Annotated in this window: 94 protein-coding genes (1 of these 94 only partly in view); 47 read left to right on the top strand and 47 right to left on the bottom strand. The window is 73.2% G+C overall.

Annotation, left to right across the window (positions count from 1 at the left end):
• A protein-coding gene (locus ACGFRB_RS26210; RefSeq protein WP_393246571.1) for an extracellular solute-binding protein crosses the window boundary here: on the bottom strand, positions 1-917 show its 5' portion. It extends 331 nt beyond the left edge of the window; 917 of the gene's 1,248 nt are visible here — the first part of the coding sequence; its start codon is at positions 915-917; the stop codon falls past the left edge of the window.
• 326 nt (positions 918-1,243) lie between these two features.
• On the opposite strand from ACGFRB_RS26210, the gene ACGFRB_RS26205 reads away from it, so the two are divergent.
• Positions 1,244-1,459, top strand: a complete 216-nt coding sequence (locus ACGFRB_RS26205) for a dodecin (RefSeq protein WP_363010273.1) — start codon at positions 1,244-1,246, stop codon at positions 1,457-1,459.
• A gap of 252 nt (positions 1,460-1,711) precedes the next feature.
• Here ACGFRB_RS26205 and ACGFRB_RS26200 read toward each other — a convergent pair whose 3' ends face one another.
• Positions 1,712-2,200 (bottom strand): hypothetical protein, encoded by a 489-nt coding sequence (locus ACGFRB_RS26200; RefSeq protein WP_363010271.1) that lies wholly within the window; start codon positions 2,198-2,200, stop codon positions 1,712-1,714.
• 94 nt (positions 2,201-2,294) lie between these two features.
• Between ACGFRB_RS26200 and ACGFRB_RS26195 the strand changes: the two genes are divergently transcribed.
• Together ACGFRB_RS26195 and ACGFRB_RS26190 are read left to right on the top strand one after the other, a co-directional pair.
• A complete protein-coding gene (locus ACGFRB_RS26195) occupies positions 2,295-3,320 on the top strand; it encodes an LLM class flavin-dependent oxidoreductase (protein ID WP_393246483.1) in 1,026 nt (341 codons plus the stop codon).
• Between the two features lie 9 nt (positions 3,321-3,329).
• The gene (locus ACGFRB_RS26190; protein ID WP_393246481.1) at positions 3,330-5,765 is read left to right on the top strand and encodes an ATP-binding cassette domain-containing protein; all 2,436 of its coding nucleotides are present in this window, start codon (positions 3,330-3,332) and stop codon (positions 5,763-5,765) included.
• A gap of 29 nt (positions 5,766-5,794) precedes the next feature.
• Here ACGFRB_RS26190 and ACGFRB_RS26185 read toward each other — a convergent pair whose 3' ends face one another.
• Entirely contained in the window at positions 5,795-6,373 is a 579-nt protein-coding gene (locus tag ACGFRB_RS26185; RefSeq protein ID WP_393246479.1) for a YceI family protein, read from the bottom strand.
• Between the two features lie 116 nt (positions 6,374-6,489).
• Here ACGFRB_RS26185 and ACGFRB_RS26180 point away from each other — a divergent pair, with 116 nt between their 5' ends.
• The 5 genes from ACGFRB_RS26180 to ACGFRB_RS26160 all read left to right on the top strand — a co-directional run bounded on the left by ACGFRB_RS26180 (position 6,490) and on the right by ACGFRB_RS26160 (position 10,745).
• Positions 6,490-7,347 (top strand): helix-turn-helix domain-containing protein, encoded by an 858-nt coding sequence (locus tag ACGFRB_RS26180; protein ID WP_393246477.1) that lies wholly within the window; start codon positions 6,490-6,492, stop codon positions 7,345-7,347.
• Positions 7,348-7,467: 120 nt separating this feature from the next.
• Positions 7,468-7,935, top strand: a complete 468-nt coding sequence (locus ACGFRB_RS26175) for a hypothetical protein (RefSeq protein ID WP_393246475.1) — start codon at positions 7,468-7,470, stop codon at positions 7,933-7,935.
• A gap of 149 nt (positions 7,936-8,084) precedes the next feature.
• Positions 8,085-8,891 (top strand): CPBP family intramembrane glutamic endopeptidase, encoded by an 807-nt coding sequence (locus ACGFRB_RS26170; protein ID WP_393246473.1) that lies wholly within the window; start codon positions 8,085-8,087, stop codon positions 8,889-8,891.
• 25 nt (positions 8,892-8,916) lie between these two features.
• Positions 8,917-10,149: a histidine kinase gene (locus tag ACGFRB_RS26165; RefSeq protein ID WP_393246471.1), complete on the top strand. Its 1,233-nt coding sequence runs from the start codon at positions 8,917-8,919 to the stop codon at positions 10,147-10,149.
• Entirely contained in the window at positions 10,101-10,745 is a 645-nt protein-coding gene (locus ACGFRB_RS26160) for a response regulator (RefSeq protein ID WP_393246470.1), read from the top strand. Before ACGFRB_RS26165 ends, ACGFRB_RS26160 begins: the two co-directional genes overlap by 49 nt.
• 80 nt (positions 10,746-10,825) lie before the next feature.
• On the opposite strand, the gene ACGFRB_RS26155 is transcribed toward ACGFRB_RS26160, so the two are convergent.
• Genes ACGFRB_RS26155 through ACGFRB_RS26145 form a run of 3 tightly spaced genes read right to left on the bottom strand, consistent with a single transcriptional unit; the run spans position 10,826 to position 14,264 of the window.
• Positions 10,826-11,572: a succinate dehydrogenase/fumarate reductase iron-sulfur subunit gene (locus ACGFRB_RS26155; protein WP_363010255.1), complete on the bottom strand. Its 747-nt coding sequence runs from the start codon at positions 11,570-11,572 to the stop codon at positions 10,826-10,828.
• Positions 11,569-13,530 carry a fumarate reductase/succinate dehydrogenase flavoprotein subunit gene (locus ACGFRB_RS26150; RefSeq protein ID WP_393246468.1) on the bottom strand — a complete coding sequence of 654 codons (1,962 nt, stop codon included), beginning with the start codon at positions 13,528-13,530 and terminating at the stop codon, positions 11,569-11,571. The genes ACGFRB_RS26155 and ACGFRB_RS26150 overlap by 4 nt, the downstream gene beginning before the upstream one ends.
• Positions 13,531-13,532: 2 nt before the next feature.
• On the bottom strand, positions 13,533-14,264 hold the full coding sequence (locus ACGFRB_RS26145) for a succinate dehydrogenase (protein WP_393246466.1): 732 nt from the start codon (positions 14,262-14,264) through the stop codon (positions 13,533-13,535).
• A gap of 95 nt (positions 14,265-14,359) precedes the next feature.
• Here ACGFRB_RS26145 and ACGFRB_RS26140 point away from each other — a divergent pair, with 95 nt between their 5' ends.
• Positions 14,360-15,256, top strand: a complete 897-nt coding sequence (locus ACGFRB_RS26140; RefSeq protein WP_393246464.1) for a LysR family transcriptional regulator — start codon at positions 14,360-14,362, stop codon at positions 15,254-15,256.
• Between the two features lie 535 nt (positions 15,257-15,791).
• Here the strand turns inward: ACGFRB_RS26140 and ACGFRB_RS26135 are convergent.
• Together ACGFRB_RS26135 and ACGFRB_RS26130 are read right to left on the bottom strand one after the other, a co-directional pair.
• On the bottom strand, positions 15,792-17,993 hold the full coding sequence (locus tag ACGFRB_RS26135) for a putative bifunctional diguanylate cyclase/phosphodiesterase (protein WP_393246463.1): 2,202 nt from the start codon (positions 17,991-17,993) through the stop codon (positions 15,792-15,794).
• A complete protein-coding gene (locus ACGFRB_RS26130; protein WP_393246461.1) occupies positions 17,990-18,802 on the bottom strand; it encodes an SAM-dependent methyltransferase in 813 nt (270 codons plus the stop codon). The genes ACGFRB_RS26135 and ACGFRB_RS26130 overlap by 4 nt, the downstream gene beginning before the upstream one ends.
• 1,076 nt (positions 18,803-19,878) lie before the next feature.
• Here ACGFRB_RS26130 and ACGFRB_RS26125 point away from each other — a divergent pair.
• Both ACGFRB_RS26125 and ACGFRB_RS26120 read left to right on the top strand, forming a co-directional pair.
• Positions 19,879-20,643 carry a hypothetical protein gene (locus ACGFRB_RS26125; RefSeq protein ID WP_393246459.1) on the top strand — a complete coding sequence of 255 codons (765 nt, stop codon included), beginning with the start codon at positions 19,879-19,881 and terminating at the stop codon, positions 20,641-20,643.
• A 298-nt stretch (positions 20,644-20,941) separates the two neighbouring features.
• The gene (locus ACGFRB_RS26120; RefSeq protein ID WP_363010239.1) at positions 20,942-21,496 is read left to right on the top strand and encodes a hypothetical protein; all 555 of its coding nucleotides are present in this window, start codon (positions 20,942-20,944) and stop codon (positions 21,494-21,496) included.
• 220 nt (positions 21,497-21,716) lie between these two features.
• Here ACGFRB_RS26120 and ACGFRB_RS26115 read toward each other — a convergent pair whose 3' ends face one another.
• Positions 21,717-22,202: a hypothetical protein gene (locus ACGFRB_RS26115; RefSeq protein WP_393246457.1), complete on the bottom strand. Its 486-nt coding sequence runs from the start codon at positions 22,200-22,202 to the stop codon at positions 21,717-21,719.
• A gap of 413 nt (positions 22,203-22,615) precedes the next feature.
• Between ACGFRB_RS26115 and ACGFRB_RS26110 the strand changes: the two genes are divergently transcribed.
• The gene (locus ACGFRB_RS26110; protein WP_363010235.1) at positions 22,616-23,275 is read left to right on the top strand and encodes a class F sortase; all 660 of its coding nucleotides are present in this window, start codon (positions 22,616-22,618) and stop codon (positions 23,273-23,275) included.
• A gap of 211 nt (positions 23,276-23,486) precedes the next feature.
• Here ACGFRB_RS26110 and ACGFRB_RS26105 read toward each other — a convergent pair whose 3' ends face one another.
• The gene (locus ACGFRB_RS26105; RefSeq protein WP_361222940.1) at positions 23,487-24,389 is read right to left on the bottom strand and encodes a polysaccharide deacetylase family protein; all 903 of its coding nucleotides are present in this window, start codon (positions 24,387-24,389) and stop codon (positions 23,487-23,489) included.
• 91 nt (positions 24,390-24,480) lie between these two features.
• Between ACGFRB_RS26105 and ACGFRB_RS26100 the strand changes: the two genes are divergently transcribed.
• Positions 24,481-24,927 carry a universal stress protein gene (locus ACGFRB_RS26100; protein WP_363010231.1) on the top strand — a complete coding sequence of 149 codons (447 nt, stop codon included), beginning with the start codon at positions 24,481-24,483 and terminating at the stop codon, positions 24,925-24,927.
• A gap of 126 nt (positions 24,928-25,053) precedes the next feature.
• On the opposite strand, the gene ACGFRB_RS26095 is transcribed toward ACGFRB_RS26100, so the two are convergent.
• The gene (locus ACGFRB_RS26095) at positions 25,054-26,253 is read right to left on the bottom strand and encodes a CapA family protein (protein WP_393246455.1); all 1,200 of its coding nucleotides are present in this window, start codon (positions 26,251-26,253) and stop codon (positions 25,054-25,056) included.
• A 231-nt stretch (positions 26,254-26,484) separates the two neighbouring features.
• Here ACGFRB_RS26095 and ACGFRB_RS26090 point away from each other — a divergent pair, with 231 nt between their 5' ends.
• The 3 genes from ACGFRB_RS26090 (at position 26,485) to ACGFRB_RS26080 (ending at position 29,135) form a co-directional block, all read left to right on the top strand.
• Positions 26,485-27,105, top strand: coding sequence for a sigma-70 family RNA polymerase sigma factor (locus ACGFRB_RS26090; RefSeq protein ID WP_393246453.1), 621 nt, complete (start codon positions 26,485-26,487; stop codon positions 27,103-27,105).
• A 5-nt stretch (positions 27,106-27,110) separates the two neighbouring features.
• The gene (locus ACGFRB_RS26085; protein WP_361222930.1) at positions 27,111-27,530 is read left to right on the top strand and encodes a PaaI family thioesterase; all 420 of its coding nucleotides are present in this window, start codon (positions 27,111-27,113) and stop codon (positions 27,528-27,530) included.
• Between the two features lie 387 nt (positions 27,531-27,917).
• Complete coding sequence (locus ACGFRB_RS26080) at positions 27,918-29,135, top strand: IS110 family transposase (protein ID WP_393246451.1); 1,218 nt, start codon at positions 27,918-27,920, stop codon at positions 29,133-29,135.
• A gap of 73 nt (positions 29,136-29,208) precedes the next feature.
• Here the strand turns inward: ACGFRB_RS26080 and ACGFRB_RS26075 are convergent, their stop codons facing one another.
• From ACGFRB_RS26075 to ACGFRB_RS26045, 7 genes are all read right to left on the bottom strand, one after another.
• Positions 29,209-30,417: a histidine kinase gene (locus tag ACGFRB_RS26075; RefSeq protein ID WP_393246449.1), complete on the bottom strand. Its 1,209-nt coding sequence runs from the start codon at positions 30,415-30,417 to the stop codon at positions 29,209-29,211.
• Positions 30,414-32,420 carry a cation acetate symporter gene (locus ACGFRB_RS26070; protein WP_393246447.1) on the bottom strand — a complete coding sequence of 669 codons (2,007 nt, stop codon included), beginning with the start codon at positions 32,418-32,420 and terminating at the stop codon, positions 30,414-30,416. The genes ACGFRB_RS26075 and ACGFRB_RS26070 overlap by 4 nt, the downstream gene beginning before the upstream one ends.
• 10 nt (positions 32,421-32,430) lie before the next feature.
• On the bottom strand, positions 32,431-32,823 hold the full coding sequence (locus ACGFRB_RS26065; RefSeq protein ID WP_363010220.1) for a hypothetical protein: 393 nt from the start codon (positions 32,821-32,823) through the stop codon (positions 32,431-32,433).
• Between the two features lie 149 nt (positions 32,824-32,972).
• Positions 32,973-33,818 carry a LytR/AlgR family response regulator transcription factor gene (locus ACGFRB_RS26060; RefSeq protein ID WP_393246445.1) on the bottom strand — a complete coding sequence of 282 codons (846 nt, stop codon included), beginning with the start codon at positions 33,816-33,818 and terminating at the stop codon, positions 32,973-32,975.
• A gap of 92 nt (positions 33,819-33,910) precedes the next feature.
• The gene (locus ACGFRB_RS26055; RefSeq protein WP_393246444.1) at positions 33,911-34,783 is read right to left on the bottom strand and encodes an Fpg/Nei family DNA glycosylase; all 873 of its coding nucleotides are present in this window, start codon (positions 34,781-34,783) and stop codon (positions 33,911-33,913) included.
• Positions 34,784-34,837: 54 nt separating this feature from the next.
• Entirely contained in the window at positions 34,838-37,045 is a 2,208-nt protein-coding gene (locus ACGFRB_RS26050) for a SpoIIE family protein phosphatase (protein WP_393246569.1), read from the bottom strand.
• A gap of 259 nt (positions 37,046-37,304) precedes the next feature.
• Positions 37,305-38,729, bottom strand: a complete 1,425-nt coding sequence (locus tag ACGFRB_RS26045; RefSeq protein WP_393246442.1) for a DUF6777 domain-containing protein — start codon at positions 38,727-38,729, stop codon at positions 37,305-37,307.
• 433 nt (positions 38,730-39,162) lie between these two features.
• On the opposite strand from ACGFRB_RS26045, the gene ACGFRB_RS26040 reads away from it, so the two are divergent.
• Positions 39,163-39,372, top strand: coding sequence for a hypothetical protein (locus ACGFRB_RS26040; RefSeq protein ID WP_393246440.1), 210 nt, complete (start codon positions 39,163-39,165; stop codon positions 39,370-39,372).
• A gap of 84 nt (positions 39,373-39,456) precedes the next feature.
• Positions 39,457-40,890 (top strand): lipase maturation factor family protein, encoded by a 1,434-nt coding sequence (locus ACGFRB_RS26035; protein WP_393246438.1) that lies wholly within the window; start codon positions 39,457-39,459, stop codon positions 40,888-40,890.
• 218 nt (positions 40,891-41,108) lie between these two features.
• Here the strand turns inward: ACGFRB_RS26035 and ACGFRB_RS26030 are convergent, their stop codons facing one another.
• The 3 genes from ACGFRB_RS26030 to ACGFRB_RS26020 form a co-directional block, all read right to left on the bottom strand.
• Positions 41,109-41,294 (bottom strand): hypothetical protein, encoded by a 186-nt coding sequence (locus ACGFRB_RS26030; RefSeq protein ID WP_393246436.1) that lies wholly within the window; start codon positions 41,292-41,294, stop codon positions 41,109-41,111.
• A 255-nt stretch (positions 41,295-41,549) separates the two neighbouring features.
• On the bottom strand, positions 41,550-43,025 hold the full coding sequence (locus ACGFRB_RS26025) for an SDR family NAD(P)-dependent oxidoreductase (RefSeq protein ID WP_393246434.1): 1,476 nt from the start codon (positions 43,023-43,025) through the stop codon (positions 41,550-41,552).
• A 126-nt stretch (positions 43,026-43,151) separates the two neighbouring features.
• Positions 43,152-43,910, bottom strand: coding sequence for a (2Fe-2S)-binding protein (locus ACGFRB_RS26020; RefSeq protein ID WP_393246567.1), 759 nt, complete (start codon positions 43,908-43,910; stop codon positions 43,152-43,154).
• A 360-nt stretch (positions 43,911-44,270) separates the two neighbouring features.
• Here ACGFRB_RS26020 and ACGFRB_RS26015 point away from each other — a divergent pair, with 360 nt between their 5' ends.
• Entirely contained in the window at positions 44,271-45,431 is a 1,161-nt protein-coding gene (locus tag ACGFRB_RS26015; protein ID WP_393246432.1) for a DMT family transporter, read from the top strand.
• Here the strand turns inward: ACGFRB_RS26015 and ACGFRB_RS26010 are convergent.
• Positions 45,312-46,667, bottom strand: coding sequence for a transglycosylase family protein (locus ACGFRB_RS26010; RefSeq protein ID WP_393246430.1), 1,356 nt, complete (start codon positions 46,665-46,667; stop codon positions 45,312-45,314). The two genes, ACGFRB_RS26015 and ACGFRB_RS26010, sit on opposite strands and share 120 nt — an antisense overlap.
• 718 nt (positions 46,668-47,385) lie before the next feature.
• Between ACGFRB_RS26010 and ACGFRB_RS26005 the strand changes: the two genes are divergently transcribed.
• Together ACGFRB_RS26005 and ACGFRB_RS26000 are read left to right on the top strand one after the other, a co-directional pair.
• Complete coding sequence (locus ACGFRB_RS26005; RefSeq protein ID WP_363010203.1) at positions 47,386-47,649, top strand: GlsB/YeaQ/YmgE family stress response membrane protein; 264 nt, start codon at positions 47,386-47,388, stop codon at positions 47,647-47,649.
• A gap of 126 nt (positions 47,650-47,775) precedes the next feature.
• The gene (locus ACGFRB_RS26000; protein ID WP_393246428.1) at positions 47,776-49,650 is read left to right on the top strand and encodes a potassium transporter TrkA; all 1,875 of its coding nucleotides are present in this window, start codon (positions 47,776-47,778) and stop codon (positions 49,648-49,650) included.
• A 178-nt stretch (positions 49,651-49,828) separates the two neighbouring features.
• On the opposite strand, the gene ACGFRB_RS25995 is transcribed toward ACGFRB_RS26000, so the two are convergent.
• Entirely contained in the window at positions 49,829-50,587 is a 759-nt protein-coding gene (locus ACGFRB_RS25995; RefSeq protein ID WP_393246426.1) for a MerR family transcriptional regulator, read from the bottom strand.
• A gap of 221 nt (positions 50,588-50,808) precedes the next feature.
• Here ACGFRB_RS25995 and ACGFRB_RS25990 point away from each other — a divergent pair, with 221 nt between their 5' ends.
• Complete coding sequence (locus tag ACGFRB_RS25990) at positions 50,809-51,282, top strand: hypothetical protein (protein ID WP_393246424.1); 474 nt, start codon at positions 50,809-50,811, stop codon at positions 51,280-51,282.
• Positions 51,283-51,351: 69 nt separating this feature from the next.
• A complete protein-coding gene (locus tag ACGFRB_RS25985; protein WP_393246422.1) occupies positions 51,352-52,467 on the top strand; it encodes a methyltransferase domain-containing protein in 1,116 nt (371 codons plus the stop codon).
• A 78-nt stretch (positions 52,468-52,545) separates the two neighbouring features.
• Here the strand turns inward: ACGFRB_RS25985 and ACGFRB_RS25980 are convergent, their stop codons facing one another.
• The 3 genes from ACGFRB_RS25980 to ACGFRB_RS25970 form a co-directional block, all read right to left on the bottom strand.
• A complete protein-coding gene (locus tag ACGFRB_RS25980) occupies positions 52,546-53,358 on the bottom strand; it encodes an FAD:protein FMN transferase (RefSeq protein ID WP_393246420.1) in 813 nt (270 codons plus the stop codon).
• Positions 53,351-53,770, bottom strand: a complete 420-nt coding sequence (locus ACGFRB_RS25975) for an FMN-binding protein (RefSeq protein ID WP_363010191.1) — start codon at positions 53,768-53,770, stop codon at positions 53,351-53,353. The genes ACGFRB_RS25980 and ACGFRB_RS25975 overlap by 8 nt, the downstream gene beginning before the upstream one ends.
• Before the next feature lie 171 nt (positions 53,771-53,941).
• Positions 53,942-55,309 carry a ferric reductase-like transmembrane domain-containing protein gene (locus ACGFRB_RS25970; RefSeq protein WP_393246418.1) on the bottom strand — a complete coding sequence of 456 codons (1,368 nt, stop codon included), beginning with the start codon at positions 55,307-55,309 and terminating at the stop codon, positions 53,942-53,944.
• A 328-nt stretch (positions 55,310-55,637) separates the two neighbouring features.
• Between ACGFRB_RS25970 and ACGFRB_RS25965 the strand changes: the two genes are divergently transcribed.
• The 3 genes from ACGFRB_RS25965 to ACGFRB_RS25955 all read left to right on the top strand — a co-directional run bounded on the left by ACGFRB_RS25965 (position 55,638) and on the right by ACGFRB_RS25955 (position 58,550).
• Positions 55,638-56,411: a response regulator transcription factor gene (locus ACGFRB_RS25965; RefSeq protein WP_393246416.1), complete on the top strand. Its 774-nt coding sequence runs from the start codon at positions 55,638-55,640 to the stop codon at positions 56,409-56,411.
• The gene (locus tag ACGFRB_RS25960) at positions 56,408-58,012 is read left to right on the top strand and encodes a sensor histidine kinase (RefSeq protein ID WP_393246414.1); all 1,605 of its coding nucleotides are present in this window, start codon (positions 56,408-56,410) and stop codon (positions 58,010-58,012) included. Before ACGFRB_RS25965 ends, ACGFRB_RS25960 begins: the two co-directional genes overlap by 4 nt.
• Positions 58,013-58,175: 163 nt before the next feature.
• Positions 58,176-58,550 (top strand): hypothetical protein, encoded by a 375-nt coding sequence (locus ACGFRB_RS25955; protein ID WP_393246412.1) that lies wholly within the window; start codon positions 58,176-58,178, stop codon positions 58,548-58,550.
• A 101-nt stretch (positions 58,551-58,651) separates the two neighbouring features.
• On the opposite strand, the gene ACGFRB_RS25950 is transcribed toward ACGFRB_RS25955, so the two are convergent.
• Positions 58,652-59,281 carry a TetR/AcrR family transcriptional regulator gene (locus ACGFRB_RS25950; RefSeq protein ID WP_393246410.1) on the bottom strand — a complete coding sequence of 210 codons (630 nt, stop codon included), beginning with the start codon at positions 59,279-59,281 and terminating at the stop codon, positions 58,652-58,654.
• Positions 59,282-59,483: 202 nt separating this feature from the next.
• The gene (locus ACGFRB_RS25945) at positions 59,484-60,446 is read right to left on the bottom strand and encodes a quinone oxidoreductase family protein (protein WP_393246408.1); all 963 of its coding nucleotides are present in this window, start codon (positions 60,444-60,446) and stop codon (positions 59,484-59,486) included.
• A gap of 275 nt (positions 60,447-60,721) precedes the next feature.
• On the opposite strand from ACGFRB_RS25945, the gene ACGFRB_RS25940 reads away from it, so the two are divergent.
• Genes ACGFRB_RS25940 through ACGFRB_RS25930 form a run of 3 tightly spaced genes read left to right on the top strand, consistent with a single transcriptional unit; the run spans position 60,722 to position 64,261 of the window.
• Positions 60,722-61,066: a metalloregulator ArsR/SmtB family transcription factor gene (locus tag ACGFRB_RS25940; protein WP_361222860.1), complete on the top strand. Its 345-nt coding sequence runs from the start codon at positions 60,722-60,724 to the stop codon at positions 61,064-61,066.
• Entirely contained in the window at positions 61,050-63,770 is a 2,721-nt protein-coding gene (gene mgtA, locus ACGFRB_RS25935) for a magnesium-translocating P-type ATPase (RefSeq protein ID WP_393246406.1), read from the top strand. Before ACGFRB_RS25940 ends, mgtA begins: the two co-directional genes overlap by 17 nt.
• Positions 63,771-63,826: 56 nt before the next feature.
• Positions 63,827-64,261 carry a hypothetical protein gene (locus ACGFRB_RS25930; RefSeq protein WP_393246404.1) on the top strand — a complete coding sequence of 145 codons (435 nt, stop codon included), beginning with the start codon at positions 63,827-63,829 and terminating at the stop codon, positions 64,259-64,261.
• Positions 64,262-64,410: 149 nt separating this feature from the next.
• Here ACGFRB_RS25930 and ACGFRB_RS25925 read toward each other — a convergent pair whose 3' ends face one another.
• From ACGFRB_RS25925 to ACGFRB_RS25905, 5 genes are all read right to left on the bottom strand, one after another.
• Complete coding sequence (locus ACGFRB_RS25925; RefSeq protein ID WP_393246402.1) at positions 64,411-65,016, bottom strand: hypothetical protein; 606 nt, start codon at positions 65,014-65,016, stop codon at positions 64,411-64,413.
• A 43-nt stretch (positions 65,017-65,059) separates the two neighbouring features.
• Positions 65,060-68,017, bottom strand: coding sequence for a BTAD domain-containing putative transcriptional regulator (locus tag ACGFRB_RS25920; RefSeq protein WP_393246400.1), 2,958 nt, complete (start codon positions 68,015-68,017; stop codon positions 65,060-65,062).
• Complete coding sequence (locus ACGFRB_RS25915; protein ID WP_393246398.1) at positions 68,014-68,538, bottom strand: hypothetical protein; 525 nt, start codon at positions 68,536-68,538, stop codon at positions 68,014-68,016. Before ACGFRB_RS25915 ends, ACGFRB_RS25920 begins: the two co-directional genes overlap by 4 nt.
• A 330-nt stretch (positions 68,539-68,868) precedes the next feature.
• Positions 68,869-70,440: an LCP family protein gene (locus ACGFRB_RS25910; protein WP_393246396.1), complete on the bottom strand. Its 1,572-nt coding sequence runs from the start codon at positions 70,438-70,440 to the stop codon at positions 68,869-68,871.
• Positions 70,441-70,553: 113 nt separating this feature from the next.
• Entirely contained in the window at positions 70,554-70,784 is a 231-nt protein-coding gene (locus tag ACGFRB_RS25905; protein ID WP_393246394.1) for a hypothetical protein, read from the bottom strand.
• Positions 70,785-71,048: 264 nt separating this feature from the next.
• Between ACGFRB_RS25905 and ACGFRB_RS25900 the strand changes: the two genes are divergently transcribed.
• From ACGFRB_RS25900 to ACGFRB_RS25880, 5 genes are all read left to right on the top strand, one after another.
• Positions 71,049-71,624 (top strand): TerD family protein, encoded by a 576-nt coding sequence (locus ACGFRB_RS25900; protein WP_363010166.1) that lies wholly within the window; start codon positions 71,049-71,051, stop codon positions 71,622-71,624.
• A 152-nt stretch (positions 71,625-71,776) separates the two neighbouring features.
• A complete protein-coding gene (locus ACGFRB_RS25895; RefSeq protein WP_363010164.1) occupies positions 71,777-71,980 on the top strand; it encodes an antitoxin in 204 nt (67 codons plus the stop codon).
• A gap of 128 nt (positions 71,981-72,108) precedes the next feature.
• Positions 72,109-73,548, top strand: coding sequence for an FAD-dependent oxidoreductase (locus ACGFRB_RS25890; protein WP_393246392.1), 1,440 nt, complete (start codon positions 72,109-72,111; stop codon positions 73,546-73,548).
• A gap of 124 nt (positions 73,549-73,672) precedes the next feature.
• The gene (locus ACGFRB_RS25885) at positions 73,673-74,026 is read left to right on the top strand and encodes a hypothetical protein (RefSeq protein ID WP_393246390.1); all 354 of its coding nucleotides are present in this window, start codon (positions 73,673-73,675) and stop codon (positions 74,024-74,026) included.
• Positions 74,027-74,268: 242 nt separating this feature from the next.
• Positions 74,269-75,975 (top strand): cytochrome bc complex cytochrome b subunit, encoded by a 1,707-nt coding sequence (locus ACGFRB_RS25880; RefSeq protein ID WP_393246388.1) that lies wholly within the window; start codon positions 74,269-74,271, stop codon positions 75,973-75,975.
• 54 nt (positions 75,976-76,029) lie between these two features.
• Here the strand turns inward: ACGFRB_RS25880 and ACGFRB_RS25875 are convergent, their stop codons facing one another.
• The 11 genes from ACGFRB_RS25875 to ACGFRB_RS25825 form a co-directional block, all read right to left on the bottom strand.
• Complete coding sequence (locus ACGFRB_RS25875) at positions 76,030-76,425, bottom strand: cytochrome c oxidase subunit 4 (protein ID WP_393246386.1); 396 nt, start codon at positions 76,423-76,425, stop codon at positions 76,030-76,032.
• Between the two features lie 2 nt (positions 76,426-76,427).
• Positions 76,428-78,056 carry a cbb3-type cytochrome c oxidase subunit I gene (locus ACGFRB_RS25870; protein WP_393246565.1) on the bottom strand — a complete coding sequence of 543 codons (1,629 nt, stop codon included), beginning with the start codon at positions 78,054-78,056 and terminating at the stop codon, positions 76,428-76,430.
• 558 nt (positions 78,057-78,614) lie between these two features.
• Positions 78,615-79,496 carry a glycosyltransferase family 2 protein gene (locus ACGFRB_RS25865; RefSeq protein WP_393246384.1) on the bottom strand — a complete coding sequence of 294 codons (882 nt, stop codon included), beginning with the start codon at positions 79,494-79,496 and terminating at the stop codon, positions 78,615-78,617.
• Between the two features lie 98 nt (positions 79,497-79,594).
• Positions 79,595-84,325 (bottom strand): NaeI family type II restriction endonuclease, encoded by a 4,731-nt coding sequence (locus tag ACGFRB_RS25860; protein ID WP_393246382.1) that lies wholly within the window; start codon positions 84,323-84,325, stop codon positions 79,595-79,597.
• Positions 84,318-85,274 (bottom strand): MoxR family ATPase, encoded by a 957-nt coding sequence (locus ACGFRB_RS25855; protein ID WP_361222819.1) that lies wholly within the window; start codon positions 85,272-85,274, stop codon positions 84,318-84,320. The genes ACGFRB_RS25860 and ACGFRB_RS25855 overlap by 8 nt, the downstream gene beginning before the upstream one ends.
• The gene (locus ACGFRB_RS25850) at positions 85,271-87,514 is read right to left on the bottom strand and encodes a hypothetical protein (RefSeq protein ID WP_393246380.1); all 2,244 of its coding nucleotides are present in this window, start codon (positions 87,512-87,514) and stop codon (positions 85,271-85,273) included. Before ACGFRB_RS25850 ends, ACGFRB_RS25855 begins: the two co-directional genes overlap by 4 nt.
• The gene (locus ACGFRB_RS25845; protein WP_393246378.1) at positions 87,511-88,491 is read right to left on the bottom strand and encodes an alpha/beta hydrolase; all 981 of its coding nucleotides are present in this window, start codon (positions 88,489-88,491) and stop codon (positions 87,511-87,513) included. Before ACGFRB_RS25845 ends, ACGFRB_RS25850 begins: the two co-directional genes overlap by 4 nt.
• A gap of 226 nt (positions 88,492-88,717) precedes the next feature.
• A complete protein-coding gene (locus ACGFRB_RS25840; protein ID WP_393246376.1) occupies positions 88,718-90,046 on the bottom strand; it encodes a glycosyltransferase in 1,329 nt (442 codons plus the stop codon).
• A gap of 291 nt (positions 90,047-90,337) precedes the next feature.
• A complete protein-coding gene (gene opcA / locus ACGFRB_RS25835) occupies positions 90,338-91,249 on the bottom strand; it encodes a glucose-6-phosphate dehydrogenase assembly protein OpcA (protein ID WP_393246374.1) in 912 nt (303 codons plus the stop codon).
• 145 nt (positions 91,250-91,394) lie between these two features.
• Positions 91,395-92,345, bottom strand: a complete 951-nt coding sequence (locus ACGFRB_RS25830) for an NADP-dependent oxidoreductase (RefSeq protein ID WP_393246372.1) — start codon at positions 92,343-92,345, stop codon at positions 91,395-91,397.
• Between the two features lie 4 nt (positions 92,346-92,349).
• Positions 92,350-92,913 (bottom strand): DoxX family membrane protein, encoded by a 564-nt coding sequence (locus ACGFRB_RS25825; protein ID WP_363010140.1) that lies wholly within the window; start codon positions 92,911-92,913, stop codon positions 92,350-92,352.
• Positions 92,914-93,234: 321 nt separating this feature from the next.
• On the opposite strand from ACGFRB_RS25825, the gene ACGFRB_RS25820 reads away from it, so the two are divergent.
• Positions 93,235-93,861: an HdeD family acid-resistance protein gene (locus tag ACGFRB_RS25820; RefSeq protein ID WP_393246370.1), complete on the top strand. Its 627-nt coding sequence runs from the start codon at positions 93,235-93,237 to the stop codon at positions 93,859-93,861.
• 389 nt (positions 93,862-94,250) lie between these two features.
• A complete protein-coding gene (locus ACGFRB_RS25815) occupies positions 94,251-94,673 on the top strand; it encodes a DUF350 domain-containing protein (protein WP_393246368.1) in 423 nt (140 codons plus the stop codon).
• Positions 94,674-94,782: 109 nt separating this feature from the next.
• Here the strand turns inward: ACGFRB_RS25815 and ACGFRB_RS25810 are convergent, their stop codons facing one another.
• Both ACGFRB_RS25810 and ACGFRB_RS25805 read right to left on the bottom strand, forming a co-directional pair.
• Positions 94,783-95,196, bottom strand: a complete 414-nt coding sequence (locus ACGFRB_RS25810) for a hypothetical protein (protein WP_393246563.1) — start codon at positions 95,194-95,196, stop codon at positions 94,783-94,785.
• 53 nt (positions 95,197-95,249) lie between these two features.
• On the bottom strand, positions 95,250-96,686 hold the full coding sequence (locus tag ACGFRB_RS25805; RefSeq protein ID WP_393246366.1) for a WGR domain-containing protein: 1,437 nt from the start codon (positions 96,684-96,686) through the stop codon (positions 95,250-95,252).
• Positions 96,687-97,270: 584 nt separating this feature from the next.
• Between ACGFRB_RS25805 and ACGFRB_RS25800 the strand changes: the two genes are divergently transcribed.
• Positions 97,271-98,281 (top strand): SPFH domain-containing protein, encoded by a 1,011-nt coding sequence (locus tag ACGFRB_RS25800; protein ID WP_393246364.1) that lies wholly within the window; start codon positions 97,271-97,273, stop codon positions 98,279-98,281.
• Positions 98,282-98,378: 97 nt separating this feature from the next.
• Entirely contained in the window at positions 98,379-99,473 is a 1,095-nt protein-coding gene (locus ACGFRB_RS25795; protein WP_393246362.1) for a M23 family metallopeptidase, read from the top strand.
• Between the two features lie 151 nt (positions 99,474-99,624).
• Here ACGFRB_RS25795 and ACGFRB_RS25790 read toward each other — a convergent pair whose 3' ends face one another.
• Complete coding sequence (locus tag ACGFRB_RS25790) at positions 99,625-100,839, bottom strand: ROK family protein (RefSeq protein ID WP_393246360.1); 1,215 nt, start codon at positions 100,837-100,839, stop codon at positions 99,625-99,627.
• A gap of 386 nt (positions 100,840-101,225) precedes the next feature.
• Here ACGFRB_RS25790 and ACGFRB_RS25785 point away from each other — a divergent pair, with 386 nt between their 5' ends.
• The 9 genes from ACGFRB_RS25785 (at position 101,226) to ACGFRB_RS25745 (ending at position 114,706) form a co-directional block, all read left to right on the top strand.
• A complete protein-coding gene (locus tag ACGFRB_RS25785; protein ID WP_363010124.1) occupies positions 101,226-101,588 on the top strand; it encodes a hypothetical protein in 363 nt (120 codons plus the stop codon).
• 439 nt (positions 101,589-102,027) lie between these two features.
• Positions 102,028-102,528 (top strand): hypothetical protein, encoded by a 501-nt coding sequence (locus ACGFRB_RS25780; protein WP_393246358.1) that lies wholly within the window; start codon positions 102,028-102,030, stop codon positions 102,526-102,528.
• Positions 102,529-103,077: 549 nt separating this feature from the next.
• Complete coding sequence (locus ACGFRB_RS25775; protein WP_393246356.1) at positions 103,078-104,130, top strand: pyridoxal-phosphate dependent enzyme; 1,053 nt, start codon at positions 103,078-103,080, stop codon at positions 104,128-104,130.
• The gene (locus tag ACGFRB_RS25770; RefSeq protein ID WP_393246354.1) at positions 104,127-105,398 is read left to right on the top strand and encodes an MFS transporter; all 1,272 of its coding nucleotides are present in this window, start codon (positions 104,127-104,129) and stop codon (positions 105,396-105,398) included. Before ACGFRB_RS25775 ends, ACGFRB_RS25770 begins: the two co-directional genes overlap by 4 nt.
• A 65-nt stretch (positions 105,399-105,463) precedes the next feature.
• On the top strand, positions 105,464-106,537 hold the full coding sequence (locus tag ACGFRB_RS25765; RefSeq protein WP_393246352.1) for an ornithine cyclodeaminase family protein: 1,074 nt from the start codon (positions 105,464-105,466) through the stop codon (positions 106,535-106,537).
• A gap of 12 nt (positions 106,538-106,549) precedes the next feature.
• A complete protein-coding gene (locus tag ACGFRB_RS25760) occupies positions 106,550-107,356 on the top strand; it encodes a class I SAM-dependent methyltransferase (protein WP_363010114.1) in 807 nt (268 codons plus the stop codon).
• A gap of 5 nt (positions 107,357-107,361) precedes the next feature.
• Positions 107,362-110,658 (top strand): amino acid adenylation domain-containing protein, encoded by a 3,297-nt coding sequence (locus ACGFRB_RS25755; protein ID WP_393246350.1) that lies wholly within the window; start codon positions 107,362-107,364, stop codon positions 110,656-110,658.
• Complete coding sequence (locus ACGFRB_RS25750; RefSeq protein ID WP_393246348.1) at positions 110,655-112,409, top strand: amino acid adenylation domain-containing protein; 1,755 nt, start codon at positions 110,655-110,657, stop codon at positions 112,407-112,409. The genes ACGFRB_RS25755 and ACGFRB_RS25750 overlap by 4 nt, the downstream gene beginning before the upstream one ends.
• Complete coding sequence (locus tag ACGFRB_RS25745; RefSeq protein ID WP_393246346.1) at positions 112,406-114,706, top strand: M20/M25/M40 family metallo-hydrolase; 2,301 nt, start codon at positions 112,406-112,408, stop codon at positions 114,704-114,706. Before ACGFRB_RS25750 ends, ACGFRB_RS25745 begins: the two co-directional genes overlap by 4 nt.
• The last annotated feature ends 258 nt before the right edge of the window (positions 114,707-114,964 follow it).

Raw genomic sequence — 114,964 nt, 5'->3', positions numbered from 1 at the left:
AGGTCGGAACCGCCGGTGAAGACGGCACAGGGGGTGCCCGCCTTCTCGCCGGGGATGGGGAAGAAGCCCAGCTTGTCCTTGAGGTCGGGGTTGGCCTTGACGATGGCGGGGATGGCACTCGGGGGCGCGATGATCTGGCCCACGCCGCCCTTGGCGAAGACCTCGGCCTGGGGCGGGTTCTGCTCGTCGGCGTTCTTCGGCCCGTCGCCGAGGGACTGGAGTTCCTTGTAGAAGGCCATGCCGCGCTGCGCGGCGGGGCTGTCGAGGGCGCCGGTCCACGCCCCGCCCTTCTCCACGGCGAGGTCGCCGCCCTCGTCCCAGATGAAGCCGGAGAGCGTGTACCAGTCCTGGCCGGCGAGGTAGATGCCCTGGCTGCCGGCGGCTTCGAGCCGCTCGGTGCCGGCCAGCCATTCGTCGCGGGTCTTCGGCGGCTTGACGCCGGCTTCGGCGAACACGTCCTTGTTGTAGATGACGATGCGGTTGGCCGCGTACCAGGGGATGCCGTACTGGGCGCCGTTGATGCTGCCGGGCTCGGCGAGACCGGGCAGCCAGTCCTGGCCGCCGAGGTCGCGGACGGACTCCAGGGTGAGGTTGTACAGCTTGTCCGTGTCGGCGTACTGGGCGACCTGGGTGTTGCCGACCTCGATGACGTCGGGTCCGCCGGGTCCCTGGATGGCCTCGGTGACCTTCTTCCCGATCCCGGTCCACTCCTGGATCGTCACCTTGAGCTCGACACCCTTGTGTTCGGCTTCGAAGGCCTCCGTGAAGCGCTGGACGAAGTCGTCGCTGGCACTGTCGCGCATCAGCCAGACGTTGACCGTGCGGTGCGCGGTCTCGCCACCCGGCAGGGCTCCGCATCCGGCGAGGGCGAGCGCGGAGACGACGGCCAGCGAACAGACGAGGGGGCGGTTCATCACGTGGGTCACCTTCTGCGTTCCAGCCATGGGGTCCGGCGTGGACTCGGCACGGCGTACTGACCCGACGTGTGGGGGACCTGACGGGAGGTTCGCTCGGGTATGTGCCCTGAATTCTGGTCTGGACCAATGCGGATGGTCAAGTCCTTGACCACGTACTCGTCACGCTTGTCGCACTCGTCACGTGCGCGGCCGGGGCCGCCCCCAGGCGCCCGCCCACCCGCGGACCCGTACGCCCCTTACACGGACGTGTCGCGGAGCCCGGCCCGGTGGGGCACCGTAGAGGGAACGCGCCCGGCCTCCAGGGCGCCGAGAGGAGTCCGGCTCCCATGACGAACCACACCTATCGCGTCACCGAGATCGTCGGAACGTCCACCGAGGGTCTGGACCAGGCCATCCGCAACGGCATCGAGCGGGCCTCGCAGACCCTCAGGGGCCTCGACTGGTTCGAGGTCACGCAGATGCGGGGGCATCTGGAGGAGGGGGCGATCAAGCACTACCAGGTCGGCCTGAAGGTGGGCTTCCGCCTGGAGGAGGGCGACTGAGCGGGCGGGCCGTACGGAGGGCCGGAGCGGGCAGGAACGGCGGGAGCACGGGCGCGCGGAAGGAAGGCCCTGGCTGCCGTACGCGCGCCGGGCCGCGAGCGCGGGTGCGCGGTCACGCGGACGCCCGGCGGCTCGGGCGCCCGGACGTCCGGGTGTGGCGCGCGGAGCGGCCCGGGACGTACGGAAGACCCCGGCCCCGGGCGTACGGAAGGGCGACCGCCGGCGGGGCCTCCCGCCCCGCCCCGCGCACCCTCAGGTACGCCCCTCGCCCTCCTGAGCCTCCCGCAGCGCCTCCGACGGCTTGGCCCACCGCGCGCGTACGACCGTGAAGCCCGCCGCCTCCGCGTCGTCGCACACCAGCTCGTCGTCGTCGACGAGCATCCGGATGCCGTGGTCCCGGCCGAGCCGGCGCAGGATGTCCAGCTTGGTCTGCCGGGCCGGGCGGTAGTCGCCGTGGCGGCGCATGTGCACCGGGCCGTCGGGGAGTCCGTGCGCGGCGAGCCAGTCCAGGGTGTCGCGGCGGCAGCGCTCGGGCCGCCCGGTCAGGTAGACGATGTCGCACTCCTCCGCCGTCTCCCGGCACAGCGCGACACCCTCCGCCAGCGGCGGGTCGGCGGGCGCGGCGGCGAAGAAGGAGTCCCAGTCGCGCGGCTTGCCCTCCAGGAAGTGCTGGCGGTGGGCGGTCGAGGCGAGGGTGTTGTCGAGGTCGAAGACGGCCACGGGCCGGTCGGTTCGGGTCACTCCCCCAGCCTAGGGATCCCGCGTCGCCCCGTCCCCTGCATATCTCCGCACGGCAGTTCGGGAATCCCCCGCGCCCACGGGTGTTGAACTCCGTGTGAGCCCTATACATATTCCCCTCTCGATCCTCGACCGCTCCCGCACCAGAGAAGGCGAGGACCACGGACAGGCGCTGCGTGACACCGTCCGGCTCGCCCAGGAAGCGGAGACACTGGGTTACCACCGGTTATGGGTGGCCGAACACCATGGTGTGCCGGGGGTCGCGGGCTCCGCGCCGACCGTGCTGGCCTCGGCCATCGCCGCGGTGACCAGTCGCATCAGGGTCGGCACGGGCGGGGTGATGCTGCCCAACCACCAGCCGCTGGTGGTGGCCGAGCAGTTCGGCGTCCTGGAGTCGCTGTTCCCGGGCCGGATCGACATGGGCCTCGGCCGTTCGGTCGGCTTCACCGGCGGCGTACGGCGCGCGCTCGGCCGGGACCAGGCGGACGCGGACCGCTTCGCGGAGCAACTGGACGAGCTGCTCGGCTGGTTCACCGGCCTGCAGACCGCCCACCCCGGGGTGCGCGCCCACCCGGCCGAGGGGCTGCGGGTGCCGCCGTTCGTGCTGGCCACCGGTGACGGTACGCGGATCGCGGCGGCGGCCGGCCTTCCCCTGGTGGTCGGCGATCTGCGCCGCCGGACCCGGCTGCGGGAGTCGGTGGAGGAGTACCGGGAGACGTTCAAGCCGTCGACGTGGGCCGCGGAGCCCTATGTGATGGTCGCGGGCACGATCGTGGTGGCCGACACCGACGAGGAGGCGCGCCGGCTGCTCGCGCCGGAGGCGTGGGCCATGGCGAACGCCCGCACCCAGGGCCATTTCGATCCGCTGCTGCCGCCGGAGCGGATCGAGTCGCTGGAGATGACGGAGAAGCAGCGGGGTCTGTACGAGGCGGGGATGCTGGGCCATATCCACGGCACCGAGGCGCGGGTCGCCGAGGCGCTGGAGCGGGTCGTGGCGGAGACCGGCGCCCAGGAGATCATGGTGACGACGAGCACGCACGATCGCGGGGCGCTGCTCGACTCGTACCGCAGGCTCGCCCGCCTGGCCGGGCTGACCAGGGCGAATGCGGCAAGCCGGGCATAGAATCGGCGAATGCGCGACCTCCCTCCGACCGATGCCCCCGCTTCCCTCGACCCGTCCGGCACGTCGTCCGACACACCGTCCGGCACGTCCGGCGCGACGGGCGCCCACGACCCCTTCGTCCGGGTCCGCGGCGCCCGTGAGCACAATCTGCGCGCGGTCGACGTGGACGTCCCGCGCGACGCGCTGACCGTGTTCACCGGGGTCTCGGGGTCCGGCAAGTCGTCGCTCGCGTTCGGCACGATCTACGCGGAGGCGCAGCGGCGCTACTTCGAGTCGGTGGCGCCGTACGCGCGGCGACTGATCCACCAGGTGGGTGCGCCGAGGGTCGGGGAGATCACGGGGCTGCCGCCCGCGGTCTCCCTGGAGCAGCGCCGCTCGGTGCCGAACGCACGCTCGTCCGTGGGGACGGTCACGACCCTGTCGAACTCGCTGCGGATGCTGTTCTCCCGGGCGGGCGACTACCCGTCCGGGGCCGAGCGGCTGGATTCCGACGCGTTCTCGCCCAACACCGCCGCCGGTGCGTGCCCTTCGTGTCACGGATTGGGCCGGGTGCACGAGACGAGCGAGGAACTCCTCGTCCCGGACCCGGGGTTGTCGATCCGGGATGGCGCCATCGCCGCCTGGCCGGGCGCCTGGCAAGGAAAGAACCTGCGGGACGTCCTGGACACCCTCGGCTACGACGTGGACCGGCCGTGGCGCGAGCTGGCCGCCGAGGACCGGACGTGGATCCTGTTCACGGACGAGCAGCCGGTGGTGACGGTGCATCCGGTCCGGGACGCCGATCGCATTCAACGCCCTTACCAGGGCACGTACATGAGCGCCCGGCGCTATGTGATGCACACCTTCTCCGACTCCAAGAGCGCCACCCTGCGGGCGAAGGCGGAGCGCTTCCTGGCCAGTGCGCCGTGCCCGGTGTGCGAGGGCAGCCGGCTGCGGCCGGAGGCGATGGCGGTGACCTTCGCGGGCCGTACGATCGCCTCGCTCGCCTCGCTGCCGCTCGGCGAACTGGCGCGGGTGCTTGAAACCTCGGCCGGTGCGACGGAGACCGCGCGGGTGCTCACCGAGGACCTGGTGGCGCGGATCGGCACCATCACGGAGCTGGGGCTCGGCTATCTGAGCCTGGACCGGGCGACACCGACGCTGTCCAACGGCGAGTTGCAGCGGCTGCGGCTGGCCACCCAGCTGCGTTCGGGGCTGTTCGGTGTCGTGTACGTACTGGACGAGCCGTCCGCGGGGCTGCATCCGGCCGACACGGAGGCACTGCTGGTGGTCCTGGAGCGGCTGCGGGCGGCGGGCAACACGGTGTTCGTGGTGGAGCACCATCTGGACGTGGTGCGGCGTGCCGACTGGCTGGTGGACGTGGGTCCGGGGGCCGGGGAGCACGGCGGCCGGGTGCTGCACAGCGGCCCTCCGGAGCGACTGGCGGACGTCGCCGAGTCGGCCACCCGCCGCTATCTCTTCGACCGGGCACCGCTGCCGGAGCGGCCGGTCCGCGAACCGGCCGGCGAGCTGCGGCTCGGCCCGGTGACCCGGCACAATCTGCGCGGTCTGCGGGCGGTGTTCCCACTGGGCGTGCTCACCGCCGTCACCGGAGTGTCGGGGTCGGGCAAGTCGACGCTGGTCGGCGCGCTGACCGAGGCGGCGGAGCAACAGGACGGCGTCGACCGGGTGGTGACGGTCGACCAGAAGCCGATCGGCCGGACTCCGCGCTCCAACCTGGCGACGTACACGGGGCTGTTCGACGTGGTGCGGAAGCTGTTCACGGAGACGGATGAGGCCCGGGCCCGCGGCTACAAGGCGGGCCGGTTCTCCTTCAATGTGCCGGGCGGGCGCTGCGAGACCTGCCAGGGCGAGGGTTTCGTCTCCGTCGAGCTGCTGTTCCTGCCCAGTACGTACGCGCCGTGCCCCGACTGTCATGGCGCCCGCTACAACCCCGAGACTCTTCAGGTACGGCTGCGCGGGCTGACGATCGCGGAGGTGCTGGACCTCAGTGTGGAGGCGGCGGCCGCGTTCTTCGCGGACACCCCGGCGGCGGCGCGCAGTCTGCGTACCCTCCTCGATGTGGGCCTCGGGCATCTGCGGCTCGGCCAGCCGGCCACGGAGCTGTCCGGCGGCGAGGCCCAGCGCATCAAGCTCGCCTCCGAGCTCCAGCGCCCGCGCCGCGCGCACACCCTGTACGTCCTGGACGAGCCGACGACGGGGCTGCACCCGGCCGATGTGGAGGTGCTGATGCGCCAGTTGCACGGTCTGGTCGACGCGGGCCACACCGTCGTGGTGGTCGAACACGACATGGACGTGGTCGCGACGGCCGACCGGGTGGTGGACATGGGCCCGGGCGGTGGCGACGAGGGCGGCCGGATCGTGGCCGAGGGTACGCCCGGGGAGGTCGCGCGGGCGGCCGGGAGCCGGACCGCGCGCTTCCTCGCAGCCCGGCTCGACGGCTGATCCGCCGCCCCCGGTGTCGGGTCGCGGCCCTATCGCGGCTCGACGAACTGCATCTCCAGGCCGACCTTGACCACGTCGCCCAGGATGCCGGGGGCGAAGCCGAGGCCGAAGTCGCCCCGGCGGAACTCGCCGGTGGCGTCGAAGCCGGCGTGACGGCTGCCGTCCATCGCCTCGACGACGCCGCCGAACTCCACGGCGAAGTCGATCGGCCGGGTCACGTCACCGATGGTGAGCTCGCCCGACAGGGTCCAGTCCTCGCCCTCCCCCGTGATCCGCGTCGAGCGGAAGCCCATCGTGGGGCGCTTCTCGACATCGAGCAGATCGGCGGCGCGGACGTGCGCGTCGCGGTCGGCGTTCCCGGTGTCGACGGAGGCGAGCGCGACGGTCGCGGTGACCGAGGAGGTCTCCAGGCTGTCGCCGACGACCAGTTCGGCCCGGAAGTCGTTGAAGCGCCCGCGCACCTTGGAGATACCGAGGTGACGGATGGTGAAGCCGACGGCGGAGTGCATCGGGTCGAAGGCCCAGCGGCCCGCGGTCAGCGGCAGGGCGGGGGCGGCGAGCGGGGAAGCGGTCGTGGGGGGCGTGGTGCGGTGCGAGGCGTTCGTCATGGGCACCACGCTGCCGCCCCGCCGCGCGGCCAGGAAGACCGTATCGATACGGGTAGCGGCGATCCTGGTAGTGACAGAGCCACCCTCGGCGCGGCCCCCGCCCGTACGATCGACGGATGAGCGACAACGAACTCGGGGCGTTCCTTCGGGCCCGTCGTGAGGCGCTGACTCCCGCGGAGGCCGGGCTTTTGGCGGGGCCGCGGCGAAGGACTCCGGGCCTGCGCCGAACAGAACTGGCCCTGCTGGCCGGGATCAGTGTCGAGTATCTCGCCCGGCTGGAGCAGGGCCGGGACCGCAACCCCTCGCCGCAGGTCCTCGGCGCGCTGAGCGAGGCCCTGCGACTGCCGCTCGACGCCCGGCTGCATCTGCGCAACCTGTCGAAGGCGGGGCCCCAGCACCGGCACATCTGCGCCATGGCCCCGGGCCCGGTGCGGGAGGTGCGCGCCCCGGTGCGGGCTCTGCTCGACCGGCTCGGCCCGACCCCGGCCGCCGTGGTGAACCAGCCGGGCGACATCGTGGCCCACACGGACGGCTTCGCCCGGCTCGCGGGACCGGTGGGGCTCCTCGACGGCGATCCGCCGAATCTCCCGCGTTTCGTCTTCACCGACCCCCGGGCCCGCACGGTCTTCCCGGACTGGGACCGGGTGGCCGACCAGCAGGTGGCGGCGCTCTTCCTCTCGGTCACCGGCTCCGATCCGCACATGGCTGAGCTGGTGCGGGAGTTGACGGTGACCGCGGGTCCGGCGTTCTCCTCCCGCGTCGGCGCGCCCACGCCCCTGCGCGCCCGCTCGGGCGTCGACCGCTTCGCGCATCCCGAGGCGGGTGAACTGCGCCTCGCGTACGAGGTGCTAGAACCGGCGGAGACCGACGGTCAGCACCTCGTGGTGTATCTGCCGGCGGACGAGGCGACCGAGGTGGCGTTGGACGCGTTGATGGGCCGTCGCCCGGGGACGCTGCGCGCGGTCCGCGCGTAGTCCGCTTCCTCGGACTGCCGCCTGCCGCCCGCCGTCGATCCGCCGGCTCCCTTCTCGTGAGCCTCCGCCGGGAGGCGGGTGGCGGGAGGCGGGAGGCGGCACGCGTGGGATTCTGGCGGGATGGACACGTTCGCGGACTTGCTGGACAGCGCTGAGGACTGGTGCGCCGCCGCCGTCGAGGACGCGCAGGAGGGGCGCTGGATCCGTGATCCCGTGGAGCGGCAGGTGATGGCGGACATCACGGCCGCGACGAACGCCCTGCACGGGGGACGGCAGGCGCCGTTCACCGGGGACGCGTGGCAGGTGCGCATGGGACGGATCGCGAACTGGGCCGGGGTACTCCGGCTCGCCGCCCGGGCGGGGCGGTGGGAGCTCCATCCGGTCGTCGGGCACCGTCCCCCGCGTCCGGCCGGGATGGCCGAGCTGCTGTCCGGGATCTACGCGATCGGCGAGCAGGGCGAGAGGTGGATGGCGCGGTTTCTTCGCGAGCGCCGGACGCCGGCGGAGAAGGAGATCGCCCGGGCCGAAGGGTTTCTGACCGGGCCGGGGTCCATGGAGGATCTCCACCTGTTCTTCTACGACGGCTGATCACCGCTCCAGCCGGGCCTGTGAACTCATCACGGTGGGGGTGTACCTGGGTACACCCCCACCCGGCATCTGGGCGCAGTGTCCCGGCCCGCGCCGAGCGGCAGAGTCGGCGGTGACGGAACGGAACCGAGCGACCGGGAGGCCGGGGCATGCGACAGCGGGGGCGGGTACGGGTGGGGTGGAAGGCGGAGACGGGGGTGTTCCTCGGCGTCGCGTTCGTGGCGGCGGGGCTGCTGGGGGTGGTGCAGCCGGCGACCGGGGTGCCGCCCGTGGTGGTGCGGTTGAATCAGTTCGGGCCGGCCGTCGGGGTGCTGGTGGTGGCGCTGCTGTGGCGGTCGCGGATCCGGGGGCGGCTCGCCGGGGCTCTGCCCGCCCGGGGCTTGGACGCGCCTCGACGAGCTTGGCCCGCCTGGCTGTTGGTGGCAGCGGTGGTGCCGGTCGCGCTCGCCGCGGTGGGGTACGCGGCGCTGCGCGGCGGCCCGGTGGTGACGGATCCCGGCGCGTTCGGCCATCCCTTCGCTCTGATCGTCGTGGCGCAGGTGGTCGGAGCGTGCGGAGAGGAGATCGGTTGGCGGTGCTTCCTCCAGCCGCTGCTGGGTGCCCGGTTCGGGACGCTCGTCTCGTCGGTCCTGGTGGGCGCGGTGTGGGGGGTGTGGCATGTGGGGGTGTTCACCGAAGACCCGGCGTACGCGGCCGGTTTCCTGCTGGCGGCGGTGGCCATGTCCGTGGTGCTCGGGACGGCGCTGGACCGGATCCGGAGCAACCGGCTGCTGCTCGCGGGCGGTTATCACGCCCTGGTGAATCTGGGCATGCTGCTGCTCATGGACGAGGAGTCCGGGGCCGTGGTGCCGATGGTGCTGTTCGGTGTGGCGAACGCGCTGGTGGCGGTGGTGTGGACGCGGGCGGCGATGTCGCGGCGCCGGGCGGATACGATCACGGAGCGCGGTGCGCGCTGACACGGGGACACAGGGGGAACGGCGGGTGGGGAAGGCTCTTGCGCGCTGCCAGGTGCTCTCGCTGGCGGCCCTGGTGCTGCCGCTGACAGGCGCCTTGGTGGTGGGCGCGCTGTTGCTCCTGCCCGTGGGGCTCGGGTTCCCGCTGCTGAGGCCCGCCGCCGCGCTCCTGCGCCGGCGTGCCGACGGGCGGCGGGCCCGGATCGCGGCCTGGACCGGCGCCGCCGTCACCCGGCCCGCCCCGCTGCCCGCCACGGCGCGCGGCGTCCTCGGCGACGCGGGATTCTGGCGGGAGCTGCGCTGGGCGTGGCTGGAGCCGTCGGCCGGCGGGCTGCTGGTGACGGTGGCTCCGGCGTTGTTCTGGTTCGGAGTGTTCGGCGCGTTCGTCCAGCCTTTCGTATGGCGGTGGCTGGGCGACGGCAACTGGTACGCCTTCGTGCCGGTCGTCTCCCCCGCCACCGTCCTGTGCGCCGCGCTCCTCGGTCTTGCGTTCGTCGTGGGCGCGGCGCTTCTGGCGCCGGTGACGCTCGCGGGCCACGCGCGCTGGTCCCGGTGGGCGCTCGGCGCCCCGGCCCGAGCGGAACTCGTCCGCCGCATCGAGCACCTGACCGGCTCCCGGACCGACGCGCTGGACGCCCAGGCCGTCGAACTGAGGCGTATCGAACGGGACTTGCACGACGGCGCGCAGGCCAGGCTGGTGGCGCTCGGGATGAACCTGGACGAGGCGACCCGGCTTTTGGACACCGACCCTGCGGCTGCCCGCGACCTGCTCGCCGAGGTGCGCGCGGCGTCCGATCGGGCCCTTCGCGACCTGCGGGAGCTGGTGCACGGGATCCTGCCGCCGGTCCTCGCCGACCGGGGGCTCGGCGACGCGGTGCGGTCGCTGGCCCTGGACAGTTTCCTCGACGTCGAGGTGGACGTCGCGCTGCCGCCCGGCCGGCTGCCGGCGCCCGTGGAGTCCGCCGCGTACTTCGCGATCGCCGAACTCCTCGCCAACGCGGCCAAACACGCCGGCGCCCGCGAGGTGCGCATCGCCCTCGGTCACGCGGACGGGATCCTCCGGGTGACCGTCGCCGACGACGGCCGGGGCGGCGCGGATCCCGCGCGCGGGGCCGGTCTGCTCGGGGTCGGGCGGCGGCTCGGCGCCTTCGACGGAACCCTCGCCCTGGACAGCCCGCCGGGCGGCCCCACCCTCGCGACCCTGGAGATACCGTGCGTGTCGTCCTCGCCGAAGACCTCTTCCTGCTCCGGGACGGGCTGAGCCGTACGCTCACGGAGCACGGTTTCGAGGTCGTCGCGGCCGTGGACAACGGGCCGTCGCTGCGGCGCGCGCTGCGCGAGGAGCGGCCGGACGTGGCCGTCGTCGACATCCGGCTGCCGCCGGACTTCACGGACGAGGGCCTGCGGGCCGCGCTGGAGGCCCGGCGCGAGCGGCCGGGGCTGCCGGTGCTGATCCTGTCGCAGTACGTGGACCAGTTGTACGCCCAGGAGTTGCTGGCCGGAGGGGAGGGCGCCGTCGGCTATCTGCTGAAGGACCGGGTCACGCGTACCGACCAGTTCGTGGACGCCGTACGGACGGTCGCCGCGGGCGGCACGGTGCTCGACCCGCAGGTGGTGGCCCGCCTCCTGGCCCGGGGCGAGGCGCGCGGGACCACCGCGGCGCTCACCCCGCGCGAGCACGAGGTGCTGCGGCTGATGGCCGAGGGCCGCTCGAACGCGGCGATCGGCCAGCATCTGCACATCAGCGAGAGCGCCATCGCCAAGCACACGTCGGGCATCTTCGCGAAACTGCGGATCGAGCCGTCCGCCGACGACAACCGGCGGGTGCTCGCGGTGCTGGCCTATCTGCGCCGCTGACTCGGGCCAAAACCCCAAGGCGCCTGCGACGGCGGGCCCGGAAGCCACCCGGGGCCCGTCCGGGGCCCGCCGTGCGCCTCTCAGCGGCCGGCCTTGCGCCGCGCCCGCAGCCACTCCTTGTTCATCGCGGCGATCGACGGCAGCGGGATGCCCTTCGGGCAGGCGGTGGCACATTCCCCGGTGAGGGTGCAGCCGCCGAAGCCCTCGGCGTCCATCTGCGCGACCATGTCGAGGACACGGGTCTCGCGCTCCGGTGCGCCCTGCGGGAGGACGCCCAGGTGGTTGACCTTGGCGGAGGTGAAGAGCATCGCCGAGCCGTTGGGGCAGGCGGCGACACAGGCGCCGCAGCCGATGCACTCGGCGTGCTCGAAGGCGTAGTCGGCGTCGGCCTTGGGGACGGGCGTGGCGTGTGCCTCGGGCGCGGAGCCGGTGGGGACGCTCACGTATCCGCCGGCCTGGATGATCCGGTCGAAGGCGGAGCGGTCGACGACCAGGTCCTTGACGACGGGGAAGGCGGCGGCCCGCCACGGTTCGACGTCGATGGTGTCGCCGTCCCGGAAGGACCGCATGTGCAGCTGGCAGCTGGTGGTGCGTTCGGGGCCGTGGGCGTCGCCGTTGATGACGAGGCTGCACGCGCCGCAGATGCCCTCGCGGCAGTCGTGGTCGAAGGCCACGGGGTCCTCGCCCCGCAGGATGAGGTCCTCGTTGAGGGTGTCCAGCATCTCCAGGAAGGACATGTCGGGCGAGACGTCGTCCACTTGGTAGGTGGCCATGGCGCCGTCGCTGTCGCCGTTCTTCTGGCGCCAGACGCGCAGGTTGAGCCTCATGCGTAGCTCCGCTGGGTGGGGTGGACGTACTCGAAGGACAGGGCTTCCTTGTGCAGGACCGGGACGCCGCTCTCGCAAAACTCCCAGGCGGCCGCGTACGCGAACTCCTCGTCGCGGCGGGCCGCTTCGCCGTCGGCGGTCTGGGACTCCTCGCGGAAGTGGCCGCCGCAGGACTCCGCGCGGTGCAGTGCGTCGAGGCACATCAGCTCGGCGAGTTCGAGGTAGTCGACGATCCGGTTGGCCTTCTCCAGGGACTGGTTGAACTCCTCGCCGGTGCCGGGCACGGTGATACGGCGCCAGAACTCGTCGCGGATCTCCGGGATCCGGCGCAGGGCGGTGCGCAGCCCTTCCTCCGTACGGGCCATTCCGCACAACTCCCACATCAGCTCGCCGAGTTCGCGGTGGAAGGAGTCGGGGGTGCGGTCGCCCTGGACGGCGAGGAGCAGATTCAGCCGGTCCTCGGTCTCGGCGAGGATCTCCCGGACCGCCGGGTGGTCGTCGTCGACGGGCTCGGTGCGCGGATGGCGGGCCAGGTAGTCGTTGATGGTGGCGGGCAGGACGAAGTAGCCGTCGGCGAGGCCCTGCATGAGGGCGGAGGCGCCGAGCCGGTTGGCCCCGTGGTCGGAGAAGTTGGCCTCGCCGATGGCGAACAGGCCGGGGACGGTGGTCTGGAGGTCGTAGTCGACCCAGAGTCCGCCCATCGTGTAGTGCACGGCGGGGTAGATCCGCATCGGCACCTCGTACGGGTTCTCGGCGGTGATCCGCTCGTACATGTCGAAGAGGTTGCCGTATTTCTCGGCGACCTTGTCGCGGCCCATGCGCGCGATGGCGTCGGCGAAGTCGAGGTAGACGCCCTGGCCGCCGGGCCCGACGCCGCGGCCCTCGTCGCAGACGTTCTTGGCCGCGCGGGAGGCGATGTCGCGCGGGACGAGGTTGCCGAAGGAGGGGTAGAGGCGTTCCAGGTAGTAGTCGCGCTCGTCCTCGGGGATGGCGTGCGCGGGGCGGGTGTCGCCTTGTGCCTTGGGCACCCAGATGCGGCCGTCGTTGCGCAACGACTCGCTCATCAGGGTGAGTTTGGACTGGTGGTCGCCGGTGCGCGGGATGCAGGTGGGGTGGATCTGGGTGAAGCAGGGGTTGGCGAAGTACGCGCCGCGCCGATGGGCCCGCCACACGGCGGTGGCGTTGGAGTTCATCGCGTTGGTGGACAGGTAGAAGACGTTGCCGTAACCGCCGGTGGCGAGGACGACGGCGTCCGCGTAGTGGGTGGAGATACGTCCGGTGATCAGGTCGCGGGCGACGATCCCGCGGGCCCGTCCGTCGACCACGACGAGGTCGAGCATCTCGGTGCGCGGGTGCATCTCGACGTTGCCCGCGGCGATCTGCCGGGACAGCGCCTGGTAGGCGCCGAGCAGGAGTTGCTGGCCGGTCTGGCCGCGGGCGTAGAAGGTGCGGGAGACCTGGACGCCGCCGAAGGAGCGGGTGTCGAGGAGGCCGCCGTACTCGCGGGCGAAGGGGACGCCCTGGGCGACGCACTGGTCGATGATCTCGACGGAGATCTCGGCGAGCCGGTGCACATTGGACTCGCGGGCGCGAAAGTCGCCGCCCTTGACGGTGTCGTAGAAGAGCCGGTGCACCGAGTCGCCGTCGTTGCGGTAGTTCTTGGCGGCGTTGATGCCGCCCTGGGCGGCGATGGAGTGGGCGCGGCGCGGGGAGTCCTGGTAGCAGAACTGGACGACCTGGTAGCCCTGTTCGGCGAGGGTGGCGCCGGCGGAGCCGCCGGCGAGGCCGGTGCCGACGACGATGATCCGGTGGCCGCGCCGGTTGGCCGGGTTGACCAGTTTCGCCTCGAAGCGGCGGGTGTTCCAGCGTTCGGCGACGGGGCCTTCGGGGGCCTTGGTGTCGACGAGGGGTTCCCCGGTCTCATAGCCGGTGGGGCGGATGTCGGGCAGGGGGGTCATGGTCAGCTCACCACTCCGGTCATGACGGCGACGGGGACGGAGACGAAGCCCGCGGTCAGCACGAGCGCGAGGGTGTTCGCGAGGGCCTTCAGAAGGCGTTCGCGGCGGGCGTCGCCGACGCCGAGGGTCTGGGCGGCGCTCCAGAAGCCGTGCCGGACATGGAGTCCGACGGCCAGCATGGCGACGATGTAGAGGACGTTGCCGTACCAGGTGGAGAAGGTGTCGACGACGTTCTGGTAGGGCTTGCCGGCCTCGAAGCCGCCGGTGTGCACGGTGCCGGTGGTGAGGTCGAGGATGTGCCAGACGATGAAGAGGGCGAGGATGACGCCGCCCCAGCGCATGGTGCGGGTGGCGTAGGAGGAGCCCTTGCGCCGGTGGACGTAGCGGGTGGGACGGGCCCTGAGGTCGCGGCGGCTGAGCTGGTACGCCGAGACCGCGTGCGCCACGACGGTGGCCAGCAGCAGGACACGGACCAGCCACAGGCCCCACTCGTGGTGGAGGGCCGGGGCGCCCATGACGCGCAGCCAGTGGCCGTAGGCGTTGAACTCCCCGGGGCCGAAGAAGATCTTGAGGTTGCCCACGACATGGGCGACGAGGTAGCCGAGCATGATCAGGCCGCTGACGGCCATGACCGTCTTCTTGCCGAGGGTCGATGCCCAAAAGCCGCGGGTGGGAGGGGCCGGTGGCCGGTCCGCGCGCCGCTCGCTCCGCTCGGGGTGTGTTGCCAAAGCCATGGGGACGACGCTAGGGCCGGATGGCCCGAGTGGTCCAAGACATGGTTCGGCTGATCTCGATAGGGGGGAACTATCGATCCCGCTAAGCTGGTGCCATGCAGTTCCAGCAGCTCCTCTATTTCGTCGCGGTCGCCGAGACCCGTCACTTCACTCGCGCCGCCGAGCGGGTGCACGTCTCCCAGCCGTCCCTCTCACAGCAGATCAAGGCCCTGGAGCAGGAGCTGGGCGCGGAGCTGTTCAGCCGGGCGCGCGGCAACATCGCGCTCACCGACGCGGGCGAGGCACTGCTCCCACTGGCCCGCCGCATCCTCGCCGACGCCGACACCGCGCGCCACGAGGTGCAAGAGCTGGTGCAGCTCAGGCGGGGCCGGGTGCGGCTCGGCGCGACACCGAGTCTGTGCACGGGGCTGCTGCCGGACGTCCTGCGCGCCTTCCACGACCTGCATCCGGGGATCCGGCTGCTCATCGACGAGGGCGGTTCCCGCGATCTCGTACGGGAGCTGGCACGCGGCGCGCTCGATCTGGCGCTGATCGTGCTGCCCCTGCCGACGACCTCGCCCTCCCTGACGACCGTGGAGCTGATCACCGAGGATCTGGTGGTGGTGTCCGCGGCCTCCGCGCCCGCCCCGCGTCGGCCGATGCGGATCGCGGATCTGCGCGACCAGCCCCTGGTGATGTTCCGGCACGGCTACGACCTGCGGGAACTGACCGTCGCCGCGTGCCGGGCGGAGGGCTTCGAACCCTCGTACACCGTGGAGGGCGGCGAGATGGACGCCGTCCTCGGTTTCGTCCGGGCCGGGCTCGGCCTCGCCGTCGTCCCGGCGATGGTCGCCGCCCGCGCGGGCCGCGACCTGCGGGTCACGGCGCTGGCCCGGCCCGGCCTGAAGCGCACCATCGCGCTGGCCCACCGCAGCGATGTGGCACCCCCGCGGGCCGCCCGCGAGCTGCAGAGACTGCTCATGGCCTCCCGCCGCGAGTTGCCCCTCGCCTGAGAGCCGCGCAGATGGGCGGCGGGCGGGACCCGGCGCTCCAGTCGGTCACGGAAAGCCGAGAAGGCATCAGGGGTCGATCAGGGTGCCATCGGGGGTGATCCTGGGGACGGTCCCTGATTCGCCGCAGCATGCTGGTGCGGCACGCTCGTGGCATGACTTTCAAGCCTCTTTCCTCCAAGGCCGGGACCGCGGCGGCGGCGGGCCGGCACAGGCGGGTGCCGACGACAGCGCTCGCGTGTGCGGTGCTCGCCGCGGTGGTGCTGGGCGCGGCCTTACCGGCGGTCGCGGCGCCCGCCGCGCGGCCTGCCGTCGCGGCCGGCGCCACCGGCGGCAGGTTGCCGGAGCTGGATCCGCGGGCGTTGCGGCATGCCCTGTCGAGCGCTCCTGACTGGCGATCACCTCGCCGAACGCGGCTCCTCCCAGGTCCGGCACCGCCGCCCACCGGTCGAGCCGGACCGGCCACCGCCGCCCGGCCCGGTGCGGACGGCAGCCGCCCGATCCGATCCAGACCGGACGGCGGCCGTCCGTCCACCGCTCAGATCGCGTCCGCCATCACCAGGGAGTGGATCCGGTCCGGTGCGCCCGGGCGGGCGTAGTACCAGCCCTGGGCCGTGTCGCAGCCGAGCGCGCGCAGTCGCTCGGCCTGGGCGCTGGTCTCCACGCCCTCGACCGTGACCGCCAGTTCCAGGCTGTGGGCCAACTGCACGATCCCCTCGACGATCTTGATGTCGACCGGGTCGACCGGGTTCTGCTGCATCCCTTGAGTGAACGACCGGTCGAGCTTGAGGACGCTCACCGGGAGCCTGCGCAGATTGGCCAGGTTGGAGTACCCGGTGCCGAAATCGTCGAGGGCGATGTCGACCCCCATCTCGGCGAACTGGCGCAGCGGCTTGAGCAGGTCGTCGTCGGCGCCGATCAGGGCCGACTCGGTGACCTCCAGGCACAGCGCGCCCGGCTCCAGGCCGGAGCGCTCCAGCACGTCGACGGTCTCGGCGACCAGGTTCGGGTGGTGCAGCTGGGTGGGCGAGAGGTTGACGTTGATCCGCAGCGGGCCGGTGGCCTTGTGGCCGCCGGGCGCCTCGTCCTGCCAGAACCGGGCCTGCCGGACGGACTCCTGGAGCACCCAGCGGCCCAGCGGCACGATGAGGCCGGTGTTCTCGGCCAGCGGGATGAACCGGTCGGGGCCGAGCACCCCGTGCTGCGGGTGGCACCACCGTACGAGCGCCTCGGCGCCGTGCACACCGCCGTCACCGAGGCGGACGAGCGGCTGGTACTCGATGAAGAACTCGCCGCGTTCCAGCGCGGCGGGCAGCGCGGTGGTGAGCCCGTGCCGGGTGATGGCCCGTGCGTCGGCCTCGTCGTCGGCGTACTCGAAGCGGTTGCCGCCCGCGGACTTGGCCCGGTACATCGTGATGTCGGCGCTGCGCAGCACCTCGGCCGGGGTCCGCTCGCCGGCCGGACCCTCGACGATGCCGACGCTGCCGCGCACGGTCAGCTCGCGGCCGTCGACGCTGATGGGGGCGGACAGCACGCCCAGCATCCGGTCGGCGAGTTCGGCGACCTTCCGCTCGGTGCCGGTCCCGGTGGTCAGCGCCACGAACTCGTCGCCGCCGAGCCGGGCGACCATCTCGCCCGGGGAGGCGACACAGCTCTGCAGCCGGTCGGCGACCTCGACGAGGAGGCGGTCGCCGGTGGAGTGGCCGAGGCTGTCGTTGACGACCTTGAAGCCGTCGAGATCGAGGTAGCAGAGCCCGAAACGGCTGGTCTCGCCCGGGCCGAGGGCCTTCTCCAGGCGTTCGAAGAACAGCGTCCGGTTCGGCAGCCCGGTGAGGGCGTCGTGGGTGGCCTCGTACCGCAGCCGCAGATTGAGCAGCCGTCGTTCGGTGGTGTCCTCCAGCAGCGCGAGCTGGTACTGGGGGGCACCGGCCGCGTCCCGCAGCAGCGAGACGGTGAGGTTGGTCCACAGGACGGTGCCGTCGGCGCGGTAGTACGGCTTCTCGACCCGGTAGTGGTCGCGCTCGCCACGCACCAGCTCCTCGTACAGCCGCCAGACGTGCGGGCCGTCCTCGGGGTGGCTCCACTCGGCGATGTTGTGGCTCAGGACGGTGTGTTCCAGGCCGCCGAACATCCGGGTGAGGGTCTCGTTGACCTCCAGGACGGTGCCGTCGAGGTCGGCGATGCCGATGCCGATCGCGGCGCCGTCGAAGACCGCGCGGAACCGGCTCTCGGTGGCGTGCAGGGCCTTCTCCGCGGCGCTCTGCGCGGCGAGCGCCGAGTGCGCGATGGACTCCTGTTCGGCGAGGGTCCGTTCACGCAGTGCCTGGGCGAACCCGGCGGCCATGGCGTGCTGGAGCCGGGAGCAGCGGGAGCGCAGTTCCTCGGCGGAGAAGGCGTCCGGCTCGACGGCGGCCGGGGCCGCGACGGGAGCGCAGTAGAGCACGAGGTACGCGTCGACCACGCCGAGGCTGCGGGCCAGCGCGTCCGGGTCGGTGCAGTGGGCCGCGACCAGCGCCTGGCCGACGCGGTGCGCGGGGGCCGTGTCGAAGGGCCGGGCATGCAGGGCGGCGCGGAGTTCCCTGGCCGGGGGCAGCAGATGCCGCTCGAACTCCTGCCGCGTCATCGAGGTCGCGGTCACCGGGAACACGGTGCGACTCCAGATGGTCACGAACCTTCTGAGTCTGTCCTCGGGCCCGTCGGCTCCGGCGCCGGATCCGGTGGGCTGGGTGGGCACCTTCACGGCTTGCGCCCTACCCCCGCGTAGCCGGAGAAGGCGAACGGGTCCTCCTCCTCGTCCGGGTTGTCCGAACGCCACAGCGGCATCGGCACCAGGCCCGGCTCGGCCAGTTCGGTGCCGTCGAAGAAGCGGGCGATCTCCGCCCTCGACCGCATCACCAGCGGGTTGCGGATGTCGCGGTAGACGCCGACGGCGCCGCCCGCGCGTTCCTGCGGGACCGGGATGCCCTCGTAGGAGGCGTGGGTGAGGACGAGCATGCTGCCCGGGGCGAGGGCGTCGAGGAGTTCGGCGACGGCCGCGGCGGGCTCGTCGCCGTCTTCCAGGAAGTGCAGGACGGCGACGAGGAGGAGGGCCACCGGGCGGTCCAGGTCCAGAAGTCCCGTCACCTCGGGACTCTCCAGGATCTCGCGGGGCTTGCGCAGGTCGGCGGCGACCACGGAGGCGCGGTCGTCGCCGTCGAGCACCGCGCGGCTGTGGGCGACGGCGACCGGGTCGTGGTCGACGTAGACGACCCGCGCCTCGTCGCTGGCGGCCTGCGCGACCTCGTGGACGTTGCCGAAGGTGGGTATCCCGGAGCCGATGTCCAGGAACTGCGTGACGCCCCGGTCGATCGCGTGCCGCACGGCGCGGCGCATGAAGGCCCGGTTCGCCTGCATGATCTTCGGCAGGCCCGGCAGGAATTCCATGGCCTTGCGGGCGGCTTCACGGTCCACTTCGAAGTTGTGCGAGCCGCCGAGATAGAAGTCGTACATACGGGACACACTCGGCACCGAGATATCGATGCCGGGCGGGGCCCAGGCGGGACGCTCCATCAAAGTCTCCAACAAGTCGCCGTGGGGTTTACGGGGATCCGGCCCGGTGTTCGCAGCCTGCGTTCGAGCTGAGGCTACTGATCACCCGCCGAGAGAGCGAGCAGAAACGGAAATTAACGATCCGTTCTTGGTCACACGCCATTGGCACGTGCGCTTTTACGGAAGAGTTCACCCCTGAGGACCGTGCATCTTCCTGTGCATGTGGCCGAAGGGGGCGGGGCGGGGACGCCTCTCGCGGTCCGGAGCGCCGGCGACGGTGGGGTCCGCGCCAAGAGCGAACGGTATCCGGCCAGTTCTCCACCTCGGCGCGGTTTGTAAACCTGTATGACGAGAGATCCGCCTATCCAGCGAATCTTGGCCCGTTTGGCCCCCTGGAAGCGTTCCATACGATCATCCTGCTCCGCGTGCCCCTCTTGTCTCAGTACGGCTTCTCCCGCTATGGACCGCGGATCGCCCACAGCCTCGCGGCCGGTGCGCTGGTGTGGCTGCTGTCCTCCCCCGCACCCGCGGCGGCCGACGCGTGCGCGTACGCCACCACGGCGCCGGACGGATCGGCCCTCGCCCTCTCCTTCGCCAGGCCGGGCCCTTGCTTCCCCCACCATCACCACCATCATCCTCACCACCCGCCGCATCCGGCCCCCACGCCGGAACCCTCCACGCCGCCCCCGCCACCCTCCCCGGAACCGACTCCCTCCCCCTCACCGCCCTTGTCGCCCTCGCCGCCTCCGCCACCCGTTCGGACCACACCGCCGCCGCCCAAGCCGGCCCCGGCTCCGGCCACCCGGGAGGCGTTGCCCCCACCCCCTCCTCCCGCACCACCCGCACCACCGTCACCGAGCGCGCGCCCGCGTCCGCACGTCCCCGCCGCGGTCGCACTGCCGCACTACCGGCGGACCGCCCGGGCCAAGCCGAAGAGCTCCCCGAACGTGGTCACCACGACGCTCCTGATCACCGCGCCCGCGGTGCTCGCGACCGCGATCCTGCGCCCCCGCTCCTCCCGCTGACGGCCGCTCCGCCGGCCGCCCACCCCGACGTCCCCCGATCCGCCCGCCCCGCCGGGCCACGAGAGGAAACCCTTGTCCGAATGGCTTGTTCTCACCCTTGCGATGGCCGCCGCGTGCGCTGTCGTCCTCACCATCATGGTCATCAACCACCGCCGCATCCCGGTCGACGACGATCCGAGTGAGACCCCGGACGTCATCGAATACATGACGATGATGATCGGCGTGGTGTACGCCATCGTCCTCGGACTCGCCATCGCCGGCGTCTGGGAGGCGCGCAGCGCCGCCCAGGAGACCGTGCGCCAGGAGGCGCAGGCCCTCCACGAGATCAAGGAGCGGGTCCAGGTCTACCCGGTGGCGGTGCGCGAGCGGATCCGGGGCGACGTCGACGCGTACGCCTCGTTCGTCGTCTCCCACGAGTTCCCGTACATGGCCGAGCACAGCTCCCTCGACCCCCGGGGCACCCAGCTGCTCGAAAAGGTCCGGCGCAGTGTGAGCGACTACCAACCGGCCAACGACTTCGAGGGCGAGGCGTACCAGCCGCTGGTCGACCAGGTGACCGTCGTCGACGACGCGCGCGGCGCGCGCGGGCAGAACGCCGGCGAGACGATGCCCGGCGTGGTGTGGTTCGGTCTCATCATCGGCGCCCTGGTGACGGTCGGCCTGATCTTCACCCTCCAGATCCGGCGCACCGGGAAGGAGTTGCTGCTCGCGGGGCTGTTCAGCGCGCTGATCGCGTTCCTCCTCTTCCTGATCTGGGACTTCGACGCGCCGTTCGGGCGGGGCATGGCGGCCACCGCCGGGCCCTTCACCGATCTGTTCCCGCACCTCACCGGCTGACCCGAGGCGTACTGTCCCAAGCGTCCCGGCCGGCAGGCGTGGCGCACCGCCGGCCGGGGCTCACGGGACGCGGCGGCCGTGAAGGGGAGGCCGAGGGAGAGGGCGGATGGGCGCGGCGAACGGGAGGGACGCCGGTGCGACACCTTCTGGGCCGAGCGGGGGACTTCGATGCCCCGTTCGCACGTCTGGGATCGCGGCTGTGATAGGGCGCTCCTAGCGTTTCGGGCATCGAGGTGCATCTCACCCCCTTCGCGGAAACCGCTTCCGCGGCTGCTCCTCGGGGACCGGAGGATCCACCATGCGCGCGATACGTGCCGCGTCCACCGCGCTCCTGGGGGCGGCCGCCCTCGTCCTGGCCGCCGCCCCCGGTGCCGTCGCCGGCGGTGCGCCCTCGCCGCAGCCGCCCGCGCCGGGCGGCGGCACGGCCGACTTCGTGATCACCCCGGGCACCGTCGCGCCGGGCGGCCGGATCACTCTCGGCGCGCCGGGCTGCCGGAGCACGGCGACGGCCGCGTCCGGCATCTTCGACACCGTCACCATCGCTCCCGGCTCGTCGTCCACCGCCACGGTGGACGCCGACGCCCGGCCGGGCGCGGTCTACACGGTGTCCTTCAACTGCACCGGGGGCGGCCAGGGCAATGTCGCTCTGACCATCGCCGGGGTGTCCGCCGCGGTCCCGACGGCCCGTTCGACGGTGCTCATCCCGCCGCGCGGGGTACGGGGCGGCCTCGGCGGCTCGGTCGAGGCGACCGGGCCCGGTATGACGGCGGTCGGCGGGGCCATGGTGCTCGTCGCCGCGGGCGGTCTCGCGTACGCGATCCGCCGCAGGACGGCCGACGGCCGCAGGCGCTGACGGCACTGACGGCACTGACGGCACACGGCGATCCCCTGTCTCGTCCTCCCCTCCCCGCGCTCCCCCGCGCTCCCCCGGCTCCCGCGACTCCGCACTCCGCGCGACGGCCGTGTCGCCCGGCGCGCCCCGGGCCCGGGATCCGGCTCGGGGTGCGACGGGCGAGGGGTGCCGCGGACGCCCGCCGGGAGGTTCCGGCCGGCGAGGGCGCCGCTCGGGCGGGTCAGACCTCCGCACCGCCCGTACGGCGGCGGCGGAGAACGAAGAGTCCGCCGCCCACCGCGGCGACGGCGACGAGACCGCCGCCCACCGCCATCTCCGTGTCGCTCGGGGTGAACGCGCCGCCGAGGCCGCCTTCGGCGCCCCGGCCCGGCAGCACCCGGAAGGGGTGGGAGATGGTCTCGCGATTGTCGTGGCACCGGACGGCCAGGTGGTAGCTGCCGGGCGTCGCGTTGTTGTAGACGCGGGCGATGGCGCTGGACAGGCCGTTGTGGTTCACCGACAGGTTGGTCTCGGGAAACGCGTTGGACGTGACGGTGCCGCCGTGGCCGCACCCCTTGGCCGTGATGGTGATCGTCGAACCCGCGTGGACGTCGAACGGGTTGACCGTGACCTCCCTCGGTCCGTTGGTGGCGGTGGCGAGGGGAGCCGCGAGCCCGAGGGCCGCGAACGCGGTCGCCGTCACCGCCGCAGTGCGTGCAGCACGCATGGTGGAACCTCCCGTGGAAGGCGCCCCGAAGCGGTGCCCCGGGAGTGTCGACGAGTACGCCCTCCATGTCGAACCCTCACAAGTGGCGATGTCCGGCGCACTTCGGAACTGGGCCGCCCCGGTGAGCCCGGGCCGCGGCCGAACGGGGGGCCGGGGCCGATGGAATCGCAGGTCACGGGTCCGGGATGACGATCCGACGAACACTCGAACGCGTCATCACTCGTTCGCATGAGCCGCGCCCGCCCCGGGAACGCCGGTACCGCCATCGCCGTACGGCTTCACGCGGCGGCGGGCCTCTCGCCCGACGGCTCGCTACCACGCCCGGCGGAGCCCGGCCACCCGTTCGTCCGCGCCCGGATCGCCGGTCCGCGGGCCCGCCCTTACCGTTCCCCTGACGCCGTCAAGGGAGAACCATGAGCCGCACGGACTTCAGCCTCTTCGATGCCGCCAGGAGGCGCCGGCCCTGGGGTGCGCTGACTCTCGTCATGCTCTCGGGGCTCGCGATCATGCGCAACGGCGTCGGCTTCGAGTCCGGTCCGCCCCAGCCCGCCACCGCCGCGCGCCCGGCGGCCCGGCCGGTGACGCGGGCGCCCGAGCCGACCGGGGTGCAGCCACTGCCCTACGCCCCCGCGTCACGGATCCGGATCCCCGACCTCCAGGTCGCGGCGCCCATCATGGACGTCGGTCTGGACCCGGACGGCTGGATCGCCGCGCCGCCGCCCCAGGACGCCAACCTGGCCGGCTGGTACCAGAACGGCATCGCGCCGGGCCAGCGCGGCACCTCCATCGTCGTCGGCCATGTCGACAACCTGGCGGGCCCGGCCGTCTTCTACGGGCTCGGCTCCCTGGAGAAGGGCCGGCGCGTCGAAGTCGAGCGGTACGACGGCCGCGTGGCCGTGTTCGAGGTCTACGGGGTGGAGGTGTACGCGAAGAACGACTTCCCCGGGCTGCGGGTGTACGCGGACACCGGCGAGCCCGAACTGCGCGTGATCACCTGCGGCGGCGGATACACGCGGGCACAGGGCTACGACGGCAATGTCGTCGTGTACGCCCGTCTGGTGGACACCCGGTAGCGGATGGGCCTGGTGGCGGCCGGGCCTCATCACATGGCCGTCAGGCATGTCCGGTCGCCGGGTCCGGCGGATGACCGGCAGGCCTGGCCGGTGGTCACCAGAACTCTCCGGCGGCCACCACGTCTGTCAGATGGTCGCCGGGCATGTACGAACCGGTCCCGGCACCCCGTGTGGTGTGCCGGGACCACAGGTGCGGCCGCCAGGGAAGCACTCAGCGGCGCGGGACCGTGAGGGTGTACCCCGCGTCGAGGAGCCGGGGCAGGTACTGCTTGATCGCGGCCACGCTGTGCGAACGGTTGCCGCCCGCGTCGTGGTTGAGCACGACGACCCCGGACGCGGCCCCGTCCAGGACCCGCCGGACGATCGTGTCGGTGGGCGGCTCCTCCCAGTCGCTGGTGTCGACCGTCCAGGCGAGCGGCTCCATGCCCAGTTCGGCGCCGGTCTCGAAGACGATCCTGTTCCAGGCGCCGTACGGCGCGCGAAACCACGACGGCGGGGCGCCGAGGGCCCGTTCGATGATGTCGCTCGTCGAGCCGATCTCCTGACGGATGACGGACGGCCGCTTCTTGGGCAGCTCGGGGTGGGTCCAGGTGTGATTGCCGACCACATGACCATCCGCCGCCATCTGCTTGAGCAGGTCCTGGTTGTCGATCGCCATCTCGCCGCAGACGAAGAACATCGCGCGGCAGTCGTAGCGCCGCAGGGTGGCGAGGATCTCCGGGGTGTAGCGGGGGTCGGGTCCGTCGTCGAAGGTGAGCACCATCGACTTGCCGACCCCGCCGAGCCGGAGGAAGGGCCGGGTCCGTGCGGGCGGGTTGGCCCGCCGGAAGGCGGGCGGCGCGTAGTCGGTCATCGGCTGGAGACGATACGCGGTGGGCTTGCGGGCCGCCCGTGCCTGGGCGCGCGCCTCCGGGCCGGCCGCGCCGGTCGCCCCGGCCGCGGGATGCGAGCCGGCCGGGGCCAGGGTGGCCCCCTCTCCGGCGCCCGCCCCGGACCCGGCGCCCGAGTCTGCCAGACGGTTCGCGGCGAAGACGCCGACGGTGGCGGTGGCCCCCAGAGCGGCCGCCAGACGCAGCAGCGATCGGCGCCCTGGAGACTTCTCATCGGTTTTCATGACCAATAGTGCGAACGGTGGATAGCCTCGCGCGCGCAGCCACACCAGGCCTGCTGCCCGAAAACACCTGATGAGCCGATAATCTCAGCGCGTGAGTGGATTCGAACGAGGTACGGACGGCCCGAAGGTGATCGTCGCCGGAGTGGACGGTTCCGCGTCCTCACTGCGCGCGGCGGCGTACGCGGCCGGGCTGGCCCGCCGTCAGAACGCGCGTCTCGCCCTGGTGTACGTCCAGCCCGTCCTGTCGCCCGGAGCGGCGCTCGGGGCCCCGGTCGCCGAGCCCACGGACGAGATCGCCGACAGCCTGGCGGCCGAGATCAAGGAGGCCGCCGACCGGGTACGCGCGACCTGGCGGGTGCGCTGGGAGTTCCACACCCTGCGCGGGGACGCGTACGCGGGTCTGGTCACGGCCGCCGACGAACTGACCGCGGACGCGGTGGTCGTGGGCGCTTCCGAGTCGGCCGGCCACCGTCTCGTGGGCTCGGTGGCGGTACGCCTGGTCAAGTGCGGCCGCTGGCCGGTGACAGTCGTTCCCTAGACGGGTGAGCCGGCGAACCGGACCGGGGAAGGGTGGGGCGGGCGCGGCCGAAGCACGCCGCGCCGCCCGTACGTCCTCGGCACAGGGGCGGACGGGCCGACGCGCAAAATCAACGGACCAGGTCCGCTACGGCGCCATCACCAGGCCGGCGCGGCCGGCGCCCCGATCCAAAACGACGTCGCGGATGGTGTCGCGGATCCCGGCGTACTGCTCCTCGCCCCCCTTCACCGCGGCCCCGAGGTCGACGACCCGGCCCCGGGAGGTGTCGAAGTACTGCGGCACGAACTCCGCCCTGGTCACCTCCCAGCGGCGGCCGGGCGCGGCCGGCGGGGTGAAGGTGAAGCGGGCCAGGGTGCCCTCGTTGCCACGCCGGTCCAGGTCGCCGGAGTAGTTGATCATCTCGCCGGCGATCTGGTCGCCCATCCCGTAGACGATCCAGGTGCCGTTGACCTTCTCGTACGCCTGCGGCACATGCGCGTGGGTGCCGATGATCAGATCGATGTCGGGGCGGTCGCCGGTGCGCGAGGCGGTCAGGGCGCGGCCGAGGGAGAGCTGTTGCTCGTCCGGCTCGGTCTCCCATTCGGTCCCCCAGTGGATCGAGACCACGACGACGTCGGCCCCGGCCCGGCGGGCGGCGCGGGCGTCCTTGACGATCCGCCGCTCGTCGATGGTGCTGACGGCCCAGGGCTGCCCTTCGGGCAGCGGGTGGCCGTTGGTGTCGTAGGTGTACGCCAGCTGGGCGACGGTCGCGTGGCCCGCCTTCAGCAGGGTGGGCCGGGCGGCCTCGGCGGCACTGCGGGCGGAACCGGCGTGCCGTACCCCCGCCTTGTCGAGAGCGTCGAGGGTGCGGCGCAGTCCGTCGGCACCGTCGTCGAGGGTGTGGTTGGAGGCGGTGGAACAGGAGTCGTATCCGGTCTCCTTGAGGGCCGCCGCGACCTCGGGCGGTGACGTGAAATCGGGGTATCCGCTGTACGGGCCGCCCTCCTCGCCGTACGCCGTCTCCATGTGGCAGATCGCCAGATCGGCGCCCGAGACGACGGGTTTCACCGCGGCGAGCATGGGTGCGAAGTCGTAGCCGGAGCCGCCCGCGTCGACGGCGGCCTGCCGGATGATCGAGTCGTGCGGGAGGACGTCGCCCGAGGCCACAAGGGTGAAGGGGGCCGGTGCGGCCTTTCCTCCGGGTGGGGTGGCGCCCTGCGGAGTACGGCTCTGCGCGGCGGGCGGGACCGCGCGGTCGGGGGCCCGGCCGGCACCGGCGCAGGCGGTGGCCGTGGCGAGCAGCGCGGCGGCGAGGGTGGCCGCGCCGAGGCGGGTGCGAGGGGTCATCTGCCGGGCTCCACCGATTCATAGGATGAACATCTGGTCAGCCGAATTCACCCTGACGCAAACCCTCAGTCAAGAATCAATGCCGCTAAGCACCGCAAACCCCGCTGGAACGGACGCAACGGGGCTCCCGACCCTCCCCCGGCATGCCATTCACCGCTCCGTGCGACCGTTCGTCGCAGATCACGGTCCGCGCTCTGTCCCTCGCCACACGAATGCGTTGCCATACCGCGCATGACGACGGCGACAGTGACGACCACCCCGGCCACGGCTTCCCCGGCCGAGGCTTCCCGCGCGGCGAGACCCACGACCGACGAACGCGCGCTGGCCGCGCTCCAGCACGAGCACGGCCCGGCCCTGCTGGCCTTCCTGCTCAAACTGGCCCACGGCGACCGGCAGCGGGCCGAGGACCTGGTACAGGAGACCCTGCTCCGGGCCTGGCTGCACCCGGAGGCCTTCGACAGCTCGTACGCGTCGATGCGGCCCTGGCTGTTCACGGTCGCCCGGCGGCTCGCCATCGACGCCCGCCGGTCCCGGCTGTCCCGCCCCACCGAGATCGGCGACGCCGTCCTCTCCGTCACCGCCGACCCGGCCGGCTGCACCGAGACACACGACGCCGCCCTGGACGTTCGAGCGGCGGTACGCGGCCTCAGCCCCGAGCACCGCGCGGTCCTCGTGCGGCTCTACTTCGACGGTCTGACCGTCCGTGAGGCCGCCGACGACCTCGGCATCCCGGCGGGCACCGTCAAGTCCCGCTCGCACTACGCGCTGCGCCAGCTCGGCCACCGCCTGCCCGGTTACCGGCCCCGGCACCACAAGACCGTTGCCCGCGCGGCACCCGTCACCGCACAATGACGGGCGTGACACTGACGACTGCCGCCGCCGACAAGATCCTCGCCGACAACTTCGCCCCCTGGGTGCTCGAACTGGGCCTGAGTGTCGACTCGCTCGACGCCGACGGCCAGGGGGCGGTCCTGCGGCTCCCCTGGTCAAAGCGGCTCGCCCGGGAGGGCGGCGGACTCAGCGGTCAGGCGCTGATGGCCGCCGCCGACACGGCGACGGTGATCGCCGTGTCGGCCGCCCGAGGCGGCTTCGTCCCGATGACCACCGTCCAGCAGTCGATCACCTTCCAGCGGCCGGTGACCGGCGCGGATGTGCTCGTACGGGCCCGGCTGACCAAGACCGGCAAGCGGATGGCCTTCGCCGACATCACGCTGTGCGCCGAGGCGACGGACGAGATCGCCGCCCACGCGACAGCGGTGTACGCCCTGCTCGGCTGACCCGCGCGTCCTCGCCCGACCGCGCCCGTCCGCGCCCTCGCCCGGACCCGCCCGGCTCGCCGGAGTTCCGGGCCTGGGTCTCGCCCGCTCGGCGCTCCATCTGCCGTGACGGCGCGCGGCCTGGTCCCCCGTTATGTTCTCCACGGCTCCGCAACGGGGCCGCTGGCCTCTGGGCCCGGCATGACTTGGTCCCCCTGTCCGAGATGACCTGGGGGGTGGTGTTCACCGGGCTCGGGGGTGTTCGTCGGAGACGCTGATCAGAGGTCCGGCCACCGTCCGGTCCGGCGCAACGCCGGGCGGTTCGCGGGCGGCAGGTCTGCATAACGTGGATGCGCGAGCACGACACCCGAGCCGAGGCCGGCACCGTCAACATCTGGAAAGGGCACGATGTTCGAGATCGAAGACGTGGGCGTGTTCCTCGGCCTGGACGTCGGCAAGTCTGCTCATCACGGCCACGGGCTGACTCCGGCAGGCAAGAAGGTCTTCGACAAGCCGCTGCCCAACAGCGAGCCGAAGCTGCGGGCCGTCTTCGACAAACTTGCCGCGAAGTTCGGAACCGTCCTGGTCATCGTGGACCAACCCGCCTCGATCGGCGCCCTGCCACTGACCGTCGCCCGCGACGCGGGCTGCAAGGTCGCCTACCTGCCCGGCCTGGCAATGCGGCGGATCGCCGACCTCTACCCCGGCGAGGCGAAAACCGACGCCAAGGACGCCGCGGTGATCGCGGACGCCGCCCGCACCATGCCCCACACCCTGCGCACGCTGGAACTCACCGACGAGATCACCGCCGAACTCACCGTCCTGACCGGCTTCGACCAGGACCTCGCCGCCGAGGCCACCCGCACCTCCAACCGCATACGCGGCCTGCTCACCCAGTTCCACCCCTCCCTCGAACGCGTCCTCGGACCCCGCCTGGACCACCAGGCCATCACCTGGCTCCTCGAGCGATACGGCTCCCCGGCCGCCCTGCGCAAAGCCGGCCGCCGCAGACTCGTCGAGCTGATCCGCCCGAAAGCCCCACGCATGGCCCAGCGGCTGATCGACGACGTCTTCGACGCGCTCGACGAGCAGACCGTCACCGTCCCGGGCACCGCCACCCTCGACATCGTCATCCCTTCCCTGGCCGCATCCCTGGCCGCCGTCCACACCCAGCGACGGGCGATGGAAGCCCAGATCAACACGCTTCTGGAGGCCCACCCTCTTTCCCCGGTCCTGACGTCGATGCCCGGCGTCGGCGTCAGGACCGCCGCCGTCCTGCTGGTCACCGTCGGCGACGGCACCAGCTTCCCCACCGCCGCCCACCTCGCCTCCCACGCCGGCCTCGCCCCCGCCACGAAACAATCGGGCACCTCGATCCACGGCGAACACGCCCCCAGAGGCGGAAACCGCCAGCTCAAACGGGCGATGTTCCTGTCCGCCTTCGCCTGCATGAACGCCGACACAGCCTCCCGCGCCTACTACGACAAGCAACGAGCCCGCGGCAAAACCCACACCCAAGCACTCCTCCGCCTCGCCCGCCAACGCATCAGCGTCCTGTTCGCCATGCTCCGCGACGGCACCTTCTACGAATCCCGGACACCGAAGGACGTCGAGCTCGCCGCATAACCCCAGCACCCCGAACCACACCAAACCCGACAGGGGCGCCTTGACGAAGGACATAGAGGCCCCCCCCGGCGGGTCATGCCGTCGGGTGCACGCCCGGGCGGTACTTGGGAATCCGTACGGTCACCTTCATCCCCGCCCCGATCCCGGTCTCGATGACCAGGCCGTACTCCGGCCCGTACACCTGCCGCAGCCGCTCGTCCACATTGCCGAGACCTATGCCGGAGCCGGCCGGGCGGTCGCCGCGCAGGATCGCGCGCAGCACCTCCGGGTCCATGCCGATCCCGTCGTCCTCGACGACGACCACCGCCTCCGCGCCCGCGTCGCGCGCCGCGATCGTCACCCGGCAGCCCTCGGCGGAGTCCTCCAGACCGTGCTTGACCGCGTTCTCCACCAGCGGTTGCAGACAGAGGAAGGGCAGCGCGACCGGCAGCACCTCGGGGGCGATCTGGAGCGTGACCTTGAGCCGGTCTCCGAACCGCGCCCCGGCCAGCTCCAAGTACTGCTCGATGGCCCGCAGTTCGTCGGCGAGCTGGGCGAACTCGCCGTGCCGCCGGAAGGAGTAGCGGGTGAAATCGGCGAACTCCAGGAGGAGTTCCCGGGCCTGCTCGGGGTCCGTCCGGACGAACGAGGCGATGGCGGCGAGGGAGTTGAAGATGAAGTGCGGGGATATCTGCGCGCGCAGGGCCCTGATCTCGGCCTCGACGATCCGGGTGCGGGAGCGGTCCAGCTCGGCCAGTTCGAGCTGGACGGAGACCCAGCGGGCCAGTTCCGTCGCGGCCCGCACCAGGACCGCCGACTCCCTCGACCCGTACGCGACGAGCGCGCCGAGCACCCCGTCCTCGCCGGTGAGCGGGGCCACCACGGCCCAGCGCAGCGGGCAGTCGACGTCACGGCAGCCGGCGTGGGCGGACCGGCCGCGGCCCGAGGCGAGGGTCCCGGCGACCAGTTCCGTCACCGCGCCGCGGTGGTGTCCGCCGCCGGGCCCGTCCCAGGCCAGCACGGCACCGTCGCGGTCGGTCAGGCACAGGGCCTCGGTGCCGAGCAGCGAGCGCAGCGGGCCCGCCGCGCGACCCGCGGTCTCCTCGGTGAGCCCGGCACGCAACGGGGGCGCGGCGAGTGAGGCGGTGTGCAGGGTGTGGAAGGTGGCGCGCTCGACGGGGGTACCGAGGTCGAGTTCGGCGGCCCGGGGGCCCCGGCGGAGGGTGACCCGGCCGAGGACGAACCCGGCGGCCAGCAGCACGGCGCCGACCGCGCCGGCGGCGGCCAGGGCGATGCCGTTCACCGCCCGCTCCCTTCGGAATGGACCTCTTCGCAATGCGCCTCTTGGGAAGGAACCCCTTCGGGAAGCACCCCGCCGGAACGGGCCGTGCGAATCCGGGACTTGAGGATCCGGGACTTGCTGATCCCGGACTCACGTCCGGCGGCCCGGGTCAGTGGACGCGCGTCACGAGCGCCCCGCTCGCGCCCGGAGTGCGCGCGCGGGTGTGGTTCGGGCCGGCCCTCCACTTCCTCCGGCAGATGCAGCCGGGCCAGGATGCGGGAGGTGCCCGCCGGGACCCGGCCCGGAGTGGCCAGCGACACCAGGATCATGCTGAGGAATCCGAGCGGCACCGACCACACGGCCGGCCAGGCCATCAGGGTGTGCGGCCAGCCGCCGGGCGCCAGCCCGGCGCGGGTCGCCATCACCGCCGCGAGCGCGCAGCCCCCGCCGAGCAGCAGCCCCGCGACGGCACCCGGCGGGGTGAGCCGGCGCCACCAGATGCCGAGCACGAGCAGCGGACAGAAGGAGGAGGCGGAGACGGCGAAGGCGAGGCCGACCGCGTCGGCGACCGGAACGTGCGAGGCGCCGAGACCGGCGCCCAGCGGAACGGCGGTGGCCAGCAAGGTGGCCAGCCGGAAGTGCCGGACCCCGCGCGTGGGCAGCACGTCCTGGGTGAGCACCCCGGCCACCGACATCGTCAGCCCGGAGGCCGTCGACAGGAAGGCCGCGCAGGCGCCGCCCGCGAGAAGCGCGCCGAGCAGATCGCCGAGGACCCCGCCGAGCATCCGTCGCGGCAGAACCAGGACGGCGGCGTCAAAGGCGCCGGTCAGGGCGAGTTCGGGGGCGTAGATCCGGCCGAGCGCTCCGTAGAGCGGCGGCAGCAGGTAGAAGACGCCGACGAGCCCGAGGACGACGAGGGTGGTACGGCGGGCGGCCCGGCCGTTCGGGCTGGTGTAGAAGCGGACGGCGACATGCGGCAGTCCCATGGCGCCGAGGAAGGTGGCGAGGATCAGGCCGTACGTGGCGTACAGCCGGTGCCCCGCGCCGCTTTCGGTGAACGCCCCGGACAGGTCGAGCGGGTCGAGCGGCAGCTCGTCCCCGCCGGTCGCACCGGCTCCGCCGGACCCGCCGCCGCTGCCACTACCGCGGCCACTGCCGCCGCGACCGTCCCCGTCCGGCACCCGCTCGGGTACCAGGGCCCCGGCCGGAAAGGCGAGTTCGGTGCCGCGCTCCACTCGGTGGCCGCCCCGGCCGAGGGTGAGGGTCCGCCCGTCGTACGTCTCCCCGTCGACGATTCCGGTGACGGCGAGCGTGACGGGCGTGTCGACCCGGACGCGAACGGTCTCGGCGACCTTCACGGAGGTGTGGTCGCGCAGCACGGCGGGGGCGTCGAACCGGGCCTGCGGGGTGCCGTCGCCGAACCAGGCGGCGAGCAGGAAGAACGCCGGAACGAGCAGCGCGGCCAGCTTCAGCCCGTACTGGAACGTCTGCACGAAGGTGATGCTGCGCATCCCGCCGGCGGCCACGATCCCGGTGACGACCAGCGCGACGACGAGACCGCCGACCCAGTCGGGCGCACCGGTGAGGATTTCCAGGGTGAGCCCCGCGCCCTGGAGCTGGGGCAGTAGATACAGCCAGCCGATGCCGACGACGAAGAGGCTGGCGACGCGGCGGACCAGCGAGGATTCGAGCCGGGCCTCGGCGAAGTCGGAGAGCGTGTACGCGCCGGAGCGGCGCAGCGGTGCCGCGACCAGCAGGAGGAGCACCAGATATCCGGCGGTGTAGCCAACTGGATACCAGAGCATGCTCGGGCCCTGGACGAGAACGAGCCCGGCGATGCCGAGGAAGGAGGCCGCGGACAGGTATTCGCCGCTGATGGCGGCGGCGTTGAGTCGCGGGCCGACCGTGCGGGAGGCCACGTAGAAGTCGGAGGTGGTACGGGAGATGCGCAGGCCAAGCGCGCCGATGAGGACGGTGGCGAGGACGACGCCGACGACGGCGGCGACCGCGTAGCTGTGGTTCATGCGCGGGCGGTCACCGCTCGACGAGTCCGGTGAAGTCGCGTTCGTTGCGCTCTGCGCGGCGGACGTACCAGCGGGCGATGGCCCACACCACCGGATGGACGCCGACGCCGAGGGTCAGCCACACGGCGGCCTCGGGCACGGGCAGGGCCAGCAGCAGCGGCAGGGAGCCGACGAGCAGCGCGAGCGCGCCAAGACCGGTGAGGGCGGCGCGCAGCTGGCTGCGCATCAGGGAGCGCACATAGGTGTGACCGAGGGTGGTCTGCTCGCTGATCTCGGAACGGGCGGGCGGGTGCTGCGGCCGGGGGCGGGGCCGGGGCTGGGGCTGCACGGGTCCGGCGCCGACGGCCGAGGCGTAGGTGACGGTCTCGCGGCGGGGCCGGCGCGGGACGTGGTGCTCGGACATCGGCGTCCGCTCCCTCACGGTCGGGTGGGCCCGTGGAGTCTACGCAGCGGCAGGTCGGGGCGGTAGGCATGGCGATGAGGAGGGGACTGACGGGACTTGGTGGGACAGGTGACGGGCCGCCGGGAGCAACCCGGGCCGGCACGCCAACGTCAGCCTGCGGGGCGGCGCATCAGCAGCTCCCGCAGTTCGCGGGCGTGGCGGCGGGAGACGGCGAGTTCGGCGGCGCCGACCCGGACGGAGGTCGCGCCGCTGTCTACCCGGAGTTCGTCGATCCGGCCGAGGGCGACGAGGTGGCTGCGGTGGATCCGTACGAACCCCCGGGCCGCCCAGCGCTCTTCCAGAGTGGACAGCGGGATACGGACGAGGTGGCTGCCCTGGTCGGTGTGGAGCCGCGCGTAGTCGCCCTGGGCCTCCACGTACGCGATGTCGTCGACGGGCACGAAGCGGGTGACACCGCCGAGTTCGACGGGGATCTGCTCCGGGGTCCGGTCCGGCCGCTCGGCCCCGGCAGCCGCTGTGGGCACGGTGGGCGCGGCGGCCCGGCCCGCGGCCTGGACGAGGTCGTGGACCCGGCGGACGGCCTCGGCCAGGCGTTCGCGCCGTACCGGCTTGAGGACGTAGTCGACCGCCTCCAGGTCGAAAGCCTGGACGGCGAAGCCTTCATGGGCGGTGACGAACACGATCAGCGGGGGCCGGGCGGAGCCGCCGAGCAGCCGGGCCAGGTCGAGTCCGCCGAGACCGGGCATGTGGATATCGAGAAACACGACATCCACGGCGTCCGTCTCGTCACCATCCGGTCCGCCGTCCGACCCACCGTCCGACCGACCGTCCGGCCCACTCGCCGGCCCGGCGTCCACCGCCCGGCCGATCCGGCGCAGCGCCTCGGCGGCGTCGCTCGCGCCCTCGGCGGAGCGCACGCGCGGGTCGGCCCGCAGCAGATACAGGAGTTCCCCGAGGGCCGGCGCCTCGTCGTCGACGGCCAGTACGCGCAGCATGCGCGGGATTCTATGCCGCCACGACGGCGGCGGACGGGGCGAAGGGGTGACGAGGCGAAGGGACGGCAGGGCGAAGGGGCGGTGGAACGGGGCTACTTCAGGAGCCGGGACATCCGGCGGTCGGCGAGCAGGCGGCCGCCGGTCTGGCAGGTGGGGCAGTACTGGAGCGAGGAGTCGCTGAAGGACACCTCGCGGATGGTGTCGCCGCAGACCGGGCAGGGCTCGCCGGTGCGGCCGTGCACGCGCAGGCCGCTCTTCTTCTCGGCCTTGAGCCGGCCGGCGGCGAGACCGTGCGAGCGGGCGACGGCGTCGGTGAGAGTGGTGCGCATCGCGGTGTACAGGACCTCGGTCTCCTCCGCCGTGAGGCCGCCGGCCGGTTTGTACGGGGACATCCTGGCCGCGTGCAGGATCTCGTCGCTGTAGGCGTTGCCGATGCCGGCGATCAGGCTCTGGTCGCGCAGGGCGCCCTTGATCCGGCGCCGTTCGCCGGCGAGCAGGGCGGTGAAGGCGGCGAGATCGAAGTCCTCGGCGAGCGGATCGGGGCCGAGCCGGGCGATGCCGGGTACGTCGGCGGGGTCGCGCACCACGTACACCGCGAGGCGTTTGGTGGTGCCCGCCTCGGTGAGGTCGAAGCCGTCGCCGCCGGTGAGCGCGACCCGCAGGGCGAGCGGCCCCTTGCCCGGCCGGGGCGGACCGGAGGGCAATACGTCCTTCCACTGGAGCCAGCCCGCCCGGGCGAGATGGGTGACCAGGTGCAGCGGGCCCGCCGCGCCGTCGGTGCCGAGGTCCAGGAACTTGCCGTGCCGGGCGACGGCGGTGACGCACGCGCCGTCCAGGATGTCCGGGGGCGGGTCGTACGTCTTGAGCACACTGATCGCGACGGGCAGCACGCGGGCGATCTCCTTGCCCACGAGCCGGCCGTCGAGGAACTCGCGCAGGGCTTCGACCTCGGGCAGTTCGGGCATGTCCCCACCCTGCCGCAACGGGCCCTGCCACGCCTGCCGGGCGGTGGAGCCCGCTCAGTCCTCGGGGCGCCGACCGGGGTCGGCGGCCCGGGCGGCCTGCCCGCCCTCGCCCTCCTCCGCGCTCTCGTCGCCCTCGTCGCCCTCACCGCCCTTGGCCGGTCGGGCCGTACCGGCCGCACCCGCCGTCTCCGCGAGGTCGTCGAGATCGGCCGGGTCGAGGAACGCGGCCATCGTGGCCTCGGCGGCCTCCGCCGATGCGGCCGACTCCCCGGCCGCCCCGCCCTCCACCCGGGTGGCGAACTCGCACCACACGCTCTTTCCGTTGCCGCGCGGCTCCACTCCCCACTGGTCGGAGATCTGCTCCACGAGCAGCAGGCCCCGGCCCGAGACCCCCGAATCACCGGCCTCGCGCCGGCGCGGCAGCACGCTGGAGCTGTCCTCGACCTCGACGCGCAGCCGCCGTTCGGAACCGGGCAGCATCCGGAGGGTCACGATGGCCCCGCCGTCGGTGTGCATGAGGGCGTTCGTCACCAGCTCGTCGGCGACCAGCTCGATCTCGTCCGAGCGGCCCTCGGCGCCCCAGGCCCGCACGGCCGCGCGGATCATGTGCCGCGAGGAGCGCAGCGCCTCCGGGTCGTCCTGCCCGACGTGCTGCTGGAGCCGGCCCGCGGAGCCGGACTCGCGGCTGATGTCGCGGCGCAGCAGGAGGATCGCCACATCGTCGTCGCCGCCGCGTTCGTCGACGACTTCACAGAGCTGGTCGGCGAGTTCGTCGAGCTCCCGGGGACCCCGCTTGACCAGGGAGGACAGCCATTGGAGTCCTTCGTCGAGGTCGGATCCCGGTTTCTCGACGAGTCCGTCGGTGTAGAGCAGCAGCGTCTCGCCGGGGTCGAGTTCGACGGTGGTGACGGGGTAGTCGAGGTGGTCGAACTCGGCGGACAGGCCGAGCGGCAGACCGCCTTCGACGGGCAGCCGACGCGGTGTGCCGGTCGGGTCCTGGACAAGCGGGTCGACATGCCCCGCGCGGACGATCTGCACGAGCCCGGTGGCGGGGTCGGCCTCGGCGTACGTACAGGTGGCGAAGCGGTCGGTGTCGAGTTCGTGGAGGAAGACGGAGGCACGGGCCATCACCGTGGCGGGGGTGTGGCCCTCGGCGGCGTACGCGCGCAGCACGATCCGCAGCTGCCCCATGACGGCCGCGGCCTGGGTGTCGTGCCCCTGTACGTCGCCGATGACCGCGCCGACCCGGTCGCCGGGCAGTTGGACGACGTCGTACCAGTCGCCGCCGATGTCCCGGCCGAGCCGGGCCGCGCGGTAGCGGACCGCTATCTGCGCGCCGGGAATCTCGGGGATACGGCGGGGCAGCATCGCCTGCTGGAGCCCCTCGGCCAGGTCGTGCTCCTGCTCGTAGAGCATGGCCCGCTGGAGGCTCTGGGCGATGGAGCTGCCCAGGGCGACGAGCAGATTGCGCTCGTCGGCGCTGAAGCCGGTCCGGTCGCGGTAGAGCAGGCCGAGGGCGCCGATGGGGCGGGCCTGGGCGATCAGCGGGAGATAGGCGGCGGAGGAGATGCCGAGGTCGGAGACGTGCGGCCACAGAACCGGATACTCGGCGGCGAACTCCTCGGCGGTGTCGATGAAACGGGGGCGCAGAGTACGGATGACCTCGCCCATCGGGTACGGCTCGTCCACCCGGGTGTAGCGGGTGCCGGGGACGAAGGTCCCGGTGGGCCCCTCGGCCACCAGGTGGATGCGGCCGCCCTCCATCAGGCCCATGACGAGGCTGGCGGCACCGAAGTACTCCAGGCCCTGGGCGTCGCCGAGCATGTCGGTGATGTCCTGGATGGTCCGGGCGTGGGCGAGGGCGGCGGTGGTGGCCTCGACGACACTGGTGCGATCGCGGCGGCCCTCGTCGAGGCCGAGCCGGGTGGCGGACTCCGAGAGTTCCTCGGAGGCGTCGCGGACGACGCCGAGGATCCGGACCGGCCGGCCGGTCGCGTCCCGGCGGACCAGGCCCTGGGTGTGGGTCCAGCGCTGGGTGCCGGACCGGTCGCGGAGCCGGAAATAGGCTCCGTAGCGGTCGTTGCCCTCCTTGAGGGCCTGGGCGACCAGGGCGTCGAGACGGCGGGCCTCGTCGGCGAGGACCCGGGCGCCGAGCGATGCGGGAACGCCGTCGTACTCGCCGGGGGCCATGTCGAAGACGGCGAGCGCGGTGTCGTCCATCTCCAGGCGGCCGGTGACCAGGTCCCAGTCGAAACTGCCCATCCGGAACTCCCGGCCCAGCTCCTGGAAGAAGCAGTCGGCCGGTTCGGACGATCCCGTCGCGCGGCGGCACCAGCCGGCCGCCGCGGCATCGCCGCCCCCGCTGCCCGCACTCATGGAGCCACGCTAAGCACAGCGCGGCGGGAGCGCACGGCGGGAGGCCGAGGGCCGCGCCAGGGGCCTGAACAGGCGGTACGCCGCCCGGCCCGGCGGGCCCCCGCACCCGCACCCGTACCCGTGTCCGTACCGCCACGCTTGGGGCTCACCCGCGATCGGGGGCGGGGGCGGACGCGGGATCGGATCCGGCCTCGGGCTGCCACACCGTGTCGTCGGCGGGGGACGTGTGCTCGGGGGACGTCGGTCCGTCGGGGGCGGGCGAACCCCCTTGGGCCTCGGGGCCGTCGGGCGCGCCCGGGCCGTCCGGAAGGCCGGGCCCACCGGGGGCGACGCGTACATCCGGGCTGTCCATCCCGCCGGGTGCCGCGCCGTCCGGCAGCGCGGGTCCATCGGGTACGCCGGGCAGACCGGATCCGGCTCCGGCCCCCGCCTCCGCGCCCTCCGCGCCCGGCCCGTCGGGCATCGGGACGTCCGGCATCGGTACGTCGGACGCGGCCCCGTCGGATGTCCCGGGCCCCTCCGGAGCGGGCGGAGGCCCGGGGACGGAGGAACCGGTGGACCCGGTGGGCCCGGTCGGGCCGGTGGGCCCCGCCCCGGACGTGGAATCGGCGGGGTTCGCCGGGGACACCGGCGAACCTCCCGAGTCCGGCGGGGGCGCGGGCGGCGCGTCGAGGAGGTCGCAGCCGGCCGGGTCGCACGAGGGGGGCGTGTCCGGGCTGCGGTCCGCCTCGCCGCCGCTGCCGGTGGGCCGTTCGATCCAGGTGTTGCCGGCGCTGTCCGCCAGGATCAGGCTGCGTACGACGGCGCTGGTCGGGGTGATCGCGACGACCCGGTCGGGGCGGTAGCCCGGCCACGGCCGGCCCTTGTGCGGGACGCCGGGCGCGGGGGCCGGGGAGCGCAGCGGGTTTCCGCCGGCGCAGCGGACGCGCGGGGTCGCGTACTCGTCCACGAGGACGGCGGTACCCGTCTGGAGGATGGACTGGAAGGGCGTGGCGCGGCCGTCCTTGAGGCCATGGCTGGTGACCCGGGCGTCGGCGCGCAGCAGGACGGGGGTGAGGCCGCGCAGCCAGTCGGCGAGCCGGGCCTCGGGGATCCCGGCGGCCTCGGCGAAGGCACGGGCCCGGACGGGTTCGCCGGTGAGCTGGGCGACCTGCTGTTCGACGTTGCAGCTGGCGGTGGAGCGGGTGCCGCCGTAGAGGCCGGGAGTGGCACCGGTGAGCGCGCGGCCGGCCGGGGCCGTGCCGGTGGCGCTGCCGGGCGCCGATCCGGCGGGGCCCGCCGCGGGGGCGCCGTCCGGTGGGGCGGGGGCGCCCTCCTGCACGGTGGACGGGCCGAACGGCGTGGGCCCCTGGGCGTCGGCCGGTTCGAGCAGCACCTCACGGGCGGCGGTGGCGGCACTCCGCTGGGCGCCGGGCCCGGCCGCGGTGTCCCGGGAGCAGCCCGTGATCAGCAGGGCGGGGGCCAGCGCGGCGACCGCCCAGACCCCGGTGCGCACGGCCGCCCGGCCGCCGGGCGCGCCACCGTACCCCGTACCCGCCGGTCCCAAGGCCGACCCCGTGGCCGGTCCCATGGCCGGTCCCGTGGCCGGTCCGCCCACCGGTGATCCCGCCGATCCGCCGACCGACCCACCGAGCGGTCCGCCCGCCGCTCTCACCGCCCCGCCGCCCGGCGGTGTGCCGGGCACGGTGTCGAGCGGAGGGCCGTCCGGGACGCGGGGCCGGCTGGGCCGGGTGCCGGACGGCGGCGTGCCGGGGCGTGAGAGCCGTCGTCTGGATGCGTCGCGCACTGGGTCTCCCGCTGGTTCGGCCCGGATCGTTCCCTCCTGTCTGCCGCAGCGCCGGGGCGGCCGCAATCCGGGCGCGCCCATCCGGTGCGGGGCCCCATGCGCCCGGGCCCCTCGACGCTCCGGGCGGGAGCCGGCCGGCGGGTCCGCCGGGGCGTCCGGTCGGGGCGGCGGGGTTACGCTCCTTGTGTACTCATCCGCACGCTCCGAGGAGGCGGCCATGAGTCAGTACGACGAGTACACCAGCCCCTCGCAGGCCGAGGGCGAACGCCTCGACGAGGACATGGACGCGGCACAGAAGCGGGAGCGGCACCCGATGCCGACCCGTACCACCCCGTCACAGGCGGAGGGCGAGCGGACCGCGAACGACGGGACCGACGCCGCCGCCGGCGCGAAGTACCCCGGCGGAGGCACCACGGGCACGCGCTGACCGGCCCGGTCCCGGCCCGCGCCGGATCCCGAGCCGGCTCCCGTGCCGGATCGGGAATCGGATCCCGAACCGGAACTTGAACCGATGCAGTGGTTCACCGCACCCGACTACTGGTTGAGCCGGATCGTCTTCCAGCGCGGGCTCGCCGCGCTGTACGTGGTCGCCTTCGTGTCGGCGGCCCTCCAGTTCCGGGCGCTCATCGGCGAGCGCGGCATGCTGCCCGTACCCGCCTACGTACGCCGGGTCCCGGCCCGTCGCGCGCCGAGCCTCTTCCAGTGGCGCTACTCCGACCGGCTGTTCGCGGGCGTCGCCTGGGGCGGCGCCGGGCTCGCCCTCGCGCTGGTGGCGGGCGCCGGGGACGCGGTGCCACTGCCCGTGTCGATGCTGCTGTGGCTGCTGCTGTGGGCGCTGTATCTGTCGATCGTGAACGTGGGGCAGACCTGGTACTCCTTCGGCTGGGAGTCCCTGCTCCTGGAGACGGGTTTCCTCGTCGTCCTGCTCGGCAACGCCGACACCGGGCCGCCGGTGCTCGTGCTGTTCCTGCTGCGCTGGCTGCTGTTCCGGGTGGAGTTCGGCGCCGGGCTGATCAAGATCCGCGGCGATCCGTGCTGGCGGAACCTGACCTGCCTCTACCACCATCACGAGACCCAGCCGATGCCCGGCCCGCTGAGCTGGTTCTTCCACCGGCTGCCGAAGCCGCTGCACAAGGCCGAGTGCGCCGCCAACCACGTCGTCCAGCTCGGCATCCCGGTGCTGCTGTTCACACCGCAGCCGGTGGCGACGATCGCGGCGGGCCTGATGGTGGCGACCCAGCTGTGGCTGGTGCTCTCGGGCAACTTCGCCTGGCTGAACTGGCTCACCATCCTGCTCGGGCTGTCCGCGATGGACGGCTCGCTGCTGCCCGGCGGCCAGGATCACCCCCGGCCCGGCGCCCCGCTCTGGTACGTGGCCGTGGTGTGCGCCGCCACGGCGCTGATCCTCGTCCAGAGCCGCCACCCGGTGCGCAATCTGCTCTCGCGGCGGCAGGCGATGAACCGCTCCTTCGATCCGCTGCACCTGGTCAACACTTACGGCGCGTTCGGCAGTGTCAGCCGGGTCCGGGACGAGATCGTGATCGAGGGCACCGACGATCCGGCGCCGGGTCCGGACACGGTGTGGCGGGAGTACGGCTTCCGCGGCAAACCGGGCGATCCGCGGCGGCTGCCGCGCCAGTTCGCGCCGTACCATCTGCGGCTCGACTGGCTGATGTGGTTCGCGGCACTCTCCCCCGGTTACGCCGAAGACTGGTTCGGGCCGTTCGTGGAGCGCCTGCTCGCCGGGGACCGGGACACCCTGCGGCTGTTGCGCCACAACCCGTTCCCGGACGCGCCGCCGGCCCGGGTGCGGGCGCTGCTCTACCGCTACCGGTTCACCACCTGGCGCGAGTTGCGGGAGACGGGGGCGTGGTGGCACCGCACGCTGGTGCGGGAGTATCTGCCGCCGGTACGGCTGCGCGAGCCGGCCGACCGTACCCCGTGACCGCGGCCGACGCCGACGCCGCCCGGGCCGCCCGCCGCGTACCTCCCCGAAGTCGCCCCGGACCCGCCGCCCCGGACTCGTGGGGCAACTCTGGAATCCCTCGTCCAGACGCACCGGGGCCGTGGGGCACCCCTGGATTCCCGCCCCTGGACGCACCGGTGCCCCCGGCCGGGAGACGTGGCCGGGGGCACGCGGCGAAGCGCTGCTTGCGGTTCGGTTCAGTCGATGCCGGGCAGGATGTGCGGCTCCGCCAGGTCGTCCTCGTATCCGGCGAGCCGGATCGGGGCCGAGCGGGCCCAGACTTCGAGGTTGCCCAGCTCTCCGGGCCGACGGCGGGTCGGCTCGATCGTGCCGATCGGCTCAGCGGGGCGCTGCTTCTCCTGCGTGGTCGATTCCGGTGTCACCGCGCACTCCTTCGTGTCGCGTATCAGGGGGACAGGGGCCGTCCGGTCGCGGTGGCGCCGTTCTGCGGGCGGGACCGCGGCCCTTCGGTGGCAGGCCAGTCCCCGGCCGGGATGGGGAGGTTCGGTGAAACCTCTGTCGCCCGGCCGTGTACACCAGATTAACCAAATGAGCGCGCCTGCGCTCTATGGGGCACGAAAGTGTGACGCGTTCGAGTGAACTCGGCTCAATATCCGTACCCCGCCCCTGTCACCCGTTTACCACTTGCCCGGCGCGTAGTCCTTCAGGAAGACGCCGTACACGTCCTCGCCGTGCTCGCCGAGCACGATCGGGTCGTAGACCCGGGCCGCGCCGTCGACCAGGTCGAGCGGGGCGTGGAAACCCTCCTCCGCGAGCCGCAGCTTGTCGAAGTGGGGGCGCTCGTCGGTGATCCAGCCGGTGTCGACCGAGGTCATGAGGATGCCGTCGGTGTCGAACATCTCCTGGGCGCTGGTCCGCGTCACCATGTTCATGGCGGCCTTGGCGGCGTTGGTGTTCGGGTGCCCGGCGCCCTTGTAGCCGCGGCCGAAGACGCCCTCCATGGCGGAGACGTTGACAACGTACGCGCGCTTGCTCGCGGCCAGCGCCGCGGCCCGGGCCATCGCCGGGCGCAGCTTGCTGATCAGGATGAAGGGCGAGGTGTAGTTGCAGAGCTGGGTCTCCAGCAGCTCCACCGGGGAGATCTGCTCGATGGTCTGGACCCAGGTGTTGCTCTCGACGACGTCCGGCACCAGGCCGCCCGCGTCGATGGCGGTGCCGTCGAGGTGCCGGGCGACGCTGGCGTTGCCGGCGACCAGGGCGAGGTCGGCGACCTTCTGGGCGTCGAGCCCGCTGACGCCGACGGGCAGCGCGGCGAGGCCGTCGACCGCGCCGGAGTTGAAGGCGCCGATGACGTGGTGGGCGGGCAGCTCGCCGGCCGGCAGCGGGGCGGTCTCGCCCTCGACGAGCGCGGCGTACGCGGAGGGCAGCCGGCGCACGGTCTGCGTCGCGTTGTTCACCAGGATGTCCAGCGGGCCGGCCTCGGAGACCTGGTCGGCGAGGGCGACTGCCTGGGCCGGGTCGCGCAGGTCGATGCCGACGACCTCCAGACGGTGCAGCCAGTCCGCGGAGTCCTCCATCGCCTTGAAGCGGCGGATGGCGTCCTTGGGGAAGCGGGTGGTGACGGTGGTGTGGGCGCCGTCGCGCAGCAGCCGCAGCGCGATGTACATGCCGATCTTGGCCCGGCCGCCGGTGAGCAGCGCGCGCTTGCCGGTGAGGTCGGCGCGGGCGTCGCGCTTGCCCCGGTTCAGGCCGGCGCACTCCGGGCAGAGCTGGTGGTAGAAGTAGTCGACCTCGACGTACCGCGTCTTGCAGGTGTAGCAGGAGCGGGGGCGCTGGAGTATGCCCGCGATCCTGCCCTCCTCGGTGACCGAGGAGGGCAGGATGCCCTCGGTCTCGTCGTCGATGCGCTGCGCGGAGCCGGTGGCGGTGGCCTCGGTGACGGCCTTGTCGTGGGCGGTCTTGGCGGCCCGGCGCTCCTGGCGGCGGCGCTGCTTCACGGTCCGGTAGATGCCGGCGGTGGCCCGGCGGACGGCGACCGCGTCGGGGTGGTCGACCTCCAGCTTGTCCAGCTCGTCGAGCACCGCCAGGCAGACGGCCAGGCGCTCGGGGTCGATGCCCGGCCCGTACTCCTGGATTTCTTCAGTCACCGTCATGGCCTTGGCCGTCCTCGATCGCTCGTACCGTCGTCGCTCGTCGCCGCTGGTCACCGTCCACCGTCACCGGTGGTCACCGGTAAGTCACTGGTCGACGGCGTGTTTCAGGGCCTCGAAGAGGCAACTTTACGGAGCCGGGGGCCGCCGCTCCAAACCCATACGGGGTGGGTGGTCGAACACACAGTCGCCGCACAGGCCTCCGGCCGGGCAGCGGTAGTAGAGGCAGCAGGTGGTACGGCGCAGGGCGGGGCCGCGGACGGTGCCGGCCAGGTCGGGGTGATCGAGCAGGCCCTGGACGAGCGTGACCGCGCGGGCGGCGGCCTCGGGGCGGTGGTGGGCGCGGGCCCAGCGCACGAGTTCGCGCAGCGCGCCGGCGAGCGCGGAGCCGGCGTTGCCCCACAACAGTCGCGGGGAGATCCGGCCGTCCCGGACGAAGGCCGCGTACAGCGGGACGAGGTGGGCCTCGTGGACGGCGGCGCGCAGCGCGTCGACGGTGGCGGGGCGGGTGGCCGTGCCGGACCACCACAGGTCGTCGGGCGCGCCGAGGGTGCCGTCCCAGTGGAGGGTGGCGGGCGTGAGATCGGGGAAGCGGCCGTGCAGGGCGGCCGGGCCGAGGGTGGTGGACCAGAGCCGGGCGGCGAGGCCCAGATGGGCCGCCGAGGCGGCGACGCGGCGCTCGCGCGCGCCGAGTCCGGCGGCGACCCGGTCGACACGGGCGGTGAGCGGGGAGTCGTCGCGGCCCGTGTACAGCTCGACGAGCGGGCGGTGCCCGCCTCGGTGAGGGGCGTCGGCACCGGCGCCAGTGGTGCCCGTTTCGGTGGTACCCGTGCCGGTGGGGTCGGGCCCTGGCGGCGGGGCGGTCCGCAGCACGAAGAAGCCGCCCACCCGCGCGGCGCTCGCGTCGCCGCGGTCACCGCCGTCGCGGGGATGGCTGGGCCGGCTGTCGTCGCGGGACTGGGAGGGGCCGGGCCGGTTGTCGCCGCTGCCGTCGGGTTCCGTCTGGGGGTCCACCGGTGCATCCTGCCATCGGTCGCGGCCCGGGCGGCCCGGAGCGGGAAATTTCGGGTTCTTCGACCGGGGGTATCCGCTTCGGAGTGGCGGCGGGCCGGTTCCCGTGCTTCCGGCCGTCACCTGCGCGGGCTACGCCGCAAGGTGTACGGGGCCGCCTCGTACTCCATTCGCGGTACGACGGATCGGGTTCCCAGGGACGACGACGCGAACGTCCGGAAGCGGGATCGTGGAGGTATGAGTTCCCTCGCGCTGTCCGTACTCCTCGCGCTGGTCTCCGCGGTCGCCTACGCGGCCGCGGCGATCGTGCAGGAGCGGGTGGCGGCCTCGGCCGCCGTTCCCCGTTACGCGCCGCTGCGCCGCCCGGCGTGGTGGGGCGCGGTCCTGCTCAACGCAGTGGGCGCGGCCCTACACGTGGCGGCCCTGGCGTTCGGGCCGCTGAGTCTGGTCCAGCCGATGGGCGCGCTGACGATCGTCTTCGCGCTGCCGCTGGCGGCGCTGTTCGTGGGCCGCCGGGCGGGCCGGACGGCCTGGCGGGGCGCGCTGATGGCGACGGTGGGTCTGGCCGGGCTGCTGAGTCTCGCCGGGGGCACGGCGGAGCAGCCGCTGGCGAGCGACGAGCGGCGGCTCCTCGCCCTCGTCACGTTCGGCGCGGTGGCGGCGCTGTTCACCCTCGCGCATCTGGTGCGGCGCCCCGCGCTGCGCGGCATGGTCCTGGCCGCCGCGGCGGGCGTGGCCTTCGGTATCGCCTCGGTCTTCACGAAGACGGTGGCGATGGACTTCCACTTCGCCGCGCCGCTCGCCGAGTGGGCGAGTCTGCTGGTGCTGTCCGCGCTGGCGGTGACGGGGCTGCTGCTGTCCCAGGCCGCGTACCGGGGCGCCGGGCTCGCCGCGCCGCTGGCCATGGTGACCGTGGTGAACCCGGTGATCGCGGCGACCGTCGGGCTGACCCTGTTCGGGGAGTCGTTCCGGTACGGGGCGGCCGGCGGGGTCGCGGCCCTGGCCTGCGGCGCGGTGACGGCGGGCGGACTGGTCCTGCTCACCGTGGAGCGGCTGGGCACCGGGGCGGTGGCCCTGGACACACAGGACACACAAGGCTCGCCGGAGGCGTCGGACGCACCGGAGCCGGCGGAGGGGCCCGGCGGGCGGCTGCTCGGGCGGAGAGAAGGGCAGGGGAACGCGGGCGGGCACGGGGTGCCGGACACGCGCGAGACGTCGGACCGGCGCGGGACCCCGGCAGAGCCGGAGCCCCCGGCCCTGCCGGACTCGTCCCGGGGGTCAGATGGAGACGCCCCGGGCGCGCAGGTACGCGAGCGGGTCGATGTCCGACCCGTACCCGGGACCCGTACGCATCTCGAAGTGAAGATGCGGTCCCGACACGTTGCCGGTCGCTCCTGAGCGTCCGATCCGCTGGCCGGTGCCGACCCGCTGGCCCTCGCGGACGGCGAGAGCGGACAGGTGCGCGTACTGGCTGTAGCGGCCGTCTCCGTGACGGATGACGACCTGGTAGCCGTAGGCGCCGCCCCAGCCCGCCGAGACGACCCGGCCCTCGGCCACGGCCCGCACGGAGGTGCCGGTGGGGACGGGGAAGTCGATCCCGGTGTGGTAGCCGCTGGACCAGGACGAACCCGGGGTCCGGTAGCGGGTGCCGATGTCCGTGTCGGCGACCGGCGAGGTGAAGTGGCGGGTGACCGGCGCGGGCTTGTGGGCGGCGGGCTTGTGCGCCGCCGGTTTGTGGGCCGCCGGCTTGTGCGCCGCCGGCTTGTGGGGCGCCGGCTTGTGGGGCGGCTTGGCCGGGGCGTGGGTGACCGGCTTCGAGGCGGGCTTCGTCGCGGGCGTGGCGGGGGGCGGCTTGGGCTTGGCCTGGGGCTTCGGCTTGGCCTCCGGCCGCGAGTGCGGCTTCGTCTGCGGCTTGGCGGGCGCCGCGGGCGCGGTCATCCGCAGGGTGAGCCGCTGGCCGGGGACTATCAGATCGGGGTCGTCGCCGACGACCTCGCGGTTGGCCTCGTACAGCCTCGGCCAGCCGCCCCGGACGGCCTTCTCGCGCGCGATCTGCGACAGGGAGTCCCCGGCCTCGACTGTGTACATCTTCCGGACGGTCGGCACGGTGGTCGGGCTCGCGGGCGCCGTGGCGGGCGTGACAGTGGGCGTCCGGGTGCGCTGCGCGGGCAGCGCCCCCTTCGCCGTCAGTGGCCGGGTGCGCTCGGTCTGCGTGCCGGCGCCGCCCGTGGATCCGGGCTCGGCGTCGCCCCGCTGGAGTCCCGCGCGCGGCCCGCAGGCGGGCCAGGCGCCAGGTCCCTGGCTCTCCAGGGCACGCTCGGCGACGGCGATCTGCTGGTCCTTGGAGGCGAGGTCGGCGCGGGGCGCGAAACGCGTTCCGCCGTACCGCTCCCAGGTGGACTGGCTGAACTGGAGTCCGCCGAAGTAGCCGTTGCCGGTGTTGATCTGCCAGTGGGAGGTGGACTCGCAGGCGGCGAGCTTCTCCCAGACGTCCAGCGAGGCGGCCTGCGCCGTGCCGGCTCCGATCAGCGGCAGGGCCATGCCGGCGCCGCCGGCGGTGACGGTGAGCGAGGCGCGGTTGATCCGGCTCGGCTGCTGACGGCGGTGCTTCCCGCGTGTCCCGCGTACGGCCATGAGCCCCCCTTGAACGCTTCGGCAGTCGCCCACGGTAGGGGCAGGCAACCGTACGTGACAAGGGGTTCAGACCGGATCTCCCGACCCTTCCGCCACATTCGGGCCAGGCGGCCCTCCGTCACCGTCCGGCGGGCCCCGGCTGGGGCTGCGGCTCGGGTTCGGGCACCGGCATGGGGCCGGGGGGCGACGGAACCGGGTTGGGTGGCGGCATGGGCGGGGGTCCCGGGGGCGGCGCGGGCGAGGGCATCGGGTCGGGGATGGGGGGCTGGGTCATGGCTTCCTCCGGAAGTACGGGTAGGGGGTAGGGGGTTCAGGGATCAGGGGCATGGAGCAGGACCGCTCCAGCCTCTCCCGATCCGCCTGCCCGCGCTCGCCCAGGCCATGCCTTCGGGCGACATCCCGGTCCCCGACGCGGCGCCGGAGACCGCCCCGCCGCTCCGGCGCCGCCCGGCGAGCGACCCGGCGACCCTGCGACCCTGCGCCCCTGCGCCCCTGACGGGGACGGAGGGTCTCGACGGGCGGCGCCGGGCTCGTCGTGGTGCCGCCCGGCCGCCGGCCTGCCGCCACACCCCGCCGGACGGGCACACGATCCGGGGCCCTTCCGCCTCAAGTCCCCCTTTCCGTAACGCGGTCGGGATGCGACCCGGCAGTGTTACGTTCTACGGGACTGTAGAAGCAAGTGGCTTGCCAAGGGCCGTGAAGGGGAAGGGATCAGGGGATGGAGATCTCCGGAATCATCAGCGCGATCGTGATCGGCATCGTCATCGGAACGCTCGGGCGGCTGGTCCTGCCGGGCCGGCAACGGATCGGTGTGCTGTGGACCATCGCCGTCGGCATCGTGGCCGCGTTCGTCGGCACGGCCGTCGCGAAGGTCCTGGGCGTCGCCGACACCCGGGGCATCGACTGGATCGAGTGGATCATCCAGATCGCCCTCGCCGCGGTGGGTGTGACCGCCTTGGAGCGCGCCAAGGCCCGTGACTGACCGCTGGATTGACGGCGGGGCCCCGCCCCGCGAAGTGAAAGAATGATCACGCGATCGGGCCGACCCCTCGGGGGCGGCCCGCGCCGTGCGCGGCACGGCGAACGACAGGCACAGGGGGAGACATCGGTGACGCGCGGAAGACTGCGGACCCGTGTCCGGTATTGGTTCGACGGCACCATGGACCGGGGCACACCCGCCCTGATCACCTGGCTGGCCCTGGCCTCACTGGTCCTGATAGCTCTCGCCTCCACCCTGGTGGTCCTGTTCACGAACACCGACGCCGAGGAGAACGGCGGCTGGTACGGCGTGGCCTGGATGAGCCTGCTGCGCACACTCGACCCCGGCACCATGGGCGGGGACACCGGCGGTCCGGTGTTCCTCGGTCTCATGCTGGCCGTGACCATCGGCGGCATCTTCATCGTCAGCGCCCTCATCGGTGTGCTGACGACCGGCCTCAACGAGAAGATCCAGGAACTGCGCAAGGGACGCTCACGGTTGATCGAGCGGGGCCACACGGTCGTCCTCGGCTGGTCGGACCAGATCTTCACCGTGATCGCCGAACTCGTCGAGGCCAACCAGAGTGAACGGCGCTCGTGTGTGGTGATCCTCGCGGACCGCGACAAGGTCTCGATGGAGGACGCGATCCGGGCCCGGATCCCCGACACGGGCAAGACCCGGGTGATCTGCCGCTCCGGCAATCCCCTGGTGCGCCAGGACCTGGAACTGGTCAGCCCCGACACCGCGAAGTCCATGATGGTGCTGCCGTCCACCGGACACGACCGCGACGTCGCGGTCATCAAGGTGCTGTTGCTGCTGAACAGCCGCACCTGGCAAGGGACTCGGCCCCACATCGTGGCCGCCGTGCACGACTCGGAGAATCTCGCCGCGGCCCGGCTCGCCGCCGGGGAAGGCGCGCTGGTCATCGACGCCGAGGACATCGCCGTACGCCTCATAGCTCAGGCGCACCGGCAGACCGGACTGTCCGAGGTCTTCAACGAACTCCTCAGCTTCGTCGGCAACGAGTTCTACCTCCGCGAGGAGCCGCGTCTGGTGGGCTCGACGTACGGCGAGGCACTGCACGCGTACGAGGCCGGGATGGCGTCCGGGCTGCAGCGGCGCGACGGTGCGATCCTGCTCAATCCCCCCATGGACACCGAGATCCACGCCGGCGACCGGATCCTCGTGCTCGCGGAGGACGATCTGCTGATCCGGCCGGCCACCCGCCGCCCCGCGATCGTCGAGGCCGCGATCACCTCGGCGCCCGCCCAACCGCCCGCCCTCGACCGCACCCTGCTCATCGGGGAGAACTCCCGTACGGCGAAACTGGTTTCGCTGCTCGACAGCTTCGTCCAGCCCGGCTCCACCCTGGATATCGCGGCCCCGCAGCGCCCTGAGGCCGCCCTGCGACGGCCCGTCACCAATCTGTCCCTGAGCTACAAGTCCTGTGTCCCGACCCGGCGTTCCTCGCTGGAGGCCCTGGATCTGGGGGGATACGAACACATCGTGGTCCTCTCGGACGACTCCGTCGCTCCCGGCCCGGCCGATGACCGGACCCTTGTCACCCTGCTCCATCTGCGGGACATCGAGGGCGCGCTGGACAGCCCGTACTCGATCGTCACGGAGATGAACGACGACGCCAACCGTGAGGTGGCGCAGGTGACCAAGGCCGACGACTTCATCGTCAGCACCAAGGTGATCAGTCTCATCCTGACCCAGCTCACCGAGAACCATGCCCTGATCGACGTGTTCTCCGACCTCTTCGACCCGGAGGGCTCGGAGATCTACCTCAAGCCGGCGTGCAATTACGTGGACCTCGGCGCGGAGGCCACCTTCGCCACGGTCGTCGAGGCGGCCCGGCGCACCGGCGAGACCGCGCTCGGCTACCGGCTGGCCCGCCACAGCGACGAAGCGCCCCGGTTCGGCGTCTTCCTCAACCCGCCGAAGAACGCGCCGCTCGTCCTCGGCCCGGAGGACTCCGTCATCGTCCTCGCCGAGCAGTAGGGCCGCTTCCTTCGCGCCTTCACCGGTGCCGGCACCGGCCTGGCGGGGAGCGGGGCATGCCGTGCCGCCCCCGCTCCCCCGTTCCGACGTTCCCCGGTGTCTGCGGTGCCCCCGGCGCGTCCAGTGCCCGGCGCCCCGCGGGGCGACCCCCGCGCGGTGCCGGGCACCGCCCACCGGCTCAGCTCAGCCGGGCGGCGGCGTAGACCTCGATCGCGTCGTGCTGGTACGCGGCCAGCCCCGGCGCGATCGCCTCGTACGCGGCGTGCCAGGTGTCGTTGTCGACACACGCGCGCCCGATGGCCCGGTACTCCTCGGCGGAGACGGCCCGCAGCCCGGCCAGCGCCCGGTACTGGGCGTCGATCTCGGCCTGGACCGGCTCCGCGCCGGCCGGGTGGCCCGCGGCCATGAGTTCGGCCAGCCGGATCATCCGCGCGGTGCGCGCACGGTGCGCGGCGTCGGCGTCGGCCTGGCTCATCCCGGCGGCACGCCGCCCGAGCTCCGCGGCGAGCCCGGGGAACTCACGCATGTTCTCCTCGTACTGAGAGGGCTCGACGCCCTCGAACAGGTTCTCCGGTCGATTGATGGTCATGGGTCGTCCGTCCTTCCTGGACTGTTCCAGTGCGGCGATCGCGCGGAAGACGGATCCGGCGAGGGCGTCGAGCCGGTCCCGCTCGGCGAGCAGCCGCCTGCGATGGCCCCGCAGCGCCTCCACCTCGTCTACCTGCTCGGACAGGATCCGGCCGATCTCCGGCAGCCCGACCCCCAGCGCCCGCAGCACCAGGATCTGCTGCAGCCGCAGAATCTGCCGCTCCTCGTAGAACCGGTGCCCGCCGGCACCGGTACGGCTCGGAGTCAGCAGACCGGTCTCGTCGTAATGACGCAGTGTCCGGGCGGTCACGCCCGACATCCGCGCCACCTCGGAAATGGGCCATTCCATCGCCACCACTCCCGCGTGTCCGTATCGCCAGGCCGGTCTCTCCGGCCTGGTCACGACGGTAGAAGCTGCCGCAGCGGCAACCGCAACCCCGAGCCGCCCGCGCTTCGGAGACGGTCCGGGCGACGGGTGCCGGCCACCCGGCGGGCGGGCCCGAATCGCCGTGACATGATCCCCTCGGCCGGGCGCGCGGCGTGTCCGCCGCGAACGAAGGGCAAAGGCTTGTGACCGAGGACGAGTGGCTCGACCGCCATGGTCCGCACCCGACCGGTGCGGACCTCGACGAGGTGCGCCGGCTGCTCGTGGAACGGACCCGGCTGGAGGAAGAGGAGCAGGGGGACGGTGACACCCGGCTGATGAAGCTGTGCTGCGTCCAGCTCTTCCACGCCGGGGTTCTCGACGACGTCCCGCTCATCTGGGAGGCCAAGGCCGCCAGCATGGATGCCAGTTGCTCGATCGACGTCCAGTTGCTGTGCGGCGGTGGGCTGGAGGCGACCAAGCGGTACTTGCGGTACCGGTGCACGCCCGGGGCCGGTATGCCCGGGGCCGAGGCGTCAACGGACGAGGTGGCCGAGGAGTCCGCGGCCGATGCCGAGCACGCGCTGGGATGGCTGCTCGACTGCGAACGGGCCGGTGACTTCGAGGACTTCACCGTCGAGGGACGCTCCGCCTGCTACGCCGCCTCCTACGCCTCGTGACCGGCGCGACCCGGCGTCCGGCGCGCCGCGCTTGACCCTCACGTGACGTCAGGCACCAGGCTCGGGGACGTGGCAGAGCATCTGACCGTGGGGCGCGTGGCCGGACTGGCCGGGGTGAGCGTCCGCACGCTGCACCACTACGACGAGATCGGCCTGGTCCGGCCATCGGCGCGGACCACGGCCGGTTACCGGGTCTACGCGGCGGGCGACGTGGAGCGGCTGCGGGAGGTGCTCACCTACCGGCGGCTGGGCTTCGGACTGCGCGAGATCGCGGATCTCGTCGACGACCCGGCCACCGACGCGGTCGCGCACCTGCACCGGCTGCGCGGTCTGCTGCTGGAGCAGCGCGACCGGGCGGCCGCCATGGTGACGGCCATCGACACCGAACTGGAGGCACGGGCCATGGGGATCAGGACGACCTCGGAGGACCAACTGAAGGTCTTCGGGGCGCGGTTGTACGAGACCATCGGGTCGGCGTACCCGGCGACCCGGCGTACCGAGCCACGGATCGCCGCCCAGGTCCAGGCGGCGCTCGGGAACGCGCGGACCGTCCTGAACGTCGGGGCCGGCACCGGTTCCTACGAGCCCCCGGACCGCGAGGTGACCTCGGTCGAGCCGTCGGCCGTCATGCGGGCCCTGCGTCCGGCGGACGCGGCACCGTGCGTGGCCGCCGAAGCGGAGAGCCTTCCGTTCGCGGACGGGTCCTTCGACGCCGCGATGGCCTTCAGCACCATCCACCACTGGCACGACCCGATCGCAGGGCTCCGCGAGATGCGGCGGGTGGCCCGCCGCGTGGTGGTGTTCACCCACGACTCCAGCGACGTGGGCTGGCGTCGACGGTTCTGGCTCAGCCGCGACTACCTGCCCGAGGTCGCCGGCCTCGTCGCCGGCCGCCCCACGATCAACGAGCTGGCCGATGCGATCGGCGCCCGCATCGAGCCGGTCCTCATCCCCTGGGACTGCGCCGACGGCTTCTTCGAGGCCTACTGGCGCCGGCCCGAGGCCTACCTGGAGGAGCACGTCCGCCGCGCGGTGTCGGTCTGGACCAGGGTCGGCCCGGAGGCGGAGCGGCGGGCGGTGGACCGGCTCCGCGACGATCTCGCCTCGGGCCGGTGGGCCGAGCGCAACCGCGATCTGGCCGGTCTCGACGCGGCCGAGCTGGGCCTCCGGCTGCTGGTGGCCTGAGCCGTCGTACCGGAGGGGCGCGGAGAAGGGGCGCCGAGGAGGGGCTTCGAGGAGGGGCGCACCTCGGCCGCCCGCGCGCTACACGACCGGCGCGAAGGGAAAGTCCGCCGACGCGCGCGCCTCGCCGTCCGCCGTGACGGTCAGCAGGGCGTACCCGGGCAGCGCGGTGATCCACCGATGGGCCTCGCGCTCCCCCAGTACCACCGCCGCCGTCGCGTACACGTCGGCCCACAGCAGTTCCGGCCCGGTCACCGTCGCCGCGAGCAGTCCGGCGGCCGGGGCCCCGGTGCGCGGGTCGGTGATGTGGGCGCCGCGTTCCGCCGTCCCCGAGGTGGCGACCGCGTGGTCCCGCCCCGCCACGACCGCGAGGAGCCGCCCGGACCGGCGGGGGTCGGCGATCCCGGTGCGCCAGACGCCACCGGGGCCGGGCGCGCCGCCGACTCGTACGTCCCCGCCCGCGTTCACACAGGTGTCGCCGGCACCCGCCGCGCGCAGCACCCGCCAGGCCCGTTCGGCTGCCCACCCCTTGACCAGGCCGCAGGGATCGACCGGGCCGGCCGCCCAGGCGTCGAAGGCGCCCCGGGTGCGGCTGTGCGCCAGTTCGCACAATTCCAGCACCCGCCGTACCCGCGCCGGGGCGTCCGCCCGGCCCAGCTCGCCGCGCCGCAGCCGGCTTGTCGCGCTGTCCGGAAGGAACGGGGAGAACTCCCGGTCGGCCTCGTGCAGCAACGCCACCGCCCGGTCCAGGGCCGCCCGCAGCGCGGGCGTCGGCCGGTGCCGCAGCGTGAAGGACACGACGGTGCCCATCACCGGTTCGGCGTGCCGCCACGGCGCACCGGTGACGGGGCCCGTCGCGACACCGGCCACGGGCCCGGACCGGGCGTCAGCCATGGGCCTGGGGCCGGGTCCGGGCCTGGTCCAGCGCGCTCTGCAGGGACCGCGTATAGCCCTCGCTGGTGTACGTGGCCCCCGACACCGCGTCGACGCGCGCGCTCTGCGCGGCCAGCGTCTCGCTGGTGAGCACCGGTACCGCGTACCCGGCCGTCTCCCGGTCGCGTTCGTTCGCGAAGGGCGTCCTGACCGCGGTGGCCTCGGTGATCCGCCCGCCGCTGACGGTGATCCGTACCTGCACCGGTCCGTACCGGGTCTCCACGCTCTCCCCGGTGTACGTGCCGGAGGCCGGGGTGCCGGACCCGGACCCGGAGCCGATGACAGGTCGTACGGCCGGCTGGTGCGGCTTGAGGGCGAGCAGAGTGCAGACCCCGGCCGCGGTCACGGCGGCGGAGAGCAGCGTACGGCGCATCGAGGGCCCTTCCTGGGACGTCCGGCGGCGAGCGGACCAAAAAGCGAAGACGGGGGCGGAAACGGGAACGGAAAGGGGAAAGCGACCGGGAGCGGGACCCCTGGGTCGGGCACGCGGACGCGTCCGCGGACCGGAGCTGGATCGGGCTCGGACTCCGACTCGGGGTCGCTGTCAGAAGGCGAAGGATTCGTGGTGGATCCGGCGGGCGGGCACGCCTGCCGCGCGCAGGGCCGCCTCGGCCGCCGCCGTCCAGCCGGGCGGGCCGCACAGATAGCAGACCCGGCGCGCGAGGTCGGGCACCAGCTCGTGCAGGGTGCGGGCGTCCAGCGGCAGCCGGTGGCCTTCCGGCCGGGTCACCGAGTAGTACGCGCGGGCGCCGCGCCATGCCGCGATGGCGTCGATCTCGTGCCGCAGCACCAGTTCCTCCGGCCGCCGGGCCCAGTGGACGAGTACCGGATCGCCCGGAAGCGTCTCGAACAGCGTCCGCAGCGGGGTGATGCCCACCCCGGCCGCCAGCAGCAGCGCGGGCCGGCCCGCCGCCCGGTCGCCGGTGAGGGCCCCGTACGGCCCCTCGGCCCACACCCGGGTGCCGGGGCGCAGCGCGGCGAGCGCCGCGCTGTGGCCGCCCACCGCCTTCACCGTGATCCGCAAGCCCCGCCCGTCGGGGACGGCGGAGACGGAGTACGGCGAAGCCGTCCACCACAGCCCCGGGGCCAGGAACCGCCAGCGGAAGAACTGGCCGGGGCGTACGGCGAGTTCCGCCAGACGTTCGCCGGTGACCAGCACCGACACCACGCCCGGCGCCTCCGGCCGGACCTCCGCGACCCGCGGCCGGTGCCGCCGGTACAGGCGCAGCGGTTCGAGGAGCCGGAACCAGACGATCAGCGCTGCGGCTGCCCCGTACAGCGCGTACCAGGCCGCCCCCACCGCCGGCCGGCCGAGGTCGGCACCGTTCCCGATCTGGTGCCCGAAGCCGAGGAAGACCGCGGCGTAGGTGAGCAGATGCAGGTGGTACCAGGTCTCGTGGCTCAGCCGGCGCCGGGCCGCGCGCGCCGAGACCGCCGCCGTGAGGAGCAGGAGCAGCAGCGCGGCGGTCGCCGCGAGCATGTCGGGATAGTGCAGGACCACCCGCGCGCTCTCGGTGAACGGGTCCGTCCGCACGGTCAGCGCGTACCCCTCGATGATCAGCACCACGTGGGCGAGCATCAGTCCGACGGTGTGGCGGCCCGCGGCGGCGTGCCAGCGGGCCAGCCGGTCGGTGCCCAGCGTGCGGTCGAGCAGCGGCACCCGGGCCATGAGGATCACCAGCACCGCGCAGGCGTACCCGGCGAGCAGACCGGTGATCCGGCCCGCGCCGGTGAACCAGCCGACCGGTCCCACCACCGAGGGGGTGTCGGCCCACCACAAGGCGAGCACCGCCGCCGCCCCGGTCCAGATCAGTGTCTGGAACGCGACCGTCACGGCCGGTGCCGCGTCGGCGCCCGGGCCGGTGCGGTGCCGGCCGGACCGGCACCCGGTCGGGGCGATTTCCGTGATCACGTCCACTCCCTCGCGGTCTCGTCGGGTGTCGTCGGGTGCCGCCCGGTGTCGGACACCGGGGGCTCCCCCACTGTGGAACGCGAACCTCTGAGGATCTTCTGAAGGGTTCGACAAGGGGGTCTGAGAAGGGGGCCCGAGATGGGGATCTGCCTCAAGGGCTTCCGGAGGGGGCTGCCGCGGGCGGGCGCGGAGGCTCCGGTCGGGGGCCGCCTGGCGCCGCGCGGGCAGGAGGCTCCGGCCGGCTCCGGCCGCGCGTGTCGCTTCAGAGGAGACTCAGAGGCACCGTGCCGCTCACGCGCCCGGCACCGTCGGGCATGCTGGGAGCACCATGAACCACCCGCCGATACGCACCGAGGTCCCGCTCCGCCCCGACGGCACCCGGCCCCGTGTACTGGTCGTCGACGACGAGCCGGACCTCCGCGAGGTCCTGGCCGCCGCTCTGCTCGCCGAGGGCTGGGAGGTGCGCACCGCCGGCACGGCCGCCGAGGCCGCCTCGGCCGGGGCGGACTTCGGGCCCGACGCCGTGGTCCTCGACTGGATGCTCCCCGACCACGACGGCCCGCACGTGCTGGCCGGACTCCGGGCGGCCCGGCCGGGGGTGTGCGTGCTGTTCCTGACCGCGCGGGACGCCGTCGAGGACCGGATCGCCGGGATCACGGCGGGCGCCGACGACTACGTCACCAAGCCGTTCAGCCTCGAAGAGGTGCTGGCCCGGCTGCGCGGGCTGCTTCGCCGGGCCGGACTCGCCGGTACGGGCACCGGGACCGCCACGGGCGCCGACGGAGTCCAGGGGAGCGGGCCGCGGCTGGCGATCGCCGACCTCGTCATGGACGAGGAGGGCCGCGAGGTCACCCGGGGCGGCCGGCCCGTCGAGCTGACCCGTACCGAGTTCGAGCTGCTGCGCTTCCTCCTGCTCAACCAGCGCCGGGTGCTGTCCAAGGGACAGATCCTGGAACACGTCTGGCAGTACGACTTCGGAGGACGCGCCCACGTCGTCGAGCTGTACGTCAGCTATCTGCGCAAGAAGATCGACGCCGGCCGCTCCCCGCTCATCCACACCGTGCGCGGGGTCGGCTACGTGCTGCGCCCCGAACGGCGATGACGCCGACACCACCGGGCCGGCGCTCCCGGCTCCGGGGCCGGTTCGGGTCCTGGCTCCGGTTCCGGTTCCGGCCGCCGCGCTCGCTGCGCGCCCGGCTCACCGCCGGTCTCGTCGTCCTCCTCGCCCTGGCCTGCGGCGTGGTCGGCCTGGTCACGGCGGTCGCCCTGCGGAGCTTCCTGATCAGCCGGCTCGACCAGCAGGTCGTGGCGGGTGGCGGGCGGTTCGCGGTCAGCCTCGAACACGAGCACCGGCCCGACGCCGACAACACCGACGACGCCGCCAGCCTCGGCGACACCCGGGGCCAGGCCGACGGGACCTTCGGCGCCCGGGCGCTGGGCGATCGGGTCGACCGCGCCGTCGTGGTGCGCGGCGCGAGCGACGTCACGGTGCCGCTGACCGCCGCCGACACGAGGGCGCTCACCACCCTGCCCCCGGACGCCCGGCCCCGCACCCTGCGCCTCGGCCACCTCGGCGCGTACCGGGTGGCCGCGTGGAGCGGCGACGACGGCGACGTCCTGCTGTCGGGGCTGCCGCTGCACCCCGTCGAGGAGACGGTGGACCGGCTCGTGGCGGTGGAGACGGCCGTGTTCGCGATCGTCCTCACGGCCGCCGGAGTGACGGCCGCCGCGTGGACCCGTCTCTCGTTGCGCCCTCTCGAACGCCTGGCCGCCACCGCCGACGAGGTGACCGGACTGCCGCTGGCGGCGGGACAGGTCGCCATGCCGGCGCCGCTGCCCGAGACCCGGACGGGGACCGAGGCGGGCCGGCTGACCGGGGCGTTCAACCGGATGCTCGGCCATGTCGGCGACGCCCTGGACCGCCGCCATGTGGTCGAGGAGCGGCTGCGCACCTTCGCGGCCGACGCGGGGCACGAGCTGCGTACCCCCGTGGCCACCGTGCGCGCCCGGGCCGAACTCGTCCTGCGCGGCCACGGCGACACCCTGCCCGACGACGTCCGGCACTCGCTGGAACGCATCGAGGCCGAGTCGCGCCGGATGAGCCTGCTGGTGGACGAACTGCTCCTGCTCGCCCGGCTGGACGCGGGCCGCGGCCTGCGGCGGGACGACGTGGACCTGACCCGGGTGGTCCTCGACACGGTGGCGGACGCCATGGCCCGGCACCCCGGGCACCACTGGGAACTCGAACTCCCCGAGGAACCCGTCCATGTCGCCGGCGACGAGGACCGTCTCCACCAGGTACTCGCCAACCTGCTGGCGAACGCCGGTCTGCACACGCCGGCCGGGACCCGGGTCACCGTCGCCCTCGATGCCGATGCCGATGCCGGTGCCGGTGCCGGTGCCGGCACCGACGGCGGCTCGGAGGACGGTGCGGCGGGTGTCGTCCTGACCGTCACCGACGACGGCCCGGGCATCCCGGCCGAGTTGCTGCCCGGGGTCTTCCGCCGGTTCACCCGGGGCGACTCCCCGCGCTCGCGCGCGAGCGGCTCGACCGGCCTCGGCCTCGCGCTCGTGGACGCGGTGGTCCGCGCCCACGGTGGGCGGGCGACGGTCACCAGCCTGCCGGGCCGTACAAGCTTCACCCTCCGGCTGCCCGCGCCGGACGCGGCCCGGGTGCCGGCTTCGGTTCCCCCGCGCGTCTGAGAGCTCCCCGTACAACCGCAGGAGACGGCCCCCACGGCCGAGCGGGCGACGGCACGGGACCGGTCGGATGACGCAGGGGCTCGGGGTCCGGTCCTGGCTCCGGGGTCCGGTGCCGGGCTCCGGTCCCTTCCAGTCCCTTCGGCCGGCATGAGACCGTCCGACCATGCCGAAGAGAACGAGTGGGTTCGACGCTGCCTTGGCCGAGGCTTCGGATCCTTCCTGGGTTCGCCGGGCGCGGGCCGGGCGTGTCCTCGCCGCCTTCGCCGATGTCCCCGAGGCCGCCGACGCGCTGGTGCGGCTCCTGCTGGACGCCGAGGACACGGCCGTGACACCCGAGACGGCCAGAGCTCTGGCCGGCACGGGGACCAAGGCCGCCGCCGGGCTCGTCGCCCTCGCGTTCGCCGAGGCCGGCGACGACCAGGCGGACTGGCTCGCGACCGGTGTGCACGACGCGCTCGTGGACGGTGGGCCCGAGGTCGCGGCGGTCTGCGGACAGCTCGTCGAGGACCGGGAGGAAGCCGTCCGGCGGGGTGCCTGAGGGGTCCCTGTCCGGAGGGGGTACCAGAGATCGCCCCGCGTCGGGTCTCTCGCGGATACGCGCTGTGGCCACGGCCGGCCAAGTCGCGCGTCGGACGCGGATCAGGCCGTGGCGGCCGGCCGGGGCGGTCGGGCCGGGGCGGCTGCCGCGCCGCCGAGGTGTGCGATGCCCTCGTCCAGCGCGGCTTCCAGGTGGTCCATGACACCCGTCGTCAGGAAGATCATCACTCCGCCCTGGACTCCGGCCAGCAGAGCCGCCGCCGCGCGATCGGCGTCAAGTCCGGGCCTGATCTCGCCGATGCCCTGCATGGAGCGGATGCCCGCGGCCAGTTGGGACTGCCACTGGCCGATCAGCTCGCCCGCCACCGTCCGCGCGGCGTCCGTGGTCGCCCGCAACTGTGACAGCGCCACGTGCAGCGGGCAGTCCCCGCCCTGCGCGCGATAGCGGGCGACGACCTTGTCCCGCCACTCCCACCAGGCGGTCCAGGAGACGAGCGAGCCCAGTTCCGGCTGCTGGTCGTCGATCACGCGGGCCGCCTCGTACCGGGCCACCTCCAGCAGCAACTCGTCCTTTCCACCGGGGAAGTAGTGGAACAGCTGGCTCTTGCTGGTCGACGTGCGGCCCATGACGTCCTCGAGCCGCAGGCTGAATACCCCTTGGCTACGGATCTCCAGGGCGGCTCCTTCGACGATGCGCCTCTTGGTCTCGACGCCCTTCCGGGTCAACTGCACGGCACTTCCTCCCTGGAGGGCGCCCTCACCGCCGGTCGGCGGACGGCGGGTCCGTCGCGATCGGCGTGCGCGGGCGTCCGGTGACGAGCGCGGAATCAAGGAACGGGTGGAGTCGCTCGGCGGTTCCCCGGCCGGCCTCGGAGGGGCGAGGCCGGCCGCCGGGGCCGGGGCCGGGGCCGGCCCCGAGGACCGCGAGCACCGGTCAGGGCAGGAGCAGCAGCTTCCCGGTGGTCCTGCGCGACTCGATGTCCCGGTGCGCCCGCGCCGCGTCCGCCAGGGGGTAGCGGCCCCCGATCCGTACGGTCAGCTTCCCGTCGAGGAGCATGTCGAACACCTCTCCGGTGTGGCGGACCAATGCCTCACGGGTCGGAACATGGTGCTGGACCACGGGGTAGGTGAGCAGGATGCTCTGGGGCAGGTCGGTGGGCCTGATCTCCGGCACACCCATGAAGGGGCCGTAGTAGGCGTGCACCCCATGCGGGCGCAGCGACAGCTGCGAGGAACGAAACGTCGCGCTGCCACCGCCGTCGTAGACCACGTGCGCGCCCTGGCCGCCGGTCAGTTCCCGTACCTCGTCCTCGAACCCGCCACCCGACCGGACCAGGACGTGATCGGCTCCCGCCTCCTTGGCGATGGCGGCCTTCTCCTCGCGGGAGACCAGGCCGATCACCGTACCGCCGCGCGCCTTGATCATCTGGGTGAGCAGCAGGCCCACCCCGCCGGCCGCCGCGTGCACCACGGCCGTGTCGCCGGGGCGGACGGCGTACGAAGCGGTGGTGAAGTGATGGGCGGTGAGGCCCTGGAGCATCACGGCCGCCGCGGTCTCGTCCGCGATGCCTTCGGGCACCTTCACCAGGGAGTCCACGGGGACGGCGAGGAGTTCCGCGTAGCTACCCGGGTGGTAGTACCAGGCCACCCGGTCTCCGACCGCGAGGCTGTCGACCCCCTCCCCGAGAGCGACGACGTACCCCATCCCCTCGGCTCCCAGGACCAGCGGGGCGACCCAGCCGGGGGTGCCCTGCTCGCGGGCTCCCGTGTCCATGAAGTTCACGCCCGCCGCCCCGAGCCGGACCAGCGCCTCACCGGGGCCGGCCACCGGGTCGGGCAGCTCGGTCCACCGCATCACCTCGGGACCGCCGTGCTCTTCGATGCGGATCGCGTGCATGATTCGTACCTCTCTCTGTACGGGAAACAGGGGTCCGAGCGCTCTGACGAGGACTGTAGGCAGCGGCGATTGGACCCGCGAGTCCAAAGAGAGGGGCGGTCGTCCGCGTGCGGGCGGGGCCGCCCCGCGGGCCGACCGCGAAGCCCGCGCCGGGCCCGCCGGGCAGACGGCGGCGCGGCCGGGCACCGCGCCGGGCGGCCCTCCCCGGCCGTGATCCGGCGGGGCAGGCCCTAGACTGGGGGTTTTCGGGCCGGGCATGGGAGAGGTGAGCCGTGGTGGCGGCAGACGCGGGCGGCTACGCGGATCCTCCCGCCGAGGTACTGGCGGAGGCCGCCGCCGCGTTCGGACTCCTGTCGTCCCCCGCGCGGTTGCACATCGTATGGGCGCTGGCGCAGGGCGAGAGCGATGTGACGGGGCTCGCGGAGCGGGTGGGCGGCGCCCTGCCCGCGGTCAGCCAGCATCTGACCAAGCTGAAGCTGGCGGGCCTGGTGCGCTCGCGGCGTGAGGGCCGGCGGCAGGTCTACTACGTGGACGACCCCGACGTGGTGACGGTGGTGCGGGTGATGGTGGGTCAGCTCAGCGCCCGCACGCTGGTGCGGCTCCGTGGCACCGGTGCCTGAGGCGACCGTTCCCGACCCCGCCGTCACCGGTCCCGGCCCCGGCCCCGGTCCCGCCGCCGACCCCGGCCTCGGTCGCGGCCCGGGTCACGGCGCGAGGTCCGTTCCGGACGGCCCGGCGGCCGGGTCCGGCAGCATTGCGGCCGAGCCCGGCGCCGTACCGGCCGGCGACGAGGCGTTCACCGTGCACCGGCTGATGCGCCGGCTGGACAGCGGACCGCGCGGGCTGACCGACGAGGAGGCGGCGCGGCGGCTGGCCCGGTACGGGGAGAACATCCTGCCCGCCTGGCGGCCGGTGTCCCGGCCGCGCCGCTTCGCGCGCAGCCTGCGCGACCCCTTCACCGCCGTCCTGCTCTGCCTCGGCCTGATCTCCACGGCCGTCGCCGCCTGGAGCACGGGCGGGGTGATCCTCATCCTGGTCATGGTCAGTTGTCTGCTGCGGTCGGGCGGCGAGCACCGGGCCGACCGGGCCATGGCCGCGCTGCGCGCGTCGGTGGCGACGACCGCGACCGTGCTGCGCCGTCCCGGGCCCGACGGGCCGGCTCCGGCGCCCCGGGAGATCCCGTCCGCGGAGCTGGTGCCGGGCGACATCATTCGGCTGGGCCCCGGCGATCTGGTGCCGGCCGACGTACGGCTGCTGCGCGCCGGCGGGCTGCGCGTCCACGAGGCGGCGCTCACCGGCGAGTCGGCGCCGGTCGCCAAACACCCGCTCGACGCCCCGGACCACGCGGACCTGGTGCCCTTCGCCGAGCCGCATCTGTGCTTCCTCGGCACCAGCGTGGCGTACGGGAGCGCGACCGCCGTGGTCGTGGCGACGGGTGCCCGTACCCGCTACGCCTCGGCCCACCGGGACCGGGCGGCCGCCCGGCGCCGGGACAGCGCCTTCGACCAGGCGGTCCACGGCATCTCCTGGACCCTGGTCCGGTTCATGCTGCTCACCCCGCCGCTCGTCCTCCTGGCCGGCGCGGCGCTGCACGGCCGCGGTCTGGAGACCCTGCCGTTCGCCGTCGCGGTGGCGGTCGGGCTGACTCCGGAGATGCTGCCCGTCGTGGTGACGACGGTGCTGGCCCGCGGCGCCGCCCGGCTGGCGCGCGGCCACAAGGTGATCGTGAAACAGCTGCCGGCGCTGCACGACCTGGGCGCCGTCGACGTCCTGTGTCTGGACAAGACGGGCACCCTCACCCAGGACCGGCCCGTCGTCGCGCGCAGTGTGAACGCGCGCGGGGAGGACGATCCCGAGGTCCTGCACTGGGCCGCCGTCAACGCCTGGTGGACGCTCCAGCTCGCCGAACTGCCCTCCCCCGACGCCCTCGACGAGGCGGTCCTGGACGCCGCCGGCACGGACGTCCCCCTGCTCGACTGCGACGGTGTGGCGGCGCTGCCCTTCGACGCGGTACGCCGTCTCGCGACCGCGGTCGTACGCCGTCCCGGCCGGCTCGGCACCCACACCCTGGTGGTCAAGGGCGCCGTGGAGAACGTTCTCGAACGGTGCGCGCTGGACGGCGACACCCGCGAGCGTCTCCTCGGGCTCGCCGGGCAGGAGGCGGCCACCGGTGCCCGGCTGCTCGCCGTGGCCCTCTCCGAACGCCCGGCCCGCCACCGGGACTACACCCCGGCCGACGAACGGGGCCTCGCCTTTCTCGGGTTCGTCGTCCTGCGCGACGCGCTCGCCCCGACCGCGGCCGAGGCCCTCGGCAGTCTGGCCCGGCGCGGGGTGGCGGTGCGGATCCTGACGGGAGACCACCCGGGCACCGCCGCCCACGCCTGCCGCGAACTCGGCCTCGATCCGGGCGTGGTGCGCACCGCCGAGGATCTCAGGCGGCTCGACGACGCCGCGCTCGCCGAGGCGGTGCGGCACACCACGGTCTTCGCGCGCTGCACACCCGAGCACAAGGCCCGTATCGTCACCGCCCTGCGTGCCCAGGGACTGGTCACCGGGTTCCTCGGCGACGGCGCCAACGACGTGCCCGCCCTGCGCGCGGCGGACGTCGGCATCTGTCCGCAGGGGGCGGTGGACGTCGTTCGGGAAACGGCGGACGTGGTCCTCGCCGAGAAGGATCTGGCGGCGGTCGAACACGCGGTCACGGCGGGCCGGCTGTGCGGCGGGACGATCGGCGGCTATCTTCACATCACCCTGTCCTCGAACGTCGGCAACGTCCTCGCGATGCTCGCCGCGGCGCTCCTGCTGCCCTTCCTGCCGATGCTCCCGGCCCAGGTCCTGGTGCAGAACCTGTGCTTCGACGCAGCCCAGCTGGCCTTCGCCTACGACCGCCCCTCCCCGGTGGCGCTCCGGCGCCCGGCCCGGCTGCGGCCCCGTGGATTCCTCCGCTTCCTCACCGGTTTCGGGCTGCTCAACGCGACGGCCGATGTGGCCACGTTCGCCATCCTGTTCCTGAGCACCAGGTCGGCGGACGACCTCCAGGACGCCTTCCACTCGGGCTGGTTCACCGAGAATCTGCTCACCCAGGCCCTGGTGATGATCCTGCTGCGCGGAGTCCCCGGCGCGCGCGGCGCCTCCGGCCCGGTGCGCCGCGCGGCCGCGGTCCTCGCCCTGGTCGGGGTGCTGCTGCCGCTGACGCCACTGGGGCCGATGCTCGCCATGACCCCGCCGCCCGCGCTGTACTACCTGCTGCTGGGTATCGTCCTCGGCCTGTACGCGACGGCGCTGCGCCTCGCCCGGGCCCGCTACGACCGGAAGCGGTGCTGAGAGCGATCCCGTACAAGGATGCGAGCCGGAGGTTGGTCTGACGGTACGGTCGACGGGTGGAGTCGAAGAGCGGAAGCGAATGCCCGCTGCACGGGAACGGTGCGTTTCCTGACTACCTGGTCGGACGCCGTCTTGAGCAAGTGGTCGCCTCGTGGCACCTGCACGGCTCGGAGGCTCCATCCGGCCCACTGGACGTGTGGCTGATCGACAGCGAGACGGTCGCCACGCGCATCACGACCGGTTCGGACTGGTGCGTGATCGTAGAGACGTCGAGGCCTTTCGCGGGATACGACATGGCGGAATCCGGCCGCGTCGAGGTGGCGGCGACCAGCGGGGAGACTCCGTTCGCGGATCACCTCGGCGATACGGTGCTCGCAGTCAGCGAGGAGAGCTGCCCGGACAGCGGGCGGCGCGTGCTGGAGATCACCTTCGACTCCGGCCGTGTCCGGTGTGAGACCTGGTCCGGCGGCCTTCGCCTGTCCAGCAAGTGATCAACAGACCGGTCACGGCGAGAATCGGGCCGGTGCGTCGTCCTCGGACGACTGGGCCCTCACTGTCGGCACCGCCCCACCGAACACCGGCGCGGCGCCGGAAGGGGTGGCGCCGCGCCGGTCCGGGTGGGTCAGGTGGAGCGGGTGGGTCAGCGGTCGAAGCTGACCGAGCTGGCCTGGTCGTTCATGGCGTCGCCGACGTAGGGAACGTTGCCGCGGAAGGTCTGGCTGAAGCCGATGAAGTTGGCGTGCTGGTAGAGCGTGACGTCGCACTGGCCGGAGGCGGTGGAGCTGGCCAGGTCGTTCCAGCCCGAGACCATGCTCGCGAACTCCGGGTAACGCCAGCCGCAGCCGACAGTGCCCGAGTAGGTGAGGGACGAGCCGCCGAAGTCCTTGTCGCTGTAGAGCGTGCCGAGGACCCTCGACTCGCCCTGCAGGCCGGCCTCCGAGTTCTTGGCGAGCTTGAGACCGTGTTCACTCCGCGGACCGCTGAGGCGTTCCTGGAGCTTCGTGTCGTGTGCGGCGGCCCGGGTGTCGTCGGGGGCGTCGGTGACACGGCCCTGGGTCGCGAACGCGATGGCCTCCCGGTAGGTGGGGAAGCAGGACACGGTGCCGTTGCCGGTGTCGGCCACGCAGTGCCGCCCGGGCGTGGTGGGCACGTACGTGGGCTCCTGGGCGACGGCGGGCGAGGCGACGGCGGCCACGGTGGCCAGGGTGCCCAGACCGAGGGCGACGAGGGTACGAACGGGCTGCATGGAAGTTCCTCCTGAGACGGTGTGCGGGGCAGCTCCTGCTGCGTCACAGAGACTGCCGGTCCGCGTTCACCGGTCGATAAACGGTGCTGCCGCCCCCCGCGTTCAGCAGCCCGCGGATCTGCTCGACGTCCTGCTCGGCCCGCAGCCCCTCGAAGAGTTCCAGGGCGGCCCGCAGGCAGGCGCCGGCACGGGCCCGCTGTCCGAGGTGGAGGAGGCTGCGGCCGAGCGTCCGGAGCAGGCCGCCCTCCAGCATCGCGCTGACCTTGCGGGCCAGCGGCAGGAACGTCTCGGCGGTCCGCGCCGCGAGCGCGTACCGCTCCTGGTCGGCGTGGAGTTCGGCGATCAGGTTGCCGGACGCGGCCTCGAAGGAGGAGACGTTGAGGGCGCGGAAGAGTGCCAGGCCCGCCTCGGCCCGGCGCAGGGCCTCGTCCGGGTCCCCACACAGGCGCAGGACCCGGGCCAGGTAGTACAGACCGATGGCCTTGGACACCGATTCCCGGCCGCCGAGCAGTTCCACCCCGCGCTCGGCCGCCGTTCTGGCCTCGGAAAGACGGTCCTGCCGGGCGTAGTTGAAGGCCAGCTCGCCCAGCGCGGTGCCCTCGGCGGTCGCCGCGCCCAGCGTCCGGAAGAGCCGCACCGACGCCTCCCCGTGGGCGACCGCCTCCTCGAAGCGGCCGCGCACCCGGGCGTGGGCGCACAGCGTGAGGTGCGCCGAGGCGCGCAGCCGCAAGTCGGCGTCCGGGGCGCACAGTTCCAGGCTGCGGTGGAGTTCGGCCTCGGCTTCGGGGAAGGAATTGGCGTGCCACAGGGCGTTGCCCCGGACGTAACGTGCCAGCGCCTCGGACGGCCGGTCGCCTCGCCGCGCGGCGACCTCGGCGACGTGCCGGGCCTGTTCCGACACCTCCGTGAGGTGGGTGATGCCGGAGAGCACGGTGTTGAGCCGGTCGACGAGATCGGCGGCCTGGGGCAGCGGCAGACCCTCGTCGACGCACGCGCGGGCGATCAGCGCCCGTTGCAGGGCGGTCTCCTCGCGCATCCAGTCGGTGGCCTCCTGGGCGGTGGCGAAGGGCAGCCCCGGGGAGGCCGGTGCGATGTCGATGAGCGTGCGCTCGTCCGGCTCGGCGGAGTGCGCGACCGCGTCGGCGTTGCGAGCGGTGGCGAGGCAGAAGTCCAGCAGACCGGCGAGGGCGCGGGTCGTCGTGCCGGTGGAGTCCCGGCGGGCGCGCTGGGCCCGGGCGAAGGCGCGGACGAGGTCGTGAAACTGGTAGCGGCCCAGATGGTGCGACTCCAGCAGATTGAGTTCGACGAGGGATTCCAGGAGCTCCTCGGCCTCGTCGGTGCCCAGCCCCAGCAGGGCGGCCGCGCTCGGCAGGGCGAGGTCGGGGATCTCCGGTACGGACAACAGCCGGAAGGCGCGGGCCTGTTCGGGAGTGAGGGTGGTGTACGAAAGCTCGAAGGCGGCGTCCACGGCGGCGTCGCCGGTGCGCAGTTCGTCGAGGCGTCCGCGTTCGTCCGCGAGCCGCCGGACCATGTCCGCGAGCGGCCGGCCGGGTTCGGCCGCCAGCCGGGAGGCGATGATCCGCAGGGCGAGCGGCAGATGTCCGCAGGCTGCCACGAGCGCGACGGCGGCCTCCGGTTCGGCGTCCACGGCGTGATCGCCGACGGTCCGCCGCAGCAGGCCGAGGGCGTCCTCGGGCGGCATGACGTCCAGTCGCAGATGGTGTGCCCCGGCCAGACCGGTGAGCCAGGAGCGGCTGGTCACCAGGACGGCACAGTCGGCACTGCCGGGGATCAGCGGTCTGAGCTGTTCACAGGAGGCCGCGTTGTCCAGCAGCAGAAGCATCCGGCGGTCGGCCATCAACGTGCGATAGAGCGCGACGCGTTCGTCCGCGTCCTCGGGGACGTCCTCGTCGGCGATGCCCAACTCCCGGAGGAATCCCTCCAGTACGTGGTGCGGGTGCAGGGGATCGGCGTCGGCGCCGCGCAGATCCACGTACAGGCGCCCCTCCGGGAAGGCGCTCTCGTCGAGCCCGTGGGCGGTCTGTACGGCGAGCGCGGTCTTCCCGACGCCCGCCATGCCGTTGACCGCCGAGAGGACGACGGCCGAGGCGGTCGGCCGGGCCAGCAACGCGGTGAGCTCGCGGAGTTGCTCGCCGCGCCCGGTGAAGCCGGGTACGGGCGAGGGGAAGGCGCCGTCGGAGCGCGGTGCGCGGGGCCCGGGGCCGGTGGTGTCGGGAAGGCTCAGGGCGGGGTCGGAGCGCAGGATCCGCAGGTGCAGCGCGGTCAGTTCGGCGCCGGGCGCGGTACCCAGGTACCGCCGGGTGTCCTCGAGGACGCCCAGCGCCTCCGCCTGGCGGCCGGAGCGGTACAGCGCCAGCATCTGCACCGCGCGCAGCGGCTCACTGGCCGGGAACTCCATGACGCAGGTGCCCGCTTCGGCGGCGAGCTGGGGCCGGTCGCCGAGTTCGGCGTCGAGACCGAGCCGGGCCTCCAGCAGGGACCGCCGTACCTCTTGAAGGCGGACGCGCAGGTTGCGGGCGTGGGGTCCGTGGAGTCCGGCCAGCGGCTCGCCCGTCCACAGATCCAATGCTCCCGCGAGGATGTCGCGGGCCTGCCCGGCGGTGCCCCCGGCGGCCCGCACTTCCTCGGCCCGCGCCTGGGCGCGCTCGAAGGTCCAGAGGTCCACGGCACAGGCGGCGGCGCGCAGCGCGTAGCCGTCGCCGACGGTGACGAGCACCGGCTCGGCGGTGTGCCGGGCCAGGGCCCGGCGCAGCCGCCACACATGGGTACGGACCGAGTGCGCGGCGCGGGCCGGCCGGTCACCCTCGTCCCATACGGCCTCCACGAGCAGCGGCAGCGACACCACCCGGCCGGCGGCGGCCAGCAGTACCGCGAGCACCTCGTGCGAGCGAGGCTGCCCGAGGCCGACCGGCACGCCGTCGCACCAGGCCCGCACCGGGCCGAGCAGGGCGAATCCCAGTCCCGGGGCGGGGTCGTTCACCGGGCGGCGGGGGCGCCGCAGGGGAACTGAAGGCCGTAGGTCGCCGACCAGAGCGGGACCAGATAGGGGGCCTCGCTGTCGGTCCCCGACAGGATGTACATGCCGCCGTCGGAACGGAGAGCGAGCTTGGTCCACGGCATGTGGAGGCAGTCCGCGTTGCCGGTCCGGCTCTGCCAGAGCGCGCCGCCGTTCGGGGCGGTGACGACGAGGTTGCCGTCGGTGCGCAGTTCGGCCTTGTTGCCGGAGCCCGTGGTCCCGGAGTGCCAACGCAGCTGCGGGTCGGTGCCGTTGGCGCCGGTGGTGTAGAGGGCGAGGTCGCCGTCCTGCTGCATGACGAGGCGGGTGTTCCCGGAGGAGAGGGCCGCGCCGGAGGCCAGGGTGCCACCGTTGACGAGGGTGTCGGAGGGTGCGGCGGGGGTGGCGGCGCGGGCCGTGGCATGAGTGGCCAGTAACCCCGCGGCTGCGAGGAGCGTGGCGACCGCGGTGCGGGTGACAAGCGAGCGATTCGTTCTCGGCGACATCGCGAGACCTTTCCGTTGGGATGGATTGTCCTTGGCGGACCGGTCTCGACTGTCGAGGATGCCACTGCATAAACGATCAACAGCCCATAAACGAACAATCGAGGCGGGCATGCCGGGGCGGGGCGATGGTCTTCCGTCCGTACGTGCCGCCCCTCGCCCCCACCGGCGGCGGGTACGGAGCATGGCCCACGGGCCGTCACACCCGGGCACACCCCGACAGGCCGCCCCGGCGCTGAACTCCGGCCGGACGGCGCTCCTTTCCGGACTCGGACACGGACAGGAGCGCGGGAAGGGGCAGCGGCACCGGCACGGACACGCCCCCGGGACGGATCAGCCGTACGAGAGATCGGCGCACGGGTCGTCGGCCGCGGAGCGGGTGTCCTCGGGCGGCACCGTACTCGCCGGGGCTCCCGACGGGGCAGGATCGACGGGGGCGTCGGGGTTGTCGGCGTAGGACCGGCCGAGGGTGACGGTGATGCCCGCCGTGTCGACGGGCCGCAGTTCGGCTGTGGCGAAGTGCCGGGCGACCGCCTTGGCTTCGGCTGCACGGCCGGGCCCGTACTCGACGACGGTGAGGGGATGGTTCTGGGTCACCGCGGTGGCCGTCCGGGTGACGGTGTATCCGGCGGAGCGGAGCATCTCGGCGGCGTGGGCGGCGAGTCCGGTCGTCCGGGTGCCGTTGAGGACGGCGACGGCGACCCCCCGGCCGGACACCGGGGCGGGGGCCGAGGTGTCCCGGGCGGAAGGGCGACCACTGTCCGCACCACCGGCGGCCATTCCGCCGCTGCCATTGCCATTGCCGTGGCCGTTGCCGTTGCCGTTGCCGTTGCCGTTGCCGTTGCCGTTGAGGGGGCGGTCGGCCCTGAGGGCGGCCCAGAGCGCGTCGGCCTCCGATCGTACGATCGCGACGCGCGCGCCCTGGTAGCGCCAGGGAAGCGTGACGAACGTGGTGTCGTGCAGGTCGATGCCCTTCATCGACATCGCGAAGTCGATGAGCTTCTCCGCCGAACCGAGTCCGGGGTCGACGGTCAGCGCCCCCGTCGCCGCCTCGGCGAGCGGAAGCAGCTTGGTCGGGGTGAGACCGTCGCTCTTGATTTTCTTCAGCAGGGCGGCGACAAAGGCTTGTTGGCGCTTGATGCGACCGATGTCGGAGCCGTCGCCGATGCCATGCCGCAGACGCACGTAGTCCAGGGCCCGCCGGCCCGAGACGGTCTGCTCCCCCTTGGCGAACACCAGCGCGCCCGGTGCCGTCAGGTGCGGGTCGAGGTCCCTCTGGTGGACGTCGACGGGCAGGCACACCCGGACGCCGCCGACGACCTCGGTCAGGGCCGCGAAGCCCTTGAAGTCGACGACGACGGTGTGGTCCACCCGCAGACCGGTGAGCTTCTCGACGGTGTTCTGCGTACAGGCGGGGTTGCCGGTGGCGGTCTGCCCCACGGTGAAGGCCGAGTTGAACATGACCTCGGCCCGCGGCGGCGTCCAGGTGCCGTCGGGGAGCCGGCACGGCGGGATGTCGACGAGGGTGTCGCGGGGGAAGGATACGGCCACGGCGTGCCGCTGATCCGCGTACACATGGAGCAGGAACGTGGTGTCGGAGCGGCCGATGTCGGCCCGGTTGCCGCCGCCGAATGCGCTGTTGCCGTCGGTCCGCGCGTCCGATCCGATGACGAGGACGTTCTGCCCCTGGACACCGGCGGAGGGACGGTCGCCGGAGATCCCGTCGGAACCGAACGTGGCGATGTCGCCGGTGACTTGAAGGTAGATCCAGCCCATACCGGAGACCGCGAGCACCAGCAGGGTCGTGGCCATCGCGAGCAGCCGCCCGCCGCGCAGCCGACCGGTCCCGTTCGACCGGGACCCGGCGGCGCGACGCCTCCGCGGGGGATGGTGCTTGCCAGTCATCGGTACGCCTTCACTCGTCCGGCCGATACAGAAGGGGACGAGTGGTTCGTCCATATGGTTTCCCCATGGTGTGTCTTGGCAAGGTTAGGCCACTTGGGGGTGGACGTGTCCGCTTACGGGCTGGCCGGGTCGTATCCGTAACGGGGCGAAGCGTCCGCATCTCCCGGGTCCAACCGGTAGACATGCAGGGCCTCGACACGTACGCCGGCTCCCCCTTCCGCGGCTCCGATCTCGTCGACCTCACAGGGATACGTCACCTGCAGGATGGGTGGCCGGCCCATCACCGTCACGCACAGGCCGTGCGCGGGACCACCGAAGAGCAGCGCTTTCTCCTGGTCCGTCATGTACTCCCCCTCCGAGATTACTTCACGGCTTGCGCAACCATTGAACTAAGGACAGGGCCACCGCGCCACCCCCCGTCACCCCTGTGAACATCCATCCCGGCCGCACCAAAGGCGATGACGGCGAGTTCGCGGAACCCTCGCCCGTCTGGCGGGGTGCCCTCACACTTCACTGATTGCGCAGGTCGGGGAACTGTGACGGTAGCCTCTGCGTTGCAGCAGATGACAGGCCGAATCCGGCATGAATCCGACAACGGAGGAAGAACAGTGGGCGTTACCCTGGCCAAGGGCGGCAACGTATCCCTCAGCAAGCAGGCCCCCGGCCTGACCGCCGTCGTGGTGGGCCTGGGCTGGGACGTACGGACGACCACCGGCGCCGCGTACGACCTGGACGCGTCCGCCCTGCTGTGCGACGCCTCCGGGAAGGTTCTTTCGGACCGTCACTTCGTCTTCTACAACAACCTCACCAGCCCGGACGGCTCCGTCGAGCACACCGGTGACAACCTCACCGGCGAGGGCGACGGCGACGACGAGTCGGTCAAGGTGAACCTCGCCACTGTCTCTCCCGACGTCGCCAAGATCGTCTTCCCGGTGTCGATCCACGAGGCCGAGAGCCGGGGCCAGAGCTTCGGCCAGGTCCGCAACGCCTACATCCGCGTCGTCAACCAGACGGACGGCCAGGAGATCGCCCGCTACGACCTGTCGGAGGACGCCTCGACGGAGACCGCGATGGTCTTCGGCGAGCTGTACCGGCACGGCACGGAGTGGAAGTTCCGCGCGGTCGGCCAGGGTTACGCCTCCGGTCTGCGCGGTATCGCCATGGACTTCGGCGTCAACGTCTGACCCCGTCCCCTCCCGCGCGCTCGGCGTCGGCCACCTGTCACCACCAGGGCCGGCGCCGTCCGCGTCGCCCGCCCGCCCCAACCGGCGGCCGGCCGCCCGGCTTTGCCAGGCGACGCACCACAACCCCCCTCACCGGAAGGAAAGCTGGCCACGTGTTCGACAATCTGAAGGGCCTCAAGGACAAGGCACTGGAGTTCGCCGCCGAGCACGGCGAACTCGTCTCCCAGGGACTGGAAAAGGCTGCCGACGTCGTCGACGAGAAGACCGACGGCAAGTACAGCGACAAGATCGACACCGGCGTGGAGAAGGCCAAGGACTTCATCGAGGGCCTCGGCGACCAGCGCTCCTCGCACTGATTTCCGGTCGGTGACAAGCGAGTGATCACCACGATACGGGGTATCTCGGGCGGGCCTCGGTCCCGGCCGTGACCCGCCCGACAGGGCTCGCTAGGCTCCCTCCGCAACACGACGCGAGAGGGAGCTCAATGGCGCGAGTCGCGGTGATCGGCGGAGGAATCAGCGGGCTGGGAACGGCCCTTCTACTCGGACGGCGGGGCCACCCGGTCACGTTGTTCGAGCAGGACACCCGACAGGCCGCGAAGGACCCGGACGGGGACTTCTTCGACTGGCACCGGCCCCGCGTCCCCCAGGCGGTCCAGCCCCACTCGCTCCTCGCCCCGGTACGCACCGTGCTGCTCGACGAGGCCCCCGACGTCTACGCGGACCTGCTGGCCCGGGGAGCCCGCGAGTACCACGACTTCGACTGGTTCGACGCCCATCCGCCGCACCGGGCCGGCGACGAGGACCTGGTGACCCTGCGGACCCGCCGGATCGTGCTGGAGGCCGCCCTGACCTCGGCCGTACGACGGGAGCCGGGCGTCGAGGTACGGCGGGGCCTCCGGGTGGACGCCCTCGCCTTCGCCCCCACGCCCACTCCCGCGTCCGTACCGACACTCGCGCCCGCTCCCACTCCCCCGCCCGCTGCCGGGAGAGACGGCGTCCCCCGGGTCATCGGTGTCCGCGTCGGTACGGAGACCCACCGGGCGGACCTCGTCGTCGACACCTCCGGCCGCCGCTCCCCCGTACCCCGCTGGCTGACCGCCGCCGGCTGCCGCCCGCCCGTGGTCGAGAGCCACCGCACCGGGATCGCGTATCTGTGCCGGTGGTACCGGCTGCGGCCGGACGGCCCGCGCGATCCGGGGCGGGTGAAGACCGGCTCGGCCGCGGCGTTCGCGCTCGGCGGCGTCTTCCCGTCCGACAACGACACCTTCGCGGTGAGCATGGTGCTGGCCACGGGGGATCCGTCCCGCGGCGCGCTCACCGACCCCGCCGTCTTCGAGGCCGCCGCCCGCCGCTTCCCCGCCTGCGCCGCCTGGCTCGACCTGGATCCCGAACCCTGCTCGGACGTCCTCGCGATGGCCGGACTGGACAATCGCTGGACGTCGCTCGCCGACGACGCCGGGCCGGTCGTCACCGGTCTGATCAACGCCGGGGACAGCATCGTCCACACCAACCCCACCTTCGGCCACGGCGTGGCCCTCGGCCTGCTCGCCGCCCGGCACGTGGCCCTCCACGCCGACGAGATCGCGGCCGATCCGGCCGGCTACCACGCGTGGACGGTCCAGGCCCTCCGCCCGTGGTTCGACACGCAGGTGACGTCCGATCGGACGGCCGGCCTGCGGCTTGCCGACAGCGCACCGCTCTCCGACCGGCGGGCCGCCGCCCTCGCCGCCTGCGCGTTCGACGATCCGGTCGTCATGCGGGCCCGGGCCCAGGCCCGTCATCTCGTATGCCCGCCCAAGGAGGCCTACGGCACCGACGAGATCGAGCGGCACCTCACCGCCTGGCTCGCCGACCGCCCGGACTTCGAACCCCGGCACGACGGCCCGACCCGGGACCAGTGGGACGCGCTCCTGCCCGCCTGAGGTCCGGACGGTCCGCCGCCTCGCCGGCCCGGTCCACCTGCCCGGTCCTGGCGGTCGCACCCAGGACCCGGGCGGGCCCGGCCCTGATCGCCCCGGAGAGGAACAGGCGGCTAGGGTCCCGCTCATGACGCGTCTGAAGATCGAGATATCCGTCCCCGCGAGTCATGTGGAGGCTGTGGCCGACGCCCTGGACACGGCCGGAGCGGGGCGGGTCGGGGCCTACGCGCGCTGTTCCAGCGGGTGGCGGGTGACCGGCAGCTGGCAGCCGCTGCCCGGGGCCCTGCCGTACGACGGCCAAGTGGGCGTCGTCCAGTACGCGGAGGAACGCCGTATCGAGTCGGTCTGCGACACGGAGCAGGCCCGCGCGGTCCTGGAGGCCGTCCGGGCGGCGCACCCGTACGAGGAACCGGTGATCCACTTCCTGCCGCTGTACGAACCGGAGGAGTCGAGGGGGCCTCAGGAGCCGTACGAGTCGTAAGGACCTCAGGGGCCGGGCGAACGGCACGAACGGCACGGACCGCGGGGGCACGGGAACCGGGGATCCCCCCGGCCCGGCCGGCGCGCGTGGCGCGCGTGCGGGTTTTTCCCTCACGCGGCCCAATGTCCGGCGCGCCCGATCCGCCGGAGCGGGCCCGGGCGGCAGGGTCGGCACCGTGGCCGCCGCCGGGGGCGGCCCGGCAGGCGCAGGACGCCTGGAGCGGCGGATCGTCAGGAGTCGGCATGTCCCTTCGCAGGCACCGGACCCGCTGGAACGACCGCGCCAAGGCGGCCGCCGTCCGCGGCTACGCCGCCGCCGACGGCCGCCTCCCGATCAGCGAGATCGCCCGTGCCGCGCTGCGCAAGGCGTTCCCCGACCACTGGTCGTTCCTGCTGGGCGAGATCGCCCTGTACGCGTTCCTGGTGCTCCTGCTCACCGGCGTCTATCTCACCCTGTTCTTCGACCCGAGCATGGTGGAGACCGTCTACGCCGGCCCCTACCGGCCGCTCCAGGGGCAGCCGATGACCCAGGCGTACACGACGACCCTGCGGCTGAGCATCGAGGTGCGCGGCGGGCTGCTGATCCGTCAGGTGCACCACTGGGCGGCGCTGGTGTTCGTCGCCGCGATCGCCACGCACATGCTGCGGGTCTTCTTCACCGGCGCGTTCCGCAAACCCCGGGAGGCGAACTGGACGCTCGGCGTCACCCTGTTCATCCTCGCGTTGCTGGAGGGGTTCGCCGGCTACTCGCTGCCGGACGATCTGCTCTCGGGGACCGGCCTGCGCACCGCGGCCACCATCGTGGGGTCGGTCCCGGTGGTCGGCACGTATCTGGAAATGATGCTGTTCGGCGGCCAGTTCCCGGGGCAGGTGGTCATCCCTCGGCTGTATGTGCTCCATGTGCTGCTGGTGCCGGCCCTGCTCGTCGCCGTCGTCACGGCCCATGTCCTGCTGGTCTTCTATCTCAAGCACACTCACTGGGCGCTGCCCGGACACACCAACCGCAACGCGGTGGGGCGGCCGATGGTCCCGCACTTCGCGGCGAAGTCCACCGGCCTGTTCCTGCTGGTGTTCGCGGTGCTCACGGGCATGGCCGCAGTGGCCCAGATCAACCCCGTGTGGCATTACGGGCCGTACCGGCCGGACCAGGTGTCGGCCGGTTCGCAGCCCGACTGGTACGTGGGGTTCCTGGAGGGCGCGCTGCGGCTGATGCCGGCGTGGAACACCGTGGTCGCGGGGCACACCATCATGTGGAACGTGTTCGTGCCCGCCCTGCTGCTTCCGGGCCTGCTGTTCACGGGGCTGCTCTGCTATCCGCTGATCGAGAAGTGGGCGACCGGCGACCGTGCCGAGCACCATCTGTGCGACCGGCCGCGCAACCGCCCGGTACGCACCGGGATCGGCGTCGCGGGCATCGTCTTCTACGCGGTGCTGCTGCTGGCGGGCGGCAACGACCTCCTCGCTCTCGTCTTCGACGTCGAGATCGAGGCGGTGACCTGGGTGCTCCGGGTCGCGCTCGTCCTCGCGCCGCTGCTGGCGTTCGCCGTCACCCGGCGGCTGTGTCTCGCCCTGCAGGCGGCGGACAAGCGGCGGCTGGCCGAGGGCGACAAGACCCGGGAGGTGCGGCAGGCGGTGCACGGCGAGTTGTCGGGGCGGCACCGTGCTCTCCCGCCCGCCGAGCGGTACCGGCTGCTGGTGCGGGAGACGCAGGAGCCGGTGACGCTGCCGGAGCAGGGCCCGGTGCCCCGGCGGCTGCGGCTGCGGGCCGCGCTGAGCCGGTTCCTGCTCACCGACCGGGTGGAGCTGCCGGCCCAGGAGACCGAGCGGGTGGCGGTGGCGGAGCGGACGGCGCCGCCGCGCTGGGACGACTCCCGGGGAATCGAGGGGCGCGGGGGATCCGGGGGTGCGGAGCCCGGCGAGGGCGACCGTACGGCGGTACGCACCGACTGAGCCCCGCTCCGGGCCTGTTCAGGTCACGTTCCGGTCCGCCGCGCACCTCCCCGGTCAGTGCTGGTCGCCCTCGGTGGCGTACTGGAACACGAGACCGCCCACACCCGAGGCGAAGACGCCCAGACCGATCAGGGCCAGCCACAGACCGAACACCAGGCCCAGCGCGAGGATCATCGCGCCCAGGGCCGTGAGCACCGGCCAGCCGCTGCCGGGCGAGAAGGGAGCGAGCCGGCCGGCCCGCTCCTGGACCTCGCCGTCGGGGCGGTCCTCGGGGCGCAGCCCGATGGACCGGTGGGTGCGGGCGAAGAAGAAGCTGATCAGGGACGCCATGAGGAACGCGATCGTGAGCGCCGCCGTCCCGGCGGGCTCGCGCGACCACACCGCGTACAGCACGTCCACCGCCAGGAAGAAGCAGGCCGTGCCGGCGAACACCAGCGCCTCGGTTCTCATGATCACTCCTCTCGCGGCGCCGGTCCGCCGGCGGACGGGTCGGCGGACGGGTCGACGGGTGGGCCGGTGAGCGGACCGGCGGTCAGGCTGGGCAGGTGGATCGGCCCGGCCGGGCCGGGCGGATGGTGCAGGTCGAAGGCGGGCGAGTCGGACCGTACGCGGGGCAGGGCGACGAAGTTGTGCCGGGGCGGCGGGCAGGAGGTGGCCCACTCCAGCGACCGGCCGTACCCCCAGGGGTCGTCGACGGTGGCCTTGGCACCGTGCGTACGGCTTCGCCAGACGTTGTACAGGAACGGCAGGGTCGACGCCCCCAGCAGAAAGGCGCCGATGGAGGAGAAGGTGTTGAGCGCGGTGAAGCCGTCGGCCGGCAGGTAATCGGCGTAGCGCCGGGGCATACCCCCCTCGCCCAGCCAGTGCTGGACCAGGAAGGTCGCCTGGAACCCGGTGAAGAGCGTCCAGAAGTGGACGCGGCCCAGGCGTTCGTCGAGCAGATGGCCCGTCCATTTGGGCCACCAGAAGTAGAAGCCCGCGAAGGTGGCGAAGACGACGGTCCCGAAGAGGACGTAGTGCAGGTGCGCCACGATGAACGCGGAGTCGGTGAGGTGGAAGTCGAGCGGCGGCGAGGCGATGAGCACGCCGCTGAGCCCGCCGAGCAGGAAGGTGACGAGGAAGCCGATCGAGAACAGCATGGGTGTCTCGAAGGAGAGACTGCCGTGCCACATGGTGCCGATCCAGTTGAAGAACTTCACCCCGGTGGGGATGGCGATCAGGAACGACATGATCGAGAAGAAGGGCAGCAGGACGGCACCGGTCGCGAACATGTGGTGGGCCCACACGACGGCGGACAGCATGGTGATGCCGATGGTGGCGCCCACCATCCCGAGATACCCGAACACGGGTTTGCGGCTGAAGACCGGGATGATCTCGGAAATGATCCCGAAGAACGGCAGCGCGACGATGTAGACCTCGGGATGGCCGAAGAACCAGAAGAGGTGCTGCCACAGCAGCGCGCCTCCGGACGCGGAGTCGTAGGTGTGGGCACCGAGTCTGCGGTCGGCGACGAGCGCCAGCAGAGCGGCGGTGAGGACGGGGAAGGCCGGCAGCACCAGGACCGAGGTGAGAAGGACGTTCCAGGTGAAGATCGGCATCCGGAACATGGTCATCCCGGGGGCCCGCAGGCACATGACCGTGGTGATGAAGTTGACGGCGGTCAGGGTGGTGCCGACACCGGAGAGGACCAGGCCGAGAGCCCACAGATCGCCGCTGACGCCCGGGGAGAAGACGGCGTTGTTGAGGGGCGCGTAGGCGAACCAGCCGAAGGAGGCGGCGCCGCCGGGGAGCAGGAAGCCGGAGACCACCAGCAGTCCGCCGAACAGGAACAGCCAGTAGCTGAGGGCGTTGAGACGGGGGAAGGCGACGTCCGGGGCGCCGATCTGCAGGGGCATGACGGCGTTGGCGAAACCGGCGAACATGGGGGTGGCGAAGAGCAGCATCATCACCGTGCCGTGGACGGTGAAGAGCTGGTTGTACTGCTCGGCGCTGACCAGCTGGAGTCCGGGCCGGGCGAGTTCGGCGCGCATCAGCATCGCCAGCAGGCCGGCGAAGAGGAAGAACCCGAACGAGGTGGTCATGTAGAGGTAGCCCACCACCTTGTGGTCGGTGGTGGTGAGGATCCCGAGGAAGCGGGAACCGGACCGCACCCGTCGCTCCGTGGCCGTCCGGGGCCGGGTCTCCGCGGTCTCCACCTCCGCTTCGGTCTCTGTCTCCGGGGTTCCTGTCGCCGCCGTGCCCTTGGCCGCCGTGTTGTCCCGCCACATGTCGTCGTGCACCCCGGTGTGTGTCGCTGGCAAGGCCCGTGCGGTGATCCTTCCGCCGTGGCCGCCGGCACGGCGGGCACGGGGCGGCGACGCGCCCGGAATTCACCGGTTCACCACCGTGGGGACGCGGGGGCGGCGGCGCGCGGCGAAACCGGCGGGCGGGGGCGCGTGTGAAACGGACCGGGCAGGGCACCCGCCCCGGTGGGTGTGCGCACCCGAAAAGCCGCCGCCTGGATTCCCCCCTCCGGGCGGCGGCGCGGCGGCGTCACGACTCGGGTGGGCCCCGTGAGGCCCCGGTGGTACCGGTGTCCGGGCGATGCGGCGGTTCGACGGCCGAGGCGCGCGCGACCGGAGTGGGGCAGGGTGGGCGGCTCAGAGGATCGGCGGGCGGCCGAGTCGGGTCATATGCCACGCCGTACGCCAGCGCATGGCCCGGCGCGGACCGCAGGGCTTGCGCACTCCCTCGGCGAATCCGCCCCACCAGGCCGCCAGACCGCCCAGGGACCGCATACGCGCCATGGCGAGCAGGATCCACACGCCGAGGTAGACCGGGATCAGCGGCACCGGGAGGCGACGCTTGGCCAGCCACACACGGTTGCGTGCCGTGTTGCGGTAGTAGACGGCGTGGCGGGCCGGGGACGTCCTCGGGTGCTGGAGGACGAGCCCGGGCTCGTAGAGGATCGTCCAGCCCGCGTCGAGCGCGCGCCAGGCCAGGTCGGTCTCCTCGTGGGTGAAGAAGAACTCGGCGGGCCACAGTCCGGTCTCGCGGAGCATCGAGAGGGAGAAGGCGTGTGCGCCGCCGAGGAACGCGGTCACCGGCCCGCCCCGCATCGGGTCGTCGGCCCGCAGCCGGGGCACCCAGCGGCGTTCGGTGTGGCCGTGCTCGTCGGCGACCCGGAATCCGACGATGCCGAGCCCCGGATCCGCCGCGAACATCTGCCCGACCTTGCGGAAGACGTCCGTATGGATCAGCAGGCCGTCGTCGTCGAGTTCGACGGCGATGTCGACGTCCCCGGAGTCGCGCAGCATCGCCAGGCCGACGTTCCGGCCGCCCGGACAGCCCAGGTTCCCGGGCAGCGGCACCTTGGTCACGTTCGGCGCCACGTCCACGCCGGTGAGCGGAGTCGCGTTGCCGACCAGGATCACCCGGGCCGCCGGAACGTCCTGCCGTTCCACCGAGGCGAGCAGCGCCGCCAGCTCCTTCGGACGGGTACCCATCGTCACGATGACGACTCCGATACGCGGGGATGACATGGCGCGCAGCTCCTGGGGTCGGCGAGGGGCCGATCGTAACCGGACCCACGCCGGGCCCCTTCGCCGCGGGTCCCATCGCCAGGCGTCCCGCCGCACGGTCAGCGGGTGCGCAGGCTGGGGAACCCGGTCGGCAGCGGCCCGCGTTCATCGGTTTCCTCCGCGGCGACCCAGGCACGGTCGGCCACGGTGACGGCGGGCCGGGATCCGTGCGCTCCGGTCTGCCGGATGAGCGGGACACAGAGGTACGCGTCGCCGTTCGGTACGGGCAGCCGCAGCGCCTCGGCCATCGCCCGCCCCCGCGCGTTCCCCGCCAGCAACAACAGTCCCTCGCCCCGCAGTACGCCGCCCGCGAGCCGCACGATCCGCTCGCGTGCCCGCTCCCAGTCGCGCTCGCCGATCAGCGGGCGCAGCGCGACAGTGTGGACGATATGCCCCTGGACGAGGCGGAAGAACGCGGCGACACGGGCGACGGGATCGGCCTCGGTGAGGACTGCCTCGCGCTCCTCCACACCCAGGGAGAGAAGAAGGTTCTCGGGCAGCGGCATGTCCCGGTGCAGCCACAGCACGCTGCCGAACCAGGGCCGGCCCTCGCCGCCCCGGACGAGCCCGGCCGACCAGCGGGACCGCTCCTCGTCGGCCTGTACGAGGAGATGGATCCGGCCGGCCTCGTACCCGTCCGGGTTCATATACGGTCCGTGCAGGCTCACTTCGACGCCCAGGGGCACGGCACGGCCGGGCCGGTCCCAGGCGAGCGCGGCGGCACTGCCGAGGCGGAAGGGGAAGGTCTGCCGGCTCAGCCGCTTCGCCAGCTCGCCGCGCACGCCCTCGCGCTCCGCGGCCTCGGCTTCCGCGCCGTGCGGCTGGGCGAATCCGGCCTGCCGCAGTTCGGCGTCGATGGCCTCACGCAAGGCTCCGGCCAGCCGGTCGCCATGGGGGTCGAGTTCGGTGAACACCCGGGCGAGGGCCAGTAGTTCGTCGTCCCACGATGCCAGGTCGACCCTCGGGGTCAGGATCACACAGACCACCGCGCCGTCCTCGGTGCGGACTTCGCGCGCCACGAAGCGGATGTTCAGCTCGGAATCGGAGGTGTCCTCGGACAACATCTCGTGCACCTCCGGGGAGACGCACAGGGTGGTGTCGTCCGGATAGTTCTCCGAGGTCCGGACGAATTCGACGGCCCGCAGCATCGCCCGCGTGTACGCGACGGCGTCGTCCTCGGCGGGCACCTCGCGCACCGGCCCCCGATGGACCGCGATCCGGGTCGCGGGCAGCCACTCGACGAGGTCCCGGAGCAGCGGGGCGATCGGCACGGCTCCGTCGACGAGCAACAGGACGCAGTCCTCGAAGACATGACTGGCGAAGCGGCCGTGACCGACGGCCGGCAGGTCGGCGAGGACACCGGCGACCGTCGCGGCGGTGCCGCGCCGGGCCGTGGTCAGGCTCCGGAGGGCGATGAGGACGCGGGCGGGGTCGGCGGCGGCGCGCAGGAGACGCTCGGCTTCCGCGCGGTCGGCGGCGGCCGGCGGCTCCAGTGCCGGGTGCAGCACGTCCTGGACCTCGCGGGCGCGGCCGTTGCGGAGCAGGGTGGCGGCGAGGCGGAGCCGCGCTCTCCACTCCATGTCGGGCAGCCGCAGGCCGATGCCGCACTGGAGCAACCGCTCCTGGATCCAGATGAGTTCCTCGCGCTCGTCGCTCGCGACGAAGGCTTCTTCAAGGCTCCGCAGCACGTCGGCCATCTCCGGGGACTGCTCGTCGACGGCGTTCCAGGCCGTCATGGCCCAGGCGAGCGCCGTCCGCGCCCCGTCGGCGGTGCGGCGGGCGAGGGCGAGCCGGGCGAGGAGGAGGGCGGCGTCGGGGAAGGTCGCGTCGTCTTCGCGCAGCCGGTCGGGGCCGACCTCGTGGAGGGTGTCCCAGGCTTCCTCGTGCCGGCCGAGGGCGTGTTGGGCATGGGCGAGGGCGAGGGCGGCGCGACCATGCGTCGGCCCATCGACATTCTGGCCTCGCCTCATCCATTGCCGGGCGGCTGCGGCGAACTCCCCCCGGAACGGCGGCATGGATCCCACGTCCTGAAGCAGCAGCAGCGTCTCCGGGCCTTCGGTGGGGAAGTTCAGTGCGTTCCGCACCCACACCTCGGGGTGGGGAGCGGATTCCGGCACGACGCCAAGACGTTCAGCGAGCCGACTGCCGGGGTGTCGTTCCCGGTGAAGGGCTGCGGCAGCACAGCGATGGAGTGCCTCGATCCCGACCAGAGCGAAGACGTTCGGCGTCTCGAACCCCGGAGTTCGGATCGCCCCGTCGCGCACCACGGCCGGAAGCACGTACCGTCCGGCTCCCAGCCGTCGCAGTAGCCCATCCCGCACGAGGGTGTCGAGATGCGCTGCGGCAGCGCCGAGTTCGCGATTGATGGCGGCTGCGGCCTCCTCCAAGGTGAACTCGGTCGTCGCCAGCATCGCCAGCTCGACAAGCGAAGCTCCGCGGCCCCCGTCGAGTCCGTCGAGCCAGTGACGTACCGCCTCACGCGGGGGCAGGCGTCCGCCCGTTCGCGCCGCCTCGGCAATGATACGGACGGCCCTCGCGGAGACCTCGCGATCCGTAGAGGCGGCTGCGGCACCAAGGACGCGCACGGTGAACGGCCACCAGTGCCCCTGCTTGACCGACTCGGGACGGGGTGCCCGGAAGGCGTCGAACAGACGGGCCGCGGCGGCACCGGTGAAGAGAAAGAGATCGACCTCCTGCGGCAGGTTCCCCGCATTCGGGTACGTGGCCAGCACCGCGCATCCCTCGGGCGGCGTGCCGACAAAGGCACGCGACAGCTCACCCTCGGGCAGATCGTCCAGTACCAGCAGGACTCGGCGACCGTCCAAGGCCCGCGTGAGCGCCGCTGCCAGCGCACTTGGCTCAGCGTACGAATCCGGGAAGTCCTCTACAGGCAGAGCGAGTCGGCGCAGCAGTCGGTCCATGACGGCCTCCGCCCCGAGCGGATGGGGCGTGGAGCCATAGAAGGGAAGGAACACCACCCCGTCGGGAAAGCGCTCGCGGGCCAGGTGGGCGAGCCGCAGGGCCAGGGTGGTCCGGCCGACGCCGGGAATGCCCCCGGACGAGGTGATCCCCAGCACGCTGTGTCCGCTGGTCAGTCGATCGACCAGGGCGGCTTCCCGCTCCGGATCTCCGACGTACGGCTCCGGCAGCGGCGGCAGGTCCGGATCCTCCACCGGCTCCCCCGGCTCCGCCGAGGCCCTCCCTTCCTCCGCCTCCGGCTGCGCAAGCCCCAGCAGCTCCAGCGTCCGCCGCGAAGCCCTCGCGAACGCCTCGCGCTCCGCCGCGAGTTCGATCGGCCCGCTCGCGTCCTCCACCACCGACGGCAGCCGGGTACGGCCCGCACCCCGGTGGGCAAGGTGCTGGTCGAGGGCTCGGTGGAGGGCCCAGACCTGGTCGGCGGGCAGGTGCGCGCGAAGTGCTTCCCGGGTGGCGGGCGGCAGGACCAACTCGACGACGGCGCCTGCCTGTTCCACCTCGAAGACGCCGCTCGTCACGACCTCGGCGACGTCCGCGACCCCCGCCTCCGGGACCAGTTTCTCGCGGACGAGGTGGAGCAGGCGCAGGCTGAGGCGGTCGAAGGGGGCGCAGAGTACGGCGAGGCGGGCCGCGCGCGGCGAGGCGGTGCGCAGGAAGCGGCGGACGCGTTCGGCCGGGGCCAGGGGGAGGGCACGCGGCCGGGCGGCCGCCGCGGGAAGGCGGCCGGTGGGCGGGACGAGGACGGCGGTGCAGCCCTCCGGGTCGCCGCGCATCAGGCTCTGCGACCAGCGGCCCAGGGAGTGCGGGGTGAGGGACAGGACGGGTACGGGCAGCCAGGCCCCCTCCCCCGGCCCGTCCGCCTCGCGCGCCCGCGCCGTCCCCGCGAGCGGCGGCGGCGTCACGGGCACCCGGCTGCGCGGGCTGCCGGGTGCGGCCGGGGTGAAGCGGGTGGTGGGCAGGTCGAGGCCGCCGCGTCGCCACAGTTTGGTGGGCAGCGGGTTGAGGACGGCGGTCGGGTGGGTCCCGGCCCAGTCGCGCAGCAGATGCCAGACCTCGGGCCGGCGCCAGGCGTCCGCCATGCAGTCGGAGATCACCATGACAAGGCGGCGGCCGTCGGAGGACCGCAGGGCGCCGGGCGCGTGGGGGGTGCCGGACGTGTCGAAGGTGAGGTCGGCGATCTGGAGCGTACGGAAGGCGCCGAGCCGGTCGAGGACGGCGGCGAAGTCGGTGACGGTCTCGTTCCAGACCCGCATGCCGGGTGACCGGTCGACGACCAGGACCAGGTCGAACCAGCGCTCGGGTGCGGGCTTGAACACCGGGATGAGTTCACCGCTGCGGGCGTAGCCCTCGACGGTCGCCTCGGTGTCGAGTTCGCCCTGACGGCCCTGGGGCCAGCGGCGTTTCCAGGGGCGCAGGGCGCGGGTGAGTTCCAGGGCGCGGGGCAGGCCGGTGCCCTGGGGCGCGGCGACGGCGTGGCCGCGCAGGGTGGCGGCGCTGCCGGGGAGGCGTTCGTGGAGGGGCTTGGTGGGGGCGCCGTCCCCGGTCCGCGTGTTGTCGGCGCGGGGTGGCCGGGGCCGGTCGGGGTGGTCGGCGGGGGCCGACTCGTTCCCGGGGCCGGTGGGGCGTTCGGGTGCGGCGCCCGAGGGCCGTACGCCCGGCTCGGAGGGTCTTCCTCCCCCTTCCCGTCCATCGCCCTGAGCACCGTCGCCGCCCATGTGGGCGGCGAGCCACAGCGCCTCCGCCAGCGCGGTGCCGTCCAGTTCGGGGGCGGCGGTGCGCAGGGCGGAGAGCAGCCGCGGCAGCGGGTCAGGCATGGGACAGCTCGCGCAGGATCAGGTCCTCGACGGCCTGGCGGCGGGCCTCGTCGGGGGCGTCGGTCCCGGCGAGGAGGTGGACGGCGTTGAGGAGCTGGTCGACGGCGAGGCTCTCGCCCGCGCTGAGGCGTTCGAGGAAGGTGGCGACGAGTTTTCCGGCGGTGGAGGTGGCCGCGGCGGGGGCGCCCATGTGGGCCTCGACGATCCGGAGCAGGGTCTCGGGGGTGGGCAGGGGCATGGTGAAGCGGACGCAGCGGCGCAGGAAGGCGGCGGGGAAGTCGCGTTCGCCGTTGCTGGTCATGACGATGAACGGGAACTCGGTGCACTGCACCCGGCCGCGCCGGATGTCGTGGTGCCGGTCGCCCTGCCATTCCCGTACGGCGACGGTGTCCGTTCCGTAGCGGGCGAGTTCGGGGATCTCGAACTCGCCGCGTTCGAGGACGTCCAGGAGGTCGCTGGGCAGGTCGAGGTCGCTCTTGTCGATCTCGTCGATGAGAAGGGCGCGGGGCCGTTCGGTGGGCAGCAGGGCGGTGCCGAGCGGGCCCATACGGAGGAAGGGCGCGATGTCGTCGCCGCCCGCCGGGGCGCCGGAGGGGGTCTGAAGGCGCTGGGCGTGGATGCGGCCGAGGGCGTCGTAGCGGTAGAGGGCGTCGGCGAGGCTGCTGCGCGAGGTGATGTGCCAGCGCAGGACGGTGCCGAGGCCGAGTTCGGCGGCGACCTGTTCGATGACGGTGGACTTGCCGGAGCCGGCCGGTCCGGTGACGAGGAGCGGGCGGCGCAGGGCGAGCGCGGCGTTGACGGCCTCGACCAGGCCGGCCGGGGGTACGAACTGCCGGTGCAGGGAGCGGCGCGGGAACTCGCGCCACGGCGGGGCGGGCGGGAGGACGACGCCGTCGTCGGGTCCGGCGGGCGGGGTGCCGTGGCCGGCGTAATAGGGCTGCCAGGTCATGCGGGTCGTTCCCCCTCCGTCGGACACCCTTCGCTGGCGAAGAGGTCCCTGCCGGTGTACGCGCTGTCGGTGTGGTCGGTGTCGAACAAGGTGCAGAAGTCCAGCCATTCGGGGCCGTCCCAGACGGTCCTCAGCCGGGCGAGATGGTGCGGACGGCGGTCCGCGTGGGCGGCCGGGTCGGCGGCCTGCTTCCACTTGCTGCGGTAGGCGTGGCTGAACTCCCCCGGCAGCAGGTGCCAGTACGTGTCGACGAAGCGCCGCACATGATCGGGCACGGTCCCGTACGCGCGCCCGATCCCGCGCCCGGACTCGGCCCCGGACCCGCGCTCGGCCCCGCTGCCGGGTCCGCCGCCGGGTCCGGCGGCCGGCTCCGTGGTCCGGTCCGCCGGGGCGTCCGTCCCTTCCTCGGGCCACAGCACGATCGGGGAGGAGGAGAGCAGTGTCTCCATCAGTTCCTTGAGGTGCGCGGGATGGTGGGCCAGGGCCACGGCGCGGGTACGGGGAGCGCTTTCGAGCCGCTCGCGCAGTTCGGCCACACGGCGGGTGTCGGCCTCGCCGAACCAGTCGACGCGGTCGCCGTCGGCGTTCTTCTCGATGGCCCTGAGGGTGTCGCGGGCCTCGTCGTTGATCCACCACAGATGCTCGGGCGGATGGATCCGGTCGCTCCAGCGCAGCACCACGTCGTAGCGGGAGCCGAGGCGTACGCCGACGTGGGTCTCCTCGGGTCTCCAGACGGCGAGCAGCGGGGCGGGGGCGGCGATCTCCACCCGGCGCAGGCGCGTGCCGAGGGAGCGGGCGAGGGGCGCGGCCCAGCGCATCACCTGGCCGAGCGCGCGTTCGGTCCCGTTGCGGTCCTGGGCGGGACAGGCGAACTCCTCGTGGTGGCGTACATCGCCGCCGTCGAGGAGCCAGGCGGCGAGCGATTCGGGCCATTCGTCGCCGACGGCGGCGTGCAGGCTGACGACCAGCCGCAGCCGCGTCTCCTCGGTGCGTTCGGTGAGGGTGGCGAAGGCGTCGTTGAGGTCGATCACGGCGTCGGTCTCCGCCGCCCAGGCCCGCAGGTCGGCGTGGTGCCGGTCGACTCCGGTGTCGCGGGCGAGGCGGGCGAGGAAGGCGGCGACCGGGGCCGTACGGCTGCGGCCGGCGCGCGGAGCACGCAGCAGCAGGTGCTCGACGGTGTCGCGCAGCAGCTCGGTGCCGGTGGTCTCGGGCAGCGCGGCGAGCGGGGCGCCGTCGGCGGCGGTGGCGGCGAGGGTGCGGCGCAGCAGGGGGCTGGTGAGGGCGTCGCCGGGCCAGCCGGTGAGCAGGCGCAGCGTGCGGGCCGCGTCGCGCAGGGCGTCGAGGACGCCGTACGCCCAGTCGCGTTCGGCGGCGGGCAGTCGGGCGCAGCGCTCGCGCAGGGCTGCGAACTCCGAGGGGTGGATGGGGGCTTCGGGGTCCGGCGGGCCGCCGAGCGGGGCCAGGGCCTGGTCGAGCGCGGCGCGGCCGGCGGGGCCGAGCGGGGAGCCGGGGCGAGGGGCGGTGTGCCGGGCGTTGCGGGCGAGCCAGAGCGGGCCGGTGGTGAACTGGGCGCCGTCGTACGCGGCGTGCTGGACGGCCTGGCCGATCACACCGCCGTCCGCGCGTACGGCGCGGACGACGGTCTCGCCGGTGAGGGCCTCGCCCGCGTCGGCGACGCCGTCCCGCAGGATCTTCGCCACGGTGGTACTGAAGTTGAGGCCGTACGCGTCGTCGTCGGCAGCGGCGGCCATGAGGAGACTGAGCCGGGTCTCGCCGCGCCGGATGCCGGTGGCGAGCGAGGGCAGATCGGGCACGGCACGGCCGGCGTGGCAGGTGTCGACGAGGACGACGAGGCCGTCGAGCCCGGGGGTGTCCGCGAGGTCGCCGAGCAGGGCGCTCACATTGACGGCGGTCAGGGGCTGCTCGGCCTGCGAGTCACCGGCCATGAAGTACAGCTCGGTGCCGGCGGCCATGCCGTGGCCGAGGAGGGCGAGGACGAGCACCGCGCCGGCCTCGGCGGCGGCCCGGCCGGCGGTACGGACGGCCGACTCGACGTCCTGGCGGGTGAGTTCGCGGCCATAGAGGAGCGTGGCACCGGGCGGGGTGGCCGGGGCGCAGGCGCCGGCCCAGGGGGCGGTGAGGGTGTCGTGGAGCGTACGGGCTGCCTCTTCGAGGGCGTCGAGCAGGCCGAGCCCGGGGCACTGGGCCCCGATCACGAGCAGATGGCGTGGTCCGGTCATCGCCCCGCGTGGGTGGTGAGCGCTTCGACGAGCGGACCGGCGACGGCGGGCTGGGCGAGGTACTTGGCGGCCGGATGCACCCAGGCGCCGTCGGAGTCGACGCGCCGGCTGCGCGGGACGACGGCGCCGGCGTTGGGGCGGACGAAGTCCTCCAGGAGGGGGCGGGCGGCGACGAGGTCGTCGCGGTCCCAGAAGTTGAGCCAGCGGCCGACGGACTCCGGGGTGCCGAGGGGGTGCGGGCGGACCCGGGGGTGGACGGCGGTGCGGATGCCGAGGGGCGAGCCGAGGGTGACGAACAGCGGTACGTCGAGGGCGCCGCGGTGTTCGTGGAGGGTCTCCAGGGCGACGACGGTGCCGAGGGAGTGGGCGACGACGATGGTGGGGCCGTCGGGAGCGAGGCTCTCGGCGACGCGGGCGCGGATGCGCTGGTCGAGAGTGGTGGTGCCGTCGGACTCGGCGCGGTTGAGATAGCGGGCGACCTGGCCGAGCAGGCCGGCCGTGGCGCGGGCGGTGAGCCAGCCGCCGGCGGTCCGCAGTCCGGGGACGGCGAGCAGACTGGTGACGGCGCCGACGACGCGCCGGGCGGGCGCGCCCACGCCCTGGGCGGCGGGGGGCGGTTCGAGGCGGGTACGGGCGTGCCGCAGGGCGGCGGCCTCGGCCGCGGGGAGGTCCGGGTCGGCGAGGCGGGCCTCGACGGCCTCCAGGAGGAGCGCGGCGAGGAGTTCGTCGTCCTGGTCCCCGGCCTCGCCCGGGGCCGCGGCGCCGGCCGGCCCGCCTTGGGCGCCGGCGGCATGGAACAGGTCACCGTAGTAGGCGAAGCGGGCGTCGGCCGCCCAGCCGCCGGTCAGGGCGGAGATCCGGTCGCCGTGGCCGGCGGCGCGGGCGCCCTCGGCGACGGCGCGCAGCCACTCGTCCAGGTCGGCGGCGGCGTCCCGGGGGCCGCCGATGCCGTGGACGAAGACCAGGCGAGGCTTCATGTTCCCCCGATTCGGCGAGTGTGGCGTGCTGTTCGGCCGATCCTCGCGGGTGTGGCGGGATCGGAGCAAGCCACACCTGAGGGAGCATCGCTTTTCAGTCAACGAGCGAGGCGGCCTGGCTGGATTCAGGCCACCGCCTCGTTTTGGCCGACCGACTCTCCTCCGTCACCCGCCGGGCGCGCCGGCGGAGCCGGGCGCCCTGGGTGTGTCGACCCGGGAGGCCGTGTCACGGTCGGCGGGCGGCGGAGGCGGTCCGCACCAGGGTGTCGAAGGTCGCCAACGCGTCGTGGTCCGCGTACTGCCGGGCGAGCCGGGCGGCGCGCTCGCGGTGGGCGGGGTTGCCGAGGACGGTGGCCACGGCCGCACGCAACTCCTCGTCACCGGGGGTGTCGGTGCGGAGGTTGACCCCGGTGCCGGTCCACTCGACCCGGGCGGCGACCTCCGGCTTGTCCTCGCCGGCGCCGGCGACGACGAGCGGGACGCCGTGCGCGAGGGCCGCCTGGGTGCCGCCGTAACCGCCGTTGGTGATCAGCACGTCGGTGTACGGAAGAAGATCGGCGAAGGGCACGAACCCGGCGACGACGGCGTTGCCGGGGAGTTCGGGAAGCGCGGCGGCGACCCGGGCCGCCGCGTCCGGGCGGCCGGTGGCGGCCACGACGAGGACGTCGTCACGGTCGGCGAGGGCCCGCAGGGCGGGGACGACCAGCCTGGACAGGTCGTCGTTGGCGAGGGTGCCCTGGGTGGCGACGACGATCCGCCGCCCCTGCTCACGGGCCCGCGGCAACTCCGGCCACCAGGAAGGATGTTCCCGTCCGTCACCCGCCGGGATCGGAATGATCCCGGCGAAGCGGATGTTGGCCGGCTGGTCGCCGCGCGGGTATTCGAATCCGGGAACGGTGAGCTGCACGAACACATCGGCGGCTTCGGTGAACACCCGGCCGAGCGGCCCCTCGGGCAGAGTGGCACCGGCAGCGGCGAAGCACTCGCGCAGATGGTCGACCAAGGGCTTGCGCTGCTCCTCCCCGTGGGCGGCCAGGGCCGCGTACCGCTCGCGCTCGGCGTCGTCCGCGGGCGGCAGCAGACCGGATCCGGGCGGCGCGGTGTCCCGGCTCTCCACGATGAGCGGGGTGATCCCGACGCTGAACACGGCGGGCCGCACGGCGGCTTCCTCGCCGAGGGCGAGGGCCAGGGCGCCGAGGAAGAGATTGTCGTGGATCACGACCGTCGCCGGGAAGTCGGCCAGCGTGTCCTTCAGGGCGCGGCACTGGGCGGCGGTGGGGTCGCCGAAGACGTGCATGACGTCCCACACCTGAAGTGCCGGACCGGCCGGGATCCGGGCCCGCTCGGGGAAGCGGGCCGCGAAGTCACGGTCGTCGTAGTCCGCTTCGGCGGGCAGCGGACGGAACTCCGGCCCGGCGGCCCGCACTTCGTCCGCGAAGCGTGCCCCGCCCAGGAACACCACCTGGTGTCCGGCACCGGACAGACGACTCGCGATACGGAGCAGTGGGCCGTGGTGGCCGGAGACCGGTGTCGCGGCGACGATGATCCTGGACATGGTGGATTCCCCCGTTGAACGGTCGTCGAACGGTCGCTGCGCGCGCCGGAGCGTCGCGTGCGGCGAGACTACGACCGCCCCGACCCGACAGCATCGACTTTCGGCCGCCCCGGCGCGCCGGGCGTGGGGGCGCCGGCGGCCCCTGGGTGGCGAGGGGGCGCGCCGCAGGGGAACGGGCGTGCTCCACCGGCTGTACGGCAAGCCCTGTCAGTCGTACGGCAGGCCCTGCCGGTCATACGACTGACTCCACCGCTCGCGCAGGGCTCGACCGGCCCGCCCCTGCGGCAGTCCCTACCGGCCGTACAGCAGCGCCGCCTCGTACGCCTCGTCCGGGTCGAGCCTGCGAAGCTCCTCGGCGATGAGTTCGGCGGTGGTGCGGACCTTGAGGGCCATCACGCGGTGGGGCTGGCCGGGGATGGAGAGATGGGCGACCGGGCCCCCGGGGCGGTCGATGACGATCTCGCCGTCGGGGGTGCCCATGCGGACGGCGGTGACGACGGGACCGTCGGTGACGACCCGTTCGACGGGCACGTTCAGCCGCCGGCCGAACCAGCGGGCGAGCAGCTCGGCACTCGGGTTGTCCGCTTCGCTCTCGACGGCGGCCGAGGTCACCGTCGCCCGGGCCTGGTCGAGGGCGGCGGCGAGCAAGGAGCGCCAGGGCGTGAGCCGGGTCCAGGCGAGGTCGGTGTCACCGGGCGCGTAGGCGGCGGCCCGGGCGTCGAGCGCCGCGATCGGGTTCTCGACGGCGTACGCGTCGGTGATACGGCGCTGGGCCAGGGCCCCGAGCGGGTCGCGGGACGGCACCTCGGGGGCGTCGACCGGCCACCACACGACGATGGGCGCGTCCGGCAGGAGCAGTGGCAGGACGACGGAGTCGGCGCGGAGCGCGATGTCGCCGTGCAGCCGGAGCAGGACGGTCTCGCCCGCGCCCGCGTCCGTGCCGAGCCTGACTTCGGCGTCGAGGCGGGTGGTGTGCCGCTCGCGCGGGAAGCGGGCGTGCCGCTTGATGACGACGAGGGTGCGGGAGGGGTGTTCCCGGGAGGCCTCGTTGGCGGCCCTGACGGAGTCGTAGGCGTTCTCCTCGTCGGTGACGATGACGAGCGTCAGGACCATGCCCACGGCCGGGGTGCCGACCGCCCGGCGGGCCTCCAGGATCGCCTTGTTGATCTTGCTGGAGCTGGTGTCCGTGAGATCGATCTTCATGACCGGCGGCAGTCCCTTCCCTCGTGGCGTACCCGCGTGTATGCCAGCACCGGATCGGCTCCGGATCTTCCCGCCCCAGTATTCAGGATCGGGGCGCGAGAGTGATCCCGGTCGCGGTGACGACCGCTCCCGCCCGCGCCGTGGGTCACCCGGCCTCCGCCGCGCGCGCCAAGTCACCGACGGCCAGGACCAGTTTGCCCCGGGTGTGCCCCCGCGCGCCGAGCCGCCATGCCTCCGGGGCCTCGGCGAGCGGCAGCACCCGGTCGACGAAGACGGTGAGCCGTCCCGCGTCGGCGAGTTCGGCGAGACCCGACAGGGCGGCGCCGTCGGGCCGTACCCACACATAGTGGCCGCCCGCCTCCGCGGCCCGCGGGTCGGCGATGGAGGCGAGGCGCTCCGGGGAACGCAGCACCTCCAGGGAGACGTCGACGGACTCGCCCCCGACGTAGTCGAGCGCGGCGTCCACTCCGTCCGGGGCGAGTGCCCGTACGCGATCGGCCAGTCCCGGTCCGTACGCGACGGGTTCGGCGCCCAGGCCACGCAGGAAGTCGTGGTTGGCGGGGCTCGCGGTGCCGAGGACGCGGGCACCGCGGGCGACCAGGATCTGGGTGGCGAGGGAGCCCACTCCTCCGGCGGCGGCGTGGACCAGCACGGTGTCGCCGGCGCCCGCGCGGACCCGGTCGGCGGACTGGAGCGCGGTGAGTCCGGCGAGCGGCAGGCCCGCCGCCTCGGCCCAGCCGAGCGTGCGCGGTTTGCGGGCGAGCATCCGGACCGGGACGGCGACCCGCTCCGCGTAACCGCCGCACTCGGCGCTGTCCTTGCGGATGTACGCGAACACCTCGTCGCCCGGGGCGAACTCGGGCGAGTCGAGGCCGTTGCGTTCGACGACACCGGCGACGTCCCAGCCGGGAATCAGCGGGAAGTGGGTCACCATCAGGGGGTCGAGCCCGCCGCCGGACATCTTCCAGTCGACGGGGTTCACCCCGGCGGCCTCGACCCGCACCAGGACCTCGCCGGGGCCGACCTTCGGCTCGGCCAGTTCCATGGGGACGAGGGCGTCGGGGCCGCCGTAGCCGGGCAGGGCCATCGCCTTCACGCCGTCACTCCCCCGATCCGTCGGAACCGGGCTCCGGCCCGGAGTTCTCCTCGGACGCGGCCCGCGCCAGGGCCGCGGAGCGGCGGCCGACGACGCACGCGGCGCTGAGCGCCGCGCCGAGGAACGCGGTGGCGACCACCCAGGGCCGGTCGACGGCGTGTCCGGTGGCGTGGTCCAGGGAGTACCGGCCGGCTCCGGCGAGCCCGATGGCCGCGGCGGTGAAGCCGAGGAACGCGGGGTACTCGTAGCCGCCCTTCATCGCGAAGAAACCCGCCGGGGCGTGCACCGCGACCGCTCCGGCCATGGCTCCCGCGGCGGCGGCACCGGCCGCCGGGGTGGCGAGCCCGAGGGCGAGCAGGGCCCCGCCGCCGGCCTCCCCGAGCCCGGCGGCGAGCGCGCTCTCCCGGGCTGGCGAGAAGCCCATCGCTTCCATGCTCTTCGTCGTCCCCTCGATGCCACCGCCGCCGAACCAGCCGAAGAGCTTCTGGGCGCCGTGCGCGGCGAGGACGGCGCCGGTGCCGACGCGCAGCGCGAGCAGTCCGAGGTCGCGGCGGTTGAGCGTGGTCATGGGGACTCCCGGTGAGCTGGGGTACGGGGGTGGGGCGGGCGGTGTCGGTGGCAACGGCGGGCCCTGGGGCGGGCCCGGTCTCCACTCTGCGGGTCGCGGCGGCCGACCACCTCGCGACGCTCGTCCGAATAGGTCATCTTTTGCGACATTCGTCAGGTGTTGCTTGAGTAAGAACGCGAAGGGCGACCTCTCCGGCCCGCCCGGACGGACCGGCGTGAACGGGGTAGTCCGGGCGTTCCTGGCGGGCCGCACCGCGCGGACAGGCCGCATGGCGGCGGGACCACCGCGGGATCACAGCGGATGAGGAGCGGAGCGAGCGCCATGACAGACACGTATGAACACCCGCCGTACGAGCCTCCGGGGAACGGCGGACGGGACGGCCTGCCGCCGGGGCCGCTCGGCAGACTGGCCGACTGGGCCTGGCAGGCCATGCTGTTCGCCGGTCTCGCCGCGCTGGTGCTCGGCGTTCTCGTCCTGGTGTGGCCGGGGCACTCGCTGGTCGTGGCCGGTGTGCTGTTCGGCCTGTACCTGCTGGTGAGCGGTGTCCTGCATCTGATCGCCGCGTTCGGGACCCATGGCAGGACGTCCCTGCGGGTGATGGCGTTCATCAGCGGCGCCCTGTCGATCCTGCTGGGTCTGTTCTGCTTCAAGGGCACGTTGCAGTCGATCCTCCTGCTCGCCCTGTGGATCGGGATCGGCTGGCTGTTCCACGGCATCACGCAGACGATGGCGGCCGTCTCCGACCCGCGGATGCCCGCCCGGGGGTGGCAGATCTTCCTGGGCGTCATCAGCGCGCTCGCCGGCGTCGTCCTCATCGTCTCGCCGCTGGAGTCGGCAGCGGTCCTGGCCGTACTGGCCGGTGCCTGGCTGATCGCGGTCGGCCTGATCGAGATCGTGACGGCGTTCCAGGTCCGCTCGCGCGCCAAGCAGATCCCGCGCGGCGTCTGACCCCCGACACCCGTCCGCGTCTCGCCCCCGCACACCGCGCGTGCGGCTCGGTCCGTCCTTCTCCCCGAACGCGAGAGGGCGAGCAGCCTTCTCGCCGCACCGCCCCCACCGCCTCCGCCCCGGAAGAGGTCGCGCCGCACCGCCTCCTCGGCTCCGGGGCGCCCGCGCGTCCGGCCCCGGCCCCGCTCCCAGCCCCCGGCCCCCGGCCCCCGGCCCCGACCCTGGCCCTGGCCCCGACCGTGTCGCCGCGCGCCCCACGTGACGGCGGGCCCCGGATTCTCTCCGGGATCCACGGGCCTGCTGCCGGGCCCGCCCGACGCTGCGTTACATTCTGCCGGTCCCTGGTCACGATCCCTCGCGATCCCTCTTCCTTCCGGAGCCGGCACCCCATGAACGACATCGTCAACGGCCTTGGCCGGACCGCGGCCTACGGCGCCCTCGGCGTCGTCCTGCTCATCCTCGGCATCCTCCTCGTCGATCTCCTCACCCCCGGCAAGCTGGGCCGGCAGATCTGGGAGGACCGCAACCGCAACGCCGCGATCCTGCTCAGCTCCGCGCTGCTCGGCATAGGCGGCATCGTCTTCACCGCGATCTGGACGACGTACGACGACTTCGCCAAGGGCCTCGCCTCCACGGCCGCGTTCGGTCTGCTCGGCCTCGTGCTGATGGCCGTGGCCTTCTTCGTGGTCGACCTGGTCACCCCGGGCAAGCTGGGCGCGACGCTGGTCGACCCCGAGCCGCACCCGGCGGTGTGGGTGACGGCCTCCGTCAACCTGGCGGTCTCGGCGGTCGTCTCCGCCTCGATCGCCTGAGCCGTCCGCGCGTCCGGCCATCCGTAAGCCCGTAGGCCCCCGTACATCCGGCGTCGGTCGTCGGCCGTCGGCACGGGCCCCGGGAACTCCCGGACCGCCGCACCCGGGGTCAGCGCTCGGGCGTGGCCAGTGCCTCGACCTCCAGATGACGGTGCCGGCGCGGACCTCGGTAAAGGAGGGCCTCCCAGCCGAGGCGTTCGAGGGCGGCGGCGCAGGCGGTGAGAGCGGATTCCGCTGCGTGGGCGGCGCCGGCGGCGGGCGGGCCGAGCCACTCGACGACGGCGGTGCCGGGGCGTTCGCCCGCCGTGACGCGATAGCCGGTGGCCACGCGGACGCCGTCCGCACCGACCGCCGACGGGGGCTGTTTCGCCGCCTCCAGGACCAGGGCCACCGCCCGGACCGGCTGCCGCACCTCCCAGTCGGCGGGGCGGGCGGCCGGATCACCACCCTGACGTCCGGTCAGGCGACGGATCTGGAGCAGCCCTTCGAAGGCGGTCCGCACCTCGCGGGAGCGCTGGTCCATCTCGGCCCGGGGCAGCGGCGGGCCGTCGCCGGTGGCAGCGTCGAAAGCGCCGCTCACAGCAGCCGCCGGATGTCGCCGCGGACCCGGTAGAAGCCGCCGGCGGCCGGGTGCAGCGCCTCGACGACGTAACGGGCGCCGGGTTCGCGGATGGCGCGCGGGAACTGCACGTTCCACCCCTGTTCGTAACCGTCGGTCAGCACCCGGACGCGGGTACGGCCCGATTCCTGGACGCATTCGACCACGATCGAGCCGGTGGGCGCGGCGTGGACCACGTCGACGGAGGCGACGGTGGTGGCGGGGGCGTAGGTGGGCAGGGCGGCGGCGAGCTTGATGTCCTGGGCGACGGGGACGGTGCCCTGCTGGGCGGCGGCGATGGCCGCCTCACTCGCGTCGACGCACACCAGGGTGCCGTCGGTGGTGACCAGGTAGAGCCGCTCGTCGTGGTACTGCATGGACAGCGCCGAACCGCCGCCGGTGCCGAGCTTCCACAGCCGGGTGCCGTCCTCGGCGAAGCAGTACACGGAGGAGGCGTTGTCCCCGGCGAAGACGAACCGGCCGCCGGGCGAGGTGGCGCAGGAGTAGACGGGGCTGTCGCAGTCGTACACCGCCTCGGTGCGGCCGGTCCGCTTGGCGAGCCGGTGCACCTGGCGGCGGGCGGTGCCCGCGTACACGGCGGTGTCCTCCTGCCAGCCGAACAGCACGCTGCCCTGGGTGGAGGTGTGCCACAACTCGCCCGTACCGTCGGAGGCATAGGCGGTGACGCCGGCGCTGTCGCCGTAGTAGACGGCGTGTCCGTCCGCGCGGACCATCCAGGCGTGCTCGCCCCGGCCGGACCGGGACCACTGGTGCTCGTCCTCGTGGTCGATGACGGTGAGCCGGCCGGAGCGGTCGGCGACGTCGAGTACGCCCTCGTGGATGTCGAGCCAGAAGATGTCGACGTCGGTGGAGATCTCGTACGCGGCGAACGGCAGCTTGGACGACAGGTCGTAGACCCGGCCGTCGTCGCAGCCCGCGTAGATCCAGAAGTCGTCGGCGACCAGGCACTTCACCCCGTCGGGCAGACTGAACCGGGCGTGGATCCGGCCGTCGTGGCCGAGGGTGAAGACCTCGCCCGCCTGGTTGCCGACCCAGCAGCGCTCGTCGTCGACATGGATGCCGAAGGCGGCGGAACCGGTGCGGAAGCGCCACAGGACCGGGGCGACCGCGCGGGCCGTGGAGGGCGCGGAGGTGACGGTGCGCCGGGTGACCGGGCGGGCGGCGCGTCCGCCCGGGACGGCCGGCGCGTACCCCTTGCGGACCTTCTCGCTTATCTTCTTCGCCGCTGCCGTCTCGGCCTTCTGGACGGTCGGGAACGTCGAGGTCTGGGTCTGCCCGGCGGCACCGATGCGTCCGTAACGGACCGACACCACCGTGCCGGAGACCGTCACTTCGTAGAACTTGTGCGCGCCGCCGCCGTCCTGCGACAGCTCCAGATAGGTCTTGGTCGTCATGGTCGAAAAGGTAGAGCCGACCACTGACAACGGCCTCCGGAGCGGGACGAAAGTCCGTCCGATTCAGGACTTTCGTCACAGTATTCCGGGCATAACCCCTGTGACGATGAATATCGAAGATCATCCGACATGTCGTCATCTCGCCCCCTCGGTCGAGTGACGGCCGGAAGGGCCCCATGACCGAGCGACAGAAGCGGCCCGTGCCGCGTGTGCGGTGGCACAGCGACGGCATACCGATGGACGACCTGTTCCGGGCCGGCCCCGCGCTGCCGACCGCGGCATTATCGCCGGTCTCCCCGCCGACGTGGACCGGTCGACGACCGGGACCGTCCGAGCCGCCGGGACACACCGCGCGCGTCGATCAGACCGGTCGTACCGATCGGGTCGGTCGTGACTATCAGGACAGTCGCGTCGAGCGGGCCGATCAGGTCGATCACGCTGATCAGGCCGGTCGTGCCGGCCAAGCCGGTCGTGCCGATCAGGCTGAACAGACCGGGCGGGACGGCCCGGTGGTACGGACCGGTCCGGCCGGTACACCGTTCGCGGCGACCGGGCCCGGCGCCGAGCCCCGGGCCGGAACGGCGATGCCCCCGGCAACGGCGACGGCGAGGACCGGGGCTGGGGAGCCGAAGTCGCCGACGCGGCAGTCGGCACCCGAGGCCAGGGCCGCCGGCCCCGCGGCACGGACGCCCGACCCGTCCACGTCGCGCCGCCCGCCGGACGAGCCCGACCTGGTCGAACGCCCCGGCCCCGCCCTGCCCGGCTGGACCGCCGTACTCCTCGGGGCCGCCGCGCTCGGTTCGGCCGCGGAGCTGCTCCACGGCGCAGGGCCCCTGCGCGCGGTGCGCCTGCGGCCCTGGGAGTGGGGCGCGCTGGCCGGCTGCGCGGTCGTCGCCGTGATCGCCTTCGGCGGACTCACCCGGGGCCGGACCGGATCCGCCTGGGTGCTCTCGCTGTTCGGCCGCTACCGCGGCAGCGTGCGGCGTACCGGCCTCGTCTGGATCAGCCCGTTCGTCCTGCGCCGCCGGATCGACGTACGGCTGCGGCACTGGCGCAGCGAGCCGATCGCCGCCGTCGACGCGGAGGGGACGGCGCTGCGGGCCGTGGTGCTCGTGGTGTGGTCCGTACGGGACACGGCGCGGGCCCTGTTGGCCGTGGACGACCACCAGGACTATCTGCGCGAGCAGGTGGAGGCGGCGACCGCGCGTGTCCTGTCCCAGCTGCCGGCGGACGCGTTCCGCGGCGACGGTCCGTCGCTGCGCGACGCCGAGGCGGTCGGCGACCGCCTGACCCGGGTGCTCGCCGCGGAGTGCCGGCCGGTCGGCGTCGCCGTGTTCTCGGCGCAGCCGACCCGGATCGAGTACGCGCCAGAGGTGGCGGCGGCGATGCGGCGCCGGCAGATCGCGGCAATCGACGCCAAGCACCGGGACACGGTCCTGACCAGCGTCATCGACGCGGTGGACGACACGGTGACCCGGCTGACCACGCGCGGGCTCGTGGACCTCGACGATTTCGAACGCCAGGCCCTGGTCAAGGATCTGACCGTGGCCTTCTACACCCGTCGTGGCGGATTGACCGACCAGGGTCAGGAGTGAACACCTCATGAACGCGCACCCGAACGCACCCGCGCAGACACACGCACACAGGCGCCGGAAGGGTGACGCGCTCGCGCACCCACGCGGTGGACGCGCCTTGAGCGACCGCTTCGAGAACGCCCCCGGCGCCCGAGCGACCGGCGGTACCCCGGCCCTCACCAGGGCGGCCGGCGGGCTCGGCGGAATCGTCGGGCGTCTGCCCGTGCCTGGTTTCGCCGAGGAGCCGGCCGACGGCTGCGACTGCCCCGGTTGTACGGCGTTCCGCGTCGCCACCCGCGCCGCGCGCGGGAGCGGAGCCGGCGCCCTGCGCGGAATACGCCGCGCCGTCGTGGCGGCACTCGGCGCGGTCGCGCTGGCAGGCACCTGCACGGGTACGGCGGCGGCCGAGCCGGCGCCCTCGCACGCGGGCTGGGACGGTTCGCGCTACTGGTTCAAGAACGCGGCGGGCGAGTGGCGCTGGACCCGGCACCACGACACGTACGCGCGCGACGGGGGCGGCGCGGCGCACACCGCCGCGTCCTTGACCGTCCGGCCGTCCCGGGCCAAGGCCGAGCCGGTCTTCCGAGGACGCCAGGGCTGGGATGCGAAGGACCGCGTCTACTGGTTCAAGAGCGGCGGCCACTGGTACTGGACCGGTCACCAGGCGAAGTACGAGCAGCGGACGGGCCTGAAGGCGGGCGGTTCGTCCGCCTCGGGTCACGGCTCCGGCTCCGGCTCTGGCTCTGGCACCGGTCACGGTTCGGGGAGCGGTTCCGGTCATGGTTCCGGGGGTGGCGCCGCGGCCGGCCGGGGCTGGACGCGGCCGGTCTCCGGATACGTCTTCACCGGCACCTACGGCGAGCGGGGTACCTGGTCGCTGGGCTACCACACGGGCCAGGACTTCGCGGTGCCGACGGGTACGACGGTCCGCGCCGTCGGTCCGGGCCGGGTCGTACGCACCGGTTACGACCGCAGCTACGGCTACGAGGTGGTGATCCGTCACTCCGACGGCCGCTACACCCAGTACGCCCATCTCTCCCGTATCGACGTGCCGGCGGGCCGGAGCGTGTCGGGCGGCCAGCACATCGGGCGCTCGGGCGCCACGGGCCGGGTGACGGGTCCGCACCTGCACTTCGAGGTGCGGACCACGCCGTACTTCGGCTCGCACGTCGACCCGCTGGCGTATCTGCGGGGACACGGCGTCCGCGTCTGAGAGCCGTCCCCGGGGCTCCGGCCCTGGCCCTGACCGCGTGGGCGTGGGAACCATGCGAGCGCGGTGGCGCGGGGCCAGGGGCCGGGTTCAGGGATCGGGGCCCACGACCCGAGGTCGGGAACCCGGGTCGAGAACCCGGGGTGGGGGCGGCTCAGGCGCCGTACGTCAAGGGGTCGGCCAGGATGTCGTGCAGCACCAGGGCCGCCGCGCCCCTGGCGGCGTCGGCGGTGCTGGAGGCCGCGCGCAGCCGGCCCCGGGCGGGGGTCCACAGGCCCGAGACGACGCGCAGCCCCAGTTCGGCCTCGGCGGCGGGGACGAGCCAGGCCGCGAGACGCGGGAAGATGCCGCCGAGGACGACGGCTTGCGGGTCGAGCAGGTTGACCGCGCCGGAGACGGCGACGCCGAGCATCCGGCCCGCTTGGTGGAGCGCGGCGAGGGTACGTTCTTCGCCGTCCTCGGCACGTCGTACGAGAGCGTCGACGCCGGGCGCTCCGGCGGCCCGCAGCAGGGCCGCCTGGCCCGCGTACCGTTCGAGACAGCCGCTCGAACCGCAGCGGCAGCGCGGGCCGTCGGGCACGACGGTCAGATGGCCGATCTCGCCCGCGAAGCCGTGCGCGCCGCGCAGCAGTTCGCCGTCGAGGACGATCGCGCCGCCGACTCCGATCTCACCGGTGACGTGGACGAAGGTGCGGATGCCGCCGAGGCCGCCGAACCACAGCTCGGCGAGGGCCGCGACGTTGGCCTCGTTGTCGGAGGCGACGGGCAGGGCGGGGGCTCCGGCGGGTCGGGCGGCGGCGAGGGCGCGGGTGAAGAGGGTGTCGGCGTCGACCCGGTTCCAGCCGAGGTTGGGGGCCTGCTGGACGGTGCCGCCGGCGACCAGACCGGGCAGCGCGAGCCGTACGCCCGTGGGCCGCAGGTCCTCGGCGGCGGCCTCGGCGAGGACTTCGGCGGCGACGGCTGCGGCCCTGCGCAGCACCTCCACGGGCGCGAGGGCGCGGTTGTCCAGACGGACCGTGCGGCGCACCCGGTCGGTGCCGGTGAGATCGGCGACGCACACGCTCACGTAGTCGACGTTGAGTTCCACGCCGAGGCCGGCGGGGCCGGTCGAGGCGGGTTTGAGTACGGTGCCGGGCCGGCCGGCGTGGCCGCTGAAGGTCTTGCCCGACTCCACCAGGAGCCCGAGTTCCATGAGCTGTTCGACGAGCGAGGAGACGGCCGGGCGGGTCAGCCCGACGTGCGCGGCGACCGCCGCGCGGGTGGTCTCGCCCGCGTCGTGGACGGTGCGCAGCACCAGGCTCAGATTGTGCCGGCGTACGCCCGCCTTGTCGGCTTTGGGCGGCTCGGCGGGGCGGCGGGGGCTGTTCATGGTGCGCATGAGCCTAACGGCAGGGCTCCGGAACGGCCCAGGCCTGTCCAACCCCGTATCGGCCGCTCGCGGACGGCGCCCCTCCGTATGGCTCGCCGAGGACGGAGCCAAGGCGGTACTGAACCCGGACAAGCTCGATGCCGGGGTGCCGGCAGATCCAGGGCTTCTGGTCCGGTGCCGCCGGGGCACCCGGAAGGTAGAGATCTCGCCGACGCGGAAAGGGCCGGCTCGCGGCGGATGGGTCCGGATGCGGCGGCCCCTGTTCGGGGCGGGGCGGGCAGGGCGGGGCAGCGGGCCGGATCCGGGCATGCCGAAGCCTGCCCGTCGAACGGGCACTGGGCCAGGAACGGTCGGCATGAAATCCGCTGGTCGGATACGGTACCGGGATGATCGAGAGCCTGCCTGCCGAGGTAGCCGACGTGCTCGCGGCGATCCTGGACACCGACGACCCGGTGCATGCCGCTCTCCGAGAGCAAGTGCCGCACCTCGGCGTTCAAGGGCGCTGCACATGCGGGTGCGGTACCACCTACTTCACGCTCGACACCGGCACGGTGGATCCCGCTCCCAACGGACCCAGCACTGTCGTGGCCGCCGCGGCGCAGCTCGTCACCGAGACCGGCGAGTACCCGGGTGAAGTCCTGGTCTTCACCCAGGGCGGCTACCTGTCGTGGCTGGAAGTCTGCTCATGGAGCGACGACATAGAGGTGACACTGACCTCCGCACACCGCCGGCTGCGGCCATACTCATGATTTCGAGCGGCCTACAGCCCACAGTCTCCGGCCCGAACGGCCCCGACCGACATTCACGAGTTCAGCTTCAGCAGCCGCCGCCCCGCACCCATGCCGACTCCCCTCGGGCCGGCACCGACGGCGCCGGACGTCGTCGCCCTCAGTGACGGGGAGAACGGCCTGGTGGTGGCGAATACGGCTGGGCGAGGACCGGATCACGGGCATCCACTCGGTGCGCAGCCCGCAGAAGCCGACACATGTGGCGCGGGAGACGGCGGTAAGCCGGTAACGAGGCGGCTGGCACCCAGCACCCAGGCACAACGCCGGTAATGTGAAGAAAAGGCGGTTATCCGCCCGCATCGGGGTATGCGCCAAGGTAGGCCCGCGACCGTGGCCGTCCCTGGGCCGCGCCCCCGCCGGGCCACGGGCCATCGACCGCACCGAAAGGCGATGAGTCGTCGTGCAGGACTTCGAGCTGCTGGACGTCTCCTTGTACGTGGAGGAACTGGGACGCCTCGGCATACCCCTGGGCGACTCCGGGGCCAAGGGGCCCCTGGAGATCCCGGAGGGCTCGGTGGTCAGTCTGGGGCTCACGTTCCGGCTCGGCAGGGACATCGACGCCATGGTGTTCGAGGACACGCGGGAATCGGACGGCGAGCAGATCGGGAGTTCACGGACCGCGCTCGGCGGGTTCCGGACCGGCGGCCCGTACGAGGTGCGCCTGCCCCCGGAGCGGCTGCCGGAAGGCCGTGCGCACTGCGGGGTGTACGACGTGACCGGGCGTGTCGTCGACGGCGAGGGCCGCCCGCTGGCCGAGGAGCACCACCGGATCGAGGTCACGCACGAGCCGGAGGCGCATGGGCCGAGGTCACACGGGCCGGATGCGACTCGTCCGGAGGGACACCGGCACCGGGCCGCCACGTCTTCGCCGGCGCCTGGCCCCGGCAGTCCGACCGGCTGAAAGAAGCGCCGCCGCGAGATCACGAAGGTGCCGCGACGCGATGCCGCCGGACATCGACCGGCGCGCTTGTCCCGAGGGCCTGGTCATCCGGCGGCGGTCAGGGGAGAAGGGGCTGAGCCCCGGCGGCCACGGTCCGGTCGCGGTCCTGTGCTGCGAGGCGTGCTCCCACCGGCCGGCAAGCGTGCACCCATCCCAGCCGGGCCTGGCGCCACAGCGTGGAACTCGCCCGACCGCAGCGCGAGCCGACCCCCGCGCGAGAGCGGCCCGGACGCAGTCCGGCTTGGGCGGGCGACCAGAGCCGCCCGCAGGCGCGATCGGAGTCGGCCATTCTGAGCGTCTCTCGGGCCTTTCACCCCCTACCGGGCACGCCTGTCGGAGCACCGTCGGCACAGGCCGCTGAGGTGGGGACACCGAATGGCCGAGAACCGTCCCCCAGGGTTCCGGCCAGATGACGTCGGATGCAACAGTCACATCATTGGTTACTTCGGGGGCCGGTGCCTAAGGTCCTCTTGCGTTCGATCACAGCGGAGGCGAGCTCAGGGGGAAGCGATGTCGTATGTCAGGCCGCTCCTGGACCGGGCACTCAACAGGACTCCGTTGCTCCACCTCACCGTTGCTCACCGAGGACGTACACGGTGGCTGGCGCTGAAGCTCGAAGGACACGGTCCCAGCGGTTCGGTCAAGGACCGCAGCGCCGTCGGGCTCCTGCGGGCCCTGCACGACGAGCAACCGCTGACGCCGGGCACCGTGGTGGTCGAGTCGACCTCCGGGAATCTCGGCCTGGCACTGGCCCGATTACTGCGCGCCGTCGACTGCACCTTCCTCGCGGTGGTCGACCTCAAGACCCCGCCCATCACTCGCCACATGCTCGAGGCCTACGGCGCCCGCGTCCTGGTGGTCGACGAGCCGGACGGCCAGGGAGGCTATCTGCTGAGCAGGCTGCGCACCGTGCGCGAGCTGCTGGCCCAGAACCCCGGCTACCGCTGGCCCAACCAGTATGAGAACTGGGCCGCCCCCGAGATGCATCGCACCACCACGGGCCCTGAGATCACCGAAGAGGCAGGTGCGCAGCTCGACACGGTCTACGTCCCCGTCTCCACCGGCGGCACCCTCTCCGGCATCGCCTCCCATCTGCGCGAACACCGCCCCGACGTCGCCCCGGTCGCCGTCGACGTACGTGGTTCACTGGCCGTCGCCGGCAGCGCGGGACGCCGGCTGATACCGGGCATCGGGGCCAGCCGCCCTTCCGCCTTCCTGAAGGGCGCGGACAGCTACGACCGCCTCATACGGGTCGACGACATCGAGGCGATCACCATCTGCCGGATCATCGCCGAGGACTTGGGGCTCGCGCTCGGCGGGTCCAGCGGCTGCGCCATCCGCGCGGTGGTCACCGATCTGGAGAACGACCCCGCACCACGGGGACTCGCGGTCTGTGTCGCCGCCGACGGCGGCGAGAAGTACCGCGACACCCTCTACTCCGACGACTGGGCGAGCGAACAGGGCATCGCCGAAGAGATAGCCGCCACGACGGAACAGCTGCGCCGCGAGGGCCTGTTCTTCACCCGGCGGGAACCGCACCACCTGGAGCACCAGCGCCCATGAGTACGAGCATCACGCCCGAACAGCGCGAGAGCGGCCGCTACCGGCAGTTCCTTCCGCTGGTGCAGGGCGCGACCCTGATCGAGTGGACCGGGACCGGCCTGTTCCTCGCCGTGTCGACCATCTACTTCGTCAAGGTCGCCCATCTCAGCACCTCGTCCGTCGGCATCGGGCTGACGATCGGCGGCGCGGTCGCCATTTTCGCCGCCCTGCCCATCGCTCGGCTGGCCGGACGCTTCGGCCCCAAGCCCGTGCTGATCGGCGTCATGCTGCTGCGCTCCCTGGCCACCGTCGGCTATCTGTGGGTGGACGGCTGGTGGAGCTTCCTGCTGGTCGTCGCCCTCATCGCCGTCACCGAGCAGTCCTCGCCCCCACTGGTCCAGGCGTATGTCGGCGCGCGGGCGCCGGAGAGCCTGCGCGCGAAGGTGATGGCCGTCCAGCGCACCGTCGTCAATCTGGGCATCAGCCTGGGAGGGCTGATCGCCGGAGTCGCCCTGGGTTCCGGCTCGCCCGGCGCGTTCCGGCCGTTGCTGATCGGCGGCGCGGTCGCCTACGTGACAGTGGCCGTGGTGTTCGCCATTCCGCGCGACGAGGGCTCGGCCGGCACCGTCGGGACGACGGGCGTACGGGAACTGCTCAAGGACTGGCGACTGTTGGGCTTCACCGCGTACAACGCACTGGTGTCGCTGTGGATGCCGGTGCTCAACGTGGCGTTCCCGCTGTGGCTGGTGACCGCCACCGAGGTGCCGGAGCGCTACGTCGGCATCCTGTACGCCGTCAACACCGTGCTCTGCATCGCCCTCCAGTACCCCCTCAACCGCTGCTACAACACCACGCGCCGGGCCTGGTTGTCGTACGCGACCGCGGCGGCGCTGTTGAGCTGTGGCGCGCTGGCGTTCGCCGCCGCGCCGGGCTTCGGGACGCGGGGCGCACTGCTGACGCTGGGCGGCGCGGTCGTCCTGCTGACCTTCGCCGAGCTGCTGCAGGTCGGCGCGTCCTGGACGCTCTCCTTCGATCTGGCTCCCGAGGAAGCGCGCAGCGCCTACCTGGTGCTGTTCAACACCAGCCGCACCGTCGCCAACCGGGTCGCGGGCCCGGTCCTGATGACGGGTGTGGTGCTGGCCCTCGGCAAGGCCGGCTGGATCGCGCTCGCTTGTGTGCTCCTGCTGGGCGCGTTCGCTCCCCTCGTGGCGCTGCGAGGGGAGCGCCGCTCCGGGACAGCCGGAACGACGCAACGCGCAAGCGAACGAAAGGCGCGTACCAACCACTGACCCCCGGCCTGTCGGGCCGTCCCCTGTCCGAGCATCCACACCCCGGCCAAGGAGGCCCCCTTCCCATGGACTTCGAGCGATACCCAGAGAGCCCCTTCCTCCATCTGACGCGCGCGGACGTCGTCGAGGCCGCCCGCGGCGTGGACATCGTGCGGACGGTGGCCGATGCGCTGATGCTGCACAGCGCGGGGCAGTCGGCCCTCCCCGAGGAGGCCTACCTCGGCTGGACGACCCCGCAGGGCGACTCGGCCCGGCTGCTGGCCATGCCCGGGGCGCTGCTCCAGGACGGCAGCCCGCCCGTCGTCGGCATGAAGACCATCAACGCCTCACTGGGCAATCCGGCACGAGGCATTCCGCGCTCCCAGGGCTTCACCCTGCTGCTCGACCCGGAGACGGCACGGCCCGTCGCCCTGATGGAGGCGGCCTACATCAGCGCCATGCGCACCGCGGCGGTGACCGCGCTGGCCGTACGCCACCTGGCGGTGCGAGCCCCGCAGCGGCTGGCACTCGTCGGCTGCGGGGCCCTCGCCCAGGCGCATGCCGCGCTGTTGCTGCGCACCGTGCCGACACTGCGCGCCCTCGCGCTCTACGACGTGACGCCGGACCGCGCCGAGGCCCTCGCCGCGTACGTCGCCTCGCTGCCCGGCGGCGCGAAGATCGAGACGGTGCGGGCCGGGAGCGCCCGCGAGGCGGTGCGGGACGCCGAACTCGTCGTGCCCGTCACCACGGTGACGCAAGGGTACATCGAGCCCGACTGGCTGCGGCCCGGCGCGCTGGTCTGCCACGTCTCGCTGGACGACCTCACCGAGGGGGCGGTGCTCGCCGCCGACACGGTGATCGTCGATGACTGGAGCCTGGTCCGCGACGACCCGCGCCGTCTGCTCGGCCGGATGCACCGGGCGGGCACTCTGCTCGGCCCCGACGGCGCCCCTCGGGACGGGGTGAGCGCACAGCCCGGCGCCCGCCGGGTGGACGCAGTCCTCGGCGACGTGCTCGCCGGCCGTCACCCGGGCCGCCGCCACCAGGACGAGATCGTCATCAGCAATCCCTTCGGCATGTCGATCCTCGACGTCGCCGTCGCCGACCGCATACACACCCGCGCCGAGGCAGTCGGTCTCGGCACCCGGCTCACGCTCTGAGGGGGACGCACCGTGGCTATCGACCTGAACATCCAGGAAATCAACCGCACCATGTGGTCGTACGGGGAGTACCGGCAGGTCGCCGATCTGCTGCGCCCCGGCGCGGTCGAACTGATCGGACGGCTCGCCCCTGAGCCCGGCCTCCGCCATCTCGACGTCGCCACCGGCAACGGCAACGTGGCGCTGCTGTCCGCGCGGCGCGGATCGACGGTGACCGGGCTCGATCTGACGGACGAGTTCTTCTCCGACGCGCGCGAGCGCTTCGCCGAGGCGGGAGTTGAGGTGGAGCTGCACCGCGGCGATGCCCAGGAGCTCCCCTTCGCCGACGGCTCGTTCGACCTGGTGACCTCCACCTACGGAGTGCAGTTCGCGCCCGACCATGCCGCCTCCTCCGGGGAGATGGCCCGGGTGCTGCGCCCCGGCGGCCGGATCGGCATGTGCAATTGGACGGCGCGCAGCTGGACGGCGCACTTCCAGGAGATTCTGTCGGCCTACTTCCCCTCGCCCAACGGCCATCAGGGGCAGCCGATGCTGTGGGGCTCGGCCGACTATCTCGCCGATCTGTTCGGCCCCTCCTTCACCGTCACCGCCGAACGCAGGGAGCTGTTCTACCCCTTCGCGACCGCCGAGAACCTGGTCGCCTTCTTCGAGAACTGCTTCGGTCCGTGCATCGCCGCGAAGAACACGATCTCCCCGCCGTCGCGCTGGAAGGAGCTGCGCGCCGAGATGGTCGAGATGACCGAGGACTTCCACACCACGGACGAGCGCGGTACCGGAGTCCCCGTCGAGTATCTGCTCGTCGTCGCGGAGAAGAAGTGATCCCGGTGACCGCTCTGCCCACGCGCTATCCTTCCCTGCCGCTGGCCGAAGGGGCCCGGGAGCGGGCCGTCGCCGCCGCGCTGACCCGCAGCGAGCCGTACGCGCTGGGCGAGGGCGTCCACGCCTACGTCGAACGGCACGCGGCCGACCGGCCCGACCGCACGGCGATCGAGGACGGCGAACAAAGCCTCAGCTACGGCGAGTTGACCGACCGGATGCGGCGGATCGCCGCCCAGCTGGCCGCGGCGGACGTCACGAGCGGGCAGATCGTCGCGGTCGGCGGCCGTCGCGGCGCCGACGTCGTCTGCGCCTTCCTCGCGCTGGAACTGCTGGGCGCCGTCTATCTGCCCGTCGACGCGAGCTGGCCCGCGGCCCGCGTCGACGCGCTGCTGAGGGACAGCGGCGCGGTGCTGCTGCTCACCGTCGGCGGCCCCGCCGACCGCGGCGAACTGGTCAAGGGCGCTCAGGCGGCCGGCGTGCGCACCGCCTCCCCGGCGCCCGCGGACGCCCACCACACACGGCCGTCGCCGCCGGCCGCCGACGAGGTGCGCTACGTCCTGTACACCTCGGGATCGACCGGCCGCCCCAAGGCCGCGGTCGTCGAGCATCAGGGAATGCTCAACCACCTGTGGGCCAAGGTCGACGACCTCGGCATGACCGCCGACGACCGGCTGGCGCAGACCGCGCCGCTGAGCTTCGACATCTCCATCTGGCAGATGCTCGCACCGCTGCTGGTCGGCGGCCGCGTCCAGATCTTCAGCGACGACCAGGCCCAGGACGGCGCGCTGCTGCTGGAGACGGTACGCCGGAGCGGGACCACCGTCCTGGAGACCGTGCCCACGCTGATCCGCTTCCTGCTGGACGCCCAGCAGAGCGCGGGGATCCGGCCCGGAGCGCTGCGCTGGATGATCGCCACCGGCGAGGAACTGCCGCCCGCGCTGGCCCGCCGGTGGCACGAGGCCCTTCCCGGCATCTCGCTGCTCAACGCCTACGGGCCCACGGAGTGTTCGGACGACGTCACCCACGCCGTCCTCGGCGCGCCCGACCCCGACGTACGTCATCTGCCGATCGGCACGCCCATCGGCAACGCCGCGCTGTACGTCCTGCGCGCCGAGGACGGACGGTGGCATGCCTGCGACCACGGGGAGACCGGCGAGCTGTTCGTCGGCGGCCTCGTCGTGGGCCGCGGCTATCTGGGCGACCCGGAACGGACCGCGCTCGCCTTCTTCGCCGACCCGTTCACGGATGGCGGCGGGCGGCTGTACCGCACCGGCGACGCGGTGCGGGTGCTGCCGGACGGCCGGCTGGAGTATCTGGGCCGGGTCGACCGGCAGGTGAAGCTCGGCGGCGTCCGCATGGAACTCGCCGAGATCGAGGCGGAGCTCGGCACCGCCCCTGCGGTCGCCGCCTGCGCGGTCGTCGTACGCGCCGACGACGACGAGGGCGCGCTGGTGGCCCGCGAGAGCGCCCACGCTCCGGGGGCGGGCCGCCGGCGGCTGGTCGCGTACGTCACGACCCCCGACGAGGAGGTGACGGAGGAGGCGCTGCGCGCCCATCTGGCCGAGCGGCTGCCCGCGCCGATGGTGCCGCACACGTTCGTGGTGCTTCCGCGGCTGCCGCTCACCCGCAACGGCAAGACCGACTACAAGGCCCTGCCCGCACCGCCGCGCCGACGCCGCCCCGGCACTCGTCCCTTCAGTCCGCCGCGGACCGAAGCCGAGGCCGCGATCGCCGCGCTCGTCGCCGAACTGCTGGGCAGCGAGCAGGTCGGCCGCGACGACTCGTTCCTGGAGCTGGGCGGTGACTCGCTGCAGGCCATGCGGCTGGTCGCACGGTTGCGGGACACGGGGTCGGCGGTGAGCCTGCGCGATGTGCTGCGTGACGGCAGCCCTGCCGCGCTCGCCGCGCTCGGCAGCCGGATCCCGCCCACCGGGAGCGGCGCCGGCACCGATCATGTCTGGGACGCTCCGCGCACCCGCCCGCTCACTCCGCAGCAGGCAGGCGTGTACTTCCACTGGCGGCTGGATCCGCACAGCCCCTACTACAGCTATCAGGGCTCCCTGGAGCTGGACGGTCCGCTGGACGTCCCCCGGCTGGCAGCCGCCTGGCGGCTGCTGCTGGCCGAGAATCCGCTGCTGCTCGCCCGGTTCGCCGAGCCGGACGAGGCGCGGGGGGACGAAGTGGTGCACCACTTCCCGCACTGGGACGTGCCGCTGCCGGAGCGGCCGCGGGAGGTCACGGCGGACGCGTACCGACGGCTGGCGGCCGAGGAAGCCGCCCGCCCCTTCGATCTGCCGGCCGCGCCGGCTCTGCGCGCCGGGCTGTTCAAGTTGCCGGACGGGCAGCACCGCTTGCTGGTCACCATGCATGAGCTACTGCTCGACGGCTGGGGCGCCACCGTCCTCTTCCAACGGCTGGCCGAGCTGTACGAGCGGCGTCCGGACGCCCCCGACCCCGAGCGCTCCACCCGCTACGACCGCTACCTGGACCACCTCGATCGGGTGTTGGCCGCCGAGGAGACGGCCGAGGCGGGCCGGTACTGGCTGCGACAGCTCGCGGGCGATCTGCCGGTGCTCCAGGTCGCGCAGAAGCAGCGCCCGGCCGCGCCCACCTACCGGGGTGCGATCACCGAAGCGGTGCTGGACGAGGCCCTGTCCCGACGGCTGCGGGAGGCCGCGCTGTCCGCGTCCGCGACCCCGTTCGTCCCGCTGCTGGCCGCGTACGCGCTGACGCTCGGCTATTACGGCGACGCCGACGAGGTCGTCGTCGGGGCGCCGATGGCGGGCCGGGAACGGCCGGAGACGGCCGATGTGCCGGCCTTCATGCTCGCGATGCTGCCACTGCGGCTGCGCATCGACCCGGCCGCGACGCTCGCCGAGTTCACCGCCCTGGTGCGCGACACGGTGTACGACGCGTACGCCGCCGCGGACCATCCCTTCGGCTGGACGCTTCGCCGGCTGCCGGCCGCCTCCAGGAGCTCGGCGGCGACCCCCGTCTTCCAGACGATGCTCAACATGCTGCCGTACCCGGCGCGCGCGACCACCGCCGCCGGCGTCGGCTTCCGCTTCGTCGAACTGGACACCGGCTACACGAAGTACGACTGCGCGCTCTACGTGCAGCCGCACGGCCCGGACCGGCTCCTGCTCCAGTACGCCTACCAGCAGGAGCTGCTCGACGAACCGGTCGCACGCGACATCCTCGAGTCCACGATGATCGCGCTGAGGGCCCTCACCGACCCGCGGCGCGCCGCGCACACTGCCATCCGATCCCTCGACCTGCTGCCCGGAGGCGGAGCATCATGACCACCCCGACCCTGCTGGAACGCTTCGCCGCGCAGGTGGCGGCCCGCCCCGAGGCCGTCGCCCTGCGCCACACCGGCACCACGCTCACCTACCGCGAACTCGACGAGTGGAGCGGCCGGCTGGCCGCGCAGCTCGCCGCCAAGGGCACGCGCCCCGGCTCGTTGGTCGCGCTTGCCGCCCAGCGCGGTCCCGCCGCGGTCGCCGGGGTGCTCGCCGTGCTGAAGACCGGCGCGGCCTATCTCGGGCTGGATCCGGCGATCCCCGTGCGACGCCAGCGCCGCATGGTGGAGGAGACGGGTCCGCAGGCAGTGCTGGCCGAGCCAGGGCTCGACCAGTTCCCCACGCTGGACGCGCCCCGCGTCCGGCTGGCCCCGGTCGCGGACGGCCCGGTGCACGCGGGGCCCGAACAGGAACCGGACGAGGACGCGCTGTTCCACATCGTCTACACCTCCGGCACCACCGGGAACCCCAAGGGCGTAAGAATCAGTCACCGTTCGGTCCGCGGCCGGCTGGAGTGGATGTGGGAGGACCATCCGTTCCCCGAGAACGCGGTGCTGGCGGTGCAGAAGTCGCCGGCGCTCGTCGCCTCGCCCTGGGAGCTGCTCGGCGGCCTGCTCCAGGGCGTCCCGTCGGTCGTGCTCAGCACCGAAGAGCTCCTCGACCCGGCGCTGTTCGCCGCCGTCGTCGCCGAGGAGCGGATCACCCATCTCTTCCTCACCCCGCAGCTGATCGGCGGACTCCTGGAGGAGAGCGCGAAGCTCTCCGGTTCCCACCGGCCAGTGCTGGTGACCAGCGGCGCCGACAGCCTGCCCGTGCGGACCGTCCACCGCTTCAGGGAGGTCTGGCCGGGCGCCACGCTCCTCAATCTGTACGGGATGACCGAGACCGCCTCCAACGTCGCCGCGTACGACACGGCCGCCCTGCCCGAGGACGCCGAACGCGTGCCGGTCGGCGGCGCGGTGGCGGGAGCGTCGATCTCGGTCCGCGACCGGCACGGCCGCCGGCTGCCACCCGGTGTGACGGGTGAGGTGTGGGTCTGCGGGCCGCCGCTGGCCCTCGGCTATGTCGGCGGCGACGGCGAGGACCGCTTCACCGTCGACGACCATGGGGTGCGCCACTACCGGACGGGCGACCGGGGCCGTCATCTCCCGGACGGAGCGCTGGAGATCACCGGCCGCGCCGACAACCAGATCAAGGTGCGTGGCTACCGTGTGGAGCTGGAGGAGATCGAGTCCACCCTCCGCAAGGCGCCCGGCGTCACCGACGCCGGGGCGTACGCGGACCTCGACGAGGACGAGCCGCGGATCGTCGCCTGCGTCACGGCTGAGGAGGAGGTGAGCACCGCGGCCCTGCGCGGATATCTGCGCGACCGGCTGCCCGACTACATGCTGCCGACACGCATCCAGCAGGTGCCGCAGCTTCCACTGGGCCCCAACGGCAAGCTGCACCGCACCGGGCTGCGCACGCTCGTGGCGGGCATCGGACAGGAGCGGACGGCAGGTTTCACGCCTTCCGACGCCACCGAGGCCGCCGTCGCGGCCCTCTGGGAGGAACTGCTGGGCGCTCCCCCCGCCGGCGTGGACCAGAACTTCTTCGACGCCGGAGGCCACTCGCTGCTCGCCGTCCGGCTCGCCAACCGGCTGGCGAAGATCGCCGGCCGGCGCATTCCTCTGCGCCGCATCCTCGGCGCGCCCGACGTCGGCGCGATCGCCGCACTCTGCCGCGAGGCCCGGCAGGAGGAGCGCGGATGAGCGGCTCCTGGCTGAGAATCCGCGACGAGGAGAAGAACGGCGGCCCGGCCGACACGCTCGCGGTCTGTTTCGCACCCACCGGCGCGCACGGCTCGACCTTCGCGGGCTGGCACGGGCGGCTGCCCCACGGCATGGCTCTGGTGCTGGTCACGCCGCCCGGCAGGGGCACCCGGGTGGACGAGGAGCCCGTCGTCGACATGGCCGTGTACGCGGACGCGGTGGTCGCCGAGGTGCGGGCGCTCGCAGCGGGCAGGCGTCTGGTGCTGATCGGTGTGAGTCTCGGTGCGCTGCTGGCGTTCGAGGTCTGTCGCCGGCTGCTGGAGACCGGGGTGCCGGTGGCTCGGCTGTGCGTGGTGGCCGGGCAGTCCCCAGGTGACTTCGCCGGTTCGGGCGGCGAAGTGACGCTCGAAGACGCCCGCGCCTTCGCGACCGGGACCGGACTGACGGACCCCGAACTACTGGCCGATCCCGAGTTCGAGGAGGTGCTGTTGCCGCCCATCCAGGCCGATCTGACGCTGGCCGCCCATTACGCCGGCCGCGCGAGCGCCGCCGCGCATGTCTCGCTGCGCGCGGTGTGGGCCGTCGAGGATCCGCATGTGCCGGAGGCGGCCGTCCGGCGATGGCGCGAGTGGACCACCGCGGACTGCACGGTGCTGTCCGTGGAGGGCGGCCACTACGCCCACCAGGAGAATCCGGCGGCAGTCCTGTCCGCCTGTCTGGACGGCCTCTCCAGAGCTGCCGGTCCGTCCAGGCGGACCGTGCTCGGCAGCGGCGCGGCGGTCGTCTCGGGCAGCGTGCTCGCACTCGGGACGGCGACAGCCGCCGCGCCGAAGGCCGCCGCCGCACAGCGGACGGCGGCCTCGGCCGCGGGCGGCGGCGCCGGAGGCCGCGCCTTCGACGGCGATCCCACCGATCCGGTAGAGCTCGCCATCGCGATGATCCGGCAGAACACGAGCAACCCCGGGGACGGCGCGATCACGCTGCCGTACGCACGGATGCTGGAGGGGATCTTCCGCGCGGCCGAGGTCGCCACGGAGATCGTGCCCACTCCCAAGGAGGGCAACGTCCACTTCTTCGCCCGCGTCCCCGCTCACGGCGGCTCCACGCGCAAGAAGCCCCTGCTCCTGCTCGGCCACTCGGACGTGGTCCCCGCGGTGGGGGACGCGTGGACGCGGGAGCCTTTCACCGGGGAGATAGCGGACGGCAGGTTGTACGGCCGGGGCGCCCTCGACATGAAGGGGGTCAACGCCGCCTTCGTCGCCGCCCTGTTGCGCCATGTGCGTCAGGGCACACGATTCGACCGGGACATCGTCTTCTGGTCCGACTGCGACGAGGAGCAGGGGCCGTACGGCGTCCGTTGGCTCCTCACCGAACACCCGGACACGGTGGAAGCCGGCGCGGTCCTCACCGAGGGCGGCTGGGTGCTCAACCAACGTGACGGCAGAACGCCCATGATCGCCGCGCTCACCTGCAACGACAAGCGCTCCCTGCTGTTGCGGCTGGAAGCGGCCTCGTACGCCACCCACACCTCCAAGCCGTTCGGCGGACAGGCCGTGATCCGGCTGGGCGAGGTGCTGGAGCAGCTCGGCGGCTGGCGCGCCGGTATCCGCCCGAACGCGCTGTCCCGGATGTACTTCGCCGAGCTCGCCCGGGCAACCGCGGACCCGGCGATGGCCGCCGCCATACGGGAGATGCTCGACGCCCGCACCGAGGCGCGGCGGAACCGGGCGGGCGATACGGTCGTACGGCTCAGCGACACGCCCGAGCTGCACAACGCGATGCTCCGCACCACCTTGGCATTCACCTCGGCCAAGGCCGGCTACTACCCGAGTATCGTGCCCGGCACGGCGACGGCGGAGTTCCGGGCGGCGTTCCTGCCCGGTGGCGATGACCCCGGGCGGATCGTCGCCGAACTGCGCTCCCTGATCGGCAACCGGGCCACGCTGACGGTGGTCGGCAACCCTGGCGAGAGCGAGGAGCAGGCGGTCGCCCGGCTGCGCGGCTATCTGGCGGTTTTGGACTCCAGCCATGACACGGACGTCTTCCGCGCCTGGCAGGAGGCCGTGCGGCAGACTCATCCCGGGGTGCGGGCCACCGCCTGCCAGTTCGAGGCGGTGACCAGCGCGGTGCCGTTTCGCGAGCGGAACGTGCCGGTCTACGGCATGTACCCGTTCACCGTGAGCCGGGACATGCTCAAGCGGATGCACGGTACGGACGAGCACATCGGCGTCGAGGCCTTGCGGCAGGGCACAGAGACGGTCTATCAGCTCCTGGCGAGGCTGCGCGCTGAAGCCTGAGTCGCGCGGGGCCGGCGCGGGAGCGTCGTACGCGGCGCCCCCGCGGCCCCTGCCCGAAGGTCCGTACACCTGGCCGTACGGGTCGGGGCGCAGGCAGGGCGAAACCCGAAAGGGGGGGGGGGGGGGGGGGGGGGGGGGGGGGCGGCGGCCCGCCCGCCGCCCCGCGGGGGGGGGGGGGGTGGGGGGGCGCCCCGCCCCCCCCGGCGGCGGCGGGGGGCGGCGGCTCCGCCGTGGCCCGGTGCGGTCTTCACACGGCCT

The sequence above is a fragment of the Streptomyces sp. NPDC048718 genome (assembly GCF_043198875.1).
Classification (GTDB): Bacteria; Actinomycetota; Actinomycetes; order Streptomycetales; family Streptomycetaceae; genus Streptomyces.
Note: the sequence above shows the minus strand (reverse complement) of the source record. Positions and strands in the feature narration are given on the sequence as shown.

Bases quoted from the DNA above. Each gene is read 5' to 3' on its own strand.
- ACGFRB_RS26035 (WP_393246438.1), top strand. From the start codon at position 39,457: ATGCAGTGGTTCACCGCACCCGACTACTGGTTGAGCCGGATCGTCTTC.
- ACGFRB_RS25825 (WP_363010140.1), bottom strand. From the start codon at position 92,913: ATGACCACGCTCAACCGCCGCGACCTCGGACTGCTCGCGCTGCGCGTC.
- ACGFRB_RS25800 (WP_393246364.1), top strand. From the start codon at position 97,271: ATGCCCCCGGCAACGGCGACGGCGAGGACCGGGGCTGGGGAGCCGAAG.
- ACGFRB_RS25860 (WP_393246382.1), bottom strand. From the start codon at position 84,325: ATGCCTGACCCGCTGCCGCGGCTGCTCTCCGCCCTGCGCACCGCCGCC.
- ACGFRB_RS26045 (WP_393246442.1), bottom strand. From the start codon at position 38,729: ATGGGACCGGCCACGGGGTCGGCCTTGGGACCGGCGGGTACGGGGTAC.
- ACGFRB_RS25880 (WP_393246388.1), top strand. From the start codon at position 74,269: ATGTCCCTTCGCAGGCACCGGACCCGCTGGAACGACCGCGCCAAGGCG.
- ACGFRB_RS26060 (WP_393246445.1), bottom strand. From the start codon at position 33,818: ATGCTGCGCGTACTGGCCGTCGACGACGAGGCGCCGGCCCTCGGGGAA.
- ACGFRB_RS25905 (WP_393246394.1), bottom strand. From the start codon at position 70,784: ATGACGGACCAGGAGAAAGCGCTGCTCTTCGGTGGTCCCGCGCACGGC.
- ACGFRB_RS26150 (WP_393246468.1), bottom strand. From the start codon at position 13,530: ATGACCCCCCTGCCCGACATCCGCCCCACCGGCTATGAGACCGGGGAA.
- ACGFRB_RS25975 (WP_363010191.1), bottom strand. From the start codon at position 53,770: ATGCGCCGTACGCTGCTCTCCGCCGCCGTGACCGCGGCCGGGGTCTGC.
- ACGFRB_RS25745 (WP_393246346.1), top strand. From the start codon at position 112,406: ATGAGCGGCTCCTGGCTGAGAATCCGCGACGAGGAGAAGAACGGCGGC.
- ACGFRB_RS25790 (WP_393246360.1), bottom strand. From the start codon at position 100,839: ATGAACAGCCCCCGCCGCCCCGCCGAGCCGCCCAAAGCCGACAAGGCG.
- ACGFRB_RS25910 (WP_393246396.1), bottom strand. From the start codon at position 70,440: ATGACTGGCAAGCACCATCCCCCGCGGAGGCGTCGCGCCGCCGGGTCC.
- ACGFRB_RS25815 (WP_393246368.1), top strand. From the start codon at position 94,251: ATGAACGACATCGTCAACGGCCTTGGCCGGACCGCGGCCTACGGCGCC.
- ACGFRB_RS25810 (WP_393246563.1), bottom strand. From the start codon at position 95,196: ATGGACCAGCGCTCCCGCGAGGTGCGGACCGCCTTCGAAGGGCTGCTC.
- ACGFRB_RS26140 (WP_393246464.1), top strand. From the start codon at position 14,360: ATGCAGTTCCAGCAGCTCCTCTATTTCGTCGCGGTCGCCGAGACCCGT.
- ACGFRB_RS25850 (WP_393246380.1), bottom strand. From the start codon at position 87,514: ATGACCGGACCACGCCATCTGCTCGTGATCGGGGCCCAGTGCCCCGGG.
- ACGFRB_RS25960 (WP_393246414.1), top strand. From the start codon at position 56,408: ATGACGCCGACACCACCGGGCCGGCGCTCCCGGCTCCGGGGCCGGTTC.
- ACGFRB_RS25805 (WP_393246366.1), bottom strand. From the start codon at position 96,686: ATGACGACCAAGACCTATCTGGAGCTGTCGCAGGACGGCGGCGGCGCG.
- ACGFRB_RS26005 (WP_363010203.1), top strand. From the start codon at position 47,386: ATGGAGATCTCCGGAATCATCAGCGCGATCGTGATCGGCATCGTCATC.
- ACGFRB_RS25890 (WP_393246392.1), top strand. From the start codon at position 72,109: ATGGCGCGAGTCGCGGTGATCGGCGGAGGAATCAGCGGGCTGGGAACG.
- ACGFRB_RS25855 (WP_361222819.1), bottom strand. From the start codon at position 85,274: ATGACCTGGCAGCCCTATTACGCCGGCCACGGCACCCCGCCCGCCGGA.
- ACGFRB_RS25765 (WP_393246352.1), top strand. From the start codon at position 105,464: ATGGACTTCGAGCGATACCCAGAGAGCCCCTTCCTCCATCTGACGCGC.
- ACGFRB_RS26105 (WP_361222940.1), bottom strand. From the start codon at position 24,389: ATGAAAACCGATGAGAAGTCTCCAGGGCGCCGATCGCTGCTGCGTCTG.
- ACGFRB_RS26185 (WP_393246479.1), bottom strand. From the start codon at position 6,373: ATGACGAACGCCTCGCACCGCACCACGCCCCCCACGACCGCTTCCCCG.
- ACGFRB_RS25775 (WP_393246356.1), top strand. From the start codon at position 103,078: ATGTCGTATGTCAGGCCGCTCCTGGACCGGGCACTCAACAGGACTCCG.
- ACGFRB_RS26090 (WP_393246453.1), top strand. From the start codon at position 26,485: ATGACGACGGCGACAGTGACGACCACCCCGGCCACGGCTTCCCCGGCC.
- opcA (WP_393246374.1), bottom strand. From the start codon at position 91,249: ATGAAGATCGATCTCACGGACACCAGCTCCAGCAAGATCAACAAGGCG.
- ACGFRB_RS25980 (WP_393246420.1), bottom strand. From the start codon at position 53,358: ATGGCTGACGCCCGGTCCGGGCCCGTGGCCGGTGTCGCGACGGGCCCC.
- ACGFRB_RS26010 (WP_393246430.1), bottom strand. From the start codon at position 46,667: ATGGCCGTACGCGGGACACGCGGGAAGCACCGCCGTCAGCAGCCGAGC.
- ACGFRB_RS26070 (WP_393246447.1), bottom strand. From the start codon at position 32,420: ATGAACCACAGCTACGCGGTCGCCGCCGTCGTCGGCGTCGTCCTCGCC.
- ACGFRB_RS25770 (WP_393246354.1), top strand. From the start codon at position 104,127: ATGAGTACGAGCATCACGCCCGAACAGCGCGAGAGCGGCCGCTACCGG.
- ACGFRB_RS26080 (WP_393246451.1), top strand. From the start codon at position 27,918: ATGTTCGAGATCGAAGACGTGGGCGTGTTCCTCGGCCTGGACGTCGGC.
- ACGFRB_RS26015 (WP_393246432.1), top strand. From the start codon at position 44,271: ATGAGTTCCCTCGCGCTGTCCGTACTCCTCGCGCTGGTCTCCGCGGTC.
- ACGFRB_RS25750 (WP_393246348.1), top strand. From the start codon at position 110,655: ATGACCACCCCGACCCTGCTGGAACGCTTCGCCGCGCAGGTGGCGGCC.
- ACGFRB_RS25915 (WP_393246398.1), bottom strand. From the start codon at position 68,538: ATGTCGCCGAGAACGAATCGCTCGCTTGTCACCCGCACCGCGGTCGCC.
- ACGFRB_RS25945 (WP_393246408.1), bottom strand. From the start codon at position 60,446: ATGCACGCGATCCGCATCGAAGAGCACGGCGGTCCCGAGGTGATGCGG.
- ACGFRB_RS25955 (WP_393246412.1), top strand. From the start codon at position 58,176: ATGCCGAAGAGAACGAGTGGGTTCGACGCTGCCTTGGCCGAGGCTTCG.
- ACGFRB_RS26205 (WP_363010273.1), top strand. From the start codon at position 1,244: ATGACGAACCACACCTATCGCGTCACCGAGATCGTCGGAACGTCCACC.
- ACGFRB_RS25820 (WP_393246370.1), top strand. From the start codon at position 93,235: ATGACAGACACGTATGAACACCCGCCGTACGAGCCTCCGGGGAACGGC.
- ACGFRB_RS25995 (WP_393246426.1), bottom strand. From the start codon at position 50,587: ATGGAATGGCCCATTTCCGAGGTGGCGCGGATGTCGGGCGTGACCGCC.
- ACGFRB_RS26040 (WP_393246440.1), top strand. From the start codon at position 39,163: ATGAGTCAGTACGACGAGTACACCAGCCCCTCGCAGGCCGAGGGCGAA.
- ACGFRB_RS25840 (WP_393246376.1), bottom strand. From the start codon at position 90,046: ATGTCCAGGATCATCGTCGCCGCGACACCGGTCTCCGGCCACCACGGC.
- ACGFRB_RS26175 (WP_393246475.1), top strand. From the start codon at position 7,468: ATGGACACGTTCGCGGACTTGCTGGACAGCGCTGAGGACTGGTGCGCC.
- ACGFRB_RS25925 (WP_393246402.1), bottom strand. From the start codon at position 65,016: ATGCAGCCCGTTCGTACCCTCGTCGCCCTCGGTCTGGGCACCCTGGCC.
- ACGFRB_RS25870 (WP_393246565.1), bottom strand. From the start codon at position 78,056: ATGACCACCTCGTTCGGGTTCTTCCTCTTCGCCGGCCTGCTGGCGATG.
- ACGFRB_RS26055 (WP_393246444.1), bottom strand. From the start codon at position 34,783: ATGCCCGAACTGCCCGAGGTCGAAGCCCTGCGCGAGTTCCTCGACGGC.
- ACGFRB_RS26095 (WP_393246455.1), bottom strand. From the start codon at position 26,253: ATGACCCCTCGCACCCGCCTCGGCGCGGCCACCCTCGCCGCCGCGCTG.
- ACGFRB_RS26190 (WP_393246481.1), top strand. From the start codon at position 3,330: ATGCGCGACCTCCCTCCGACCGATGCCCCCGCTTCCCTCGACCCGTCC.
- ACGFRB_RS26180 (WP_393246477.1), top strand. From the start codon at position 6,490: ATGAGCGACAACGAACTCGGGGCGTTCCTTCGGGCCCGTCGTGAGGCG.
- ACGFRB_RS26050 (WP_393246569.1), bottom strand. From the start codon at position 37,045: ATGGGCAGTTTCGACTGGGACCTGGTCACCGGCCGCCTGGAGATGGAC.
- ACGFRB_RS25885 (WP_393246390.1), top strand. From the start codon at position 73,673: ATGACGCGTCTGAAGATCGAGATATCCGTCCCCGCGAGTCATGTGGAG.
- ACGFRB_RS25865 (WP_393246384.1), bottom strand. From the start codon at position 79,496: ATGTCATCCCCGCGTATCGGAGTCGTCATCGTGACGATGGGTACCCGT.
- ACGFRB_RS26130 (WP_393246461.1), bottom strand. From the start codon at position 18,802: ATGGAGCGTCCCGCCTGGGCCCCGCCCGGCATCGATATCTCGGTGCCG.
- ACGFRB_RS26170 (WP_393246473.1), top strand. From the start codon at position 8,085: ATGCGACAGCGGGGGCGGGTACGGGTGGGGTGGAAGGCGGAGACGGGG.
- ACGFRB_RS26120 (WP_363010239.1), top strand. From the start codon at position 20,942: ATGCGCGCGATACGTGCCGCGTCCACCGCGCTCCTGGGGGCGGCCGCC.
- ACGFRB_RS26110 (WP_363010235.1), top strand. From the start codon at position 22,616: ATGAGCCGCACGGACTTCAGCCTCTTCGATGCCGCCAGGAGGCGCCGG.
- ACGFRB_RS26155 (WP_363010255.1), bottom strand. From the start codon at position 11,572: ATGAGGCTCAACCTGCGCGTCTGGCGCCAGAAGAACGGCGACAGCGAC.
- ACGFRB_RS26065 (WP_363010220.1), bottom strand. From the start codon at position 32,823: ATGTCCGAGCACCACGTCCCGCGCCGGCCCCGCCGCGAGACCGTCACC.
- ACGFRB_RS26115 (WP_393246457.1), bottom strand. From the start codon at position 22,202: ATGCGTGCTGCACGCACTGCGGCGGTGACGGCGACCGCGTTCGCGGCC.
- ACGFRB_RS25965 (WP_393246416.1), top strand. From the start codon at position 55,638: ATGAACCACCCGCCGATACGCACCGAGGTCCCGCTCCGCCCCGACGGC.
- ACGFRB_RS26145 (WP_393246466.1), bottom strand. From the start codon at position 14,264: ATGGCTTTGGCAACACACCCCGAGCGGAGCGAGCGGCGCGCGGACCGG.
- ACGFRB_RS25845 (WP_393246378.1), bottom strand. From the start codon at position 88,491: ATGAAGCCTCGCCTGGTCTTCGTCCACGGCATCGGCGGCCCCCGGGAC.
- ACGFRB_RS25785 (WP_363010124.1), top strand. From the start codon at position 101,226: ATGATCGAGAGCCTGCCTGCCGAGGTAGCCGACGTGCTCGCGGCGATC.
- ACGFRB_RS26025 (WP_393246434.1), bottom strand. From the start codon at position 43,025: ATGACGGTGACTGAAGAAATCCAGGAGTACGGGCCGGGCATCGACCCC.
- ACGFRB_RS25875 (WP_393246386.1), bottom strand. From the start codon at position 76,425: ATGAGAACCGAGGCGCTGGTGTTCGCCGGCACGGCCTGCTTCTTCCTG.